General features: G+C 46.7%; 76 protein-coding genes, 3 tRNA genes and 6 pseudogenes (1 of these 85 only partly in view). 41 read left to right on the forward strand and 44 right to left on the reverse strand.

Annotated elements, in window-relative coordinates; genetic code table 11:
• Positions 1 to 200: 200 nt before the first annotated feature.
• Both ACQUQM_RS01720 and ald read right to left on the reverse strand, forming a co-directional pair.
• On the reverse strand, positions 201 to 323 hold the full coding sequence (locus ACQUQM_RS01720) for a hypothetical protein (RefSeq protein ID WP_432472762.1): 123 nt from the start codon (positions 321 to 323) through the stop codon (positions 201 to 203).
• 118 nt (positions 324 to 441) lie between these two features.
• Entirely contained in the window at positions 442 to 1,560 is a 1,119-nt protein-coding gene (gene ald / locus ACQUQM_RS01725; protein WP_432472763.1) for an alanine dehydrogenase, read from the reverse strand.
• 371 nt (positions 1,561 to 1,931) lie between these two features.
• On the opposite strand from ald, the gene ACQUQM_RS01730 reads away from it, so the two are divergent.
• A complete protein-coding gene (locus ACQUQM_RS01730; RefSeq protein ID WP_432472764.1) occupies positions 1,932 to 2,909 on the forward strand; it encodes a TAXI family TRAP transporter solute-binding subunit in 978 nt (325 codons plus the stop codon).
• Between the two features lie 9 nt (positions 2,910 to 2,918).
• On the opposite strand, the gene ACQUQM_RS01735 is transcribed toward ACQUQM_RS01730, so the two are convergent.
• Entirely contained in the window at positions 2,919 to 4,502 is a 1,584-nt protein-coding gene (locus ACQUQM_RS01735; RefSeq protein ID WP_432472765.1) for an ATP-binding protein, read from the reverse strand.
• Between the two features lie 440 nt (positions 4,503 to 4,942).
• Here ACQUQM_RS01735 and ACQUQM_RS01740 point away from each other — a divergent pair, with 440 nt between their 5' ends.
• The 5 genes from ACQUQM_RS01740 (at position 4,943) to ACQUQM_RS01760 (ending at position 14,625) form a co-directional block, all read left to right on the forward strand.
• Entirely contained in the window at positions 4,943 to 5,932 is a 990-nt protein-coding gene (locus ACQUQM_RS01740) for a TAXI family TRAP transporter solute-binding subunit (protein ID WP_432472766.1), read from the forward strand.
• A 164-nt stretch (positions 5,933 to 6,096) separates the two neighbouring features.
• Positions 6,097 to 8,718: a TRAP transporter permease gene (locus tag ACQUQM_RS01745; RefSeq protein WP_432472767.1), complete on the forward strand. Its 2,622-nt coding sequence runs from the start codon at positions 6,097 to 6,099 to the stop codon at positions 8,716 to 8,718.
• Positions 8,719 to 8,779: 61 nt separating this feature from the next.
• Complete coding sequence (locus tag ACQUQM_RS01750; RefSeq protein ID WP_432472768.1) at positions 8,780 to 9,211, forward strand: universal stress protein; 432 nt, start codon at positions 8,780 to 8,782, stop codon at positions 9,209 to 9,211.
• Positions 9,212 to 9,403: 192 nt separating this feature from the next.
• Entirely contained in the window at positions 9,404 to 14,272 is a 4,869-nt protein-coding gene (locus tag ACQUQM_RS01755) for an NAD-glutamate dehydrogenase (protein ID WP_432472769.1), read from the forward strand.
• A gap of 134 nt (positions 14,273 to 14,406) precedes the next feature.
• Positions 14,407 to 14,625, forward strand: coding sequence for a hypothetical protein (locus ACQUQM_RS01760; RefSeq protein ID WP_432472770.1), 219 nt, complete (start codon positions 14,407 to 14,409; stop codon positions 14,623 to 14,625).
• A 58-nt stretch (positions 14,626 to 14,683) separates the two neighbouring features.
• Here the strand turns inward: ACQUQM_RS01760 and ACQUQM_RS01765 are convergent, their stop codons facing one another.
• Both ACQUQM_RS01765 and ACQUQM_RS01770 read right to left on the reverse strand, forming a co-directional pair.
• Positions 14,684 to 15,739 carry a response regulator gene (locus ACQUQM_RS01765; RefSeq protein ID WP_432472771.1) on the reverse strand — a complete coding sequence of 352 codons (1,056 nt, stop codon included), beginning with the start codon at positions 15,737 to 15,739 and terminating at the stop codon, positions 14,684 to 14,686.
• A gap of 39 nt (positions 15,740 to 15,778) precedes the next feature.
• Positions 15,779 to 19,018: an AraC family transcriptional regulator ligand-binding domain-containing protein gene (locus tag ACQUQM_RS01770; RefSeq protein ID WP_432472772.1), complete on the reverse strand. Its 3,240-nt coding sequence runs from the start codon at positions 19,016 to 19,018 to the stop codon at positions 15,779 to 15,781.
• A gap of 117 nt (positions 19,019 to 19,135) precedes the next feature.
• Here ACQUQM_RS01770 and ACQUQM_RS01775 point away from each other — a divergent pair, with 117 nt between their 5' ends.
• The 3 genes and pseudogenes from ACQUQM_RS01775 to ACQUQM_RS01785 form a co-directional block, all read left to right on the forward strand.
• Positions 19,136 to 19,912 carry a substrate-binding periplasmic protein gene (locus tag ACQUQM_RS01775; RefSeq protein ID WP_432472773.1) on the forward strand — a complete coding sequence of 259 codons (777 nt, stop codon included), beginning with the start codon at positions 19,136 to 19,138 and terminating at the stop codon, positions 19,910 to 19,912.
• 113 nt (positions 19,913 to 20,025) lie between these two features.
• Positions 20,026 to 20,102, forward strand: a tRNA-Val gene (locus ACQUQM_RS01780).
• A gap of 286 nt (positions 20,103 to 20,388) precedes the next feature.
• Positions 20,389 to 20,508: pseudogene (locus tag ACQUQM_RS01785) on the forward strand (transposase); the annotation flags it as partial.
• On the opposite strand, the gene ACQUQM_RS01790 reads toward ACQUQM_RS01785, so the two are convergent.
• From ACQUQM_RS01790 to dctP (ACQUQM_RS01820), 7 genes are all read right to left on the reverse strand, one after another.
• Positions 20,482 to 20,712: a transposase gene (locus ACQUQM_RS01790; protein ID WP_432474784.1), complete on the reverse strand. Its 231-nt coding sequence runs from the start codon at positions 20,710 to 20,712 to the stop codon at positions 20,482 to 20,484. The pseudogene ACQUQM_RS01785 and the gene ACQUQM_RS01790 sit on opposite strands and share 27 nt — an antisense overlap.
• A 277-nt stretch (positions 20,713 to 20,989) precedes the next feature.
• The gene (locus tag ACQUQM_RS01795; RefSeq protein ID WP_432472774.1) at positions 20,990 to 21,550 is read right to left on the reverse strand and encodes a cob(I)yrinic acid a,c-diamide adenosyltransferase; all 561 of its coding nucleotides are present in this window, start codon (positions 21,548 to 21,550) and stop codon (positions 20,990 to 20,992) included.
• Positions 21,551 to 22,090: 540 nt separating this feature from the next.
• Complete coding sequence (gene sucD, locus ACQUQM_RS01800) at positions 22,091 to 22,966, reverse strand: succinate--CoA ligase subunit alpha (protein WP_432472775.1); 876 nt, start codon at positions 22,964 to 22,966, stop codon at positions 22,091 to 22,093.
• 2 nt (positions 22,967 to 22,968) lie between these two features.
• Entirely contained in the window at positions 22,969 to 24,135 is a 1,167-nt protein-coding gene (gene sucC / locus ACQUQM_RS01805) for an ADP-forming succinate--CoA ligase subunit beta (protein ID WP_432472776.1), read from the reverse strand.
• Positions 24,136 to 24,476: 341 nt separating this feature from the next.
• The gene (locus ACQUQM_RS01810) at positions 24,477 to 25,793 is read right to left on the reverse strand and encodes a TRAP transporter large permease (protein ID WP_432472777.1); all 1,317 of its coding nucleotides are present in this window, start codon (positions 25,791 to 25,793) and stop codon (positions 24,477 to 24,479) included.
• Positions 25,790 to 26,314: a TRAP transporter small permease gene (locus tag ACQUQM_RS01815; RefSeq protein WP_432472778.1), complete on the reverse strand. Its 525-nt coding sequence runs from the start codon at positions 26,312 to 26,314 to the stop codon at positions 25,790 to 25,792. Before ACQUQM_RS01815 ends, ACQUQM_RS01810 begins: the two co-directional genes overlap by 4 nt.
• A gap of 72 nt (positions 26,315 to 26,386) precedes the next feature.
• Positions 26,387 to 27,379, reverse strand: a complete 993-nt coding sequence (gene dctP / locus ACQUQM_RS01820) for a TRAP transporter substrate-binding protein DctP (protein ID WP_432472779.1) — start codon at positions 27,377 to 27,379, stop codon at positions 26,387 to 26,389.
• 435 nt (positions 27,380 to 27,814) lie between these two features.
• On the opposite strand from dctP (ACQUQM_RS01820), the gene ACQUQM_RS01825 reads away from it, so the two are divergent.
• A complete protein-coding gene (locus ACQUQM_RS01825; RefSeq protein WP_432472780.1) occupies positions 27,815 to 29,332 on the forward strand; it encodes a malonate--CoA ligase in 1,518 nt (505 codons plus the stop codon).
• Entirely contained in the window at positions 29,253 to 29,780 is a 528-nt protein-coding gene (locus ACQUQM_RS01830) for a YiiD C-terminal domain-containing protein (RefSeq protein ID WP_432472781.1), read from the forward strand. The genes ACQUQM_RS01825 and ACQUQM_RS01830 overlap by 80 nt, the downstream gene beginning before the upstream one ends.
• A 169-nt stretch (positions 29,781 to 29,949) precedes the next feature.
• Here the strand turns inward: ACQUQM_RS01830 and ACQUQM_RS01835 are convergent.
• A pseudogene (locus tag ACQUQM_RS01835) lies at positions 29,950 to 30,312 on the reverse strand (transposase); the annotation flags it as partial.
• A 313-nt stretch (positions 30,313 to 30,625) separates the two neighbouring features.
• On the opposite strand from ACQUQM_RS01835, the gene ACQUQM_RS01840 reads away from it, so the two are divergent.
• Entirely contained in the window at positions 30,626 to 31,684 is a 1,059-nt protein-coding gene (locus ACQUQM_RS01840; RefSeq protein ID WP_432472782.1) for a porin, read from the forward strand.
• 448 nt (positions 31,685 to 32,132) lie between these two features.
• Positions 32,133 to 32,255: a hypothetical protein gene (locus ACQUQM_RS01845; protein WP_432474785.1), complete on the forward strand. Its 123-nt coding sequence runs from the start codon at positions 32,133 to 32,135 to the stop codon at positions 32,253 to 32,255.
• Positions 32,256 to 32,830: 575 nt separating this feature from the next.
• Here the strand turns inward: ACQUQM_RS01845 and ACQUQM_RS01850 are convergent.
• From ACQUQM_RS01850 to dctP (ACQUQM_RS01875), 6 genes are all read right to left on the reverse strand, one after another.
• Complete coding sequence (locus ACQUQM_RS01850; protein WP_432474786.1) at positions 32,831 to 32,977, reverse strand: DDE-type integrase/transposase/recombinase; 147 nt, start codon at positions 32,975 to 32,977, stop codon at positions 32,831 to 32,833.
• Between the two features lie 725 nt (positions 32,978 to 33,702).
• Positions 33,703 to 36,939 carry an EAL domain-containing protein gene (locus ACQUQM_RS01855; RefSeq protein WP_432472783.1) on the reverse strand — a complete coding sequence of 1,079 codons (3,237 nt, stop codon included), beginning with the start codon at positions 36,937 to 36,939 and terminating at the stop codon, positions 33,703 to 33,705.
• Positions 36,940 to 37,175: 236 nt separating this feature from the next.
• On the reverse strand, positions 37,176 to 37,814 hold the full coding sequence (locus ACQUQM_RS01860; RefSeq protein WP_432472784.1) for a response regulator transcription factor: 639 nt from the start codon (positions 37,812 to 37,814) through the stop codon (positions 37,176 to 37,178).
• 93 nt (positions 37,815 to 37,907) lie between these two features.
• Positions 37,908 to 39,224, reverse strand: a complete 1,317-nt coding sequence (locus ACQUQM_RS01865) for a TRAP transporter large permease (RefSeq protein ID WP_432472785.1) — start codon at positions 39,222 to 39,224, stop codon at positions 37,908 to 37,910.
• On the reverse strand, positions 39,221 to 39,820 hold the full coding sequence (locus ACQUQM_RS01870) for a TRAP transporter small permease (protein WP_432472786.1): 600 nt from the start codon (positions 39,818 to 39,820) through the stop codon (positions 39,221 to 39,223). Before ACQUQM_RS01870 ends, ACQUQM_RS01865 begins: the two co-directional genes overlap by 4 nt.
• 75 nt (positions 39,821 to 39,895) lie before the next feature.
• Entirely contained in the window at positions 39,896 to 40,888 is a 993-nt protein-coding gene (gene dctP, locus ACQUQM_RS01875) for a TRAP transporter substrate-binding protein DctP (protein ID WP_432472787.1), read from the reverse strand.
• A 443-nt stretch (positions 40,889 to 41,331) separates the two neighbouring features.
• On the opposite strand from dctP (ACQUQM_RS01875), the gene ACQUQM_RS01880 reads away from it, so the two are divergent.
• The 6 genes and pseudogenes from ACQUQM_RS01880 to meaB all read left to right on the forward strand — a co-directional run bounded on the left by ACQUQM_RS01880 (position 41,332) and on the right by meaB (position 54,713).
• On the forward strand, positions 41,332 to 44,355 hold the full coding sequence (locus ACQUQM_RS01880) for a methyl-accepting chemotaxis protein (protein ID WP_432472788.1): 3,024 nt from the start codon (positions 41,332 to 41,334) through the stop codon (positions 44,353 to 44,355).
• Positions 44,356 to 45,304: 949 nt separating this feature from the next.
• The gene (locus tag ACQUQM_RS01885; RefSeq protein WP_432472789.1) at positions 45,305 to 47,473 is read left to right on the forward strand and encodes a bifunctional diguanylate cyclase/phosphodiesterase; all 2,169 of its coding nucleotides are present in this window, start codon (positions 45,305 to 45,307) and stop codon (positions 47,471 to 47,473) included.
• A gap of 100 nt (positions 47,474 to 47,573) precedes the next feature.
• Positions 47,574 to 48,539, forward strand: a pseudogene (locus ACQUQM_RS01890) (IS5 family transposase).
• Positions 48,540 to 49,280: 741 nt separating this feature from the next.
• Complete coding sequence (locus ACQUQM_RS01895; RefSeq protein WP_432472790.1) at positions 49,281 to 51,359, forward strand: methylmalonyl-CoA mutase family protein; 2,079 nt, start codon at positions 49,281 to 49,283, stop codon at positions 51,357 to 51,359.
• A gap of 5 nt (positions 51,360 to 51,364) precedes the next feature.
• Positions 51,365 to 53,557, forward strand: a complete 2,193-nt coding sequence (gene scpA / locus ACQUQM_RS01900) for a methylmalonyl-CoA mutase (RefSeq protein ID WP_432472791.1) — start codon at positions 51,365 to 51,367, stop codon at positions 53,555 to 53,557.
• A gap of 115 nt (positions 53,558 to 53,672) precedes the next feature.
• The gene (meaB, locus tag ACQUQM_RS01905; RefSeq protein ID WP_432472792.1) at positions 53,673 to 54,713 is read left to right on the forward strand and encodes a methylmalonyl Co-A mutase-associated GTPase MeaB; all 1,041 of its coding nucleotides are present in this window, start codon (positions 53,673 to 53,675) and stop codon (positions 54,711 to 54,713) included.
• A gap of 354 nt (positions 54,714 to 55,067) precedes the next feature.
• On the opposite strand, the gene ACQUQM_RS01910 is transcribed toward meaB, so the two are convergent.
• A complete protein-coding gene (locus tag ACQUQM_RS01910) occupies positions 55,068 to 55,262 on the reverse strand; it encodes a hypothetical protein (RefSeq protein ID WP_432472793.1) in 195 nt (64 codons plus the stop codon).
• A gap of 243 nt (positions 55,263 to 55,505) precedes the next feature.
• On the opposite strand from ACQUQM_RS01910, the gene ACQUQM_RS01915 reads away from it, so the two are divergent.
• Positions 55,506 to 56,234 (forward strand): GntR family transcriptional regulator, encoded by a 729-nt coding sequence (locus tag ACQUQM_RS01915; protein ID WP_432472794.1) that lies wholly within the window; start codon positions 55,506 to 55,508, stop codon positions 56,232 to 56,234.
• 216 nt (positions 56,235 to 56,450) lie between these two features.
• On the opposite strand, the gene ACQUQM_RS01920 is transcribed toward ACQUQM_RS01915, so the two are convergent.
• Positions 56,451 to 57,761, reverse strand: a complete 1,311-nt coding sequence (locus ACQUQM_RS01920) for a malonyl-CoA decarboxylase (protein ID WP_432472795.1) — start codon at positions 57,759 to 57,761, stop codon at positions 56,451 to 56,453.
• 694 nt (positions 57,762 to 58,455) lie between these two features.
• On the opposite strand from ACQUQM_RS01920, the gene ACQUQM_RS01925 reads away from it, so the two are divergent.
• From ACQUQM_RS01925 to ACQUQM_RS01935, 3 genes and pseudogenes are all read left to right on the forward strand, one after another.
• Positions 58,456 to 58,528 (forward strand) — tRNA-Thr (locus tag ACQUQM_RS01925).
• Positions 58,529 to 59,071: 543 nt separating this feature from the next.
• Positions 59,072 to 60,493: pseudogene (locus ACQUQM_RS01930) on the forward strand (IS1182 family transposase).
• 706 nt (positions 60,494 to 61,199) lie between these two features.
• The gene (locus ACQUQM_RS01935; RefSeq protein WP_432472796.1) at positions 61,200 to 63,320 is read left to right on the forward strand and encodes an adenylate/guanylate cyclase domain-containing protein; all 2,121 of its coding nucleotides are present in this window, start codon (positions 61,200 to 61,202) and stop codon (positions 63,318 to 63,320) included.
• A 146-nt stretch (positions 63,321 to 63,466) separates the two neighbouring features.
• Here the strand turns inward: ACQUQM_RS01935 and ACQUQM_RS01940 are convergent.
• Positions 63,467 to 64,421, reverse strand: a pseudogene (locus ACQUQM_RS01940) (IS5 family transposase).
• Positions 64,422 to 65,450: 1,029 nt separating this feature from the next.
• Between ACQUQM_RS01940 and ACQUQM_RS01945 the strand changes: the two are divergent.
• The 3 genes from ACQUQM_RS01945 to ACQUQM_RS01955 are packed head-to-tail and all read left to right on the forward strand — an operon-like array spanning position 65,451 to position 67,144.
• On the forward strand, positions 65,451 to 65,681 hold the full coding sequence (locus ACQUQM_RS01945; RefSeq protein ID WP_432472797.1) for a hypothetical protein: 231 nt from the start codon (positions 65,451 to 65,453) through the stop codon (positions 65,679 to 65,681).
• Positions 65,674 to 66,852, forward strand: a complete 1,179-nt coding sequence (locus ACQUQM_RS01950) for a tyrosine-type recombinase/integrase (RefSeq protein ID WP_432472798.1) — start codon at positions 65,674 to 65,676, stop codon at positions 66,850 to 66,852. The genes ACQUQM_RS01945 and ACQUQM_RS01950 overlap by 8 nt, the downstream gene beginning before the upstream one ends.
• Positions 66,845 to 67,144 carry a hypothetical protein gene (locus ACQUQM_RS01955; RefSeq protein WP_432472799.1) on the forward strand — a complete coding sequence of 100 codons (300 nt, stop codon included), beginning with the start codon at positions 66,845 to 66,847 and terminating at the stop codon, positions 67,142 to 67,144. Before ACQUQM_RS01950 ends, ACQUQM_RS01955 begins: the two co-directional genes overlap by 8 nt.
• Before the next feature lie 70 nt (positions 67,145 to 67,214).
• On the opposite strand, the gene ACQUQM_RS01960 is transcribed toward ACQUQM_RS01955, so the two are convergent.
• Genes ACQUQM_RS01960 through ACQUQM_RS01970 form a run of 3 tightly spaced genes read right to left on the reverse strand, consistent with a single transcriptional unit; the run spans position 67,215 to position 72,690 of the window.
• The gene (locus ACQUQM_RS01960; RefSeq protein WP_432472800.1) at positions 67,215 to 69,722 is read right to left on the reverse strand and encodes a tyrosine-type recombinase/integrase; all 2,508 of its coding nucleotides are present in this window, start codon (positions 69,720 to 69,722) and stop codon (positions 67,215 to 67,217) included.
• Positions 69,719 to 71,935, reverse strand: coding sequence for a hypothetical protein (locus tag ACQUQM_RS01965; protein WP_432472801.1), 2,217 nt, complete (start codon positions 71,933 to 71,935; stop codon positions 69,719 to 69,721). The genes ACQUQM_RS01960 and ACQUQM_RS01965 overlap by 4 nt, the downstream gene beginning before the upstream one ends.
• Positions 71,932 to 72,690, reverse strand: coding sequence for a hypothetical protein (locus ACQUQM_RS01970; protein WP_432472802.1), 759 nt, complete (start codon positions 72,688 to 72,690; stop codon positions 71,932 to 71,934). The genes ACQUQM_RS01965 and ACQUQM_RS01970 overlap by 4 nt, the downstream gene beginning before the upstream one ends.
• 262 nt (positions 72,691 to 72,952) lie before the next feature.
• On the opposite strand from ACQUQM_RS01970, the gene ACQUQM_RS01975 reads away from it, so the two are divergent.
• Both ACQUQM_RS01975 and ACQUQM_RS01980 read left to right on the forward strand, forming a co-directional pair.
• A complete protein-coding gene (locus ACQUQM_RS01975; RefSeq protein WP_432472803.1) occupies positions 72,953 to 73,261 on the forward strand; it encodes a hypothetical protein in 309 nt (102 codons plus the stop codon).
• Between the two features lie 66 nt (positions 73,262 to 73,327).
• Positions 73,328 to 73,513 (forward strand): hypothetical protein, encoded by a 186-nt coding sequence (locus tag ACQUQM_RS01980; RefSeq protein ID WP_432472804.1) that lies wholly within the window; start codon positions 73,328 to 73,330, stop codon positions 73,511 to 73,513.
• A 128-nt stretch (positions 73,514 to 73,641) separates the two neighbouring features.
• On the opposite strand, the pseudogene ACQUQM_RS01985 reads toward ACQUQM_RS01980, so the two are convergent.
• From ACQUQM_RS01985 to ACQUQM_RS01995, 3 genes and pseudogenes are all read right to left on the reverse strand, one after another.
• Positions 73,642 to 74,004 (reverse strand): annotated as a pseudogene (locus ACQUQM_RS01985) (integrase core domain-containing protein); the annotation flags it as partial.
• A 506-nt stretch (positions 74,005 to 74,510) separates the two neighbouring features.
• Positions 74,511 to 75,095: an AAA family ATPase gene (locus ACQUQM_RS01990; RefSeq protein WP_432472805.1), complete on the reverse strand. Its 585-nt coding sequence runs from the start codon at positions 75,093 to 75,095 to the stop codon at positions 74,511 to 74,513.
• A gap of 11 nt (positions 75,096 to 75,106) precedes the next feature.
• Positions 75,107 to 75,508, reverse strand: coding sequence for a TA system antitoxin ParD family protein (locus tag ACQUQM_RS01995; RefSeq protein WP_432472806.1), 402 nt, complete (start codon positions 75,506 to 75,508; stop codon positions 75,107 to 75,109).
• A gap of 1,054 nt (positions 75,509 to 76,562) precedes the next feature.
• On the opposite strand from ACQUQM_RS01995, the gene ACQUQM_RS02000 reads away from it, so the two are divergent.
• From ACQUQM_RS02000 to ACQUQM_RS02015, 4 genes are all read left to right on the forward strand, one after another.
• Positions 76,563 to 76,638, forward strand: a tRNA-Thr gene (locus ACQUQM_RS02000).
• Between the two features lie 162 nt (positions 76,639 to 76,800).
• Positions 76,801 to 77,124 (forward strand): hypothetical protein, encoded by a 324-nt coding sequence (locus ACQUQM_RS02005; RefSeq protein WP_432472807.1) that lies wholly within the window; start codon positions 76,801 to 76,803, stop codon positions 77,122 to 77,124.
• 263 nt (positions 77,125 to 77,387) lie between these two features.
• Positions 77,388 to 78,170 (forward strand): substrate-binding periplasmic protein, encoded by a 783-nt coding sequence (locus ACQUQM_RS02010; RefSeq protein WP_432472808.1) that lies wholly within the window; start codon positions 77,388 to 77,390, stop codon positions 78,168 to 78,170.
• Positions 78,157 to 80,529 carry an EAL domain-containing protein gene (locus tag ACQUQM_RS02015; protein WP_432472809.1) on the forward strand — a complete coding sequence of 791 codons (2,373 nt, stop codon included), beginning with the start codon at positions 78,157 to 78,159 and terminating at the stop codon, positions 80,527 to 80,529. The genes ACQUQM_RS02010 and ACQUQM_RS02015 overlap by 14 nt, the downstream gene beginning before the upstream one ends.
• A 738-nt stretch (positions 80,530 to 81,267) precedes the next feature.
• On the opposite strand, the gene ACQUQM_RS02020 is transcribed toward ACQUQM_RS02015, so the two are convergent.
• From ACQUQM_RS02020 to ACQUQM_RS02035, 4 genes are all read right to left on the reverse strand, one after another.
• Positions 81,268 to 84,315 carry an EAL domain-containing protein gene (locus tag ACQUQM_RS02020; protein WP_432472810.1) on the reverse strand — a complete coding sequence of 1,016 codons (3,048 nt, stop codon included), beginning with the start codon at positions 84,313 to 84,315 and terminating at the stop codon, positions 81,268 to 81,270.
• Between the two features lie 3 nt (positions 84,316 to 84,318).
• The gene (locus ACQUQM_RS02025; protein WP_432472811.1) at positions 84,319 to 85,305 is read right to left on the reverse strand and encodes a substrate-binding domain-containing protein; all 987 of its coding nucleotides are present in this window, start codon (positions 85,303 to 85,305) and stop codon (positions 84,319 to 84,321) included.
• Positions 85,306 to 85,978: 673 nt separating this feature from the next.
• Positions 85,979 to 88,483, reverse strand: coding sequence for an EAL domain-containing protein (locus ACQUQM_RS02030; protein WP_432472812.1), 2,505 nt, complete (start codon positions 88,481 to 88,483; stop codon positions 85,979 to 85,981).
• On the reverse strand, positions 88,480 to 89,499 hold the full coding sequence (locus tag ACQUQM_RS02035; protein WP_432472813.1) for an ABC transporter substrate-binding protein: 1,020 nt from the start codon (positions 89,497 to 89,499) through the stop codon (positions 88,480 to 88,482). The genes ACQUQM_RS02030 and ACQUQM_RS02035 overlap by 4 nt, the downstream gene beginning before the upstream one ends.
• Before the next feature lie 708 nt (positions 89,500 to 90,207).
• Between ACQUQM_RS02035 and ACQUQM_RS02040 the strand changes: the two genes are divergently transcribed.
• The 3 genes from ACQUQM_RS02040 to ACQUQM_RS02050 all read left to right on the forward strand — a co-directional run bounded on the left by ACQUQM_RS02040 (position 90,208) and on the right by ACQUQM_RS02050 (position 92,018).
• On the forward strand, positions 90,208 to 90,432 hold the full coding sequence (locus ACQUQM_RS02040) for a hypothetical protein (RefSeq protein ID WP_432472814.1): 225 nt from the start codon (positions 90,208 to 90,210) through the stop codon (positions 90,430 to 90,432).
• A 618-nt stretch (positions 90,433 to 91,050) separates the two neighbouring features.
• Positions 91,051 to 91,257 carry a cold shock domain-containing protein gene (locus ACQUQM_RS02045; RefSeq protein ID WP_432472815.1) on the forward strand — a complete coding sequence of 69 codons (207 nt, stop codon included), beginning with the start codon at positions 91,051 to 91,053 and terminating at the stop codon, positions 91,255 to 91,257.
• A gap of 197 nt (positions 91,258 to 91,454) precedes the next feature.
• Positions 91,455 to 92,018 (forward strand): hypothetical protein, encoded by a 564-nt coding sequence (locus tag ACQUQM_RS02050; protein WP_432472816.1) that lies wholly within the window; start codon positions 91,455 to 91,457, stop codon positions 92,016 to 92,018.
• 298 nt (positions 92,019 to 92,316) lie between these two features.
• Here the strand turns inward: ACQUQM_RS02050 and ACQUQM_RS02055 are convergent, their stop codons facing one another.
• The gene (locus ACQUQM_RS02055; RefSeq protein ID WP_432472817.1) at positions 92,317 to 92,601 is read right to left on the reverse strand and encodes a hypothetical protein; all 285 of its coding nucleotides are present in this window, start codon (positions 92,599 to 92,601) and stop codon (positions 92,317 to 92,319) included.
• A gap of 591 nt (positions 92,602 to 93,192) precedes the next feature.
• The gene (fnr, locus tag ACQUQM_RS02060; protein ID WP_432472818.1) at positions 93,193 to 93,981 is read right to left on the reverse strand and encodes a fumarate/nitrate reduction transcriptional regulator Fnr; all 789 of its coding nucleotides are present in this window, start codon (positions 93,979 to 93,981) and stop codon (positions 93,193 to 93,195) included.
• A gap of 1,076 nt (positions 93,982 to 95,057) precedes the next feature.
• Between fnr and ACQUQM_RS02065 the strand changes: the two genes are divergently transcribed.
• Both ACQUQM_RS02065 and ACQUQM_RS02070 read left to right on the forward strand, forming a co-directional pair.
• Complete coding sequence (locus tag ACQUQM_RS02065; protein ID WP_432472819.1) at positions 95,058 to 97,250, forward strand: putative bifunctional diguanylate cyclase/phosphodiesterase; 2,193 nt, start codon at positions 95,058 to 95,060, stop codon at positions 97,248 to 97,250.
• Positions 97,251 to 97,482: 232 nt separating this feature from the next.
• Entirely contained in the window at positions 97,483 to 97,731 is a 249-nt protein-coding gene (locus ACQUQM_RS02070) for a GGDEF domain-containing protein (protein ID WP_432472820.1), read from the forward strand.
• A gap of 175 nt (positions 97,732 to 97,906) precedes the next feature.
• Here the strand turns inward: ACQUQM_RS02070 and ACQUQM_RS02075 are convergent, their stop codons facing one another.
• The 4 genes from ACQUQM_RS02075 to ACQUQM_RS02090 are packed head-to-tail and all read right to left on the reverse strand — an operon-like array spanning position 97,907 to position 104,071.
• Positions 97,907 to 99,946 (reverse strand): putative bifunctional diguanylate cyclase/phosphodiesterase, encoded by a 2,040-nt coding sequence (locus ACQUQM_RS02075; RefSeq protein ID WP_432472821.1) that lies wholly within the window; start codon positions 99,944 to 99,946, stop codon positions 97,907 to 97,909.
• Positions 99,943 to 101,337 carry a diguanylate cyclase gene (locus ACQUQM_RS02080; protein WP_432472822.1) on the reverse strand — a complete coding sequence of 465 codons (1,395 nt, stop codon included), beginning with the start codon at positions 101,335 to 101,337 and terminating at the stop codon, positions 99,943 to 99,945. The genes ACQUQM_RS02075 and ACQUQM_RS02080 overlap by 4 nt, the downstream gene beginning before the upstream one ends.
• Positions 101,334 to 101,705 carry a response regulator gene (locus ACQUQM_RS02085; protein ID WP_432472823.1) on the reverse strand — a complete coding sequence of 124 codons (372 nt, stop codon included), beginning with the start codon at positions 101,703 to 101,705 and terminating at the stop codon, positions 101,334 to 101,336. Before ACQUQM_RS02085 ends, ACQUQM_RS02080 begins: the two co-directional genes overlap by 4 nt.
• On the reverse strand, positions 101,702 to 104,071 hold the full coding sequence (locus ACQUQM_RS02090; RefSeq protein ID WP_432472824.1) for a PAS domain-containing hybrid sensor histidine kinase/response regulator: 2,370 nt from the start codon (positions 104,069 to 104,071) through the stop codon (positions 101,702 to 101,704). Before ACQUQM_RS02090 ends, ACQUQM_RS02085 begins: the two co-directional genes overlap by 4 nt.
• A gap of 1,089 nt (positions 104,072 to 105,160) precedes the next feature.
• On the opposite strand from ACQUQM_RS02090, the gene ACQUQM_RS02095 reads away from it, so the two are divergent.
• A complete protein-coding gene (locus ACQUQM_RS02095; protein ID WP_432472825.1) occupies positions 105,161 to 106,897 on the forward strand; it encodes a sensor domain-containing diguanylate cyclase in 1,737 nt (578 codons plus the stop codon).
• A 759-nt stretch (positions 106,898 to 107,656) separates the two neighbouring features.
• Here ACQUQM_RS02095 and ACQUQM_RS02100 read toward each other — a convergent pair.
• Complete coding sequence (locus tag ACQUQM_RS02100) at positions 107,657 to 107,992, reverse strand: hypothetical protein (RefSeq protein WP_432472826.1); 336 nt, start codon at positions 107,990 to 107,992, stop codon at positions 107,657 to 107,659.
• A 279-nt stretch (positions 107,993 to 108,271) separates the two neighbouring features.
• On the opposite strand from ACQUQM_RS02100, the gene ACQUQM_RS02105 reads away from it, so the two are divergent.
• Both ACQUQM_RS02105 and ACQUQM_RS02110 read left to right on the forward strand, forming a co-directional pair.
• On the forward strand, positions 108,272 to 109,591 hold the full coding sequence (locus ACQUQM_RS02105) for an ABC transporter substrate-binding protein (RefSeq protein ID WP_432472827.1): 1,320 nt from the start codon (positions 108,272 to 108,274) through the stop codon (positions 109,589 to 109,591).
• A 180-nt stretch (positions 109,592 to 109,771) separates the two neighbouring features.
• A complete protein-coding gene (locus tag ACQUQM_RS02110) occupies positions 109,772 to 110,002 on the forward strand; it encodes a hypothetical protein (protein WP_432472828.1) in 231 nt (76 codons plus the stop codon).
• A 96-nt stretch (positions 110,003 to 110,098) separates the two neighbouring features.
• Here the strand turns inward: ACQUQM_RS02110 and ACQUQM_RS02115 are convergent, their stop codons facing one another.
• Together ACQUQM_RS02115 and ACQUQM_RS02120 are read right to left on the reverse strand one after the other, a co-directional pair.
• A complete protein-coding gene (locus tag ACQUQM_RS02115) occupies positions 110,099 to 110,728 on the reverse strand; it encodes a hypothetical protein (RefSeq protein ID WP_432472829.1) in 630 nt (209 codons plus the stop codon).
• Positions 110,728 to 111,480 (reverse strand): ceramidase domain-containing protein, encoded by a 753-nt coding sequence (locus tag ACQUQM_RS02120; RefSeq protein ID WP_432472830.1) that lies wholly within the window; start codon positions 111,478 to 111,480, stop codon positions 110,728 to 110,730. The genes ACQUQM_RS02115 and ACQUQM_RS02120 overlap by 1 nt, the downstream gene beginning before the upstream one ends.
• A gap of 200 nt (positions 111,481 to 111,680) precedes the next feature.
• On the opposite strand from ACQUQM_RS02120, the gene ACQUQM_RS02125 reads away from it, so the two are divergent.
• Positions 111,681 to 112,568 carry an LOG family protein gene (locus ACQUQM_RS02125; protein ID WP_432472831.1) on the forward strand — a complete coding sequence of 296 codons (888 nt, stop codon included), beginning with the start codon at positions 111,681 to 111,683 and terminating at the stop codon, positions 112,566 to 112,568.
• A gap of 38 nt (positions 112,569 to 112,606) precedes the next feature.
• Here ACQUQM_RS02125 and ACQUQM_RS02130 read toward each other — a convergent pair whose 3' ends face one another.
• The 3 genes in view from ACQUQM_RS02130 to ACQUQM_RS02140 are tightly spaced (at most 8 nt apart) and all read right to left on the reverse strand, a layout consistent with a single transcriptional unit that may run on beyond the window.
• The gene (locus tag ACQUQM_RS02130) at positions 112,607 to 113,605 is read right to left on the reverse strand and encodes a diacylglycerol/lipid kinase family protein (protein WP_432472832.1); all 999 of its coding nucleotides are present in this window, start codon (positions 113,603 to 113,605) and stop codon (positions 112,607 to 112,609) included.
• The gene (locus ACQUQM_RS02135; protein ID WP_432472833.1) at positions 113,598 to 115,019 is read right to left on the reverse strand and encodes a 1-acyl-sn-glycerol-3-phosphate acyltransferase; all 1,422 of its coding nucleotides are present in this window, start codon (positions 115,017 to 115,019) and stop codon (positions 113,598 to 113,600) included. Before ACQUQM_RS02135 ends, ACQUQM_RS02130 begins: the two co-directional genes overlap by 8 nt.
• A gap of 8 nt (positions 115,020 to 115,027) precedes the next feature.
• Positions 115,028 to 115,343: the 3' end of a hypothetical protein gene (locus tag ACQUQM_RS02140; protein ID WP_432472834.1), read on the reverse strand. 530 nt of this gene lie beyond the right edge of the window; only the last 316 of its 846 coding nucleotides appear in the window; its start codon lies off the right edge, out of view — the gene reads right to left on this strand; the stop codon is at positions 115,028 to 115,030.

Consider the following 115,343-nt stretch of genomic DNA (forward strand, 5'->3'; position numbering starts at 1 on the left):
TGGCACAATGAACCCATAGTCGAAAGCGGAATTCATTTTGATTGGACAAAATTTTGATCAACGAAAACGACCTCGGCACGGTTGATTTATCCAGTGCAGTGGAGGCTTTTTTGAGTTTAGGCTATCAGTTTAGCAACACCAACTCGTAATAGTTCGCGACAGTTGCGGGGCTTTTGGGGACTCTTTAACCTGAAACGTTATCAAGCGCCGATAGCCTCATCAGCAGATAGATAGTCGTAGCCAATACCGTTGGCAACTGCTTTAAAGTTAATGCTACCGCGGGGCAGATTCAGGCCATTTTTCAGGTGTGGATCATCCTGCATTGGTGGTGCTTATTAGTAGTGCTCATTAGTAGTGCTTAGTCGTCGGAATCTTATGTTTACTGCAGGCATAAAAAAGCCCCGCAATCGCGAGGCTTTTGGGGACTTATGTCTAAGATTATTAAGAGCTGATAGCCTCATCAGCAGATACGTAATCGTAGCCCAGGTCGTTGGCAACCGCTTCAAAGTTGATCGTGCCGCGGTGTACATTGAGGCCGTTCTTCAGGTGTGGATCATCCTGCAGAGCCTGCTTGTAACCTTTGTTAGCCAGCGCCAGCGCAAATGGCAGAGTCGCGTTGGTCAGTGCAAAAGTAGAGGTACGGGCAACGCCGCCTGGCATGTTGGCTACACAGTAGTGAACAACGCCTTCAACTTCATAGGTAGGTTCCTGATGCGTAGTCGCATGGGATGTTTCAAAGCAGCCGCCCTGATCGATAGCAACATCAACCAGTACTGAGCCATCTTTCATCTTCTTCAGCATTTCAAGACTAACCAGCTTAGGTGCAGCTGCGCCTGGAATCAGTACCGCGCCAACCACCAGATCAGAGTTTACTACTTCCTGTTCAACACTATCTGCGTTGGAATACAGGGTCTTCAGCTGAGGACCGTACTGGGCATCCAGTTCTTTAAGGCGTGGCAGGGAGCGGTCAAGAATAGTGACATCAGCACCCAGACCCATCGCCATGCGAGCGGCGTTAATACCTACTACGCCGCCACCGATGACGGTGACTTTAGCTGGTGCTACACCAGGTACGCCACCCAGCAGTACACCCAGGCCGCCCTGAGCTTTTTCCAGAGCGTGTGCTCCGGCCTGAATTGCCATACGACCGGCAACTTCGCTCATTGGTGCAAGCAGTGGCAGGCCGCCATTCACATCGGTCACGGTTTCATAGGCAACCGCAACACAGTCGGACTCAACCAGCAGTTTGGTCTGATTTGGATCTGGAGCAAGGTGCAGGTAGGTGAATAGCAGCTGGCCCGGACGCAACATTTTGCATTCGTTAGGCTGAGGCTCTTTTACCTTGATGATCATGTCAGCGGAAGCAAAGATCTCTTCCGGAGTATCGATCAGTTTAGCGCCGGCTGCTTCATATTGTTCGTTGGTCAGGCCGATAGATGTGCCGCCATCGCGCTGAACAATAACTTCATGGCCATTGGCGATAAGCTCACGCACGCCGGCTGGTGTCATACCGATACGGTACTCGTGGTTTTTGATCTCTTTAGGGATACCAATCAACATAAGTAATCTCCGCTGATTTTTGTTGTTAGTGGATAAATCTACACTATCACTAGGTATGAAGGATTATCGTTTGTTGTTTTGTTTTTTGCAGTTGTTTTATCTGTAAAACAGGAAATATTCAGAGTTTGATGAAAGTGGATGTGGTCTGCATATTGCTAATTTCGGCACTGCACAATAACTAACGTGATATATCTCATAAATCTAAGTATTACCGATTTTTCCTGACCGGCCAGTATCGCTGAATAAATAGTGCATTGAATATGTCGGTAGCAGACGATCTTTAGATCGGCCCATGGGCTTCTGTTACACTGCGTTATCGCATGTTCTGCACGATTAATAACAAGACTAAGGCCTGGAACAAGAGAGTGTTAATGAAAGACAGACTGCAGCAGCTTGTTGGCTACGTAGTATTAAATTGCCTGACGCTGCTGCTAATTGCGACCCCGGCGATTGCTGAAAGCCGTATCGTCTCTTTGGGCACCGGTGGTGTAACCGGGCTGTACTATCCGACCGGTGGCGCATTGTGCCGTCTGGTTAACCTGACCCGGCAGGAGCACGGTATTCGCTGTGCCGTGAGAAGTACGCCGGGTTCAGTGAATAATCTCAGGCAAGTGGCCAGTGGTGAGTTGGATCTGGGCATTGCGGAGGCGGGGCAGTTGTTTGATGCACGCAGTGGTCAGGGCAAGTTTGCTCAGCCTGATCCGACGCTGCGGGCGTTGTTTGGTTTGTTTCCAGAATATATTTCAGTGCTGAGCAGGGCTGATAGCGGTATCGACAGCTTTGCTGATCTGCAGGGCAAGCGGATAAATATAGGTAAAGAGGGCAGTAGTCAGCGAGCTACACTCGGCCTGCTGATGGCAGCACGCGACTGGCAGTTGGATGACTTTGCCGAAGTGCAGCGGCTGGAGCCGGCGCAACAGGCAAAGGCGCTGTGTGACAATCGGATCGACGCCACTCTGTATGTAGTAGGCCACCCCAGCGGTGCGATTAAAGAAGCGATACGCGATTGTGACAGTAAGCTGGTGAACCTTGCCGGTCGTGATATTGCAGCGCTGTCGCGTAATAATCCACACTATCATCCGCTGACAATAAGCGGTGAGTTTTATGGGCCTGCGTTAGAGGATGTGCAAACGGCGGGGGTCAGTGCCACTTTATTCGGTCGTGCCGATCTGCCTGATGAAGTTGCCTATGCGGTAGTAAAATCGCTATTTGGCCAGTTCGAACGCTTTCGTAAAATGCATCCTGCATTTACCGGGCTGCAGATCGAACAGATGGTTGGGGTGCCCCTGGCGGCGCCTCTGCATCCCGGCGCAGCCCGGTATTTCAGAGAGGCCGGTTTACTTAACTAGGTATAGAGCTTACTCAGCCGAGGACAGGCTTGTCAGTTTGAGTGGCAGGTCCAGTTGGAAGTGCGCGCCCCGGTCTTCAGGCTGACAGTGAATGTGTCCCTGCAGCAGTTGGCTGACCAGATTAAATGCGATGTGCATGCCCAGACCACTGCAGCCCTGGTTGCGTTTGGTGGTCATAAACGGCTCAAACAGCTTGTGTTGCCAGCCGTCGGGTACTCCGACGCCGTTATCCCGGTAATCGATCAATAACCTGTCCACTGACAAGCTCAGATCAATGGTGATGCAGCCGCCTGCGCGATTTTCAAAACCATGCAGCAGGGAGTTCAGAATCAGGTTGGTAAAGATCTGATAGTAGCTGCCCGGATAACTGTCCAGAATAAGTTGATCCGGACCGTTAATAATGACTTGAGGCTGGCAGCGTTTCAGGCGTGGTTTGAGTGATATCAGGATCTCATCCAGATACTGGATCAGGTCAAACTGGCGGCGCTGTTCACTGGACTGGTCCACCGATACCTGTTTGAAGGCGCTAATCAGTTGCGCAGCACGCTCCAGGTTCTGGCAGATCAGCTGGCTGCTCTCAACTGCGGTTGCTGCCAGCGGATCATCCGGGTTCTGCTGTTGCTGGATTGCGGCCTGATCCGCCAGGAATGAGGCCGCGGTAAAACCGATACCGATCGGGGTGTTGATCTCATGGGCTACCCCGGCAACCAGCCCACCGAGGGCGGCCAGTTTTTTCGATTCAACCAGCTGTTGCTGGGTCGCCTGCAGTTTTTCCAGGGTGTCGTGCAGTTCCTGGTTACGCTCTTCCAGCTGCTGGGTGCGGTCGGTGACTCTTTGCTCCAGCTCGGTGTTCAGTTTAGCCAGCGAGCGTTCGGCGTCTTCCCGTTTACTCATATCATGCAGCATCGATTCACGCATGCTGTTCATCGCATCCACTACCTGGCTAATTTCGTCATCCCGGTGTTTCGGGTTACGTTTCAGATTCAGTGGCAGATCCAGGTGGTCCAGGTTGAGGCGTCGCGCATAGCTGGCCATAGTGCCCAGGTGCTGGGTGACCAGGCGATGGAAGATGGTCAGGATAAAGATCGATACGAGAAAGGTTTTGATTCCCTGCGAGGCCAGGATAACCAGGACTTTGTCCGCCAGCCGGCGGTAAACCTCATCCAGGCTGATGATCAGGGTTAGTTCGCCGACCGGAAAAATGACACCGTTATTGGCATAGTGCTGCAGATTGTAATGGCGTTCTACGATCGGGCCCTGTTCCGGGCGGGTACCGGCGACGTAGAAATCGCCGTACTGGGAGCTGATTTCCAGATAGCGCACATCGGGCAGTTGGTGCAAGCCGTCAAGCTGTACCTGGATCTGTTCCGGGCTTATTTCCCAGAGACTGTTGGACAAGCTATTAATCGAGCTGGTTTCAATCTGCTGCAGTCGCTCATCGATCGCCGATAGTTCATAGCGGTAATCGAGCCAGAGCTGGGTGCCGGTGGCGATCAGGGTGATGGCCGAACTGCATAGAAGAATTGCCGCCAGCAGGCGGATGCCTAGTGGCTTCTGGTATCGAAGTTGGTTGATACGTTGCAACAGGCTCATAGGACTGATCTTGATCCGCACTGTTTATCTGTTATGGGTTACAGATTGGCCCGGTATACTCTGGCCCGGCACATTCTGGCGCAGCTCTATGATAGCGCCCCTGTGTATTTCCGAAAGCCTTTTCCAAAACCTTTTGCCGCAACCGCTTGCCGCAACCTTACCGGCAAGCGGTTAGCTGTTTTTCAGCGCTGTAATCTCAGGCTCAGATCGGTGTTAATGCAGAATGGCACGTCAGGAGGTTTTATTGGCATGGCAGGCGGTCAGTGCGCCGCGCGCTTTGCCTTATGTTGTTGTGGTCTCTTGAAGAAGGCACGCCTGTCACGGAAAAGTGATCAACCGCTTTCTGCTGGTGGGGCAACTGTCAGTGATACTTTTTAGTAGCAACTGCCAAACTTCTTGAATACCCGCGTCGCGGGATAATAACGATAACAAGGATCATTATGTCTCTGAAGAATAAACTTGCAACGACACTTCTCTCCTCAGCTGTTGGCCTGGCGGCTGCGTTTGGTGCAACTGCTGCTAGCGCTGAGCAATCTTACGTAACTATCGGTACCGGTGGTCAGACCGGTGTTTACTACGTAGTCGGTCAGTCTATCTGCCGCCTGGTTAACCGCGGTACTGATGATCATGGTATCAAGTGTACAGCGCCTTCAACCGGTGGTTCTGTTGCCAACATAAATGCTATCCGTCAGGGACAGCAGGATATGGGTATGGCCCAGTCCGACTGGCAGTTCCACTCGCTGAACGGTACTAAACACCAGACATTTGTTGAGCAGGGTAAGTTTGAAGACCTGCGCGCTCTGTTCTCTGTACACAATGAGCCGTTCACTGTTGTTGCCCGCGCTGATTCCGGCGTTGAAAGCTTCGACGATCTGGTCGGTAAGCGAGTTAACCTGAACAACCCAGGTTCCGGTACCCGCGGTACTATGGAAGTGATCATGGACGAGAAAGGCTGGACCCGTGATTCTTTCAAACTGGCTGCAGAACTGAAGGCTTCTGAGCAAGCGCAAGCGCTGTGCGATAACAAGCTGGACGTAATGATCTATTCTGTTGGCCACCCATCCGGTGCTATCAAAGAAGCGACCACTTCATGTGACGCTAAAGTGATCCCTGTGACCGGTGCAGAGATTGAAAAATTGATCGCCGAGAATGACTACTACGCTCCGGCAATGATCAAAGGTGGTCTGTATAAAGGTTCCGACAGCGATGTAGCAACTTTTGGTAACGCTGCGACTATGGTTACTTCCGCTAACGTTGATGCCGATACTGTTTACCTGGTTGTAAAAGCGGTATTTGATAACTTCGATCGCTTCAAGCGTCTGCACCCTGCGTTTGCCAACCTGGATCCAAAGCAGATGATCTCTAACGGTCTGTCTGCACCACTGCACGATGGTGCGGTTCGTTACTACAAAGAACAAGGCTGGATGTAATTCATACATTGAGTTCTGTATAGAGGGCTGGCCTGTATAGGAGGTTAGCCCTCTGCGGGAGGCCCCGGTTCAGTCAGCACCCAAGGGTATTTAGTAGATAGCTATTAAATATCCGAATGGCTGTTCCGGGGGCTCTTTTTTTATACCTGTTTTTTGGAGCTGATATGACGAATACGCATAGCAGACAGGCTGAGGCCGACGAGAAAGAACTGCAGGAAATGGTGGCCGCTACCGATACCGGAGCCCGCATTCCTGAGGGTTGGCAGGGCAAGGTGTTACTGGCTGCGGCGCTGTTATGGTCGCTGTTTCAGCTGTGGATAGCATCACCACTGCCGTTCTATGACTGGCCGATTATCGGCAGCTTTGGTATTTTCAATGACACAGAAGTGCGCGCGATCCATCTGGGTTTTGCCACCTTCCTGGCATTTACCGCTTATCCCGCTTTAACCCACTCGCCACGACACCATATACCGACGACGGATATTGCGCTTTGTCTACTTGGCGCGTTCAGCGCATCTTATATTTTCCTGTTTTATGAGCAGTTGGTTGGCCGTCCGGGCCTGCCGAATACGCAGGATCTGATCGTCTCTGTCGTAGGTATTGTGCTGTTGCTGGAAGCGGCCCGCCGAACTCTGGGGCCACCGTTGATGATTGTGGCGATAGTGTTCCTAACCTATTCGCTGGCCGGTCCTTACATGCCGGACATCATTGCGCATAAAGGCGTCACACTAAAAGAGCTTGTTAACCATCAGTGGCTGACCACCGAAGGCGTTTTTGGTATTGCGCTTGGCGTTTCTTCAAACTTTGTATTCCTATTCGTACTCTTCGGCGCATTGCTGGATAAAGCCGGCGCCGGTAACTATTTTATCCAGGTTGCGTTTTCCCTGCTGGGGCATATGCGCGGCGGCCCGGCTAAGGCCGCGGTAGTCTCTTCCGGCCTGACCGGTCTTATTTCGGGTTCTTCGATCGCCAATGTGGTGACTACCGGAACCTTTACTATCCCAATGATGAAACGGGTCGGGTTCTCATCCGAGAAGGCCGGTGCGGTTGAAGTGGCTTCTTCGGTAAATGGCCAGATCATGCCGCCGGTTATGGGTGCTGCTGCATTTCTGATGGTGGAATACGTTGGTATCTCTTACGTTGAAGTTATCACCCATGCTTTCCTGCCGGCACTGATCTCCTATATCGCTCTGGTCTATATCGTGCACCTTGAAGCGCTGAAACTGAATATGCAGGGGCTGCCGCGTCGTTCAGTGGTGAAACCGTGGCAGATGCGTTTGATCGGCATGCTCAGTGGTTTCCTGGTGACTGCGGCGATCGCCGCCGGAGTTTACTTCGGTATCGGCTGGATCAAACCTGTATTTGGCGCGTATGCCGGAATGGTTATCGCGGCACTGCTGGCGCTGGTGTACTTATACCTGATTCGCATTGCTGCACGAGTCCCTGACCTGGAGCTGGATGACCCTAATTCGCCGATGATGCAGTTACCTGAAGTTGGCCCGACGGTGAAGTCAGGGCTGCACTTTTTACTGCCGGTTGTAGTACTTGTCTGGTGCCTGATGATCGAACGGCTATCGCCGGGTCTGTCTGCATTCTGGGCGACCGTGCTGATGCTTATTATTCTGGTCACCCAGCGGCCGTTGCTGGCGTATTTCCGTGAACAGGGTGATATCGCAGCCCGGCTACGCCAGGGCGCAAGTGAGCTGGTCGATGGTCTGATTGTCGGTGCCCGTAATATGATCGGCATCGGTATCGCCACTGCGACCGCCGGTATCATTGTCGGTGCGGTTTCCCAGACTGGCGTTGGTTCGGTGCTGGCGGATCTGGTTGAGATCCTGTCTATGGGTAATCTGCTGCTGATGCTAATGCTGACCGCAGTGCTGAGTCTGATCCTGGGGATGGGGCTGCCGACCACTGCGAACTATATTGTGGTGTCTTCTTTATTGGCGCCTGTGGTAGTTACATTGGGACAGGAGTCCGGCCTTATCGTGCCGCTGATCGCGGTACACCTGTTCGTGTTCTACTTCGGCATCATGGCTGATGTGACACCGCCGGTAGGTCTGGCGTCGTTTGCCGCAGCAGCGGTCTCCGGCGGTGATCCTATTCGTACCGGTTTTGTTGCCTTCGCCTACAGTCTGCGTACGGCGGCACTGCCGTTCCTGTTTATCTTCAATACTGATCTGCTGCTGATTGATGTCACCTGGCTGGAAGGTATTCAGGTGTTCATTATCGCCACGGTGGCCATTCTGGTATTTACCGCAGCCACCCAGGGCTATTTCATGACCCGCAATCGTTGGTATGAGACGGCGCTGATGTTGCTGATCGCGTTCTCATTGTTCCGCCCGGGCTTCTGGATGGACCGTATCGTTGAGCCGCATCAGCAGGTTGCGCCAACCGAGTTGGTTCAGGTTGCCGATGGTTTAGATGCCGGTACCGAACTGCGCTTCTGGATCGATGGCGAAGATGATGTAGGTAACCAGCGTTCCTTCCTGGTCAAGCTGGCACTGGGTGAGGGTGCAAGCGGTGCTGATCGTATGGCCACCACAGGAGTTGAGCTGCTGTCGAATAATGGCAAGACAGTAATCGATTTTGTCGGCTTTGACAGCCCGGCAGAAAAGGCAGGGCTTGCGTTTGATCAGGTTGTGGTGGCGGTTGAGATCCCACAGGCACAGCCACCGAAGCAGCTGATTTATATCCCGACTTTAGCGCTATTGGCATTGTTGGTGATGGTTCAGCGCAGACGTCGCAAAGTACAGCCTGTGCAGGCACAACCGGCTACCTGTTAACTGTTGACTACGTAAGCTAACCCGGCCGGGGTCCGGCCGGGCTACTCTCGAGGTACAAGATATGTTCAAGAAAGTACTAGTCCCGGTAGATCTGACTGAACCGGAATTTATCCGTCAGGCGTTGCAGCTGGCTCTGCGTGAAGTGCGGGAAAACAATGCCGAGTTGCACCTGATAACGGTAGTGCCGGGTTTCAGCAACTCCTTTGTAGCGTCTTTTTTCAGCGAAAGCGAGCACCAGAAAGCGGTCACTGAGGTGGCGCGTAAATTTAAAAAGTTTGCCTTGTCTGAACTGCCTGACGATGTGAAGCCGGTACTCAAAGTCTACGAAGGCTCACCGGCTGAGCTGATTGTTGATTATGTCAGGAGGAAAGAGATCGAACTGGTGCTGATGTCTGCCCATCACCGTTCCCGGGTGGATGAGTTTTTGCTGGGTTCGGTTTCGGCGCGGGTTGCCGAGCGTGCCGGCTGCTCGGTTATGTTGCTGAAAAATTGAAATAAACAGAATTGAAATAAATAGCATTGAAATAAATAGCATCGAAATAAATTGTATAGATAGCTTACCTCAGGCCCCACTGGTCGGTTGTAAGCTGGCTATAAGTTAAACCCTTTTAGTTAAGACCTTTTAGTTAAGATCTATAAATAAGCTTCTTATATTAACCCCTGATACAGGTTTAAATAACCAATCATGTCTGACCGACTCTGCGACAACAGTGCGCTGCTGTCACCTTTAGCTGAACTTCTTCAGCAAAGACTCTCTACCGAAATGGCCTCGCGGGTCAGTACTTTTGCCCGCGCTTATTATCAGACTGCTACCCGTGAAGAGTTGAGCGAACGTTCGCTTGATAATCTTTATGGCGCGACATTGTCCTGCTGGCAGCTAATGCAGAACTTTAACGCCGAACAGCCTAAAGTGAGGATCTATAATCCCGATCTGGAGCAGCATGGCTGGCGGGCTCAGCATACGGTTATTGAAGTGGTTCAGGCGGATATGCCATTTCTTGTGGATTCGCTGCGCATGGCTCTGAATCGTCGTGGGCTGGTGATTCATACCATTCACAATGCGATTCTGTTTACCCAGCGGGATAATGGTGAGCTGGTGGAATTCGGTGCTGAACCGGTGCCAGGGTTAGAAGTTGAGTCTGCAGCCGAGTCGGTTATCTATATTGAGGTTGATCGCACCAGCGATGATGCTGAGCTAAAGGCTATTCAGAGTAGCCTGATGCAGGTGCTTGAGCATGTGCGTAGCGCGGTGAGTGATTATCCGCAGATGCAGGCCCGTGCCGAAACCTTGCTCTCGCAACTAAGCGAGAAAGCGGGATCAGGCGAGCAGGGAGATCACAAAGAAGTTCAGGCTTTCCTGAGCTGGATGCTGAATAATCGTTTTACCTTCCTTGGTTATGACGAGGTACGGATTGAGGGCGATCAGGTTATTCCGGTTGCTGGTACTGAACTGGGCATTATGAAACTGGATCAGAGGCAAGGCCTGGATAGTATTGCAGGTGGCCGTCCGGGTGAGTTGCGTAAGGCTGAAAGAGAATGCCTGCTTGAGGCGACTCCCCTGATGTTTGCCAAAGATGCTATGTATTCTCTGGTACACCGTCCGGCGTATATAGATCGTATCGTGATTAAACAGTTTGCCGCAGATGGCACCGTCATAGGTAAATGCCGTTTCCATGGCCTTTACACTTCGGCGGTATATTCCGAACCGATGACGGCAATCCCGGTTATCCGCAACAAGGCGGAAGCCGTGTTGCAGCACTCCGGCTTTAATCGCCGCAGCCATAACGGCAAGCAGTTGTTGCAGATTATGAATGATCTGCCGCGCGATGAGTTGTTGCTGTCCAGTGAAGAGCAGCTACTGGAGATTGCAATGGGTATCTTCAGCCTCAATGAGCGACGTAAGACCCGCCTGCTGATGCGCATCGATCGTGGCAACCAGTTTATAACGTTCCTTTATTATGTACCCCGCGAGATATTCTCCACCGAACTCAGACTACAAGTGCAGGACCTTCTGGTACAGGCCTGCGCCGCCAGCGAAGCTGAATTCACCACAACCTTCAGCGAGTCGGTACTGGCCCGGGTGCAGTTTGTATTGCGGGTTGATCCGGCCAACCCGGTGATACCTGATCTGGCTAAGCTGGAAGAGGAAGTGGCGCACATCTCCAGAAACTGGAGTGATGAACTGCATGCAGCGCTGACCGATGTCTGCGGCGAAGAGCAGGGTAACCGGCTACTGAACAGCTACCGGCATAGCTTTACCAGTGCTTATCGTGAGCACTTTGGTGCTTCAAGCGCGGTGTATGATATTCAGCGCATTGAAGCCCTGAGCGAGACCAACCCGATCACCATGAGCTTTTACCGTGTGTTGGAGCAGAGTCCGGAGGTATTACGCTTTAAACTGTTCAATGCCGACCAGCTGCTGGTGCTTTCCGATGTGATTCCGGTGCTGGAAAACCTCGGTATGCGGGTCGTCGGTGAGCATCCTTACGCGGTATCTCGCAGCGATGGTCGTCAATTCTGGATTCATGACTTTACCCTCACGTACCAGGGCGATGAGCCGGTGGTTCTGGAGCAGGTGCAGGATGTATTCCAGAACGCCTTTGCCAACATCTGGAATGACCGGGCAGAGAATGATGAATTTAACCAGTTGGTTATAGGCGCAAACCTGAACTGGCGTGAGGTGGCGATGTTGCGTGCTTATGCCCGCTACAGCCAGCAGATCCGTTTCGGTTTCTCGCAGCCCTATATTGCCGGCGCCCTGGCGCGGCATATTCAGGTAACTAAGCTGTTAGTCGCCCTGTTCCGGGCACGGTTTGAGCCACAACGGCAGGAAAGCGATAAGGTTTCAGCGCTGGCCGAGCGAATCGAGAGCAGCATCATCGATGCCCTGGACAGGGTCGATAACCTTAATGAAGACCAGATCCTGCGGCGTTTCCTTGAACTTATAAAAGCAACTTTGCGAACCAGCTTTTTCCAGACCGATGCAGCGGGTCAGGCGAAAGACTATTTTGCATTCAAGTTAAGCCCGAGGCAGATCAGCGGTATTCCGCTGCCGCGGCCGATGTTCGAAGTCTTTGTTTACTCTGCTCGGGTTGAAGGGGTGCATCTGCGTGGCGGTAAAGTAGCCCGTGGCGGCTTGCGCTGGTCGGATCGTTTAGAAGACTACCGTACCGAAGTGCTGGGTCTGGTCAAGGCGCAACAGGTTAAAAACTCGGTGATCGTACCGGTAGGGGCGAAGGGCGGCTTTGTCGCTAAACAGTTGCCGACCAGCGGTGACCGGGAAGCCTGGCTGGCGGAAGGCATTGCCAGTTACAAGATCTTTATCAGCGCGTTACTGGATATCACTGATAACCTGGTCGGTGGTGAAGTGGTACCGCCGGTTGCTGTGGTGCGTCACGATGAAGATGATCCGTACTTCGTTGTCGCGGCGGATAAAGGCACCGCAACTTTCTCCGATATTGCTAACGGAATCGCCGAATCCCGGGGCTTCTGGCTGGGTGATGCTTTTGCTTCAGGTGGCTCGCAGGGCTATGACCACAAAGGTATGGGCATCACCGCGAAAGGCGCCTGGGAGTCGGTCAAGCTGCACTTCCGCGAACTGGGACTTGATACTCAGAGCGAAGCGTTCAGCGTAGTAGCTATCGGCGATATGGCTGGTGATGTGTTTGGTAACGGCATGCTGCTATCAGAGCATATTCAGCTCTGTGCGGCGTTCAACCATATGCATATATTTATCGATCCGACCCCGGATACCGTGACCAGCTTTGCCGAGCGCCAGCGTATGTTCCAGCTGCCACGTTCAAGCTGGCAAGACTACAATGCCGAGCTGATCTCGAAAGGCGGGGGTATCTTCTCACGGGCGGCTAAATGGCTGGATATCAGCCCGCAGATGAAAGCGCGATTCGGTATCAGCGAAGATCGCCTGTCACCCAATGATCTGCTGACGGCACTGCTCAAAGCGCCGGTCGATCTGATCTGGAACGGTGGTATCGGTACGTACGTTAAGGCCAGTCATGAGAGCCACGCCGAAGTGGGTGATAAGGCTAATGACAGTCTGCGTATCAACGGTAACCAGCTGCGTTGCCGGGTACTGGGTGAAGGCGGCAATCTGGGCTTTACCCAGCAGGGCCGGATGGAATTCTGTGCCAACGGTGGTAAATCGAATACCGACTTTATCGATAACGCCGGCGGCGTGGATTGCTCGGACCACGAAGTTAATATCAAGATCCTGCTTAACGAAGTGGTGGCCAATGGCGATATGACGGTTAAGCAGCGCAACGCCTTACTGCGTGAGATGACCGATGAGGTCGGCGAGCTGGTACTGCAGAATAACTACCAGCAGGCGCAGGCGATCAGTATCGCGCACAACCATGCGCAACGCTCGCTGGATGAGTATACCCGCCTGATCAACCGCCTGGAGGCGGATGGTAAGTTGGATCGGGAACTGGAGTTTATCCCTGCTGATGATGTATTGCAGGAACGTAAGGTCAGTGCTCAGGGTCTGACCCGGCCTGAACTGTCAGTGCTTATCTCCTATGTTAAGGCGGAGCTGAAAGAGGAGTTGATTGATTGTTGGATCAGCGAAGACAGCTACCTTAACCAGGAGCTGATGACGGCGTTTCCGGCACAGCTGGTCGGCTCGCACAATGAGCAGATCCGCCAGCACCGTCTGCGCCGTGAGATTATCGCCACCCAGATGGCCAACGGTATGGTTAATACCATGGGTATTACCTTTGCCGAACGGCTCAGTCAGATGGCCGGGGCCGGTTTTGCAGAGGTGGTTGCAGCCTATGTGATCGCCCGTGATGTGTTCGATATCCCCCAACTTTGGCGTGGGATTGAAGCGCTGGATAACCGTGTCGATGCTGCACTGCAGCAGCAGATGATGGCAGACCTGATCAGGATGATTCGCCGCGCGACCTATTGGTTCCTGCGTAATCAACGGCCGGCGATGGATGTAGCAGCGGCGGTGGCGCAGTTCCGTCCTGCGGTACAGCAGATCAGCGCGCAACTTGCAGGGTTGCTGGAAGGCGAACCCCGTCAGCGTTGGCAGCACAAGCACGATGAGCTGGTGAATGCCGGAGTCACCGCTGAACTGGCGGCGGTGGTTGCCGGTGCCGATAGTCTGTACACCCTGTTAGGAGTGATTCAGGCGGCGGAACAGACCGGGCAGAGCTTACAAAAAGTATCGCGGATTCACTTCGGCCTTGGCGATCGGTTGCAGCTGCACTGGTTCGATCATCAGGTGAAAGAGCTGGAAGCCGGCAACCACTGGGAGTCGATGGCGCGGGATGGCTTCCGTGAAGACCTGACCAGCCATCAACAGGCGATCACTGTCAGTGTGCTGAGTGCCGTTGATGATACTGCTGACAGCGATAATTCTGAATCTGATGACAATGGCGAAGCCATGGTCAGCCGCTGGTTTGATAGCAATCAGCTGTTGCTGAATCGCTGGCAGGGTCTGCTGAATGAGATCCGTAACAGTGCTCAGCAGGACTTTGCCATCTTTACCGTTGCCATCCGTGAACTGCTGGAACTGGCGCAGGCGAAATAAACCACTTTGCCTTAATGGCTGTGCGGCGTCTACGGGCGCTGTACAGGTACTTGATCTGCGAAGATAAGCTTTGCAGTGATTAATTAAAATCCGATTAAACCAACGAAAATATTACCCTGACCAACATGACTATTATGAATACTTACAGCCCGATTACTCCGATTCAGTGTGTTCTGAAAATTCGTGAAATTGCGGAAAACAGCTGGTGGGTTTATCGCCACGAAATTGGCCGTAACGGCACTCTGAAAGCGATCTCCCGGGTGGTGTTCTTTGGCCGCAGCCGGGACGATGCTGAACAGTGGATCGAAGGACAGCGCCAGGAAGCGACGGTGTATCTGTTGTCTGATAACTGAGTCTGATAGCTGAGTCGGATAACTGAATCTGATTCGTTGATAACAGCCTGTATCAAATTCAGAGAGGTAGGAGGCAGCGGATCTCACCATCTTCTTCGATCTCTAACAGCTGGCCGTTGAGTTGCTGGCACAGCTGCTGCAGTTGCTGCTTCAGATGCACTGCCCAGGGGCTGCGGTTGAATATCGGCTGACCGGTGGTTTGTGAAACGCAAAGCAGTATCTGATCTGCTTTGCTGGCCGGTTTGATGCTCAGTTTAAGGTCGTTGCCGCTGGCTTGTAAAATTGCCAGTTCAATTGCACTGATCAGCAGCTGCCTGAGGCGTGCCGGATCGGATTTGATCCGGGCTGGCAGCTGGCTGTCGATACTGTAATCCAGCAGCCAGCCGTCGCGACGGCTTTGCGGTAGGAATATATGCAGTAACTGATCCATCAGTGACCCGGTATCCAGCAACTGTGATTGTGCAAACGGTGCCTCAGACTCGGATTGCTCCAGCAGGCTGATGCTGTTGTGTAAGCGCTGATGCTGGGCGTGCAGGTTAGCGCTGACATCCTTAGCAACGGGGTTCAGCTCAAACTGTTGTAAGCGCTGGCTGTGCTGCAAAATAGGCTGCATCTGGCTGTTAAGCTGTTGAGCCGCCGATTGCAGCAAATGGTTATCAGCAGTTGTCTGATCCGGGTTGCTGATGGGTTGTTGCCGGGCACTCTGAATATCGCGGTAGGAGCGCAGGGCTACCACCACCGAGGTGAGCAGGCGGGATGCGGAGAGTTCAGCCTTACTCAGATAGTCGTTGATATCATAGTTAACTATGACCTGGGCTTCCGGGGCGTAGCCGGGGTGGCCGGTACGCAGAATGATGCGAATGTCCTGGTTATTCAGATCGTTACGGATATGGTCGACCAGCTGCAGACCTTCGTGATCGGTTTCCATTACCACATCCAGCAGGGCTAGTGCGATATCAGGATGTTGCGCGAGAAGCTCCCGGGCCTGGGCGCCACTCATGGCACTGATCAGCTCAATCGGGCGCTGTTCAAACTCATAACCGCGAAAAATCATCCGGGTAATGCCGTGGATACCTTCTTCGTCGTCAACGACTAATACTTTCCAAGGTGTCATAGGTTCTGAAAATCATCCGCTTATTATTGTTTTGACGCGCTATTTTGCCAGTAAAGACCGTTGTTGTACCAGCTGTTTTATCTTGCCGTCGGCACCCCACTGGCGATAAAAACTAATCGCTTCGTCACGACAGAAAAGCGCCAGCCGTTGCTGCCCTTGTGCGGCAAGGTAGTCGGCGTAGCGCTCGTAGACCAGCGCCTGGTGAAAACTGAAGTTTTGTTGCTCTGCTGCGGTTAATGCCTGTTCAAATAGTTCGACCGGGGAGCGCCCCTGTAAACGGGCTTGCTCGGCCTGCAACAGAAGCAGTTGGCAGTTGAAGTTGGTCGGGCAGTGGCGCGACCATATCTCCAGCCGGGATTCCAGCTGCTCGACCTGCCGCTGTCGGCGTCGGCTCAGAGCACCTTGTTGCTGCGCCTGAATCAGGCGCATCAGGGCGGTACAAAACAACGCTTCACTGACACAGAAGTAGCCTGCCAGCTCATTCTCCAATTGTGCTTCCCACAGGTATAGCTCTGGCCATAGCTGTTGCTGGTCGAGGAGCAGGGCGGCGATGATAGTGCTTGTCGCTTGCCAGCCATGTTGATAACTGATCTGCTCAGGTAGCGGCAGCTCTCCTTGCAGCTGTCCGATCAGATCGAGCGCTGAACTCTGTAAACGCTGCGCCTGATGTAGCTGGTGTTGCTGACACATCTGCTGATGCTGTTGTTGCAGCTCTGTCTGTTGCTGTGCCAGTGGCGTCGATGAAAACAGCGCCAGCTGTGCTTTTAAAAGTAGGCATTCGCTCTGTAACAGCCACTGGCCCTGAGATCCTGACAGTTGATCGATCTGTTGCAGTTGTTTTTGAACCGTTTGCAGGGGGGCGAACCAGTGTTGTACCTGACTGCTCTGTAGCAGGGCCGCGCTGGTCGCTATATCGGTTTGGATGTCCCCTTGAATTGTTTTAGCTTTGCTTTGGCTCTCGCCCTGGGTCTTCTCCAGAGTTTCGCTATGAGTCGCAGGCGCTGCATCAGGATCAAAGTGTGCTATCAGGCCACCAAACTGATTAGCCAGTTGCATCCCCTGGGCAGAGAAGGTTTGTGCCAGTGAAAAGTCGGCACAGAACCAGCTAGCAACCCAGGCGTAACTGACGAAGGCAAATGCGGTGAGTGGAGTGCGGCCATCACGCAGGCTTAGCTCGGTCATCCGGCCGATAGCGCAGGCGGCCAGCAGCGGCTGGCTTTGTTGCCGTGCCAGCAGGCTGATCTGTTCCAATAGCTGCAGTCGAATCTGCGATTCTTTATCCCTTAGCTCTGCCATCCCGGACAGTGATTGGGCGCTGAATCGCTCACTGATAAAGCTTAGTTGTGACAGCAATAGCTCAAGTTGTTCAGCCGATTGTTCTGGCAGGGCATGGTCCAGTAGTGGTAGTTGTTCAAGCAGGTGCTGCAGCGCATTTTGAAACTGCCCTCTGTGTTGATAGATACGGGCAGTGATTAAAGCGCAAGCGACGGTATCGGCAGCGTTTATCTGTGTTGTCGGTAACTGTTGCAGGGTTGTCTCGGCGCGGTCTATGTCGCCGCTAAGCAGTTGCAGGTCTGCGCACTGCAGTAATAATTGATGCGTCAGCCCGGGCTGTTGGCTTGGTGCCAGCAAGCAAGCTGCACTGGTATATTGGCTGGCGCTGATATAGTCCTGCTGCTGCCTGGCCATCTCAGAGGCGCTGGTGTTGAGCGTTAATAATTGCTGTGACAGATCGGATTCCGCAGGCGATAGCTGATTGTGGCCTGCTGGCGCGTGATCGTTATTTATGCTCTGGCTAAGGCTCTGGCTAATGCCCAACGCAGGATTCAGGTGTGACAGTATTATGGCTAGCTGTTCAAGATCCGGCTCAGTCGGCAGCTGCTGCAGCAACGCTTCACCGTATTTACGATGTAAGCGGATTTTATCCCGTTGACTGAGCTGCTGAGCGAAATACTGCCACATCGCTTTATCGGCAAAACGATAGCGGGTTTTGTCATCACCTTTGCCGATTGGCATGATTAAACCAGCTTGTTCCGCCGGCCAGAAATGGATCGCCAGGCGGGCTAAGGGGTTGTCGGTTACCAGCGCCAGTTGGTTGAGATCGAATTGCTGTCCTGCAATTGCGGCCCAGTCGAGCAACTCCCGACTGAACAGGCTGAGCCCCGCGAGGCGTTGAGCCAGAATTTGCTCGCGGTTATCACTACTGAGCCATTTGATATCCCTGGTTTGGGGCGCCTGCAACGGCAGGCTTTCTATTGCTTCAGGGCTGATTCTCTGGCGGTATTCACTGGGGGCCATCGCCATCCAGCGCCTAAATGCTTTCTGGAACGCCGATTGGTTAGAGAAGCCGAGTTGAAATGCGATCTCGCCGAAACTCATCTGGCCGCGCTGAATCAACTGCAGGCAGACCTCGCGGCGCGTCTGATCGTAGATATCCTGAAAGTTGGTGCCGAGTGAACCAAGCTTGCGCTGCAGGGTACGCAGGCTCAGGCCTACTGAGTCTGCGATCTGCTCCCGGCGTACGCAACCGCCGCCTTCGGCCAGCTGCTGACGGATCAGATTGCGGGTCTGGGCGGTGAGGGCGCTTTGTAGCGCAGTTTTACTGAGCAGTGAATCAGCAAATTCGCGGTGCAGCTGATGCATCTCATGGTTGGCTTCGATGCAGCCAAGACTGAGATAATCACTGGCCAGCAGTAGCTGATTACGGGGGGCTCCAAACTCCACCTCTGCTGCGAAGAACTGTTGGTAGGGCTGGATATTGGCGGGCTCCGGCAGCGCCAGACGGATATAGCGGGCCGGCACCTGATGCCCGGTCAGCCAGCGCGGCCAGTTGATCAGGCAGGCGAGGAAGTACTCTACTGCACGCTGATCGTTCTGGTTCAGCTCGAGGCTCAGTTGAGTGCCTTCGGTGGTCTGCTCCATCTCCAGCACAGCCCCTTCATAGAGCAGTGGCAGATAGTCGATCAGTGCCTGATAAGCTTGCGCCAGCGTACCCGCGGTCGACATCAGAAAACCGATCGAGCCAAGCATGCGGGGGTGGGTCGCTTCCCCGAGGTTGAGAGCGATTAAAGGGTTTTCACTGGCCCGGGCCAGAATTTCCAGTACATCGGGGTAACGGGAGGCCGGAAAACGGGCGCCGGGTTTGGTAAACTCTTGTTTCGATAGTGCGGCACACTCCAGAATCTGGTGGTGCAGGTCCTGGCCTGAGTGTTGGCGATAATGTCGTGCCAGCTGCAGTACCGGCTCTAACAGTTTGGCGGAAACCGTATTTACTGGCATGTGGCTTTTATCGATGAAGAAATAAGTGGCATGAAAAGAGCAATTCTGTTCAGCTTGATTAAGGCCTGAGAATAACACAGAGTATCGTTAAATATGTCCTTGCGTGCCATCTTGAATATGAAAATGATACGTTTTACCGCTTTACTGGCGTTACCCAGGCAGCGGGCTTCTGCGCTCTGCGGTCTGTTGTTACTGGCTTTCAGTAGTGTCAGCAGCGCTGATTCGTTACGGGTAGGGATGCCACTGCCGGGCCAGGTGCCGTTCTTCTGGCGTGATGATAGCGGAGTATATAAAGGGATCTATGCCGACACACTACGCCTGATAGCCGCTGAACTGCGGGTCGATTTGGAATTTGTACCGCTATCTCAGGCACGCTTGCGGCGTCACTTTATCGTCGGTGAGATCGATATCGAAGCAGGGGTCTCGACTAATCTTGAAGTGCCGCAAGAGCTGCAGAAAGTATCCCTCTATAGCCGACCATTCGGTATTGTTAACGAGGTGATTATCTACCGGCCTGAGCTGTCGTTCCCGGTGTTTATTCTGAAAGACCTGGAAGGCCGCCGGGTGGCAACTGTAAGGGGTACAACTGTACCGGATAGCCTGATCCGGGAAGATTTCTCAAACCAGCTGCAAATTGCCCAGCGGGTGCATCGGGGCTGGAACGATATCGGTCTTATGACTGAAGATATGGCGCTGCTGTACCGCCGGGAAAAAAATCTTAACTACGAGATTTCGCTGCCCTATGTCAGCAATCCGGTGACATTTCGGTTGCACAGCGCGAAGCGGGATCTGTTGAAACCGATGAATCGGAGTATTGCCCGCCTGGAGCAGCAAGGTGAACTGGACCGGGTCGTATGTAAGTATCTTTGCGGCACCGCTGTTTTGCCAGATTAACAGCTTAAGGGTGATTCCAACTGTTCTCTGACTTTTTCTGAATAAGATGATGATAATTCTGCTAAATATGGCTTGCACCTGAAAACGAAAACCCTATAATACGACCTCACTTCAGGACTATAGCTCAGTTGGTTAGAGCGCTACCTTGACATGGTAGAGGTCGGCAGTTCGAATCTGCCTAGTCCTACCAAAATTATACTGATAATCCAGTAGCCTAGAGGCCGAATCATTTGATTCGTTTTTTTGATTTTTTGGTGTGTGCCCAAATTGTGCCCAAGAAGTGCCCATCACCTTTCTGAGTTAATTAGATCCGACCTTTACACTAAACTAGAATCATTGTGGTGAATCCATCCCTCACCGCCACTAACTTGATTTAGTCTAATAAATCAATCGGTTATCTTCTATCTATACATTTTGAATTGCCACCAGTTCTTTAGACACTTTCCGACTATTCTTTTGCATAGGAGGGAGACCTTATGAGTGGACAGCGTTACACGCCAGAATTCAAAGACTAAGCAATCAAACAAATCACCGAACGTGGTTATTCAATCGCTGAGGTATTTGAACGTTTAGGGGTATCTCAGCGTGCCTTCTTTGGCTAACACTCCGGTTTCACTCAGCCAGTCATTAACTTCGTTGAAGATCTTGCGCGCCAAATCATGGCGCTCCAACAAGGGACGGAAGTTCATGATCATGGTGTGATCAGGGATTGTCCCATCCAGTGATAGACCAGTAAACAGGCGAATGGCTGGGGTGTCTACATGGTGTCTTCCATCGCGGGATCGCTCATGCTGCGCCACTGTTGTATGTAGTGAATGCGCAGCATTGTCATCAAGGAGCAAGGACGGTGACCGTTACCTGGCTTGGGGCAATGCGGCTCAATAACTGAGGTCATCCGTTTTCAGGGAACCAGCGTTTCCATCTGTTATAGAAACTTCTCTTTGCGGGTCGAGTCTGGCGGCGCTTGTTTTGGTATTTGTTGTCGGCAATGCTGAGTTGGTGTTCCATGGATAACCCTGTCAGAGCGTTATGCTGCTGATTATTTCAGCTGAGGGGGCTTGTTCGCAATTTTCCTGGTTATTGATTGTTTTTAGGTTGCCACATTATCTCATCATTACCATATTGTTGGGTAAACGAGCGAGCATAAACAAATAAAAGATCAGATAAACGATTAATGTATATGAGTGATTGAGGATTTATCGGTTCTATTTCATTGAGCTCGATAAGTCGTCTTTCTGCTCTTCGACAGATCGCTCTAGATTGATGGCAGAGTGCCGATTGACGATTCCCACCCGGAAGAATGAAGTTCTTTAAAGTAGGAAGTAGAGCATTGGTTTGGTCCAGTTGATATTCCATCTCGGAGATCATTTCTTTTGTTATAACTCGATAATTTACATCATTAATGGAAAGCTCTCCCCCGAGATCAAATAGATCATTTTGACGCTGACGAAGTCCAGAAGTTAAACCTGTGTCATGAGAAGGTTCAGCAAGGATAGTACCCAGAGAGCAATTTAACTCATCCACGGTTCCTATTGCTTCCATGCGTGGATGGCTTTTTATTACTCTCCGGCCATTTGCTAGCGACGTGGTGCCGCTATCTCCTGTACGGGTATAAATGCGGGTCAGACGATCTGACATAGTATTACCTCAATTTTTAAAAGTGATTGCAGTGTTACCAATGGCAGCCTTCGAAATTGGCGCCAACTTCCATTGGAAATGGTATCTGGTTGACAGCAGGTCAGTACGTTCCGGAGCAGTACCGTGATTTGAGCTACTGTTTTACTGATACGTCATTTCACCGGTAAAGCGGACTGAATTCAGCATAATTGTTATCGCGTTAATCATTGATCTCATAACGGCGTAATGTTGCTGGTCTATTTATATCTGGTAGCTGAAAAAAGCGATGGTATTTAGTTTATTTGACTTTGAAAAATAAGAGTTTGTAGTTTTTGCTTCCAGTAACGAAGGCCGTTTGAGTCGTGAATATGTCTTAAAGGTGTTTTTTGAATAATTAGTTCAACGACTATGAAAGAAGCTTTTAGCATGCTCATATACGGCTGTTCACTTCCTAGGTCTGAGACTAATGATTTAATAACCAACAGTCGCAACACTACAAGGAAGTGAACAATCTACCTGAATTGGACAGCTAGTCATAACGACTAGCAATGAACCGGTTGATTAAGCCCAACCCGTGATCTCACGAAGACCGTCACCGATCTGAGCCAGGGAGCGAACAGTCTTAACGCCAGCAGCTTCCAGAGCAGCAAACTTCTCGTCTGCAGTACCCTTACCACCGGAGATGATCGCACCAGCGTGACCCATACGCTTACCAGCAGGCGCAGTTACACCAGCGATGTAAGATACAACAGGCTTAGTTACGTTAGCCTTAATGAAATCAGCTGCTTCTTCTTCAGCAGAACCACCGATCTCACCGATCATTACGATCGCTTCAGTCTGTGGATCGTTCTGGAACATTTCCAGAATATCGATGAAGTTAGAACCAGGGATAGGATCACCACCGATACCAACACAGGTAGACTGACCGAATCCAGCATCAGTAGTCTGCTTAACAGCTTCATACGTCAATGTACCGGAACGGGAAACGATGCCTACTTTACCTGGCAAGTGAATGTGACCAGGCATGATGCCGATCTTACACTCACCCGGAGTGATTACACCCGGGCAGTTAGGTCCGATCAGGCGTACGCCCAGATTATCACATACCACTTTACACTCCAGCATATCCATAACCGGAATGTGCTCAGTGATGCATACGATCAGCTTGATACCGCCGTTCGCAGCTTCCAGGATAGAATCCTTACAGAATGGAGCTGGTACATAGATAACAGATGCTTCAGCACCAGTTTCAGCAACTGCTTCAGCAACAGTGTTGAATACTGGCAGACCCAGGTGCTCAGAACCACCTTTGCCCGGCGTTACACCGCCAACCATCTTAGTACCGTAAGCGATCGCTTGCTCAGAGTGGAAGGTACCCTGACCGCCAGTGAAACCCTGGCAGATTACCTTAGTATCTTTGTTAATCAGAATGGACATTGTTATTTACCCTCCGCTGCTTTAACTGCCTGCTCAGCAGCGTCAGTCAAACTAGTTGCTGCGATGATATCCAGACCGGAATCGGACAGAAGCTTGGAACCCAGCTCAGCATTGTTACCTTCCAGACGAACTACAACTGGAACTTCTACGCCCACTTCTTTAACTGCGCCGATGATACCTTCTGCGATCAGGTCGCAACGAACGATACCGCCGAAGATGTTAACCAGTACAGCTTTAACCTTGGAATCTTCCAGGATGATCTTGAACGCTTCGGTAACACGCTTTTTAGTCGCGCCGCCACCAACGTCCAGGAAGTTTGCCGGGAAGCCTCCATGCAGGGATACGATATCCATAGTACCCATTGCCAGACCAGCACCGTTAACCATGCAGCCGATGCTGCCATCCAGTGCTACGTAGTTCAGATCCCACTGAGCAGCACGTGCTTCACGCTCGTCTTCCTGTGATGGATCATGCATAGCCTGCAGATCTTTATGACGGTAAACAGAGTTACCATCGATCGCGACTTTAGCATCCAGGCAATGCAGATTTCCGGCATCGGTAATAACCAATGGGTTAATTTCCAGCAATGCCAGATCTTTCTCTTTAAACATCTTAGCCAGACCCATGAAGATCTGAGTAAACTGCTTAATCTGAACGCCTTCCAACCCCAGCTTAAATGCCAGCTCACGCGCCTGATAAGGCTGCGCACCGGTTACTGGATCGATAGTTGCTTTCAGAATTTTGTCCGGTGTTTCTTCCGCTACTTTCTCGATCTCAACACCACCTTCGGTGGATGCCATAAATACGATACGACGAGAAGAACGGTCAACAACCGCACCCAGATAAAGCTCGTTAGCGATATCGGTGCAGTCTTCTACCAGAATTTTAGCAACAGGCTGACCATTTGCATCAGTCTGATAGGTAACCAGGTTTTTACCCAGCCAGTTAGCAGCAAATTCTGCAGCTTCAGCTGGAGAGTTGATCAGCTTAACGCCGCCAGCCTTACCACGGCCGCCTGCGTGAACCTGAGTCTTAACAACCCACTTGTCACCACCAATTTTCTGAGCCGCTTCAGCAGCAGCTTCCGGAGTATCTACCGCGATTCCTTTAGAAACCGGCAGACCATATTCGGCAAACAGTTGTTTGCCCTGGTACTCATGAAGATTCATGCTCTAATCCATCGTTTTATTACACTATTTAAGGACTCTGTAAATCGATACCGAGAGAATATCTTTTTACAGCCCAACTCACTGAGAGCACTTTAGTACTCATCAACTATAATCGGCCGGGTAAACCCGATCGAAACTTTAAAGAATGTTACTTTAGGTCTGTGTTATGAATCGCGTAACTATTAACTGCAAGTGCTGCTTCCTGTACGGTCGTAATTTACGTCGTAAATTTTTATATATTTAAGGCATATCATTCTTTAGATTGACTAAGAGCATCAATGTGTCATTCATAGTGGTTATGGGTCTAGGGTATGAGTGGCGTCATACCCTCGGTCTTGCGTTTAGTTTATTTCCGGTCCCATGATCAGATCTGGCAACCAGAGGACTATTTCTGGGAATATTGCCAAGATTACGATAGCAAGTACCATGCAGAGCACGAAGGGAAATGAGCCTTTAAGGATTGTTGAAAGTTTCACGTCCTTGCAGATACCGTTAATCACGTAAAGGTTGAGGCCTACAGGGGGAGTAATCAGTCCAATTTCCATGTTGATCGTGAAGATTACAGCAAACCAGTAAGGGTCGAATCCAGCGCTTTGTATTATTGGCAACAGAATTGGTGCAGTCATTAGAATGACTGCGACCGGCGGCAAGAAGAACCCAGATACCAGCAGGAAGAGGTTAATCATACCCAGTAATAGCCACTTATTAGTATCTAACGCAGCGATCGATTCAGCGACAGACTGAGTGATGTATAGACTGGAAAGCGTGAAACTAAACAGCTCGGATGCGGCGATGATCATCAAGATCATCACACTTTCTTTCATGCTGCTGGACAGCATTTCCCAAATGCTTTTGAAATCACGTATCTTATAGATGACTACAGCTAGCATCACGCACATCATTGCGCCTACACCAGCGGCTTCAGAAGGTGTTGCTATACCCCCGTAAAGAACGTACAAGACGCCTAGAATGACTAGTAAAAAAGGGATTACTCTTGGTAGGACGATAAGCTTGTCATGCAAGGTATAATTGCGAGACTCCGCACGTGAATATCCATGGCGTTTGGCGGTATAAAGTGCCCAGCCCATAAAGAGTGCCGTCAGCAAAAGCCCTGGTAGCACACCGGCAAGGAAAAGCCTGCCAATGGATGTTTCGGTCGCAATCCCGTAGACGATCATGGTAATAGAGGGTGGAATGAGGATTCCTAGTGTACCGCCAGCGGCAATCGCCCCTGTTGCAAGGCTTGCGGGATAGCCGCGGGAACGCATTTCAGGAATACCCATTTTGCCGATCGCGGCACAAGTGGCCGGTGAAGAGCCACTAAGTGCAGAGAATACTGCGCAAGCCCCTAAATTAGAGATAATTAGTCCACCAGGGACTCGGTGTAGCCAGCGGTCAAGTGCTTCGTAGAGATCTTTCGAGGCCGGCGAGCTGGAGACGGCCGCCCCCATCAGAATAAACATTGGAATTGAGACTAGGGTAAAGTGGTTGATGCTGGAAAACATCATTTCGGCGACTATTTCCAGAGAACCAATGCCTTCAAACAATACCAGGAAGCCAACGGCAACGAGGGCGAGAGCGAATGCGACTGGAACTCCTATCGCAAGAATAAGGATGGTTGCGGTGCATAATAGCGCACCAATGAGTAGGGGGCTCATGAATGACCTCCAGGTTCGGTACCAAAAGGGACTGCGCCATCAGTGAATAAGCATATGGCATCGACCAAGTACTCGAGTGCCAGGAGTGTCATGCCGATAGGAAGTGAAAGATAAGGGATCCAGAGTGGCAGTTCCCATATCGATTCGGTGGTCCATTGGCCCTCCCAAGCTTCATACCAAAGCTCCCAACCGGTATAGGAAAAAAGCAGAGAGAACAGGAGTGCAAGGGCGATGGTGATATAGGCTAGGATTCTTTTAAACTTGGGAGGGGAATACATAGTGAGCAGGTCTACATTAACGTGCCCTTTTAATTGTGCGACATAGGGAGCACCAAGAAACGCCGAGGAAGCGAGGCCATAGGTAATGAAATCTGTCTGCCAGATAGTACTTTCACCAAACACATAACGAACGATGACCATTTGGCAGACTACCAATACAGATGCGGCGACCAAAGAGGCCGAGATTAACCCAGAGGCTATAGAAAGTGCTCTGATAGAAGCGATAAATGTTTTTAAGTACATAAACCAGATCTTCGTTTCTTTTGTTCGACGTTGGGGCTCATGAAGATTGCTTGGAGCTGTCTACTGATAAGGCTAGTCAACAGACAGTGCCATATCAATCAACTCTCTACCTCCAGGAACTTCTTCGGAAAACACCTTGTAGCTAGTCTCATTGGCAATCTTGCGCCATTTACTCGCTTGCTCTGCTGACATGGTAACCACTTTTACGCCAGCCTTTGTGAAAGTATCGACCATTTTCTGATCCAGGCCTTTGGCTTCATTGAAGAAGTATTGTTCGGCTTTATCCGCAGCTGTGGACAACGCAGCTTGTTGTTTTTTATCGAGCTTGTTCCAAGACTTCTTGGACATAAGAACTGGTTCGTACATGAACCATAAAGCGTTGTCACCTGGGGCGGTTAGGCAATTAACTTGCTCATAGAGTCGGTAAGATACGAAGCTGCCAGAACTGGTGTTGGCGGCATCTATTGTGCCAGTTTGCATTGCTGTATAGATTTCAGAACTTGGCATCGACGCGATAGAGGCCCCAGCTCCGGCAAGCATCCGCTCAAAACCCTTACCAGCAGCTCGGGTTTTTTGACCTTTAATGTCTTCCGGTTCTTGGATGCAGTTTTTCGCTGAGGCAAAGCCGCCTGCCAACCAGGCGTCAGCTAAGACGACAACTCCGGCTTTTTCTATCTCTCTTTTGATTTCCTGCATAAAGGGAGAGTCATTCAGTCTGGCTGCATGATCGTGGTTCTTGATCAGGCCAGGCATCAGGGTCGCATCAAATTTAGGGTGTCTTCCTGATGCGTATGCCAGAGGGAACAGGGATATATCGAGACGTCCTTTGGTCATCGCGCCCCATTGCTCTTTGGGTTTATACAAGGAGCTACCAGGGTATACCTTAATGATTAGGTCAACATCGGCAGCGGAAACTTCTTTAGCAATCATTTGTATCATCTCATCACGTACGTCGCCTTTACCCCCAGGAAACTGATGGGAAGCCTTTAGGGTTTCTGCTTGAGAGGTGTTGGTGATTGCGGTGATGCCGATCAAGCCGCACGCAAGGATTAGTTTGATGTTCATAAGCTCTCTCCAGTTGCGCTTTATTATAGTCAGTGTAGGTATTTTGTAAATAGCCTCCTGTATACAATGTTGCTTTTTAAATATATGATAGGAGATTGTTGAACTATAGTAAGTGTAGTTGAAGGACTGCTCTACTAAAGCTGATTGATGATTAAAGAGATCTGTTCATCACGATACTTAAAAAACTAGAAATTAAATTACTTTAGAAAAGCTGATTGAACAAAACTCTTAATAATTCAATAAGATAAGTTCTGTTTGAGTAATAGGGTTGCTGCAGAAATCTGTGGGGTTGTTTTGAGGATGTGATCGTAAATACGCGATGGATCTTGGTAAAAATATTTGCAGTTGATAAATCAGGCCTGCAAATTCGAGCAGATTGGGAAATAAAAGCCCAAACGTGAATGTAAAAACTTCAGACGAAGTGGAGAATTAGCAATGACAGGTAATAACATTTATGAGCTTTTCCGATCCAGGTTTCCAGCGGATTCAACGGCTGTGTTTTTGGAGCATGATAGGGGAGAGCTACTCTATAGCCAGATTGAAGAAGAAACTGGGCTTTTGGCAGGGCTATTTAAACAGCTGGGTGTTAACAAGGGTGCGCGTGTCATTATGCAGGTAGATAAGTCGCCTGAAGCGATACTTCTGTATCTTGCCTGCCTGCGTGTAGGTGCTGTCTTTATTCCATTAAATACAGCCTATACAGCCAACGAGGTTTCTTACTTTATGGGCGATGCTAGGCCACACCTGCTTGTTTGTCGTCCTCAGGATTATGATAGTTTATTACCTCATGTTAAAGATCTTAATGTGCCGCATGTCATGACTCTGGATAATCAAGGTTGTGGTAGCCTGATAGAGGCGATGAAGGACGCTTCCTCCTGTGCTGATGTTGAGGTCTGTGAAGGAAGTGATCTTGCCAGTATTATCTATACTTCAGGAACTACTGGCCGTTCTAAAGGGGCGATGCTGTCTCATGATAATCTGTCATCTAATGCAAAAGTATTGCATAAATACTGGCAATGGGAGGAAGGTGATGTATTGCTTCATGCCCTTCCCATCTTTCATGTGCACGGGCTTTTTGTAGCGCTGCATTGTGCGCTTTTGAATGGTTCAAAAGTTATTTTCATGCCAAAGTTTGAATTAACTGCTGTCAAAAACAACCTTCTTCGGGCCACTGTGATGATGGGAGTCCCTACATTTTACGTTCGTCTTTTGGAGGATTCAGAGTTTACAAAGGAGATGTGCAGCAATATTCGATTGTTTGTGGCTGGTTCTGCGCCACTGCTGTCTGAAACATTCGAGGAGTTTGAAAAAGTAAGCGGTCACAAAATTCTTGAACGCTATGGTATGACTGAAGCTGGCATGGTTATCTCAAATCCTTACGACGGCGCGCGAGTCCCCGGCACAGTAGGTTACCCGCTTCCAGGTGTGGCTGCACGTGTTGTTGATGAGGAAGGTGTAGAGGTTTCTCGGGGAGAGGTAGGGGGGCTGGATATCAAAGGACCCAATGTCTTTGTGGGTTACTGGTGTATGCCTGAGAAAACGGCTGAAGAGTTTCGGGAGGACGGGTTCTTTATTACCGGAGATATGGCAACTATGGATGTCGATGGTCGTATCAGTATAGTTGGTCGAGCAAAGGATCTCGTAATTTCTGGCGGTTACAATGTCTATCCTAAAGAGGTAGAAATCATGATCGACGAGATCGAGGGAGTTAAAGAGTCCGCCGTCATTGGCGTGAAACACCCTGATTTTGGTGAAGGAGTCACCGCTATCATCGTTAAAGATAGAGATGTAAGTTTGGCTGAGCAAAATGTCATTGAGTTTATGGCAGGGAAAATTGCGCGGTTCAAACAACCTCAGAAGATTATCTTCGTTGATGAATTGCCACGTAACGCCATGGGTAAAGTCCAGAAGAAAGAGCTGCGAGATATTTACAGTGAGATCTATTCGAAATAAGAAGAGTGATGCGGCTTCTCTGGAGGCGGTATTACATCGTGAAATTCCACTGACAAAAGTGCTAGGGTTGTGTGTAGCTTCACTGGCCTCAAGGCGAATTCGCCTTGAGGCCCCGGTGAGTAATGTAAACGCTAATATCCATGGAACAGCTTTTTCGGGGAGTATTTATTCTATATCTGCTTTGGCGGCATGGGGGCTTACTTATCATTTATTGCAAGCGGAAGGTGTTGCGGCAGAGCTAGTGGTTGCCGAGGGGAGTATTAAATTTTGGCGACCAGTAAAGGATAAAATTATTGCTGAAACATGTTTTTCTTGCGAAGAATTCGACGTTTTTATGGAGGCATTGGAAAAAGATGGAAAAGCTGTCTTGCTTACAGATGTTCAGGTGTCTGATAATAATGCGAATAGGGCGAGTAATAAAATTAAACTAGTAGCGATGAAACTATAAATTACTATCGTTGATAGCGAGGCTGAAGAATTCTAGGGAACCTGCGAATAAGTTGTCTCTTCCCATTGTGTAAGTATCATCTCGGCCTATTTTAGGCTATGGAACTCATAGTTTCTGGTTGTTTCTTTCCGCCTAACCATCTATTTCAAGGGGGTTAGGTGGCTTTTTCCTATGCGTGCAGCAATTGACTAACTCTGACGGTATTGGCCAGCGCAAAAAGCGTTGCCAACTTGCTGCCGTTATTCCTCAATCCTCGATATCTCGCTTTGGTAAATCCAAACTGGCACTTTATTATCCTGAAGGGATGCTCGATCTTAGCTCGAATACTGGCTTTCATGTATTCGATATTAATTGGGACTTTGTTGATTCTAGAATGCTTCTTGAGAGTCCTGACTTTCCCAAGCCGTTCAGCAACGTGCCAATCAACTGCTTTGTTTCTAAGGCTCTTCCGCTAATTGATTCCTCGATAGCAGGCATCAGCAAAAACGTACTGCTCTTTATCGTGTAGTAGCTGCTGTTCCATGTTCAAATCCTGACGTTAGATACACCGAGCAATATTTTACGCGAGGGATGCTTCATTGGTGTTTGATATGAATCGTTAATCGCTCTATAAGTATTTTTAAATGGTTGCTTTAAATATATATAGAGTGCTAGTATGGCTAAGAGTTGGTCGTATGTATTGCGGTGGCTGCATAAAAAATGCGTTATTAAAATTCATTAAATGGATGAAACACCTCTGACAGCATAAGTAAATATGCTAACTGCTGATTTTAAGAGGTTTTTTGTTAAGGAAGCTTTAACTTTAAACTTCCACTGAACTAGAAAAAAAATAAGGGGATTATTAGATGAAACTCATCAAAGCTGTTTCCGCGGTTGGTGTTTTATTTGTTGGCTTATCAAGTCAGGTGCAAGCCGTAGAGATTAAATTCTACGGCCAGGTTAATCAGGCATTAATGTCTGCCGACACCGGAAACGGTTCCGAAACGTTTATCGTAGATAACGATAATTCCGGTACCCGGTTAGGGCTAAAAGCAACACATGAACTCGAGGATAACTGGACAGCTGGCGCTCATCTAGAGTTTGAATATCAGTCAAATGCTTCCAATAAAGTAACACCTACTCAAAAAACTATTGATGGTGACTTTTCTGAGCGCCAAATTAATTTACATTTTTCAGGCCCAATCGGTAAGTTCTCAATAGGACAAGGCGATGGTGCAGCAAACGGAAACACTGAACGCGACCTTTCTGGAACAGCAATAATCTCATGGGCTAATCCAGCTTTATTGGGCGGAGCTCTCGATTTTGCTGAGACTTCTGGTGGAAGTAATGTTGGTTTCTCTAAAGCAATGAGCAACCTAGACTTTGAAAGCAGATACGACAGAGTACGTTATGACCTGCCAGAGTTTGGACCGTTCAAGGCCGCAATCAGCCAAGGTGTCAAAGGTAATAATGACGTTACAGAGTTGGGTGTACGTGCTAATTTCAATGCTGGAGGCAAGCTAACAACAGCAATTGGCTATTCAACTGAAGATAAAAACAGTGCCGCAGTAGGTGATGAAGAGACTTTTGGTGGTTCCGTTTCCTGGCTGCATGCTAATGGATTTAACCTTACAGGAGTTTATTCAACAAAGTTCGATGATAACCCGGCTAACCCTGATGCTAAATTCACCTCAATTAAAGCTGGATATAAGCAGGGTAAACATTCCGTATCTGTAGGCTATTACATCACAGAAGACTTAGCGCAACTTGGCGATGAAAGCACAACCGTCGGCCTAGGATACGTCTACAAGCCAATCAAATGGATTGACATGTATGCTGGCATAAATCAAAACAGCCTAGATCGTTCAGGATCAAACTTTGACGATATCACCATCGCCACTATAGGAGCGCGAGTTAAGTTCTAAATCCCTTCTCTTTAACGTAGTAGTGCTTTGCCAGCATGTTCGCATGCTGGCTTTTTTGCCTTTAATTTTTATAACTATAACGTTTAATAGATGATTTCAGCTATTAGAATCTTTGTAATTTACTTAGGGAAACTGAAAATAAGTCCCGGTTGCCAAGAATTTAAGCATAATTATCGATGAGGCGTGGGTATGGGACTTCAGCTAGGGAGTCTGCGATTAAGTATCCCCCGCATGAAATAATGCTCGGCGTAGCTAACGTCAGGATTTGAACATGGAACAGGAGTTCAGTTTTTCTGATGGTGAGTATCGCTAGAGGCGACATCAAAGCCGCAAATAGGTGCTCTTCGCAAAGATGAAAAAGCTGCCTCCTTGGCGTCGACTGGAAGCTGCCATCGAACCATATTATTCCAAGCCGGCTAATGGCCGACGTCCTTACTCCTTGATTACTATGCTGCGTATTTATTGTCTTCAACAGTGTTATAGCCTGGGCGGGCCTGCTATGGAAGATGCCCTTTATGAAATCGCATCAATACAATTATTATGCGCCTTTCTCTCAACAACTCAATCCTAGATCACACGACGAGTATGAACTTTCGGTACTTAATGGTACGTCATGGGCTCGTTAGATAGATTTTAGAGGAAGTAAATGACTGGTTGGTCGATGCAGGCGTGTTTGTCAATTTTTCTGAAGCAGGCTATTGAGGGATCGACAGGCGGAAGAATCTTAAAGGCAAAGCGGTTACTTGGTACTTGCGGTACGGCCTGGGAATATCAGGACTCTCAAGAAGCATCCGAGAATTATCAGGATCAATATTGAATACTGACTGTCATGTATTTGAATCGACCAACTTTTCGTAGGTGCTTTACTGCTTGCTGATTTGATGTTAGGTAAAATCGATTGGAGACAGATTATTAGTGTAACCATATTTCTTAACTGATTTATAAAACATTTCGATATGATCGAAAGCAGCTTGTCGTGCTTCTGAGCGTGATGAGTAGACCAGTGCCTTATCCGTTATTGCTTAAACAGTTGGGCAAAGCTTTAAGCTACAGCATTATCATGGCAGTTCCTTCGTGACTCATACTTGGTTTTAAATGGTGCGTTTGCAGGAAGACCTGCCACTCATAACCCGTAAGTATATTGCCTCAGTCAGAATGAAAAATGACAGCTTCTTGCGGCTTACGACGCCACAGAGCCATTAAAAGTACGTTCAGAACCAGATAAGTTTCGATCCTAGAGTGCATTGACCAAGCGATCACCTGACAGGAATACAGATCAAGAACAACGGCCAGCTATAACCATCCATCATTGGTTTTGATATAGGTAAGCTCGGTTACCCAGAACTTATTCGGTTCAGTCACCTCAAATTTACGTTGCTGAATATTATCTGCCACCTGTGATGGATGACTTGAGCTTTTACCCCGGTGCTTCTTGTAACCGGCTTGGGCAGCCAACACGTCAAGCCTCATTAGTTTGAATACTATGTTTTTGGTCCAACGCAAACCCAAATCATTAAGGTCATGATGGATTGCAGTAGCTATAGGCACAAGCACTCTCAAGTCACTACTTCTTTATCAAGCCCGTAACCGTTGATCTTCTTTCGCACGTTGTGATACTGGATCATGTCGACAGGCATAAAACCCGCAGTGAAGAACGTCGAGTCGCTTGCAATTAGTTCTGACCGAATACTAGTCCTGGTTGTTGAATAAAGGCGTGACTTACTCAAACTCTCTGGCAAAGTACGAGACAGTTTTTATGATGTTACGTTCTTCACTCGCAAGAAGTAGCTCTTTCTCAGAGTATTTATCGTTTATTTCCTGATGATGTTCGCTATTGCTGCCATAGCGCTTAAGCCTGGGGTGTATGCTGTTGGTGATATGCCTAAACGGCTTGTACCTCAGAAAAAGGTGGCTCGTTCAGTAACTTGTTGAAAAGCTTCAATCTTAAATTATTCGGGAAAACGTTTAGTACTCATGACACCTCTTATAGACTCCATTTTAACCCAATAAGGTGTCTACTAAAGACTGATAGATTCATTTTCGTGTTGACTTGTTGCTATTAATTCGGCGAAGGGTAGTGGCTTACTTATATGATAACCCTGTAAATAATCTACCCCCAGCTCACATAGTATACCTGCAATTTTTTCATTCTCGACAAATTCAGCAATTGTCTTTGTTTTCGTGATTTTGCCGATATTATTGATCATAGTAACAATCGCCAAGTTAATATTATTGGAATCGATAGAACGTACAAAAATACCGTCAATTTTTATATAATCCACTTTAAGGTTCTGCAAATAACCGTATGATGAAATTCCGCTCCCAAAGTCATCCAGAGCAACGCTACAATCTAACTGATGTAAACTATAAAACAATTTTTTTGCATTTTCAATATTATGAATTGCCGCAGTTTCGGTAATTTCAAAACAAAGTATATTGGTGGGGAACTGCACGTCATGCAAGGAATTAATCAATGACTGACAGAATTCTTGATCACTAATTGATAACCCAGACAAATTAATGGCAATAGAATCAATGTGATCGATTTGAGTATTTTCCAATAAATTGAACAGTTTGTTGAGGACCCATTGATCTATTTTCTTGGCCAGGCCAAACCGCTCTGCAGTGGGTAAAAAAGATCCCGGTGATATGATTTTATTGTTTTCTCCATACATTCGAACTAACACTTCGAAACGGGTGAACTCGTTGTGGGATGTGTTGCTGCTCTTGATTGGCTGAAGGTAGAGAAGAAAATTATTTTCTAACAGAGCATCATTGATTTTTGGTACCCAGGATATTTCATGTTGAAGCATACGGTTATCACTAGAGTTAAACAGATGAACAGTATTGCGACCTGACAGTTTGGCTGTATAGCAGGCCGTATCTGCCTGATCCATCAACTCTTCAAGAGTGATAATACAATTATCGATGCAGCTAATTCCGATGCTAGCACTGATGGTATAAAGTTTTTTATGCCAGAGAAAACGATAATTCTCGATAGAATGACGAATTTTATTACATATCACTAATGCATCTTTTTGATTACAATTCTCAAGATAGATACCAAATTCATCACCCCCTAAACGAGCAATAAAATCAGTATCGCGTATAGTTTCTTTGAGAATAAAGGCGATGCGTTTGAGGAGTTCATCACCCGCCATATGGCCTAGCGTGTCATTAATGTTTTTGAACTGATCAAGATCTAAATAACACAGCGCATGTTGATCAGGTACAGTTTTCAGTCGGTTAATCACTTTTTTCAGTTTTTTATTAAACTCATTACGATTGAGGAGCCCAGTCATATCATCGTGAGAAGCCTGAAAGTTCATTTCCTCAATGATTTTACGGGAGTTGGTAATATCTTGCGCTATACAGGCAAAATGGGTGGTGCTATTGTTACCTGAAGTAATAGGGAAAATGATTTCAGATACCCAATAGTTTGAAGTATTATCCTTTTTGTTATATAACAAATCACCATGCCATTCCAACTGGTTCTGCAGGGCTTGGTGACGTTCTAGTGTAATGGACTCTGAGTTTTTATCACTGATCAATTTATCTAGACCTTTCCCTATAATATCATTCTGATGAAATCCGGTAACCTCTAAAAACTTTTTATTCGCATATTCGATTGTATACTGTAAATCGCTAACAATTATAATGTTTGGGCTGTTTTCCACCAAAGTTGAAAGCTTGATTAACTCTTTCTGATTTTTATTGTGCTCGGTTATGTTTATGATGGAAGCAAGTACATACTCTTCCTCATTTATGGAAATGTGGCTGAACTCAATATCCACAGGGAATTTATAATTATCTTTGTGCAGCGCTGTTAATTTTTTATTAGCTCCCATAGTGCGCGAACAACTATTTTGATAAAAATGGACTCGGTCTTTTTGATGCTGATTCCGAATGCGCTTAGGTAGCAAGCTTTCCAACGGGCAACCAATCAACTCTTCATGCGAGTAACCAAACATCTCTATTGTGCGCAGGCTGACACTCACAATATCCCCTTCTTTGTTAACCATTATCAGCGTGTGTGGTGAGTGTTTGAATATCTTTTCCAAGCGATTTTTAGCTTCCTCCAGCTCGTAGACATAATTGCGGAACGCTTCGGTAGCCTTGGCAATTATGAACAGTTCATTTTTCTTCTTGGTGTTTGTCAGCAATACATCAAGCTCAACATTGGTCATGCTACTCAATACCCCAGATATTGAAAGAAGCGGCCTTAGTATCTGCACATTGATAAGCCACAAGAACAAACTAATAATTAAAGCCAACAGAATAACATTACTGATAATATTCATATCGATAAATCTGACCATTATTGTCAGTTGATCACGGACTTCTCTGGTTTCAGTATCTGATTGTAGAGAAATGGCGCGTGTCAGATTAATTAGCTCTTTCAATGTTTGCGCATCATCTATTACGACAAGCATGTCGATATCCTCAACTCGCTTACCCTGAGAAATCAGATTTTGGACCTTGTAAAGATATTTTTCATAGAGATCCAAGGTTTTACTTATGTTATTAAGACTTTGAATTTCCTGCTGCGTAAGCGGATAGATTTTATATCGTTTAATAATCGCTCTGCTGGCATCCAGGTATTCCTCTGTGGCTTGTGCCAGTTGTAGTTGTTGTCGCAGGATGTAGTCTTTAAAATACTGAATCATGCCACCATATCCCAGTGACGCATGGAGATTATTTAACAGTCCGATTTTAGATTCTTTGATTGAAGTTTGATCTAAGTAACTTTCTAGCACTCTCAGAGCATGTAAAGCGGGACGATCATCAATCTTGATGAGCTTGTCAGTCTGCTGAACAGTCAAGCCTGAGATTCGATACCTTTTTAATTGAATCGATGCCTGATAATACTGGTCAATAATAGCTTCGATTTCTTTAATGGCAGCTATTTCTTCAGAATTTATATTTTGTGAAAGATAAATTTTAATACTGGACTTTACGCCGCCGAACTTGATGAGAAAATTCTCGAAATACTGTTCATTATCGCGTAATAGGTGGTTTTTGAAGTGATGAATCATACCTCCATATCCAAGCTCACGACGTAACGATTTCAGAGCATGGGCCTTGTCAGAACTGTTTCTATCAAAAGTCCTCCAGGCATCAGTTATCAATAAATTTTGATCCCTAATGTTAGTAAGCGGGATAGTTACGAATATGGCTAGTAATATTAAGCAGATAGTTATAATCTTCTCGATCATGCTTATCTTTATGTCGTTAAATAAATTAAATGTAGCCATTGTTTTACCTTCCTTGATACGATGGTAGTGGCGGTGTATTTTTATTATTATCGTATGTCACATATCTTGTCTTTCCCTGCAAGTGTTAAGCCTAATGTCTTGAAAATTATAGGTTGAACAGTTGGTCAATATTTTTTGTATTCGCAAAGCTTAGTATTCTGTAGTCTGGATTGTACTTTTCTTTTGAATTGTAGAGTTTGTAATCATTGCGTTAATGTTTATTAAATATTAAAAAATTAAAAGTGTGAGGAATTTAACCATTTTATAACAAGTTGTGTGCGCGTTCGTGTATTGGTTATCTTATAAATGTCTGTTAAGTGAGATCTGACTGTAGATAAACGAATGTCTAGTTCACTAGCAATTTGTTTGTTGGAGTGACCCAATACTAATAATTTTAGAACACGTGATTGAGCGTTAGTTGTTTTTGGAAAGGCTGTGTTTTGATTTATTTCTACTGAATTAGAAATGGATTTGTAATATTTTTTTCCTGAAATTATATTGTAGATTAATTTGGATATTTCATTGTATTGCGACTTGAGGGAAATGACTGAAAGTATATTGTTTTTCAATGTTTTTTCTAGTAAGTCACTGCTTAATGAGGATGCTAGTAAGACAGTCTTGAATTGAAGTATTAATCGATTTATATTTCCGTGCCCATCTGTAAAACCTAATGTTGTCGTATCTATAAATATTAAGTCTAACCTGTCTACGTGCTTTTTAAGATTAGCGATAGATGAAAATTCAGAAATAACTAAATTTCTTTTGCTGGAGCGAATAATCTGTTTTAGGCTATACCTAATTAGTGGGTAGGGTGCGATAATTCCAATATGTAAGTTTTCCATTTTAGCGTGGGATCTTTTATTTAACTGATGCATATTCATCCTTATTCTTATCTTAGAATATTGAGATTGCATTCTTAATGGTTGCCGAAGGAGGGCTTGAGTGGCTTCATGCCCTCCTTCCTGTATTTAGATGATTTCCGGTCCCATGATAAGATTGGGCAACCAGAGAGCTATTTCCGGGAATATTGCCAAAATTACTATAGCAAGTACCATGCAGAGCACGAAAGGAAATGAGCCTTTAAGGATTGTTGTAAGCTTCACGTCCCTGACGATACCGTTAATCACGTAAAGGTTGAGGCCTACAGGGGGAGTGATCAGTCCTATTTCCATATTAATGGTAAGCACTACTGCAAACCAGTAAGGGTCGAATCCCGCACTTAATATAATGGGCAGAAGTATTGGCGCAGTCATCAGGATGACAGCAACCGGAGGTAAGAAGAATCCGGATACCAGCAGGAAGAGATTAATCATACCTAGAAGTAGCCATTTGTTGACGTCCATTGCAGCGATCGATTCAGCGACGGATTGGGTGATATACAGACTGGACAAAGTGAAGCTGAACAGTTCAGATGCGGCGATGATCATCAGGATCATCACGCTTTCTTTCATACTGCTGGAAAGCATTGCCCAGATACGTTTGAAATCACGAATCTTATAAATGACAATCGCCAGCATGACACACATCATAGCCCCGACGCCGGCAGCTTCAGAAGGTGTTGCGATGCCGCCGTAAAGGACGTACAAAACTCCAATAATTACCAGTAAAAATGGTACTACTCTTGGTAGAACGACAAGCTTGTCATGAAGCGTAAAGCTGCGAGACTCTGCGCGCGAATAGCCATTAAGTTTGGCAGTATAGAGGGCCCAAGCCATAAAGAGAGCAGTCAGTAAAAGGCCTGGCAGTACGCCTGCAAGGAACAGCCTGCCAATGGATGTTTCAGTTGCTATCCCATAGACAATCATGGTGATAGATGGCGGAATGAGGATACCAAGTGTTCCACCGGCGGCAATTGCGCCTGTTGCAAGGCTCGCGGGATAGCCACGGGAACGCATTTCAGGTATTCCCATTTTTCCTATCGCCGCGCAGGTTGCCGGTGAAGAGCCACTAAGTGCAGAAAATACTGCGCAGGCGCCCAGATTCGAGATAATTAGTCCGCCAGGGACTTTGTGCAGCCAGCGGTCAAGTGCTTCATATAGATCTTTTGACGCTGGCGAGCTGGCAACAGCAGCGCCCATCAGAATAAACATTGGAATTGATACTAAGGTAAAGTGATTGATACTGGAAAACATTGTTTCAGCGACAATTCCCAGAGAACCGACGCCTTCAAATAATACCAGAAAGCCAACGCCTACCAGTGCGAGTGCGAATGCGACTGGAACACCAGCTGCAAGAAATAGAATGGTTGTGGTGCATAGCAACGCACCAATAACTAAGGGACTCATGAATGGCCTCCAGGTTCAGTACCAAAGGGAATTTCACTATCAGTGAACAGGCATATGGCATCGGCTAAGTACTCAAGAGCGAGCAGGGTCATGCCGATAGGTAGTGAAAGGTAAGGTATCCACAACGGTAGTTCCCAAATAGACTCGGTGGTCCATTGTCCTTCCCAGGCTTCATGCCAAAATTCCCAACCGGTATAGGAAAATAACAGAGCGAAAAGGAATGCGAGAGCGATAGTGATATAGGCTAGGATTCTTTTAAACCGGGGGGGGGAGTACATCGTGAGCAGGTCTACATTAACGTGCCCTTTTAATTGTGCGACATAGGGAGCGCCAAGAAATGCCGAGGAAGCGAGGCCGTAGGTAATGAAATCTGTCTGCCAGATAGTGCTTTCACCGAACACATAGCGAACGATTACCATTTGACATACAACTAATACTGACGCGGCGACCAAAGAGACTGAGGCTATTCCACAGACCGTAGAAAGTGCTCTGATTGAGTTTATAAATATTTTCAAATACATAAAGAAAGGTCTTGATTTTGTTTGTTCTGGGTTAGAGCGCGTATTGTCCGCTTTTGATGGTTGTAGACTGTTCATGGCTACGCCTCATTTATTATTCTAGTTTTTACGTGGCGGTCCAAAAGACCGCCTAGAGATGCCCTCTAATAATGGTTATTCAACAGACAGGGCCATATCAATTAACTCTTTACCACCAGGAACGGCTTCCGAAAACACCTTGTAGCTAGTCTCATTCGCAATCTGGCGCCATTTTTCTGCTTGCTCTGTAGACATAGTAACGGTCTTAATACCGGCTTTTGTAAAGGTATCAACCATTTTCTGATCAAGACCTTTGGCTTCTTTTGAGAAGTATTGTTCGGCTTTTTCAGAGGCTGCAGCCAAGGCTGATTGTTGCGCTGTATTGAGCTTATCCCAGGACTGTTTTGACATTGTTACTGGCTGATACATAAACCATAATGCGTTATCCCCTGGTGCTGTCACGCAACTGACCTGCTCATAAAGGCGGTAAGATACGAAACTGCCGGAACTAGTGTTAGCAGCATCAATTGTGCCAGTTTGCATTGCAGTATAGATTTCAGAACTTGGCATCGATGCAATGGAAGCGCCTGCTCCGGCGAGCATTCGCTCAAAAGCCTTACCAGCTGCACGGGTTTTTTGGCCTTTGATGTCTTCCGGGTCTAAGATGCAGTTTTTTGCTGAGGCAAACCCGCCAGCCAGCCAAGCGTCAGCTAAGACAATGACGCCGGCCGCTTCTACTTCTTTCTTGATCTCCTGCATAAAAGCCGAATCGTTCAGTCTGGCAGCATGGTCGTGGTTTTTTACCAGTCCCGGCATTAGTGTTGCGTCAAACTTGGGATGCCGTCCGGAGGCATATGCAAGAGGGAATAAGGATATATCAAGACGTCCTTTCGTCATCGCTGCCCATTGTTCTTTGGGCTTATACAAAGAGCTGCCAGGGTATACTTTAATGGTCAGGTCTACTTCAGCAGCCGAAACTTCTTTAGCAATCATTTGTATCATTTCATCGCGTACGTCGCCTTTACCACCAGGAAATTGGTGGGAAGCTTTCAGGGTTTCGGCCTGAGAGGTGCTTGCTAATGCGCTGATACCGATCGCGCCGCACACAAGAATTTGTTTAATGTTCATTGGTACACTCCGTTTTTTTTATTTGATCCGAACACTCTGAGAAGTATGTGACTCAAGCTCGAATTTCTTATTTTGACATTTGCATTATAGCCTTTATTGTATTTCTAGCAAGTCTTACGGTATACATAAAAGCTCTATCAGTATATCTAAATGCAGTCGTGTAGTATTTATATGTGCGCTAGTGTACTCTTTGGATCATGGGTATGGGCGAGGCTTAGGGATAGAAATGAAAAGTAATGTATTTATGAGCTTTTCTGAATTCAGGTTTTCTGCTGACATAAAAAGCGATATTTCTTGAACATGAGAGGGGAGCGAAGTATGAGGGGCTCGGTTAGCAAAAAAAGGTCGGAATGACGATTTAACGAGGTTTTCTTTGCGTCTAGAGCAAGATTAGGCTGTTTGAATTGCTTGGTCAGATTGCTCTTAGAGGCTGGAGGGGTGACGTGTTTGTATTATCAAAACGATTAAAATTAGCCCAAAAGCTTTTGCTAAGCTTTCTTGTTCTAGGTGTGGTTCCTGCAGTTGTTGTTGGGTTTCTTTGTGTTGGGCAAGCTAGTCTGGATCTTGAAGAGCAGGTTTTTCAGCAACTAGAATCTATCCGCGAGATCAAAAAAACGGAGTTGGAGAAGTATTTTTCTGATCGCCAGGCGGATATGGGTTCTATTCTTGATACTGTGGGGACTTTGCGGCGGTTGGAGATGGCTCGGCTCGATGCAGTTCGTGAAGTTAAGCAGAAAGCGGTTAAAAATTATCTAGACAATATGAGGCAGCAAATGCTGACCTTTTCAGAGAACCGAATGACTGTTGAAGCAATGATTGGCTTTAAGAGTTATTTTAAGGTCTTTCGGGATTATAACGACATAGGTGATGAGTCGTTAGAGTGGCAGAAACAAGGTTTAAATGAGTATTACAATCAGAATTTTCGCGATACTTACCGTAAAATAAACGGTGGAAAGCAACCAGGGCAGTTACAGAGTAGCTTTGATCAATTGGATGACGAGGCAGTCGCCCTCCAGTATCAATATATCATCAATAATCCGTATCCTATTGGCTCTAAGAATCAAATGGATAGTGCGAAAGACAGTTCTGCGTATACCCGTAGCCATGCGTATGTGCATCCTATTATTCGGAATTATTCGAAACAGTTTGGTTTTTACAATATTTTACTGGTGGATCATGAGAGTGGGGATATTGTCTATTCAGTGTTGAAGAATTTGGATTATGCAACTTCTCTGATTGATGGTCCGTATTCAAAGAGTGATCTTGCAGAGGTCTTTCGTCTAGCAGTAAAAAGTAATGATCCTAATGCTATATTCGTTGCTGACATCAATAGTTACTACCCCTCTTATGAAGAACCTACTGGTTTTATCGCTTCTCCGATTTTTGATGGTGATGATAAGGTTGGAGTGGCAATATTTCAATTTACCACGGATAAGCTGACCGCGATTGTTTCTGAGCGGGTCGGCCAAGGAGAAACAGGGGAAACTTACCTGGTTGGTGAAGACCTGTTGATGCGCTCCGATAGTTTTCTCGATTCAGAGCATCGTAGTGTAAATAATGCTTTTCGTCATCAAAGTAGAGGGAAAGTATCTAGTTTAGCCGCAAATGCTGCTCTTAAAGAGCAGGTCGGACACGGAGTGGTGCGTAATTATTTGGATCGAATAGTTTTGTCATCGTGGTCTTCGCTGTTGTTCGGAGACTTTGTGTGGGCGATGATATCTGAGATAGATATGACAGAAGCAATGAATCCAGTGGATGCTTTGGGGCGGGAATACTACAAGCGTTATATCGTTAAGAATGGTTACTCTGACTTATATTTGATCAATCCTGATGGGTATATTTTTTATACCGCATCAAAGAAGTCGGATTTTAGGACTAGTGTCTTTAGTGCCTCTTCCCGTAATAGTAATCTAGCAAAATTGGTTGCGGATGTTTCTAAGCATAAGCAGTTTGGTTTTGCTGATTTTGCTCCTTATGCCCCTAATAACAATAAGCCTACCGCTTTTGTTGCGCAGCCTCTGTTAATTGATGGTCAGGTGGAAATGATTGTTGCGTTACAGTTGCCGCTAGGGGAGGTAAATCGAATTATGGATGTCCGTGAAGGCATGGGAGATGCCGGGGAGTCCTATCTCGTTGGATCAGATAAATTGATGCGCTCTGATTCATATTTGGATCCTGAGGGGCATTCAGTTGAGTCGTCTTTTTCTGGAACTGTTGCTGAAAATGGGGTTGATACAGTGGCAGTTCGTAATGCAATATCAGGTGAAACAGATACCCAGATCGGAGCTAACTACAGCGGAAACCTTGTGCTTTCCGCTTATGCACCGGTAGAGCTGGGTGGCCAGACTTGGGCGCTGGTAACGGAGCTTAATGAGGGGGAGGCCTTTGCTGGGATTAAATCATTGCAATGGAGTATTGTCTTGGTGATTATTCTGAGTACTTTGATCATTGTAGTTAGCGGGTTGTTTTTGGCCAAGCGTATCAGTGATCCATTGTCTATTGCATCAAAAGTAGCGACTCAAGTTTCCGAGGGGGACTTGACGGCAAGCGTTTTGGTGACTTCCAGTGATGAGGTCGGTGACCTTCAGAGGGCAGTAAAAAATATGAGTGATGGGTTGAGGTCGATGGTTAGCCAAATAAGTGCTTCTTCTGACCAGCAAGCCGAAGCTGCTAATGCGCTTGCGGTGATAACTGATGAAACCTTAATGCATGTGCGTCAGCAACACCGGAATGCCGATCAAGTAGCTAGTGCTATCAGCGAGATGGGTGTGACTGTTAACGAGGTTTCCCGCAATACGGCTATTGCTGCACAAGCAGCATCAACGGCTCAGCACGAAGTAGAAGAGGGTAGTATTCGAGTCAATAATGCTATTAAGTCTGTCCATCAGTTTACAAGTGAAATGGATCAACTGTCGGCAACCTTATTTAAAGTGACGTCCGATGCTGAAAATATTGGCGGTATTACTGATGTTATCAACTCAATCGCTGATCAAACTAGCTTGCTTGCCCTTAATGCGTCCATCGAAGCGGCGAGGGCTGGTGATCAGGGGCGTGGGTTTGCAGTGGTAGCTGATGAAGTTCGTTCTCTAGCAGGAGGAGCTCAAGCATCCGCTAATAAGATTGCCAGTATGGTTGTGGGGCTACAACAAGGCGTCCAGGCTTCTACTGCCTCGATGGTGCAAGGTAAGGAAAGATTGGTGTTAGTGGTTTCTCAGTCTGAATTGGTAGGTGAGGCTTTGGAAAAAATTGAGGTCTCGATTGAAAGTATTACCGAGATGAGCGTAAAGATTGCTAAAGCTGCAGAAGAGTTAGCATTGGTAGCGAAGGATATCGACAGCAACGTTAAAGTTACTTCAGAGCTGTCAGTCAATACGGAGTCCAGTACTCAGTATATAGCTGGTGCCAGTGAAAGTCTTTCATTGCTGTCTGCTGAACTGCGGGAAGAAGTTAAGCGTTTTAAAATTTAGTTAAGCGTAATTAAACCAGTCTGGAGGTTATTTCATTCTAAAGCCCATTTCTTTCCTGCAGCGCATGAAAGTAGTATTTATCATGAGTTTGTATGAATGACACGAGCAGCTTATCGGTGGTTAATCATTAGTGAGAACGACATGGCTTCTACAATAAATATGGGAAAATAATGGTGTGGAATTGTTAAATTTATATGGCGTATTATTGTGTCTTTATCTTGGTTTTATATATTTCTTCGTATGAAATATGAATCTAAATCGGTATTCGGTGCTGCAGGAAAAATAGAACAGAACGTTATTACTAGTGATCTTAGTCTTGGGGATTGTATTGACGAGAAAGTGTTTTAGAAAAAGGTTCGGTGTCTCAATAACTCCGATGCATGATGCGCTGTTATAGCTAGAAGCAAGCGGTTTAATAGAAATGCGTGCAAGGAAAGGTGGGACCGTTGCTTCCATTGATATAAAGTGCCTTTTCGAAATGTTTGAAGTGATGTCGGTGCTGGAAGGTGTGTGTGGTTAACTAGGGAGCCTGCGAACAAGTCTATTAGGCCTCTGGTTATCAGGGTTTCTCTCTACTGTGTCAGTCAGTTTGAAAAGGTCTAGGCATTTTGATGCACTGCCTTTCGTGTATATGGACGCTCTATATTCCGCATAGAACATAAGTGGCTTGTTCGCATGTTCCTTAGGCTGGGAATCTAGCATGTGAATACCCACACGGTTTAACCGGACTGAGCCTGCTGAAAATATTATTGGCCTGCAGTGTTATTTTAACCTTGATCGTAAGGCTATTATTTCGATAGTGGAGCAATAAACGAGTAGGTGGTGTTGAATCAATAGTTCACCGATCAAATAAGGGACGTTTATTGGTAAGGAGGTTCTAACCTTCGTGAGACGGTTTTTGATATATGAAGTTTCAGTCTGTTTCTACTGTATGGATTAGATTATCACTATGACTAAATTGTCTAAAAATAAACGTAACCTCTGCACTTTGTTAATTTTTGTACTTTGTTTTTTAGCTGGGTTATACCTGACTTATCATATAATAAAATTTTCTGAAAAAGCTCGCCGCTCTCTGTTATATGATATCGCCCAGGCTCAGGCTGGTCTTATTGAGCGGCGGCTTTCCCGGTCAATACTGGCGACCCATTTTCTGGCTAATGCAGTCACTCTACATGGCGGCAGTATTCCTGAATTTGATCACCAAGCCCATCAGCTGATCGAAACGTTGGGGGGGATATCAAATCTGCAGTTGGCACCGGCCGGTATAATCAGTTCTATTTATCCTCTGGTCGGTAATGAAAAAGCGATCGGCCATAATATTCTTAAACATGATGCCCATCGTAAGGAAGCCTGGCAGGCGATTAATGAGAACAGAACTGTTCTGGCGGGCCCCTTTGAATTGAGTCAGGGTGGGCTAGCGGTCATTGCTCGACGACCGGTTATGATTAAAGATGTTACTGGTGAACACTTCTGGGGCTTTGTTTCTGCGCTGATCTTTCTTGAAGATCTCGTATCGGTTACCGATCTGCCGGTGCTGGAAAGTAAAGGCTATCGATTTTCGCTGCATCGCAGCAGTAATGCCGGCCATGGCGAATCGTTTTATAACTCCGCCGGCTGGTCAACGGGTCTGAACTCGGAACAGCAGGTAGAACATAATATTCAGATTCCCGGTGGTCTATGGCACTTAGTTGTCTGTAAAGAGTATTTGTTTGTTCCATCTTATTTAGCGGGCGTTGTTTTGACCTTTTTGATGGCAGGTCTGGCTAGTTTGATTTTATACCGTATACTGAATCAACCGGAATTGTTGCAACAACAATTGCGTGAGAGTTGCGCCAAGCTGGATCGGTTAACTTCTTACGATATTCTAACCGGGCTGGCAAACCGTAAACTGTTTCAGCAGGCGCTGCTGCGCCTGAGTGAAGATAGTCAGCAGAATGCAGCGTTGTTATATATGGATCTTTCGGGTTTTAAGCGGATCAATGACTCCTTCGGCCGTAAGGCCGGAGATCAGGTGCTGATCGAAGTGAGCCAGCGATTACGCAACGCAGTACGGGCTGATGATATGGTTGCCCGACTTGAGACTGATGAGTTTGGCGTTCTGCTAAAGAACATAAAATCCATTCAGGAGGGCAGGCGGGTTGCGGAGTCTTTTCAGCTTGCCATCCGCCAGTCATATTTACTGGAGCAGCATGAGGTGCAGATATCAGTTTGTATTGGTATCACAATGCTGCCTGGCGATTGTCAAGATCTAGATTCCGAATGCTGGCTGCAGAACGCGGGTTTAGCCCTCTATGCGGCTAAACAGCAAGGCAAGGATGGTATCTCTTTCTTTGATCCAGATATTCAGGCCTCCGTGATGCAAGCTCTCCAACTTGAGCAGGATCTGAGGTATGCAATTGATGAGGATCAGTTTACCCTGTTTTTCCAACCACAGGTCGAACTCAAGCAGCAGCAAATTATAGGTTACGAGGCTTTGATTCGCTGGCAGCATCCGGATAAAGGCTTGCAATCACCGCTGGATTTTATTCCGGTTGCGGAAGAGAGTGGCTTGATTGTGCCGATCGGATACTGGGTGTTTGAACAGGCTTGTCAGATGATAAAGTATCGTGATGAGCAGGGGTACGAGCCAAGGTTTGTCGCGGTTAATCTGTCTCCGGTCCAGTTTAAGGATCCGCAACTAACCAGCAGGATCAGGGAGATTCTTAATCGTATTGAGATCAATCCAGCGCTATTGGAAATTGAGGTTACCGAAAGCTCACTGATCCAAGATGTCGAGCAGGCGGTTGAAGTACTGAGCTGTATGCGGCATCTGGGGCTGACTATCTCTATCGATGATTTTGGTACTGGCTACTCTTCCTTGGCGCAGCTGAAGCATCTGCCGGTTGATACATTGAAGATAGATCGAAGTTTTATTATCGGTCTTGCTAGTAATCCCGACGACCAGATGATAGTAGAAGCAGTAGTGGTTATGGCGCATAAGCTTGGCCTGAAAGTTGTCGCGGAAGGTGTCGAAAACGAGGAGCAATTGGCGGTGTTGGTCTCTTGTAGCTGTGATATCGGTCAGGGGTATCTGTTTGGTCGGCCTGGCCCCGAAGCTATGCATGCTGTGAATCTATAGCGGAACTGCAAAACGTTGCCCTGGTGTGAGTCTAAGGAAAATGCGAATAAGTCCCACCGTATGAGGCAATGCCCGGCATAGTGTCAGCCAGGATCACCACATGGAAAATCAGCTTAGCTTTGCCGATAGTGAGTATCGACAGAAGCGCCATCAAACTCGCAAAGAAAAGTTTTTGGCACGGATGGAAACGCTAGTTCCTTGGCAGCGAATCGAAGCAGTCATTGAACCGTATTATCCTAAGCCGGGTAACGGTCGACGCCCTTACCCGTTGATAACGATGCTGCGCATCTACTGTCTCTTGCAGTGGTGCAGCCTGAGCGATCCTGCGATGGAAGATCCCCTTTATAAAATCGCATCAATGCGGCTATTTAAGAGCCTCTCGCTTGATAAACTAATCCCCGATCACGCGACGAATATGAACTTCAGGTATCTGCTGGAACGCGATGGACTTGGTCGGCAGATCTTCTAGGAAGTAAACAGCTAGCTGATTGAGGCCGGCGTGCTGGTCAAGGTAGGTACCTTGATGGATGCCACGATTATCGAGGCTCCCAGCTCAACCAAGAACAAAACCGGTGAGCGTGATCCCGAGATGCACCAGACGAAAAAGGTCAATCTCTGGCATTTCGGCATGAAGGCTCATATTTGCGTTGATGCTAGAACGGGGCTGACGCGTGGTCTTGAAACCACGACTGCCAACGTACATGACCTGAACCAAACCGACCGATTACTGCATGGTGACGAGCAATTGGTTTTTGCCGATGCGGGCTACCGAAGCATCGATAAGCGGGACAACCTCAAAGACAAAGCGGTTGACTGGCATATTGCAGAGCGGCCAGGAAAAGTCAGGGCTCTTAAAAAGCATCCGAGAATCAAAAAAGTTCCGATCAAAATCGAATATATGAAAGCCAGAATTCGAGCCAAGGTTGAGCACCCGCTTAGGATCATCAAATGTCAGTTCGGGCTCACCAAAGCGTGATACCGCAGACTGATGAAAAACGACAGCAAGCTGGCGACGTTTTTTGCGCTGACCAATATCGTCAGAGTGGGGCAGATGCTGCGCACGTAGGACAAGTCCGCCTGAATACCGCCAAAAGTGTATTCAGGCGGGAGTAAATGGTCGGAAATTATCGTTTTTCGGGCTGATATAGTCAGATGGAGGGGGGGGGGGCATCCCAAATTCCAAGTTTCTTATGTGTATCGTTAATTTTTTTGGAAGCTTCCTGAATCGCCAGATAGATCAAACTTCGTGACGAGTTATCTGTTGGAAATAGCTTCGGCTTTTTCAATCGCCTTGCGTATATCCTATGTGTAGTTAGTAAGGTATTCAGTATTTTCTCGCTCGTTGTTGCTATGTATCGTGACTTCGATGTATAGCCATGTCGGATATCTTAGAGTCTAGGTGTTGCATATCGGTTTTCTGATCGAGCTGTTATGGTTTCTCTGGCTTCCTGGGTTGTCAGCTAGATGTTGATGGTTTTAATAATTCACTAAGCAAGACGGTGATGCTGTTTATTGGCTGTGAAAAATCCGTATCCATAAAATTACTCATTGCACACCTCTCCATTATTGATTGTGATCTAGTGGGTTAAGCGATAGATGTTTCATGGTAATAAATATTCCTCATAGAAGAAAAATCTTCGCAATTGATCAAGTAAGGATGTAAACAAAGAGTTTATAAAAATTTATAGCAAAGGTTAAAAAATACGTAAGCATTATTTAGAAATATATATAGGGGTTTCCCTAATATTCATGTCTAGGCAAATCTGATCTAATAGGTCTAAATGTGTATTTCCTAGGTGAGAGAGTCATGACTGACGAACGTTTAGCCCTTGCGGCTAGTTTTCCGGAGATCTCCGTTGAGGAATGGAAAAAATCTCTAAATAAGGTTCTTAAAGGAGCTTCTATAGAGGAAAAGATGTTTGTAAATACCTATGAAGGTATCAACATTCAGCCGCTATACACAAAAGAGGACTGGAAGGCTGAGGGCAATCCATCTGGATTCCCTGGCAGTGCGCCCTTTACTAGGGGGGGGGCAGCAATTGGCAGTGTGACGGATGGTTGGGATGTGCGGCAAATTCACAGTGATGCCGATATCTCCATTGCTAACAAAGCCATTCTGGAAGACCTGGAGCGTGGGGTGACCTCAATCATTCTTCAGCTGGATGACGCCGCATTGGCTGGACTTGATGCCGGCAATCCTAAAGCCTCCGATCTTGCCGGACGAAACGGCGTTATGGTTTCCAGTGTTGCTGATCTAGATATGCTTCTCGATGGTGTTCTACTTGATCTTGCAGGAATTTCTTTAGAAGCGGGCGCGCAAAGTACAAGCGCTGCAGCTATATTGGCAGCGCTTTGGGTTAAGCGGGGAGTTTCGTCGGAGCAGGCTTTCGGTGCATTCAATGCCGACCCTCTAGGGGTTCTGGCGGCGAAGGGTGCGCTGCCGAATGGTATTGGCGAATCTTTGGATGATATGGCTAGCCTCGCCAAAGCAACCGCCACAACTTACCCTAATGTGACAGCAGTGAAGGTTGATACTTCAGCTTACTACGGAGCAGGTGCGTCTGAGACGCAAGACCTTGCTGTTGCACTTGCAACAGGAGTGACTTACCTGCGTGCCATGATCAAGGCAGGTTTAACCGTCGATCAAGCTGCACCGCAGATCGTATTCTCCTTTGCTAATAGCGCTAATGTTTTTTTGGGTATTGCAAAGCTACGTTCCGCACGTTTGCTGTGGGCTCAAGTAGTAAAGGCGTCCGGTGGCTCTGAAGAAGCTTGCGCGATGAATCTTCATGCGAAGACCTCCGAGCGCGCACTATCTAAACGAGATCCCTGGGTGAATATTCTCCGCACAACGGCAACCTGTTTTGTTGGTGCTGTAGGTGGTGCTAATAGCATTACAGTGCTTCCGTTTGATCATCACTGTTATGGTCAGGCGGATAGTTTCGCTCGACGAATTGCACGAAATACGCAAGTTGTTCTTCAAGAAGAAAGTTTCCTGAACAAGGTCGTTGATCCGGTTGGAGGTTCTTGGTACGTAGAGAGCCTTACTGAGGAGTTTTCCAGCAAGGCATGGTCTATATTTCAAGAAATTGAAAGGCGGGGAGGCATGACTACTGTTATTCTGACTGGTTGGATTCAAGATCAAATTGCAGCAACTTGGAGAGCGCGAGTTAAAAATATTGCTACACGTAAAGACCCTATTACAGGCGTTTCCGAATTTCCAAATATTAATGAAGAGGATATCAAGAGTGCTGAACCTGATTATGACTCATTAATTATGAAAGCAGCAGAAAGGCTTAGCACATGTCAGCGAAAAACGGGTTGGAGCGTTGAAGATGATGCTAATAATTTTGCTGCTCTGCGTCAGGGGATGTTGGAAGGTGAAACGATTGGCACGATAGCTCATGCAACCAAATTAAAGCATGATGCAGAAATTAAAGTTTCCTCCCTTCCTGCTCATCGCTTAGCTGAAGATTTTGAAAAACTCCGCGATGCTGCTGACGAATTTAAACGCGCTAAAGGAAAGTTTCCAACTATTTTCTCGGCAAATATTGGTGCTGCTGTCAATCATACCTCTCAAGCAACATTTGCTAAAAATTTCTTTGAAGCAGGAGGTATAGAAGTCATTACAAATGATGGCTTTGCGACAGCTTCAGGAGCGGTGCAAGCCTTTCATGTTAGCGGTGCTGATGTTGCTGTTATTTGTGGTTCAGACAAGCAGGTTGGCGAAATTGGCATTGACTTAGCTCTTGGTTTGAAAAGGGCTGGTGCAAAGAAAGTTTATCTAGTAGCTAAAGGTAAAGCTATATATGTTGATGCTGTAATCGACATGGATAGCGATATTTTAAGTATCCTGCAAAACCTCCATAAAGTGTTGGGAGTGTAAGAATTATGAGTGCTATTCCTGATTTTTCCAACGTTGCGTTAGATACATCCGGACTAAACGGAAAAGATATCGTTGATTGGAAAGGTCGTATAGAAGATCAAACGGGCAAAACAATCGATGACTTAACCTGGAAAACGCCGGAAGGGATTAGCGTGAAGCCGCTATATACGGTTGAAGATTTGAATGGCCTCGGCCAGCTTGATAGCGTTCCTGGTTTTGCACCATTCAGCCGGGGTCCGTACAACTCCATGTATACCACGAAACCTTGGACAATACGTCAGTATGCTGGGTTCTCTACCGCTGAAGAATCCAATGCGTTTTATCGCCGTAATCTCGCCGCAGGTCAAAAAGGCTTATCTGTAGCTTTCGATTTGGCAACGCATAGGGGTTACGACTCCGATCACCCGCGTGTCTCTGGTGATGTTGGAATGGCTGGAGTGGCAATTGACTCAATTTATGATGCACGTACTTTGTTTGATGGTATTCCGCTTGATCAAATGTCGGTATCGATGACTATGAATGGTGCGGTTCTTCCTATTCTTGCACTTTATATTGTGGCAGCTGAAGAACAGGGTGTTTCTCCAGAACAGCTCACAGGTACCATTCAAAATGATGTGCTGAAAGAGTTTATGGTGCGTAACACTTATATTTACCCGCCAGTGCCATCGATGAAGATTATATCTGATATATTCGCTTTTACCTCTGAAAAAATGCCCAAGTTTAACTCGATTTCCATTTCTGGCTACCACATGCAGGAAGCTGGAGCGACGGCAGATCTGGAGCTGGCTTACACCTTAGCTGATGGCGTGGAGTATCTCCGCGCGGGTATTGAAGCAGGGCTAGATGTGGATGATTTTGCGCCGCGTTTATCTTTCTTCTGGGCTATTGGCTCTAACTTCTTTATGGAAGTTGCAAAAATGCGAGCCGCACGGATGTTATGGGCGAAGCTGGTCAATGAATTTAATCCTAGAAACCCTAAATCTCTGGCCTTACGGACGCATTGTCAGACCTCCGGCTGGTCTTTGACTGCTCAGGACGTTTTCAATAATGTTACCCGTACTTGCATCCAGGCCATGGCTGCAACTCAGGGCCATACTCAGTCACTGCATACCAACGCGTTGGATGAAGCCTTGGCACTGCCGACTGATTTTTCAGCACGTATTGCACGTAACACACAAATATTCCTGCAACAGGAAACAGGCACCTGCGACGTGATTGATCCATGGGGTGGATCTTATTATGTGGAGAAACTCACTCAAGATTTGGCAGACAAAGCCTGGGAGCATATTCAAGAAGTAAAAGAACAGGGCGGCATGGCAAAAGCAATTGAAGCAGGCATACCGAAGATGCGTATCGAAGAAGCTGCCGCACGCACCCAGGCACGTATAGACAGTGGTCGTCAGACTGTAGTAGGTGTTAATAAGTATCAACTTGAAAAAGAAGAAACCATCGACGTTCTTCAGGTTGAAAATGCTTCTGTACGCCAGCAGCAGGTTGAAAAACTCAAGCGTTTGCGTGCTGAACGACATGAAGTTGATACACAGGCCTCTCTTGACGCTCTCACTGAAGCGGCGAAAACTGGGAATGGCAATTTACTAGATCTTGCAGTTAAAGCCGGGCGGGCTAAAGCGACTGTTGGTGAGATGTCTATGGCACTGGAAAAAGTTTACGGTCGACATCAGGCATCTATTCGCACTATTTCTGGTGTATATAAAAACGAGATTGGCGAGTCGAATGAAAGAGTACAGAACGTCTCAAAACTGATAAAAATATTTGAAGACTACGAAGGTCGGCGTCCGCGCATTCTTATAGCAAAAATGGGGCAGGATGGTCATGATCGTGGTCAAAAAGTTATTGCTACAGCCTTTGCTGACTTAGGTTTTGATGTAGATATTGGGCCGTTATTCCAAACACCAGAAGAAACAGCCCGTCAGGCGATTGAGAATGACGTTCATATCGTCGGTGCTTCATCACTTGCAGCAGGTCATCTGACCTTGGTACCGCAACTTCGTGCAGAGCTGGAAAAACTCGGTCGAGAGGACATTCTCATCGTTTGTGGCGGCGTTATACCTCCGCAGGATTTTGAAGCTCTGTATGAAGGTGGCGCCGAAGCTATTTTTCCTCCGGGCACGGTGATTTCCGAGGCCGCCATTGACTTGATGAAAAAGCTTAATGAAGTTATTGGTATCGAAGATTAGTCACTGATTGACGTTATGTCCCCGTTTGCGCTGAGACTTACTGTTTATTTAAAGTTAATAGTTTTTATAGTGAGACTTGCTATGGCGGGAGTCTGTTCTGTCTTGAGAATAAATTATGAGCGATATTGTAAACCACTCTGTAAAAAAGGGCCCGGTACGTAAGCGTAGAGAGCTCTCTCTAGATGATTACGTTGAAGGTGTTTTGAGCGGTGATCGTACAATGTTAGGGCGAGCGATTTCCCTAGTCGAAAGTACTTCAGCACGGCATCGTAAAATGGCGCAGGAAATGTTGCTAAAACTACTGCCTTATTCCTGTAAGGCTCATCGTGTAGGTATTACAGGTGTCCCGGGTGTAGGAAAATCAACCACAATCGAAGCATTGGGGTGTAATCTTTGTGAGGCTGGTCATAAGGTAGCGATATTGACAGTAGATCCGACAAGTTCAATTTCCGGCGGATCTATTCTTGGCGATAAGACTCGAATGAGCAACCTTTCCATTCAACAAAGTGCTTTTATTCGCCCAAGCCCAAGTTCTTGTACATTGGGAGGTGTGACTAAAATGACTCGTGAGACTATGCTGGTTTGCGAGGCTGCCGGATTCGATGTGGTGTTGGTTGAAACCGTCGGAGTTGGTCAAAGCGAGACACAAGTTTCTGATATGGTTGATTTCTTTCTTGTTCTTATGCTTCCAGGTGCGGGGGATGAGCTGCAAGGTATTAAGAAGGGCGTTTTGGAGCTTGCCGATATGATTGCAGTCAATAAATGTGACGGAAATAACGATAGCAGAGCCAAGATGGCCGCCCGCGAATATCGCAACGCTTTGCACATAATGAAACCACAAAGTTTGAATTGGACTCCGCCCGTTGTCTGTATTTCAGGTCTTTCTAATATGAATTTGGTTGAATTGTGGGAAAAAGTTGATGAGCATCGCTGTGCTCTTGAAGCGACTGGCGAACTTCAAGAACGACGCACGGCACAGCAGTTCCGATGGATGTGGGCTATGGTCGAAGATCGACTAATAAATTCGCTAAAATCTAATCAGAATGTGATCGCTCAAATGAATGATATTCAAAATTCTATAACCGATGGTGCCCTTACTGCCACGGTCGGCGCACAACGAATCTTAGACGCTTTTGGTTTGACCGAAACCCTTTAAAGGCATTGGCTTCAGATACTAAATGCGACACTTTTGGATCAATTTTCGTTGTCCTTAATCTATAAACAGATAACACAAGGAATTTAGAAAAAATTATGTGTCAACTTAAAAAAAGTGCTAATAAAATGTTGTCTATATTTGAAGATGATTATTCATTCGGTAAACAAGATCGAGTCAAGGCGTTACTGATGCTCTTGGAAATACTAGAAGATGAAGAGTTGTTTGATGAATTAGTTCAGACTAATATAGATAACACGACAGTCACATCGTGAATTGTTAATAACTGTCAGGTCTGGTCTGGATTCCTAAATTTAAGTGGCTCCTTCCTGTTTTCTCACGCAATGCGATATTGTTCTACTCAAACAATGCAATTAAATAAATCTTTAGTTTATCCTCGTTAATCATGCTGGCAGCGACTTTGTCAGCGAGGATCTTCAAGGTATCTTTTACCTTGAGGCTAGGTTTTATTGCTATTGTTACCATGCCTGAATATTCCAAGACTTCAGTAATGATCTGAAGCTGAGTTGCCTCTACAAGATCTTTTAACACTTATATGGCCTTCGCATAGTTTACGGAAGGTATCATAGGGTGATTTTATGCTCCAGGTAAGTGTCTGGCAGTCTTGTGCTCAAGTAATCTAAGTGGTAACTAGAAAGGGATTATCTAAGTAGTGCTCGATATTGGCCACAAGGTGGCCCCATATAGATGAATTGTTCAATGACGAGAAAAATGTTCGTTTACTGCCAGCTTTAATTTTGAATTAGTCAATCTTTTCTTGATAAGTTAGTTTAGATGCGTGCTCTTAAAATATTAATAGGTTATTATTATACGTATAAAAGCTTTCTAAAAATATTTTGTGGTGGGTGTAATATGACTTCTGGTAGACATATGGAGCTTCGAAAAGAAATTGAAAATGAAATTATCGCTGGGGAGCTAAAGCCTGGGGATCGTCTTGACGAGACCGTATTATCGAAAAGATTCGGTGTATCAAGGACTCCTATACGTGAGGCGTTGCTACAACTCGAAGCAACCGGTTTAATAGAGATGCGCGCTAGAAAGGGAGCCTCTGTTGCTAGCATTGACTTAAAGGATCTTCTTGAAATGTTTGAAGTGATGTCGGAGCTGGAAGGTATGTGTGGCCGACTAGCTGCACGTCGAGCATCACCGGAAGATATTGATGTGATTCGCAAGGCTCATGCTGAAAGCGAAGCCGCCGCTAAAGATCGTGACTATGATCGATACTATAACTTTAATGTTACGTTTCATGAAGTGCTCTACCAGGCAAGCAGGAACAGTTATCTTGCAAGTGAAACGATCTCTTTGCGTAATCGGTTGGCCCCGTATCGGAAAACTCAGTTAAGAAATGCTAATCGAATAATGGATTCTTTTAAAGAGCATGGTCTTATTCTGAAAGCAATTGAGGATAGAGATGCGGACAAAGTAGAAGCTTTGCTAAAGGAGCATGTCACGATTCAAGGCGGAACATTTAGTGACTTTGTTGCGAGTCTCTCGGGAGTTTGATATGAGTATTTTAAGGAAGGTCTTATATGTCACGTCTCTTGCTGTGGCTGTGGTGATGTAGTTATATTAGCATGCAAATTTCGAAGCGCGGTAGGAAGGTGTGTTTTTTGATTTCATTTGCTGACGTAAGACTTAGCTCAGCTCATCGGAGCCTTTAAAAAGGACGGGCACTGTCTATGTTTGACGCATAAACAAGTGCCCGCCAAAAAGGTGCTTTTATCCGAGTAGCTGTTTGTTGAATTCCTTGGAGGTGATGATTGCTCCTTCGTTCACAAAAGCCTCGTGATTCTTTTCGACCTGGGGAATGTCATAGGAATAGTTCACTAGTATTCCCGCAGACAGAGCCATACCATTGGCAGAAGTATCGCCCATCCAGTTAATACGCTCTATTCTTGCACCGTTGCCTAGATGAAATTTCGTCACAGGATCGAACGGATTTTTACCTCTTTTTACGCTATTAAGGTAATTAGCACAAAGGCGCATTAATATAGGCTTTAAGACTTCGCTGTTTTTTTTGTTCTGCTGCCAGTCTTCTCTTTTTAAAAGTTCCAGTGCCTCTCTATCGGTCGACCTTATAAAGGAACCTTCTCTATTCTCAAGCTCACTCGAAAGCCATCGTCTAAATCCCGGAATAGGGGATAGAGTTGCGAATTGAGTAAGAGCCGGTAGTTCTTTTTTTAGTTCCATCACCACCTGTTTGATCAGGAAGTTACCAAAGGAGATACCTGTGAGTCCTTTCTGGCAATTACTGATTGAATAGAAGATGGCGGTGTCTGACCGTGACTCTTTTAAGGACTCTTCTGGACCTGGATCAATCAGAGGTTGCACTGCGTTGGCTAGACCGAAAGTTAGGGCTACTTCAACAAATATGAGTGGTTCACCCGGTAGGGAAGGATGGACGAAAGTGAAGCAACGCCTATTTCGGCTAAGTCTCTTCTTTAGGTCTTCCCAGCCCGACATCGAATGGACTGCTTCATATCGGATCAGTTTTTCTAGGATGGCTGCAGATGTGTTCCAGTCGATTTCCTCGAGTACTAGAAATCCTCTATTAAACCAGGACTTGAGTAGATGCTGAAGATCATAATCAATAGGCTTTAGGTCGGGATGTTTCTTCAATATGCTAAGTAGATCGCTGCGGAGTCCTACGATGGTTTTTGCCCCTTTTGGGGCTAAGTTAATACGCCTGAACAAAGTCTGTCTCGGTGATTCAACTGCTTCGTTTAACGCTATGAGCGTGTCGGCGTTGCAATTGGATTTGTACTCTTGTGCGAGTTGGATGATGATATCTGAGTCAGGTGAATACTTCTCTAACAGGTGATAAAAGAAAGCTAACTTCTTCTCCTCATTAGATTCCTGATATGCTTTTACGACCTCGCTGGCAATAGCGGTTCCTAGTGCTTCTCCTTTATTAGAAAGAAGGTCTGAGCAGTAATTCTCTAGCGTTTTTTGTGGTCGTGCTCTGCCTTCCTTGAATAAGAGATCTCGCCCAGCGTCTGCGACAGAGTTCAATAGTTTGTTAAAGTGCATGGCATTTCCCGTACTAATATTGATAATCGCAGATGCTGTTTCGAAAAATTATTCTGAATATTTAAGTGTTGAGTTTGATTGAAATATTGCCATCTTCAATGTAAAAAGTACAGATATAAAAATATTTATGGCGTGCTTTTGTATTTTTGTACTGGCTGTGCGAATGCCTTGATGTGCTTTTTCTGAAGATCTTAATGACATTGTCAAACATTCTGGAACACTATATTAAGTATCATTTACCACTGATACTGGCGACAGAGTATCATTGTAGATGTGTGGCCGATTTCAGTTGTCGTGATTTACTCAGATAGTTGCGATGTTTTTGACCGCTGTCTGCAGGTTTACATAACCGGGATTCGGGATTCATTAATCATTCGGCTATCGTACTTGCTGACAGCATATTGTTTTCCAATCTCGTCCTATGTTATTGATTTATTTACCACTGTAGTCGCTTTTTTTTCATGCTAATATGAGGGCTTTTTCTCTCAGAATCAGTATATATACAGCTGTATAACTGTTTCTTTACATGGTGAAGGTCGGCGAATTCGAATCCGCCTAGTCCTACCAAAATTCTTTATAAAAATAACCGTTTACGGATTATGCCGAACGGCTGTTTTTATTTTGCCTGTTGCAAGGCAGCAAATGAATCAGCGTGATTCATCTCTTCAAAGTATGTGAAATATCATCATATATTGCCGGTATAGCTCAGCTGGTAGAGCAACTGACTTGTAATCAGCAGGTCCCGAGTTCGACTCTTGGTGCCAGCACAATTTCTTTCTTCTCAAGCAATCATATAAAACCTGTTTACAGACGATCGATAAGCTATTAATCATATTGCTGTAACATACAGCGACGCGCCTTAATCTGCGTTTTGAATGTTGGGTTGGTCAGGCAGCTTGCATTCATAGCCTACGCTTAAAAGAAGGCTCAAGTGGGTCTGCTGTGTCTGGTAACACGTCTGGTGATTACTCTTTCTCTGCTCAAAGTCAGAAAAACCTAGCTGGACAAATTTCTGCTTAGCCCTACTTTAGCTTTTCTTATGTTCCCCATGCGACGGGGATGAGCCGCTGTGCAGAGTTGAATGGTTATTAAATCTGGCTTTTCAGGCTGATATATTTTACAAGTGTGTTGCAACGATCCACTGAGTCTCCAGCACAAATCGGGCTAACTAGCTTGTAATGTTGAACTTCCCCTTTCGGCACAGACTGTGTGAAAACTATCGAACAAAATTCGTATTTGAAGAAACATATTGTTATATTGACTACACTTATCAGTGAGCTAATAAAGGTTTCGCTGATATGTAATCTCACATTCAAGGGCAGGGCCTATCACAGGTCACATTGTTTCCCGAAATCCTCGATGACTTCGTATCAGAAGATAATTCGATCAGAGTTATCGACGCCTTTGTGGATCATCTAGATCTGCACAGCCTTGGCTTTGATAGAGTGGAAGCCAAACCGACAGGGCGTCCGGGATATCATCCGGCAACACTCCTGAAACTCGATATCTACGGTTACCTCAATCGTATTCAGTCATCACGCCGACTTGAAAAGGAAACGCACCGCAACGTTGAGCTGATGTGATTGATTGAGCGTCTCACACTCGATTTTAAAATGATCGCCGACTTCAGGAAAGAAAACGGTGAGGACATCAAAAATGCCTGTCGTACCTTTATTGATCTATGCCGGAAGGTGAACATGTTCTCGGGGGCTGTTGTCGCGATCGATGGCAGTAAATTTAAGGCGGTTAAGAGCAAGGTGAATAACTTTACTCCGCAGAAATTAAAGTTCCATATTGATCGGGTAGAAAAGCATATTGAGACTTATTTATCGAAGCTCGATCAGGCTGACGAAACAGACAGAGATAGTGAGGATAAAGTAACCATCGCTCTGAAAATCACTTGGATGAAACAACGTCTGGTTGAACTGAATGCGATGGAAGAGAAGGTTAAAAACCACCCGGACAAGCAGGTATCAACGACAGACCATAACTCGCGTCTACTGAAAACCCAAGGGATGAGCCGAGCGGTTTGTTACAACGTTCAGAGTACCGTCGATACCAAGCATCATCTCATCATCGCTCATGAGGTCACGAATATAAATGACCGAGGCCAGTTCACCCGCGTGGCCAAACTGGCCCAATCGGCACTGGCAAAGAAAGACATTACCGTCATCGCTGACAAGGGTTATTACAGTCGCCAGGATATCAAGGCCGCTCAAGATACTGGCATAACCGCACTCGTCCCTAAAGGGGGTACGTCTGGATCAGAGAAAAATAGCTTATTTAATCGATCATTGTTCAAGTATGAACGTGGGAAGGATCTGTATATCTGCCCGGCGGGAAATGAACTTCAGTATCGGTTTAACAGCGTTGAGAAAGGACAGACACTGAAAGTGTACTTCAACGGTATGTCCTGCCGGGACTGCTCTATCCGTAAACAGTGCACGCGTTCAAAGCGAGATCCACGGAAAATCGGGCGCAGGATCCATGAGGAGGAGATGGAGGGCATGCAACGTCGGCTACACGCTGCGCCCGATACTATGCTGATACGAAAACAAACCGTCGAGCACCCCTTCGGCACCATCAAATCATGGATGGGATCGACCCACTTCCTTACTAGGCGATTTAAGAACGTCAGCACTGAGATGAGCTTGCATGTGCTCGCTTATAACCTGAAACGTATGCTCTCGATTATGGGGCAAGACAGCCTGATCAGAGCACTGAAGGCATAGTATCCTTCTACGATTTCTTTACAAACCAGCGCATATGGCCGCTCTTGCGGCTAAAGAAACTGAGATAGAAATAATCATCCCGAGCAAATGATGGGGTTACATCGCTCGCCAAAGGATGCCTCAACGAGCGATTTATGAGTCAGAGCATACACCGCTCCGTCGGAAAGAGTATTCACACAACCTGGCCACAGAGGAGACATCAAAGGCTAAGACCTAAGAATCGCACTCTATGGCCAATCTTATCTAAAGCGGTCATTCTCAGTGACAGCATAGCTGGACTCATATCGACCCGGAGGGTTATTGGCTGACACCGTTTTTTTCTCTCTTTGAGGGCAAATTTCGCTACACAGCAGTCAATCTGCCAATTGGTAGCTTGTTGCTACATACCTACAGGTCAGGTAGGCCTAATCGGTAAGAGGCCCAGATTTTGTTTGTCTGGAAGCTCTCTTTCGTGAAGGTAGTTCGGATGCCCGAATTCAAAGGCCTACCCAATGGTCACAGCTTCGGCTCCATTTCCATCTCCATCTCCTGTAGTTACTGACCCTGTTTGCAATAAACGTTCAGAGCTAGCTGTTTGCAACATCAGAGGGAGGTTGTTGAATAGCAACGTGCCAGTCCGGTTTCGCTCCGGATTGAGTGACAGGTGTTACACTGTATTTAGCTGTTCAGTAATAAAGCGCTGCACCCATTCATGAGGCTTCGAACTATGGCGGTTGCCAGTTTGCGAGTTCGGTTAATTATCCTGTTCTTCCTGTCCGTCGTTCCGGTATTGGCGTTGATCCTGATGACGAACATCGAGCAGCGGGAACTGGCAGAAAAAGATGTCAAGGAAGATGCTTTGAGCCTGATTCAACTGACCACTAGCCAGCACGAGCACTTCATCAAGGGTGCACGGCAGTTACTCATAGCCCTGGCGCAGTTGCCATCGGTAAGGAGTCGTGATGCGGCAGCCTGCAGCCCCCTGTTTACTGATTTATTCAAACGCTACCCCTTCTACACCATCCTCGGTGTGGCAGATCTCGACGGCAACATTTTCTGCAGCCCCTTTCGTTCAACCCGACCGGTGAATATCGTAGATCGGGCCTATTTCCAGGGCGCGCTTAACAGCCGGGATTTTTCGATCGGCGACTACGCGATCGGTCGCAGAACCGGAAAAGCCTCTATGCACTTCGGTTATCCGGTCCTCGACAGAAATGACAATGTCCAGGGCGTGGTCTTCGTTGCGCTGGACCTGATGTGGTTCAAGGAACTTGCCGCAAGAATGCATCTGGCCCCCGGGACTACGCTTACCCTGTTCGACCGGAACGGCACCATCCTGATGCGCTATCCCAGCTCCGAACAGTGGATGGTGGGCACTTCTGCTGTGAGCGTCCCGCTGTTCAAGACAATCCACGCTCAGCAAGGTGATGGTATCGTTGAAGCAGAGGATCTGGATGGCGTGATGAGCTTGTTTGCGTTTGCCCCCATCGGCCGTAGTGAAGAAGCAGCGGCAGGTGATATAGCTGTATTCCTTGCGGTTGGTATCCCCACCGCCACCGCCTTTGCCGAGGTGAATTATATCTTCGTCCGCAACTTGTTCATTTTCGGAACCATCGCTCTGCTTGCTCTCGCAACGGCTTGGTGGCTCGGAAGCCGTTTTATGCTGCGTCCGGTGCGGGCTCTGCTCCAAGCTACCGAGCGACTTCAGGGAGGAGACCTCAGCGCCCGTACGGAGTTACCACTGCGACAAGGAGAGCATGGACAGTTAGCCAATGCTTTTGACCATATGGCTGAGCGACTTCAGCAGCGAGAGGAGCAGTTGCAACATTCCCTTACCGAGGCCACAGAACTTAAAAATCTACTCGATAGCATTTTCGCTTCCATCGCCAGTGGGGTCATCACCACCGACCTTCAGGGGCGGATCACTCTGATCAATGCTGCTGCCCTGAGAATCCTTGGGTATAACAAGGACACTGAGCTTGTTGAGCAGAACGTGGCCAACCTCCTGCCCCCGCTAGGCACGACGCTGCTGCCTTACGTCTATCGTGTGGGACAAAGCGGTGAGCCGGTGGTAGGGCTCGAAACGAGTATAAACATATTACAGCACGGTATGGTGTACTTGCGCTTCAACCTTTCAATCCTCAAAGGCCATGAGCAAACGCCGGGCATCGCCATCGTCGTAGACGATGTTACGGATAAAAGACGTATGGAGGCCCGGGGGCGGTTACTCGAGCAGATGGTCTCACCCGGTATCCTTAATCAGCTCGATCCGGAGCGCCTGCAACTGGGGGGCAGTCGCACCGAAGTTACTGTCTTGTTTGCAGATATTCATGGCTTTACCAGCATTAGTGAGCAGCTCAATCCGGAGGATCTGATCGGGTTGCTCAATCGCTATCTGGCTGCGATGGCTAATGCAGTGCTTGCCGAGGAGGGCACTATCGACAAGTTCCTGGGAGATGCGGTGATGGCCTGGTTCAACGCTCCGCTACCCCAGCCCGACCATGTACTACGAGGCATACGCGCAGCACTCAGGATTCGCGATGCCATTTCAGCTCTGCACAAGGAAGTATCGCCGCTGTTCCATCTCTCCGTTGGTATCGGGCTTCACGTGGGCGATGCGGTATTGGGGATGGTCGGCACCCAGGAACGTATGGAGTACACCGCGATAGGCGATAATGTGAACATAGCCAAACGTATTCAGGAAAATACAGACGCCGGTGAAATCCTGATCAGCTCTGCTGTATACGCCAGCGTCAAGGAATACGTACATGTGCGTCCGGTCGCTGCTATTCAGGCCAAAGGCAAGCAGAAGCCTCTGGAAGTGTATGAACTGCTGGGGTTGCGATAGCCGTTGCTGTTTGTTTGGGAATCTGCGATTAAGTCGGTTATCCATTCTGAATAAGCGATTCCCAGCTTAAAATAGCAAAAACACGTTAGTTCGTTACAGCTTTGCATGTCTGCATACCAATTCCTAGATATGCAGGCGCGCTGATCCTATGTTCTTATCATCTGACTCACTCTGACGATATTGGTCAGCGCTAAAAGTGTTGCCAACTTACAGTCGTTTTTCCTTAATCCTCGATATCTAGCTTTGGTGAATCCAAACTGGCACTTTATTATCCTGAAGGGATGCTCGACCTTAGCTCGAATACTGGCTTTCATGTATTCGATATTGATTGGGACTTTATTGATTCTCGGATGCTTCTCGAGAGTCCTTACTTTCCCTGGTCATTCAGCAACGTGCCAATTAACTGCTTTGTCTCTAAGGCTCTTCCGCTTATCGATTCCTCGATAGCCTGCATCAGCAAAAACGTACTGCTCTTCACCGTGTAGTAGCTGCTCTGCTTGGTTCAGGTCATGCTCATTAGCTGCCGTCGTTTCGAAGCTATGTGTCAGCCCTGTTTTGGTATCCACCTTTCATACCAAAATTCCACATATTGCCTTTTTGGGTCTGATGCATCTCAAGATCACGCTCGCCAGTTTTGTTCTTCGTTGAGCTAGGAGGCTCGATAATCGTAGCATCCATTAAGGTGTCTTCCTTGACCAATATTCCTGCGTCGATCAGCCAGCTATTTACTTCCTCGAAGATCTTCCGACCAAGTCCGTGGCGTTCCAGCAGGTGTCGTAAGTTCATAATAATTGTGTGGTCAGGGATTGGACTATCGAGCGAAAGACTCGTAAATAGCCGCATTGATGCTATCTCATAAAGGGCATCCTCCATAGCAGGATCGCTCAGGCTATACCACTGCTGGAGGCAGTGAATACGTAGCATCTTGCTGAGCGGGTAAGGCCGCCGACCGTTACCCGGCTTAGGATAATAAGGTTCAATGACAGCTTCAATCTGCGGCCACGGAACGAGCATTTCCATTAGAGCAAAGAACTTTTCTTTCCGGGTTTGGCGGCGCTTTTGTCGATACTCACAATCGGTAAAGCTGAGCTGATGTTCCATGCGCTGATCCCGGCTAACACTAAGCCGGGCTGTCTCACGCGGAGGGACTTAATCGCACCTTTCCTAGGCTCAAACCAGTTACTGCGGATTCCAACTTGTACAAGACTTCCCCTTTCTTCAGCTGCTTGATGTTGCCTTTGTTGAGTAAATCTGTAATGGCTTTGTCAGACAGGGCACCGAAGGTGGACAGTTCCCGAAAGTAAGGGAGCCCAAGGGGTTCGATCAATGTAATTGATTTTACTGTATCATACTCGTATTCATCCTCTTTAAGTGCACTCTAAGGTTAGAGCGTATTAGAGGATATTGCAGTAGTTGTTAAGGTGTTATCAGTAGTAAGGTGTCGACCACAGACAGATACGTAAAGATAGTCTGGGCAGGATGGATAAGCTGATTCCTTGGAAACCTCTTGAAGCTATCATTGAGCCTTGATCGTAGGTTTGTATGGGCTCTTTTTTGACAGCCTTACCTCTATCACCTAAAGTGCACTTAACTCTGACACTTTGTGCGTTTTTGAGTGATGATTAGTAAGCTAATTTTTTGATTTAAAACCACGAAGGTTAGTGGGTGTGAGTCTCTCTCTCACCGCCACGAATGCCATATAGTTGACTAATGGTTTCGATCTTATATATGAGAAAAATTATCGGCTATTCCTTATTCTTCTGCTGTTATTTATACCAGTGAGTTAGAGGAGGGTGTTATTTCTGAAAGGGGGAGATCAGGAAAGATTTTGTTAACGCTCTACTATGTACGTTCTATGATCGCAATACCTGATCAACTACCTCTAACGCGTTGGCTATATTAATCACTCTATAGGTCACGCAGCCGCATTTGTTACGGTAATTCCCCCGAAAAATAACGGTGCTCAAAAGTAGAATTTTCTCGTAATTTATACGCAGGTGATTCTGCATGAAAAAATCACGTTACACCGACAGCCAAATCGTGGCGATCCTTAAGCTATATATCTAGAGCTTGCATTTTTTGTACCCGTGTTGAAATGGAATTGCATCCAATCAACGCAGGAGAAAAAACGTGTCTACGTTCCTTACAACTAAGCAGCTGGCTGAGCGCCTTCACTACCATCCCGTCTACATCAACCAGTCCCTGAAAGATTCGGTTTTTATTGAGGGTACACATTATATTCGCCCATTTGGTGGGCGAAAAATTCTCTACCTCTGGGAAGCGATTGAGGAAGAGCTAACTCGCTTTTCTAAATCCACCGCTGCAATTCCTATGGCGAACGGAGGTTACTGTAATGGGTAGTATCCGAGCACGAGGAAACGGTGGAAATCTTTTCTTTGATTTCCGTTATCAAGGCAAGCGTTGCCGTGAACAGACTCTGCTCCCAGACACACCAGGAAATCGAAAAAAGCTACAGGAGGTGATGGATCGGATTGAAGCTGAGATCACCCTGGGAAACTTCAACTACGCATTGCATTTCCCGAACAGCAAAAATGGTGATCTGACTGTTGGGGCACTAGCAAGTCTTAAGGCCCAGCAGCAAATAGGACCACTGTTTAAGGAGTTTGCTGAAGAGTGGTATGAGGAGAACAAGGTCCAGTGGAAGCGTTCTTATCAGAAGATTGTTCGCGGTACTCTTGATTCGAAACTCATCCCGCATTTCGGGGAAATGAGCGTCGGAAAAATCGCTAAGTCAGATATCCTGAAATTTCGCGCGTCACTCGCCAAAGTTGGTCGCGAAATACCAGGCAAAGAGTTATCGCATGATCGAATCAACCATATCCTAACACCCTTGCGGATGATTCTTAACGAGGCCTCCGAACGGTTTGAGTTTAACACACCCTGCCTTGGGATTAAGCCACTCAAAATTGCCAGACAGGATATTGAGCCGTTCTCGTTGGAAGAAGTGCGGCAGATCCTAAATCACGTACGTAGTGATTACTGTAATTATTATGTAGTTCGCTTCTTTACCGGCCTTCGAACGGGAGAAGTTGATGGTCTGCAATGGCAGTACGTGGATTTTGAGAATCGGAGGATTTTGGTTAGGGAGACAGTCGTACAAGGGGAGATAGATTCTACCAAAACCCCCGAGTCTTGCCGTGAAGTTGAGATGTCAGAGCCTGTTTACGCAGCGCTAATGGAACAGAAACAGGTTTCTTACCGGAAGTCCAAATTTGTGTTCTGTAACGGTCATGGTGGCCCACTGGAACATCGCAATGTTACCCAGCGTGTATGGTACCCGCTTTTAAAACACTTAGGGATAAAAAAGCGGCGCCCTTATCAAACAAGGCATACAGCAGCAACATTGTGGCTTGCGTCAGGGGAAAACCCAGAGTGGATTGCTCGTCAGATGGGACACTCCACAACACAAATGCTGTTTACGGTGTACTCGCGTTATGTACCAAACCTCACGCGTCGAGATGGTTCGGCTATTGATCAATTGTTGCGAGCGCGGGGTTTTACAGATGAGTGAAATAGTAAAAATCGTGGAAGGCTGGTTTGAGGTTACTAGTATTAAGAGAGGTTCCCGCAATGGTCTGATTTTAGAATTGGTGACTTCTGAAAAAGAAATTGAGTTGGCGATATCCAGCCGAGAAGTTGTTAGGTACTTTCCAAGGGGAGTTCAGATTTCCTATCAAGTTGATCTTTGGGGCTGTGAAGATAACGGTCGCTTTGTACTAGGAAATATCAAGCAGGTATTTGTTCCTGAAATAGACGGGAAAAATCTGCTGAAAGCTCTGTTATTGAATTGGCTTACTAACTAGGGATAACTACAGGAAACTTACATATAATGCGCCCAGAGAGGGGCGCATCTAACCATGAGAGTTGCTAGCCCTAGCCGCTGTTTTGAACCAGCTCAGCCAATCCATTAATGCTTCTGTCCTTAATTCTTGCCTGGCTTGTCCGAGACCTACAGTTCGGTATCAAAGCCGCTATCGCTTTTCCAGAAAGTTGCTCTTCACCATCTTCCAAGGAAGATCTTTCTAGAGCATGTTGTGCGCCCACTTCAAAACTATGAACATAAACTCGAAAGAAAGTCGTGGCAGTTTTATGTCCCATCAGTTTCAATAGATGAATGATGCTGGTTATGTTCGTTGCAGGTAAAGGACAGTCTGGGTTCTCACCTACGAAAAATCTGAGCTTTCCTATGCCGTCATTGGAAAAGCACCAATGATCTTTCTCAAGCAGTTCACCGATTAAGTCCTCGTAACGGCAACAGTACCAGCGTAGAAACAGATGGCTGGCAAATGAATGGCGCAATAAATGTAGATCTGCACCATTTCCGCAGTAGCTCTTTAGGATTTTTCTGGCTTTACAGATCATCTCGGGAGAAGTGCATTCATCAACCCTATCGTTTTCTGCAAAAAGGTATACCTGCTTTAGCTGAAGCTTTTTACCTGTTTTATTCTTATATTTTCTGTGCTGAATTTGTCGATGCTCAACTACTGACTGTACTCTACGGCACACCTCTGGTTGGGCAATTTGGTGTAGCGGAATGGACCGGTATGCAGAGGGCGTTTTAAATCTGGGTAGGTAGATTACAACCTCATTTCGGTTGGCGACTATGTTATTTAGGGTGAGGTTCGCAATCTCTCCAGAGCGAAGACCAGCATAGAATGCAAGATCGAGTATACATGCGAGTTGTTCTCTGTCATCTGATTGGGATTTAAGAATTTCTGAGGTGACCAGATCAATTTCTTGCAGTCCAAGAATATTGTTACGTCGTGTTAGTGTTAGCCCATTTCCTTCGTATTCCAGAGGAAACTCTAGATCAGTAAACAGACCTAGGTTTTCTCTGGCAAACCGGCAGAGATGGCGCATTGAACCAATAATTTGATTAGTGGTGTTGTCATTTAGGTCTCGGTCCAACAGATACTCAGAGACTAAAATCTCAGCATCTTCTTCATCCCAGATAGATAGGTCATAGCTGGTGGGGTATTGGAATAGTCCCTGGTTAAATAATTGGCTAATATCTTTTCGGAAAGTATCCAATGTTATAGGCTCTGAAACTAGCCGAAACTTGGCCCACTCAATAGCAAGATCAATGCTTGTAATTGCTTCTTTTTCGAGATGAATTGTGATTTTTTCGAGCTCTTCTAAATCTGATTTCAGGGAGTAATCTTCAGATCCAAGTGCTGAAAAATGAGCAATACATTTTGGTTTAATATCATTCAGAAGTGCCATGCATAGCTCAGGATCTACTGTGCTATTTCTGTATTTCCCTCTCTTATCTGTTAGTGAATATCTGAGCTTCTGTATGGCCCTACGAATTTCAATCCGGCATACCTCAAGCCAGTGGAAACGATCAATGTCATCGGCGTCGATAACTTGAGATCGAAGTGAACGGATAAGCTTTGTATCTTGAGAGGATTTTGTATTCTGAGCTTGGCCGGATCGGAGGATACACCTTGGCCAAGCATCATGGTTGTCAGCCTGAAGGAATTTGAATGCACCGCTGTGTGCTGGGGGGGATAGTGGCAATATATCTGAATTCAGCCTCGATTGTATGATTGGCTCTATACAGCTGAATACTGATTGGTATTTGGCAGCTTCGAGAATATCGATGGGTTTTATTCCATATGTGCCAAAAAGAGATTCTTCTTTCTCCCGCAATTTAAGAGCAGCTGGACGTAGAAGGTTGGTTAATTCTGATTTGCTGGTGGGTATACATAGAGATCTATCCTTTTTGTCTTTTTGTTGCTGCCTCGCGTGATAAATTGCGTTGAGGATTAATGATGCTCTTGGTGACAACGGTAGATTGATTATGGTTTCTTCACTAGCTTTGGGGTGAACCTTAACTGAAATATTGTTAGGCAATGACTCCAGTTGATCCAGACGTTCAAATGCATCAATTAGATGTGGAACAGATAGGCTTGTAGAGCTAGCGATTTCCAGCACTGCAGCTAATACCAATTTGTTACGCCACTTATTACTAGAGAGGTCACTATGCTCAATAACAATAGTGGTCCATAGGTGGCCTTGAAGGCTCTTAAATATGCTATAGGCTGCTAGCTCCTTTTCATTCTTGGGTAACACTGACTCCCGTTCACGCTTTTCAGAAGTCGCTAGAAATCTGCAATTCCAGTCGTGGACCTGTAGAAAGGAAATGACCTCGTTAATTTCTATTAATTCTTGGACTGATAAATCAGTTTTCAGCCTGCCGTAAGCACTATAGTGATTTTTTACAGCTCGGCAAATAGCTTTTTGAGCGACTACTGTAATGGATTTCTTTTCTCCAAGTACTTCAAATATTGCAGTTAGAATCAGTAATCTTTTCTGAGTCCAGAAGCCTGGTTTTCTTAGAGATACGTCAATGGCGTTTATAGATAGAATAGCGGTCATAACCATGGGCCCCTAAGAACTTTAAAGCCAAGGTCAGCGACAAATTTTTTTTGAACGGTTTTCAGCTCTTTTAATATTTCTTGCACTGAAGCACTTGATTCTGGTGCTGTGAGATCCCAACCATCTATGTGGTGGCCCAGGCATGCATCAGCAAACGGTGTGCCCTTGGAGTCGTGAAGGTAGGTCGATGACTGATGCCGAGAAGCATTAGGCCTTTTGAACGGGAAGTCGATTCCGAATTTTTCTTTAGCTAAATTTACAGCTACTTCACTAGTCAGATGTTTGCTGTAGAACTGGCCAGTCTGTTTGGGACTAAGGTGATAAAGGGGACGATATGAGTCTAGGAGCTCTTTGCTCACTTGAACCCCCAAGCGTTCTAGCTGGCGGTATCCTTGTTCCCTGGAGCTGAGAACTTCTTTCAGTTGTTCGTTAATCACGGGTAGCCCGAATAACAACTTAGATTCCGAATAGAAACGGCTATTTTTGTCTGAATGGATCAGCAGGTTTCCTATATACATAGTTCCACTGTTATACCCAGCTGGACGATTTGCATAACCATACTGCATCATCCAGTAGAGATAGGTCTCCAGGGTATTAAGAACTTCAAGGACTTGGGCTTTGGTCTCGTTTGCATTGAATGTACCTGGTGCCGATATGTGTGGAGTAGGGAACGATATGTGTTTATATGTATTCCCGATTTGTGAACCAACAGTACCGTTAGGTGGAGTATCGCTTTCGGAGGATAAAAACTCTTGCAATTTTTCTGAGACAAATTTGTTCCGATCTAGAAAGCTATTTTCCTTCAGGTAAGTGAATAGCTCTGAGGTTGCAGAGGCGAATTTATCATTTAAGTCCCGAATGTTTCGAGAGGCATAACAGCTTCTCGCACGAAACTCGATTGGGATTGAACCGCTGATAATGAACAACTCACTTTCATCCATGAATTGATTTCGGAACAGTTTTAGCCCCGAATTAGCGACTCGGTTAATTGTGGGGGATGGCCCAGCATTAACCTCTGAAAATTTTCTGATTTCATAACTATCTTGTAATCCTTGCTTTGGTAACTTCTCACTTATTGTTTTTAAAAGGGAATTCAGTTTCTTCGGTAAGGAAAGACAAAATTGGATAGGTGATAATCCGTCTTGTGGCTTTTCAAATACAGTAGCCAGGTCTCTTACTTCGTAGAAAAGGCAACCATCGATGAGGGCATAAACGATATTATCCGATCTAATGTTATTGGCAGAGCCAACGGTAAATTTTGCCCAGCGATCTCTGCGTATGCCAGTTAAAAAAGCTAGCAGCGAAAGAACAAATAATTCGCCTTTTTGGCCTTGAAGAAGTTGTTTCCAGTATGATATTAAACAGCTCCAGGATAGCTGGTTCGGATCGGCTAGTGATCGAACGTTGTTGCGGATAAATACTGGAATTTTTTGTTTCAGTGCCTGTGTCTGCTCTTCAGAGTTGAGCCCCCCTTTATTACTGATATCAACTGATTTATCTGGTGCGTGATCGAATTGTTCATCTACAGGGGCAACTTTGTGGCTTCTATAAGATCTAGGAGATAGGGCACGATCTCTATTCTTTACTTCAATAAGGGGAGGCTGCTCCCAAAACGATGGGCTGTCAGGGATATAAAGATCTGATCCGATCCAACCGCGTCCGTGGCGTATTTCAAACGTTGAATCATATTTCGATTCGAGATCTTTTTCGGTTTTTCCATGGGTTGGAAGTGAATGCTCTTGTGAAAAATCGATAATCATTGCATCACGTAACCGCTGTATATCACGGGAGTATTTGCGCGAATTCTTTAGCAAATCGCCGGGAGCAATCCGAGAGTTCACTAATTCAATGAATTCAATTAGCAGCTTTGCCTGTAAATGAAGTGACCACTGCTGATATAAGTATCTTTTAGTGATCGCATAAAAGATAGGAAAGTCGGTTATGTCGGTTGTAGTGTCATCGCTATTTGATGGGATTTTACCTTCTTTTGGTAAAGAGCTAATCAGTTTCTTAACATCGCCTTTACGAGCCCAGTCAGTGTTTATATTCAGATCGTAAAGCCGGGTAAGCAATTCCTTCCATGCCTTTACTGTTGGAGGGGGCATGCAGTGCTGCAGAATGGGATTCAGAATTAATGACCATTCAAAATCCCAGAGGCCTATTCTACTTAGCAGCTCTATATTCGATTGATATTGTTTTGAGAGGAAACTCATTGATCGTCCCCCCGTTTAGAAAGTTCTGCGTACGTATTAGCAATTTTTTCTTTAAGTTTTTCAATGGATTCGGAATCATCGGAATTTAGGATTCTATCGATAAATGCCTGTGCATATATAGGCTCTTCATCCCTGAAGAGGGTGTATATTTCAAAGAAATCTGGCTTTCCTTCGTGTTCTGCCCATTTTCTTTCGCAGTTTATCGATGTCTTATCTGTAGTCATCATTTTCTTTATTGTATTAACTACAGGAGATTGGAGGCCTAGGAATTTATTAATTGATTCAGCTGAGATTTTACATCCGTCAACCGGTGAATAGTCTCTCCTCGGATTAAAAGCAAAATCCTCTAGAAGAGCTTGTTGCAAATCCTTATCTCTGCGTAAGGCTCTTAGGGACTCTTCAAGAGAATTTTGGGCAGTAATGTGCGGATTTATATGGCCAATAAGAAACTGTAGAGCTCTTAATTGGTTATCAGTAAAGTTCTGAACTCTTAAGACAAATGCTAGAACAGTTGCTTCAACTGATAGGCTTTCTATTAAGTTAGTAAGTCGTGTATCAGACACATTCAGCAGAATGAATTTATCCTCTTTTCTATATATAACTGGGACGATAGGCGAGCATACAAGATGGCTTAAATGACCAGCGCAAGATTTTGAGCTGAAGCCACAAATATCTTTTATTCGTATTTCTGTAAGATCACCTGAGATCAAATATTCAGCTGTCAGCTGAAAAAAGGACTGCTTTTCAAATTTCATTAAACTATTCCAATTAGTAGATCGTCTCGTTTGAAATAGTATATTGGCTTGAAATTAGACGGCCGCCGGATAACGCGTTAATTTTTAACACCTCACCCGCAATTTTTTGAAATAATAAATAGATTTATTATTTGATTTTGTTATATGTAAAGATCCATGCGGTCGCTGCTAATGAATGCGAAGCTTGGCTCATAGGCCTCTAGGTTGCGTTTATTGAGAGTCTGGCAATCTGGTTTACATAACCAGCTATACCGGAGTTCAAATGCAATTTAGTAAACACTATCTGTCTTTCTGGCAACATCTTTTCAACCAGGTTGGAGGCTTGCTTGGAGACCTGACTTTTAAGGAGTTCATTGATGATCCATGGGCTCAACTCGCATCACTACGTGATCCATCTAAACCTCAAGGAATGTTGCTTGCTCTCTGTAAAAAGCGTATTTATGTATCCACCGATCAACTTCCGCCGCTTGAGTACAGGCTTGATCTAGCAGAGATTTCTCACATCGCAGAAGAGCTGTTTAAATGGAGTGAAACTGGGGATATCGGTTCGGTCAAGTATGTATTGCATTGATCGGAATGATGTCTCATCTGGCCTCTGCGATCAACGGGTATACTTATCAGTAAGAGGAGCAGCATGATGTCCAAAAAAGATTTGAGCCCAGCTAAAGGCATGTTGAAAAAGCGCCGTTCAAATAAGGCCATGACAGATGAGGAGTCCCTCGCAAGTGCTTTGGAGCTGAAGAGTTCGTCTACTAAGGACCAGAAACGTCAGCCTTCCAACAAACGAGATAGTGATATCTGTAATCCTGATTTATCTGAGTAATTCGGTTCGATACTGCTTAGTGTCTCTGTTCTGTCTTTAGTGTTAATAGCAACATATATGTTGCTATTTGGTTGTACATGCTTAGGGAAGGTGGGATTAAGTCGCTTCTTTCTGTAAACCTCCCCTAGTTAGTTACACGTATAATTAGAGTTTTCCGACAGTGAATGTTTAGCCAAATACTCCCATGGCGTCAGGTCGTTCAGTGAGTCGTGTGGTCGTTCTTCGTTGTATTCACGCACCCAGTTTTTAGTCAGTTCTCGCGCTTCATTTAAGGTCTTGAACACATACATATTCAGTCTCTCGTCGCGGTAAGTGCGGTTAAATCGTTCGAAATAGGAGTTCTGTGTCGGGGTACCTGGTTGTATAAACTCAAGCTGGATACCGTGTTCTTCTGCCCACTCTGCAAGCGTTGTTGAGATAAACTCAGGAGCATTATCCATTCGAAGTGTTTTAGGATAACCTCGTCAGGCGACTGCTTGTTCCAGCACCCGTGGAGCAATCAGCGCGTATTATTGCCCTGCAAAAATCGAGCTGCGTTTACGGAATAGTGTGGATGAGCTTGTGTACACCTAGCATGAACAAATGAGGTGAAAGTCCTCTGTAGAAAGTTACCATCCATAGCGATTTGTGAATTGTTGTAATATCGGATTGCTCAGTAAGACTATACCAGCTAGTGACCACAAGGTTATGCATCGAAAAGTCTGCTTGTTGCCCAACCCCTGAGCCAGTTTAAGGCTAAAGAAAAAGAACTGGCAATTACGCCGTCAGCATTCCTTTATGTTCATGCCTCGTCCTATTGGCGCTAACCTCCGATAATCAAAAGATAGTCTATTATCACGGAGAGTCGATACACCCTTATGCCATCCTTGCAGCTGTTTCCGTTGTTTCCTCTGGTCAGCATTTTTCTCATGAAATATTTAGGGTGAAGCGTGTGACGATGATACCCGACGCGGCTCCGTCATTGCCACGGGCAAGTGGTTCACTTTAATGAAGGGGATTAAATCAGATCGCTTAACAAGTCTGATGCCCATACAGGTAAGGGAGATTGCTGTAGCGATATATTCTGATTACGAATAGTAGCTACTTGCTGAAACGGGTTTGTGTAGCTTGAATTGTCCAAAATTCTCACCTGATCACACAATGGAAGCACTTTGCAGATGTTTGCCAAGGTTCTTGGGATGCAGGCTTCTACTTTATCTTCAGGAACAAAGTGTCCGCCTTCTTCTACGCGTTGAGCTATGCGCGCTTTGTTTAGTGAGGAGGATTTAACATGGCTAAGCACCAGTACAACGTGGTAACCGAACCCCTTTGCCTTGGCCACAAAGTCGATCTTAGATGGATGCGAAAAGACTGTTTCAAGGCAGAAATTAGCTCCATCCAATAGCAGCTGCTCACGCATTTGCGCAGCTAACTGAGCTGCCTCGTAACTGTTGCCTTCGGGGTCTTCCGGAAATACCTGCTTTGCAAGCACATCAGTATTAATAAAAGGCATTCCTCTTGGCTCAAGGAATTTTCGGTAAAATGTGCTTTTACCAGCCCCGTTGCCACCAACGAGCATCCAAAGCTGCTTATCGTTGCTCAACTTGCCTCTCCTCAGACTGGCTGGAACTCACCATTTTTAAACCTGCCTAAGGTCACGGTACCATCCAAAGCAATTTGTTCTAGCAACCCTGGGTGCTGCACTGACGCCTGATATCTCAAGGAGCTAGATGTGATATTGTCCTTAAGGTTGCCACATTCACGGTCTTCTTCGAGAGCGTGGAATACGGCCTCGGGATCAACAGTAGGCCCAGCTACGGGCTCCACCTTCACCCTTGCCAGACCAGAATAAACCTGCAGCAAAGTCTCGGGAGTGATGACCTTGGCTACATTCCGGCCGATATCAGCCCAATATTCGATCTGCTCAGCTGTCGAGCGATGGAGTTGTTTTCCCGTAATCCTGGCTTGCTCAACTAGGTCTGCCTCTAAACGAAGTGGGGAATGTGCCTTTGCCATAATGCTTTCTCTAAACTGAGTTATTTACTCTTCAATTGTAGCAGATCGCTACAGCAAGACTAAACAGGGGCAAATAATTGCTGATAAGTCGAATGGTAATTATGGTAGTCCTAAACAAAAAAATGAGCAGCTAGCCTCTCCTAATGAATAGCCTTGGTCGAGAACCAGGCTGGCGGCTTCTATGTTGAAAACGATCTACGTTGTCTTGCCATTGAACACTTCTCCTAAGGTGGTGAGAATACCGCCTAACTTGGTGTCCGGAGACATTAGACCATATTGTGAACGAAACAAAATATGCACTGAACCTCGGAAAGAATAAAGAGTGGTATGTGGTGACGCAGGATCATTTTCTACTGTGGGCAGAGAAGGCCGGTATACCATGGCGAGCAATAAAACCACATTTGGGTGATGTCATGGATAAAGCCTGTACACAATGGCCGAGCTTACAATGGACGAAAACCATAAGCGAAGCTTGAGAGAGCGCTGGAATAAGCTTCAGAGTGATTTCAAAATAGAAGTTGCAGAATAAGTGACTTCCATGAGCCTGATGCATCCTGCTCTGCTGGTCATTTACCATCAAATTTGATGGGTTTTCCGTTATTTTAATAGTAAAAAAATCAAAATGATTATCGATTTATCAATTTTGACGGTATAAATTTCAAAATTGCTGAATCGGGATGTCCATCTTTTCAAAGAATCAATTGTGCATGTGATCGTGATAGAGGTCATTTCGCTTGTGCCCAAGCAAACCCTCGTAACCACTGGGTTTGCCGAATATTGGCTAATCTTCGTAAATCATGATTACTTTGTTTTCAGAGAGTTGCAATCTATAGCAAGCTAGAAGAAGGTGACATAAGAATCAATAAGTTACGGGTTAAATATTGACATGGTAGAGGTCGGCAGTTCGAATCTGCCTAGTCCTACCAAAATTCTGAACGAGACAGCCGCTTACGGTTTATGCTGAGTGGCTTTTTTATCTCTGATTTCATGTGTGACCAATATGTGACCAACTGGATGGTTGTTTTTTGGCATATATATGCACATGAATATTATCGCCGGTATAGCTCAGTTGGTAGAGCAACTGACTTGTAATCAGTAGGTCCCGAGTTCGACTCTTGGTGCCGGCACCATTCTTAAGTACTGCTAAATCCGCCATCTCTCATTCCTTTAACTTTTTCCAGTAGTTAGGTAGGCATGTCTATCGCTGCTTTTTCAACACTTGTTCTGCTAGTTCGAGTATCGTATTTTCAACACAGACTTTTAAATAGTGAATACATCACAGGGGACGTGTTATGAAAAGACGAAAAGAATGTTACTTAAAGACGCTAGGTCAGCGCTTAAATCAGTTTTATATTTCTATTCGTGATTATGATAAGACTGATACGAATTTACGTAGCGGCGTCGAGGCCTTCATGGAAGCAGGGTTGTTGCTCGAAGGGGTTACTCAGTCTGAATTAGAAAGCGTAATAAATGAGCAGCATAAAGCTGTATTTGGTTTGTCTCTGGGTGAAAGGCAGCGATCAGACATACTATCGGCGCATAGCACGGGCAACTACGCTGCCTTTGATACACCAGCTTGGCAACGTAAAAAGGTTAAAATTCCGGAACAGTCCTGAGTATTATCGATAGGTCCGCTTTCGCCACACAGCGGTCTTTTTCGTTTGCACTGTTGAACTTCTGTAATCGGCACAAACCAGGCATTAAAGGCGTTAGTTTAAGGCAGCAATGTGTCTACTAAAGATTGGCCGAGTCAATAAACGAAGCATATTTTTTTGATATTTTACTTACGATTTTGAGTAATAAAACAAACGTTAGATGAAGTTTTGTTGATAGGATTTGATCGTCAAATCTCTTTTTGTCACATGAGTGTGTAGAGTATATGAACCTTGCAAAGTCTATCTTAATTTCGTTAGCCGTTATATTTTCTCCTCCCACCATTGCCGTAGAGCAGCCTGTCCGGGTTGCAGGCGATCCCTATCCGCCCTGGGCGGAAGGTGAAGCTGGCGAACAATCAACCAAAGGCATTGCTGTTGATATAGTTGAAGAACTGTTTGCACGTTTGAATAGGGAGACCCTGGTTAACATTTACCCTTTCAAGCGCGGTATAGACAGAATTAAACACGGCGAGGAAGATATCATACTGATGGTATCCGAGTCGGAAGAGCGCAAGGCCTTCATGCTGTTTACATCCCCTATCAGGCATGTCGAATTTGTCCTATTTACCCCTGTAGGAAAAGAAACCTTTGCCTGGAAAGGCTGGGCAGATTTAGCAAAGTACAACATCGGCGTCGTCACCGGACAAAATATGGGTGATGACTGGAAGAATGCGATCGATATCCACGGACTGAAAGTTGAAGAAACCCAGAGCGATATTTTCAATATTGAAAAACTGTTGCGGGGAAGGGTTGATATGATTGCCGCAGATCGTGAAGTGTTGGAACGTATCATTGAGAAAAATCCTAAATACCAGGATTTGTTGGCAGCTAATGATAAGCCGATTTATGTCAGCATGAACAATCTAGGCATTTCAAAGAAATCCCCCCTGGCGTCGGAACTGCTGGAAATTAATGCGACGCTACAGGGAATGAAGGACGACGGCACTTTCCAGAAGATTTTCTGCGTCTACAATAAGAGTTATTCCGGTAATTGTGAAATCAATTAACTTTAAAAGCCGGTTAACCCGGCAGTTAATATTCAGTATCGTGCTGTTTAGTTCGTGCATTACGGTGGTAATCACGGCTATTCAGCTCTACCAGAAATACAATTCTGGCGTAAGCCAGGTTGAAGATCAGGTCGCTCAGATTGAGACCCTTTCTCTTCCAGGCCTGACAGGCAACCTGTGGAATATGTACGAAAAGCAGGTCCGGCTGCAACTGGATGAACTGGTCCGCATGCCCAACGTCAGCTATATGGAAATACGTAGCCGTGGTGAGGTTATCGCGTCTGCCGGACATCCAACTAATGATAATGCCATTGCCCGCACATCACCCATTATCTATCAACGCAATAATGAAGCGATTCCAATTGGCGAGTTTCTAGTTATAGCGACCCTTGATAACGTTTATGATGATATTATTGATACCGCATTTTCTGTCTTTATTGCCAATGGAATAAAGACCAGTGCGGTATCCCTGTTTATTTTCTTTCTGTTTCAATACCTTATTACTCGACATCTGATCCATATATCGCAACACGTAAAGAAAATATCCTGCACCAATTACGATCAGCAAATTACCCTCGAACGCCGCTTCAGTAACGATGAGCTACAACTGCTGGTAAGCTCAATTAACGCTATGAAAAACAAGCTCCTTCAGGAAGAGGTAGAGCGTGTAGATGCTGAGAAACACATTCGTTCGTTATCAACGGCAATAGAGCAAAGCCCGGTATCAGTAATGATCACTAATCCGGTTGGACACATCGAATACGTAAATAATACCTTTGAGAAAGTTACAGGTTACAACCTGAGTGATGTAGCAGGTCAGACCCCCCGCCTACTGAAATCAGAAAATACCCCTCCCAGCCGATACCAGGAAATGTGGCAAAAAATCAGCTCCGGGCAGTCATGGCAGGGTGAACTAGAGAACTGTAAGAAAGACGGAGAGCTGTATTGGGAAAATATGAATATAGCTCCAGTACTGGATGACTCAGGCAGCATTGCTCACTATGTAGCAGTAAAACAGGATATCACTGAGAAGAAACGGCAGGATAAGCTTATTCTGCAACAAGCTTACTACGATACCCTCACAAAGCTGCCAAATCGCTTTCTTGCAATGGACCGGCTTTCTCAGTCACTCAAGGAAGCTCAGCGCAACAATAACAAAGCCGCCGTCCTGTTTCTGGACCTGGATCACTTTAAAGTAATCAACGATTCTTTAGGGCATGAAGCTGGCGACGACTTGTTGCGGCAGGTTGCCATTCGCTTAGGCAATTCGCTGAGAAAGGAAGATACTGTCGGGCGGCTTGGCGGTGATGAGTTTATTATTCTCATCGACGGCTTAACGCATGCTAGGGAAGTCCAGTTTGTCGCTGATTCGATATTAAATTCACTTAACCCGCCCTTTATAATCGGAGAGCGGGATTATGTCATTACCGCGAGTATCGGTATTTCCGTATACCCCAATGACGGAGAAACAACATCAGTATTGTTGCGTAATGCCGATACTGCAATGTACGAATCCAAGAAAGGCGGCCGTAATACCTATCGCTTTTTTTCCGATAAAATGAATAAGAAAGCAGCTCGGCGACTCACTCTTGAAGAGCAACTTCATGGTGCGCTGGAACGGAAGGAATTGTCTGTACATTATCAGCCACTGGTCGATATCAAAAAACAGCAGGTAGTTGGAGCTGAAGCATTGCTGCGGTGGCATAATCAGGAGCTAGGTTATGTTTCTCCCGACGAGTTTATTCCGATTGCAGAACATACAGGACTTATTACCTCTATAGGTCAGTATGTATTAACTACAGCACTTAATACCACTGCCAAATTCAGAGATAGATACAATGATGAATTTAGCGTCGCGGTCAACATATCCCCGGTACAATTTCGCGATCCCAATCTATCTACATTTATTAGCGATACCCTGCAGCAGCACGGCCTTGATGGGTGTGCGCTGGAGCTTGAAATAACCGAAGGAGTCCTGTTAGAAGAAAACAGCAACATTGGGCAATCCTTGAGTGCAATACGTGTACTGGGAGTCAGTCTATCCATGGACGATTTCGGTACCGGGTATTCATCTCTGAGCTACCTGCAAAAATACCCGTTTAATACGCTGAAAATTGACCGCAGCTTTGTCAATGATATTAGCGACACAAAATCCTCAGACAGCCTACTATTAATCAATGCCATCGTTTCGATGGCCCACGGTATGAGACTGAAAGTGATCGCTGAAGGGGTAGAAACAGAGGAGCAACTCAATATCATTATTGCGCAGCAGTGTGATCTGGTTCAGGGTTACTATTTCAGTCGACCTTTGCCTGAAGATCAGTTTATAAAATACTTAGATACGTATTTACTTTCGTAGGATTGAAGTCGCTCATTATTTTCCTTGTAAAAGGCTATTAATTACAGATCTCTCTATGCATTTCAATTTCAGCCTTCCAACACCAACCAGTTGTTAATTGACGGTAAGCAACTGACTGCTTTCTGCTGTGGATTCAGTCTACACCGACTCTCTCGATCTAATGACTGATCTCAGACATGCGTAATCATTGAGCATGAATACTTATAAATGAACACCTTATCGTCCTCACCACACGACTAGTAGATGTAATACGAGAAGTAGTGAGGTTGAGGCCACCCGTCCGGATAAAGGAGGGGGGGCTCGGAATGGCGTGGCCTCAAATGAGCTATTTAGGGAGCCGCTGGAGACAGACTCACAAAATAACTTATTGTAATTAACGATATACAAATGCACTGATCAGTGTCAGCGACAAAGTAACCAAAATGGAGAGAGGTCGGTGAAGCTTTATTTTGTCCAAAAAGCTATCAGTGGCTACCTGGTGTATCACTACAATTGGAATAATAAATGAGGTCCGTTCACTTGACAGCCAAGACGCTGCCCCAGCGCCAAAGTAACTGGTTGAGATTTTCGGTTGTATTTATATTGTGAGGCGGGCTTTCCTACAAAATGTCTTTGATAATTTCATTGCGGCAGCTGCTTTAAAGATTTGTTGATCTTAAATCTTCACGTTTTGGTCCGGGGTGCTAGGAAAGTAAAGCATTGAATAATTTTGTGTTACCAGACTATGCCATTTTGCTGTTAGTCGATTTCACAATATGTGGCCAATGTTAGGGAATCGGCCAGTACTTTTAATTGCTCCACGCTATCAGGTCTGCCTAGCAGAAAACCCTGAAGCTCATCGCAGTCTAGGCCGCGAAGGAAGTCCTGCTGCTCTTCAGTTTCAACTCCTTCAGCCACAACCCGTAAGCGCAGACTGTGAGACATGCTGATGATCGCCTGGACCAGGGTTTCATCATCAGTGTCGCCGGGGATATCTTTGATGAAAGAGCGGTCGATCTTGACGGTGGCGACCGGCAATTTTTTCAGATACATCAATGAGGAGTAGCCGGTGCCAAAATCATCAAGAGAAAGTTTCACGTCCATTGCTCGGATCCGGTTAAGTACTGGGAGAACCTGATCGATATTTTCTATAACGTGGGTTTCAGTTATTTCCAGTTCAAGAAGGTGAGCCGGCAGGATGGCGTGGTTCAGTGCGGCTTTGATATCCCGCACCAGGTCATGCGAGCATAGTTGGCGAGGAGACAGGTTCACCGAGACCGGGATTTGATAGCCGTCGGCATTCCATGCCGCGGCCTGCTGGCAGGCATTGCATAATACGAAACGGCCAATCTCGATAATCAGGTTGGAGGCTTCAGCAATGGGGATGAATTCGTCTGGGGGAACCAGACCGAGCTCTGGGTGGCGCCAGCGGAGCAACGCTTCGGCGCCGAGCACTTCCTGGCCTTCAATATCGAAACGCGGCTGGTACTGGATAAACAGTTCATTGTTGTCCAGTGCCTTGCGCAAGTCTTCTTCTAAATGATGGCGTCGCTGGTCACGCGCGCTTTGCGCCTCGTCGAAGAACTGAATAACGTTGCGCCCCGCTTCCTTGGCCTGGTACATCGCCTGGTCGGCATTATGAGTCAGGGTGTCGACATCTTCGCTGTCCTTGGTTACCAGAACGACCCCTATGCTGGCTGAACTGAAGCAGCGTATAGAATCCAGCTCATAGGGTTCACTCAGTGCCGCGAGAATACGCTGAGCAATCTGTTTAACTTGGTTGCGGTTGTGAATCTTACGCAGGATAACAGTGAACTCGTCGCCACCGAGCCGCGACACCGTATCTTTCGCTTGTACACAGGATCGCAATCGATCCGCAACCTGATGCAGTAATTCGTCGCCCACGCTATGGCCGTATGTATCATTGATGTTTTTGAAGCGATCCAGGTCGATGAACATAACCGCGGTGATAAGCTGCGAATCGCTGTTTAGTGCTTTTTTCAGCCTCTGGTTGAACAGACTACGGTTTGGCAGGCCTGTCAGGCTGTCATACTGAGCTAGTCGCTCCAGCCTTTGTTCGGCAGCTTTCAGTTCTGTGATATCGCTGAACAGGATTACACAGCGATTTTCACCATCTTCGCTGGGCAGGTGGGTCACCGAGACCAGTACCGGCAGGGCACTACCATTAAAGCACTCCAGGGTACCCTCACCTTGCCAGCGGGGGGCGTGCTTTAATTGCTGCAGAATCTCTGGATGAGCTGCCAGGAAAGAGTGGATGGCTGTTGTGATGTCGTGTTCATTGATACCGCTCATCTCAAAAAAGGCTCGGTTTGAGGAGAGCACATTCTGTTTATCATCGAGCACAATGATCGCTTCAGCTGTTTCGGCAAATACCTGCTGAGCCAGCTGTAATTGATTCTCAGCCTGCTTAATGTTGGTTATATCCGTCGCGATACCACCTATCGAAAAGGGTTTGTCCTGATCATCAATAATAGGAAATTTACTCACCAGAAAGGTACTGAGGCCATTATTGGTTTCGATGTCCATCTCGTACTGGATTGGACGATGACTGTGCAGCACTTGCTGGTCCGCTTCAAACGCCTGCACCATCAAATCATCGGTCAGAATTCCTTGATCCTGGTTGCCTATCAGCTGTTCAGGCGTCGTGCTCAGCACCTCGGCGAAGCGTTTATTGACCAGTTGATAGTTGTGCTCCAAATCCTTAATAAAAATCAGGTCCGGTGAATTATCGATAATACTGGACAGGTGTTTGTCGCGGTCGCGGATGCGCACCAGCATTGTCTCGATTGCATTACCGACACGAATGAATTCATGGAAGCGTCCACCACTGAAGGGTTGTGGTGAACCATTTTCCGGGACCTGTTCGGCGTATCGGGTCAGGTGAAGTAATGATCTGCGGGTCAGATGCCGGATATCCAGCATGGTAACAATGCCCAGTATCACCACCAGCAAGGCGGCCCCAAATAGGTTGGTGATGTAAGCATCCCGTAAGGCCAGATAAGTGCTGTTGGGCAGGAGCGTGCGTACGCTGTAATTGTTGCTAATGCCGATACGTAAGTCATGCTCCCGCAAGATACTGTTTCCAGTATTGAGTACGCCCTTGAGAATAGCTGCAGGCGCACGCAAGTTGTGGAGTTGTCTTTGCTCGCTTTCCAGTCCGGCCAGTATGTTAGCACCATAGCTCAGGGAGATGGCATGGGAGCCAAACAAGCTCTGCAGCTGATTGATGATCCAGTAGTTGTCGTTAAGCAGTACGAAGGTATGCAGTTTTCCGATGACTTCACCGAACTGCCCATCAATCACTGGCAGGGTCAAATGCAGTAAACTGTAGAGCTTATCGTCCCCTTCTGTGTTCATGCTTGTCCAGGTGCCCAAAGGACTGTGACGCTGGCTAATCTGCTTTAGTGGTAACTGGATATCGAGCAGGCTGACATTGGTGGAAACGATGCTGGGACCGTCCTTATCCTCGACGACGAGGGCATCAATATACTGTCCACTGGTACCCGCCAGCAGATTGTCAATTACCTGGGCTATGCGGGGGGCATCGTTCGCGCTGAGTCCCTGGCGCAGTTCTTGGCTCTTGGTGACCTCCTGGCTGATCTGCTGAATGTTATTGAACTGTGCCTCCAGTAGCCTGTTCAGCCCGCGTTGATCGCGTTCGTAGGCCTGTATGATCTCATGCTGGAGCGCCTTCTCTGAGCCGAGATAAGCTGTTGTGAGAAGAATAGCGGAGGTGGTTGCCAGCAGAGCCAGCACCCTGAACAGGATTGCCGTTGAAAAACGCACAGTTTAGTGAGCCTCTTTTGGCAGGCCGCTGAGTCGGAACGCTTGTTGCTTCAGTCTTTCGATCTCGGCTGGTGATTGGCTTTTGTCCAGCAGCTCGATATCGCCGGCAAAGATGTGTGGGACGCGTTCCGGTTGATTAAGCTGGTCCAGCTTGATGGCTTCCGCCATCGCGATGCCATTATCATCGTTGATACGCATTACGGTGACATCTAATCCCTGCTGTTGCAGCTCCGTCAGCTCTGCGTCACCTCCGCCCCAGCCGTTCAGGAGGATATCCAGACGGTCTGTTTCCTGTAAAGCTTGCAGGGCTCCAAGTGCAACATCGGTTGAATTGGCGAAAATCATCTTAATATCCGGGTGTTCCTGCAGAGTACGCAGAGTGGCTTGATACGCCTTATCCCGATTACCATCGGTGTAATAGGCAGCGACCTGAGTCACCCCCGGGTATTTAGCCGCTTCGCGGGCGAAGGTGTCGCCACGCATCTTGCTGACATATCCTGGTGAAAAATACAGCATCAGGTACTTGCCCTGGTGGTTGATCTGTTTGAGCATTCGGTCGGCCAGAAGTTTGGTGCCCTGAGCGTGATCGAAGCCGACATACAGGAAGGGCTGGTGTGACTGCCAGCGAACCAGTGGTGTGGTGATGTTCTGCAGGATCAGTTTCGGCTTGCCTCGAGCTAGTATTCGCTCGATCATTCTGCCCTGTGATGCGATATCAAGGGTAAAGACCAGATAATCAGGTTGCCATTGCAAGGCTTCAGAAAGTTGTCGGCTTTGTAGACTGGCATCTACTGAAGGTTTAGAGAAAAAGGACCTCAGTTCGTAGGGCAGCTGGGTACTTCGCAGACGACTCTCGAAGGAAGTTTCGCTCCTGCGCCAATAGTCCGACGCCTGCAGTCCAGGGTAGACAATGGCAATACGAACCGGGTGATCTGGTTTAGTAGTGATAGGTTCCACCGCTGCGCGCACGATGTCTGCAAACTCTGCCATGACGGCATTCTGTTCGGGGTGTTGGCTGACATAATTGTCGATACGGATATATTCTTCCGCTGCTTGTATTGTTGGGCTACACAGGGCTGTGATTAGCACTAAAGCTGTTATAGCTTGGGTACCTATCCATGAGAAAATTCGGTACATGGCGACTAATCTCCTTTTAGTTTTTGTCACTAGCGGAGGGGGGGGAAGTGACCGGTTTTCAACCTTAAATCAAGAGTAGTGCACACGAACGGACTTTCTAGTTAGACATCCCCAAATTGGGGAAAGTGCGGATTATCGGGTTCTGCCGCAAACGAAGAATGGTTAATTTCGGTGCTTACCCTATTTAGTATCTGAGAATACCGCTGAAACTTTTTTCTTTACCTGTTTCGCTAGGGGATTCTTTCATGAATGATAAAATGAGGTTTACACTATCACCCTGTGAGCCCGCCGTCGGCCAGAAGTGGTCATGAAAATGCAGGGGACTCGTGCTTGGGGATAGCCTACTTGAAATCAGAAATCGGGTACAGACTTTGACGTTATGGGTGTCTGCAAGCGACACAGAGGCGATATTCACGTTCGCCCAGCTAGTATGCTTCTGCATCAGAAAAAACTGAGCTGATTCAAGATTGATTCTGCTGATTGAGGAAGTGTGCGTCATCGTGCCATGCATAGTGGCAAGACTTAATTAGACTACACCAGCTAAATCGGACTCTCTATAAAAAGACAGTAAAAACTCTTCGGCCGCTACTGGTTTGCCAAGAAGGTAGCCCTGGGCGTAATCGCAGCCAAGTTGTTTCAGCTCTCTGAACTGTTGGTCGGTCTCAACCCCTTCGGCAACAACTTTTAAGCCCAGGCCATGGGCCATTGCAATAGCGGCATTGACCAACTCCCGGTCGGCTGAGCTTGTCGTCATATCGTTTATAAAACTGCGGTCGATCTTGAGAATATTAAATGGGTAGCTACGCAAATAACTAAGCGATGAATAACCTGTACCAAAGTCATCCATCGCGATACTCACCCCCAACTCACTTAAAGCTGCTAAAGCTTGATCGATTTGAATCTGGTTGCTCATCAAAACGCCTTCGGTAATTTCCAGCTCAAGATCTTCGGCAGACACTTGCGATTGACGGAGTGTTTGTTCGATAAAGCTCACCAGTTCAGGGTCACGAATCTGGCGCGGTGAAAGGTTGACCGCTATTCGGAAATTGCTATCAAGCTGTGATTGCCATCGTGCCGTCATAGTTAACGCTTCAATCAGTACAAACTGCCCGATAGTGACGATCAGGCCGGTTTGTTCAGCAATAGGGATAAACTCTTCTGGTGATACTTGCCCCAGCGCCGGGTTATGCCAGCGGAGTAGGGCTTCCGCGCCGATTACTTGGCTACTGAAGATGTTGACTTGCGGTTGATAATGTACTTGAAACTCTCCCCGTTCTAGCGCGCCATGGATCTGTTCCTCCAACTCAAGGCGCCGTGATACTTTACGGTTCATGGCAAGGGTAAAAAAGGAATAGTTATTTCGTCCACTCGCTTTCGCATGATACATGGCCGAGTCGGCGTTACGTAGCAATGTCGACGGGCTCTCACCGTCTCCGGGGTAAATGGCGATACCGATGCTAGCGGACAGCATTAACTCTCGCCCGTCTATAGAAAAAGCCTCACCAAACAGCTTGAGCAGTTTGTCAGCAACGGGCGAGATGTCGGCCGTAGTTGCAAGCCCTGGTAATAATACTATGAACTCATCTCCCCCTAAGCGACCCACTGTATCCCCGTTACGTAAACCTTTAGAAAGTCGCTTCGCTGATTCGACTAAAAGCTTGTCGCCCGCCTCGTGTCCCAAGGTGTCGTTAATTTTTTTAAAATCGTCCAGGTCGAGAAATAATACTGCTACAGATTTCTGATCACGTTTCGCCTCTTTGATAAGTTGTGTCAGTCGGTCTAGGGATAGGAAGCGATTGGGAAGATCGGTAAGTGCGTCAAAATGTGCCTGGTGAAGAATTTTCTGTTCCGCTTGTTTACGCTCACTAGTGTCAATAAAGGTAACTACCGCACCTATTACTGTATCGTCGCGTCGAATGGGGTGAGACCAATATTCTGCGGGAAAGTTAGTGCCGTCGCGCCGCCACAGTACGTCGGTATCGATGTTGGCAGAGCGACCACTGATAAACGTGCTAAAAATGGGTGATTCGTCAACCGGATTGGGCGAGCCATCGGCGCGTTTATAGTGGACTAACTGGTGCATGTTGCGGCCAATCAGCTCATCAGCGTCGCGATAGCCTAACATCTGCAGGCAAGGCGGGTTAGCGAAGGTACATATTCCCGAGGTATCCAGCCCGTAGATGGCCTCGGCAGTCGAATTGAGAAGGTCTTTGACTAATTGTTCCTGGTTACGATTTGTCTGTTCGGCACGCTGACGCTGCTCGTTCCTGTGTTTTAGTCGTTCCGCCATATCGTTGAATGCGGCCCCGAGGCGTACAAGTTCGCCGCTGCCTTGAATATTACTGCGTATTTTAGAATCGTCTTCATCAAGTGCATCGGCGGTAGCGACAAGATGTTGTATCGGTAGCGTGACAAAATAATGCAAGAATTGGATCAGTATGATCATTACCAAGAGCAGCCCGAGCCCAGCTGGCCAGCTGGAACGCCAAACATCTCCCCAGATCTGAGCTTGTTCGATACTCAAGTCATAAACCAAAAAAAGTGCGCCGGTACGTAAAGGACGTATTTCTCCGGCACGTCGCGCCAACGCTAAGGGAAAGTAGGCTATGATCTTTTGATGCTCTGGTTCGAAACGAATATCGGTTTGATTTCCTCGTTGCAACTGGATAAATCTTTTGGGATCAAAATCGGGCAATACCATACCAGCTTTATGGGCTTTTAAAGCAAGCTGGGAAGCGTGCATAATTCGACCGTTTTGATCGATTGCGGCCAAAGTATTGTATTGCGGATTTAGCCCTCTGAAAGACAAGGCCCTATTAGCACTTTTGAGGTGGCCAGTTGAGAAATTACTTTCCATTTCGTGCTGAAGCGAAGCCATATCCCGTGTTATGGCCAGCATACTATTTTCCACTAACGTCGACTCGAGGTCGCTGCGTAGCACCCATACCAGCATCAAACAAGAAATCAAAAAGGTGAACGCCACCAACAAAGGGAACCAGAGCGTAAGCGACAGGGAATTGGCTTGTTTCATGGCGCGTTCTGTGGAAGAAATTGATCGTCTAATAAACGCTGGATTGTAAGTGAATTTTTGAGTAGTTTTTTCTCTAGCATAAAGCTAGCAAGCTCATTGGCGGTTTGCTGGAGTGGTGCCGGGTTGCCACCGAGTAACGTCTGGTTTTCTTGTAAGGATGGCAAGCGGATACCATCAAATGTCGATGGCACCTCGTCGGGCGTCACGCCCAGTCTTGCAGCTAGATGTTGAAATGCGCTTTGTGGATTGCTAGCGAGATAATGCCGCGCTTTGAAATAACCACTGAGCAGTTGCTCGAGAGAGCGGGGGTGAGTGTTGGTAACATTCTTGGAAACTACGAGTACATCGACAATTTTTCCAGGGATCTGGCTGCTGTCGAACAATCGTCTAGCGCCTTGATTTAATAGCTGGGACGTAGCAGGTTCAAAGGTAACTATCGCATCGGCTGCTCCATAGCAGTCGATATGTTCATCTGGCGTGCAGGCGACTATATCTATGTCAGACGCATCCAATCCGCCAGTTTCCAACGCGGCATCCAGTACAATAGCGCCTACCGCTGAATACTCTACAGCGACGCGTTTACCACGCAGCTCTGCTAGTGAAGTGATCTGAGGCTTGCCGAGCAGGACATCACCGCCGTTGGAGTAGTCCATTACCAAAATTATCTTCAGGTTAAAACCATCATCGATTATCGTCAAAGCCTCGTCCAAGGTTAGCGCTGCCGCCTCCAGGGTTCCATTGCGCAAGGCGTGTATGACCTCTGTCGCTGAAGTCAACTCGACCAGTTTTATTTGGGTGTTATCGTAGTGACCGAGGCTACGTGCCAAATATAGGGGTTCGTACCCCGGCCACACGATTGTACCGACACTTAGTAATGGTTCTGATGGTCGGCTGCAGGCCGAAATCAGTAGCGCTACAATTAGACAGCAAACGTAGGATAGATAACGACTACACTGGTGAAGCTTACGGCGAGGTTCTTTCAAGCCCTTATCGTACTTTTTGGTAGGCTCTCTCATTTAACACTCCTTTGATTGTTACAAGCTTGCTTTAATCCTTTCAATGTAGGCTTATGTGAAAACTGTATTCTCTTAATATTCGTTGTAGCTACAGCAAGCAGTCACCGAGTGAGCATAAGTACATGAGCTTAAGTATATGTACAGATATGTAGGAAATTAGGTAGCTACGGTATTTGTTGTACCCATTTTGGTTTTTCTGTGCAGGAAGATGTTAAGAGTGCTGTGTGATCCTGGCTCAGTCAGTGCTTTGCGTCTGAAGAATATGTTGCTAAAGAGCTTGTAAATGAAAAAAAGAATAACACTTCTGTAATTACCTAGAGCAGTGGAGCCAGTTAGACAGCTGACTCGTCTGATGGTCAATAGATCATTTCGCTCTGGCTCGGGGTAGAACAGCAGATTGTGATATAGCGATTTGACTTACAGGCATTACAAATGAATTTACCTGAGCAAAAGAGATAAACACCGTTGCTCATCCTAGATTCAAACAACAAGGGGAACCAGTTACCACGCTGCTTCCCCTTTGTTTTAACTGTCTTCTGCTCCCTTATTGCCGGTCCACCAAGAAATTAATTTAAGCCCGCCTTTGGCACAAAGCAGCCTTCAAACTGATCAGGATCAATGAAGCGACAGCAGACCATGATCGCTCTGGCAACTTTTAAATTCCGTTCTACACTTGGAAGTCTGTTAACCAAAAAAGGGTGGTGCGGCATGAATCCAGGTAATCAGCAATTGCTCGGCATACCCAAACCCCAACAACGGGCAAGGCAGCTAAACCTGCAACAAGCCCTGACGGAGAATCAGTCCCTTAACTTGGCAGCCCATGAGCACGGCTTTAGTGATTACCCGACCTGCCTGGATTCAGTGCGTAAGCAAGCTATCCAGATGATGCACTGTCAAAACCGCCAGACACTGGCACAGCGATATTATTCCTAAGCTAGTCTTGAGCCTTGAATATCATTAAGAAAGGTTTTGCACTCCACATTCGCAAGGGCCGCTTGCCATATGCATATGCTTACAAAAAAGCCCTGTATACCTTGACCAGCGTGGGGGCAATAGCCGTCTCCTGCTATGACTTAGCCCAACGAGAAGCTTCACTCAATCAGGCCGTCTTATTTATTACTGCAGCAGTCTCCTGCATTCTCCTTACTGTAAAGATCAACTCTGAATATGCAGATATGAAACTCAGATTTTGCCAGCATGGGGTCATCCGGAGATCTCGCATATGGAAAATGAAATAATAAGACTTTTTCCTACATTCAGATCAGCAAAAAGGATCTACTTTGAAATAGGGTTTTTCATCGGAATTCGCCCCGGTTTTATAGCATTTAGCCGGGGCATTTTTTGCGCCGTTAAATCAATATAAAGCCTTTCCCAGTTCTGCTTCTTCGGAATCCTTTGTTATTCCATAGAAAATTAAGACTTTTTCTTATTTACAGATTCCAGTAGCACGTCAAAACTAGGTCTCAGGGAACACTTTGTATTAGCTGCTGGGTAACTTCTGACTCAGCCAGCATGATGTTGAGTGCTTTTTCAAAGGACAGGAGAGAAGCTATGCATACTGGAACAGTGAAGTGGTTTAATAACGTGAAAGGATTTGGCTTTATCATTTCCCAGGAACACAACGAAGATCTGTTTGCGCACTATTCAGCCATTCTGGTAGATGGTTATAAAACCCTGAAAGCCGGTCAGGAAGTAGAGTTCGAAGCAAAGCCAGAGGGAAATGGTATTCACGCCATAAACATCAAACCCATAGCATGACCTCAATCGGATAAGGATTGTCTATACATAATTCTTTAAATGCGCCCACTGAGCCGTATAACGTCGGGCCAGATCAAGGCTCGTATATCGCTATGAAAGTGGAAGGACTAGTCGTTAGCCACTGTCCTACTGATGCCGAGATAGCTCCTTAGCTTGAATGTCATGCAGAACATCACCTACTTATCACGTCGACCGCCATGGCAATTAGTATGCTCGGCAAGCCTCTTCCTGATGGTTATATTGATGTGGTGCTGTTCGAACTCATTTTCCACATGCTTGGCGAGCATGAAAGGAAATACCCTTTAAGTAATGGAAGACTGAATTTGCAAATTAATTACTTTTGGCTTGGATCGGCTTTTTTCTCACTAGGAGGAGTCTACCTGGGGGCTACTGTGGGCATGGAAGGCGTCATTGCAGGAGCCGCTTGCGCTTTCTTTTTGATTAAAGCCGATCAAGTAACCAGTGCGCTAAATCATCCTTCTGAAGAGGATGTTTGTTTTATAGATCTGTATCGTGGTGAAATACAGCTAGCATACTCCAAAGGAGTAACTGCAGTATTGGATATTGCTATCGATTCCTTCTACATCCGCTATAAGAAATCCGTTAAAAAAGCGGACTACTATGTGACGTTTAATGATGGAACACAACAACAAAGGTTTGAAGTAAAGCACCACGTGAATTACGTGTTTTTCAAACTGCATACTCCCTTTCATGAAAAAGAACCCAATAGCATCACTGTCACTCGAAAGCACATCAATTGAATACCCTCATGGCCGGATCCGCACGTAGCTTGATGTCCGCTTTCAGATCTAAGGGAGTTGAATATAAAGTCGAACCAATAGGATTCTCATGACCACTATTGGCACAAAGCAGGCATCATGAACCAGGTCTGATCTAACAATAATTATCTGATCAGATCTGGAATACTGCATATTTAAGTTAACCCAGGCTGCAGCACAGGGATATAGGAAAAAGTCTGATTGTTCGTCGTCTTATTGCTCTTGGGTTTCGCCTTTTTTCTGCCAATCTAGCCTATTCCCTTGGCCATATTCAGCAATGTTATTGAGCGGTGGAGGCTGACTTCTCGGTAGACTCCGATTTTCTTTTGCGGAAATATATAAAAGTCACCGCCGTTATTGTGATATTAAGAAGCAGTCCAGAAATAGCGCTGACTGCTGCTTCCCTTCCTGAAATCAGGCCATCTGAAAGTAAATAAGCTGTATATGCGCCTATACATGAGGCAATGGTGCTAGCGATAAGCAGTAATTGAATCTGCACCCAAATACGGTTTAGTTTTTCGGCTATCAAGTACGCAAATAAAACATCGAAAATTACAGCTACCATAACAACTCTTTGCCTTTCTCTCTGCCCATGTAAAATCAATTGGCACTTATCATAATAAACTTCAAGAGCTCTGCTCTTTGAAAGCATGTAATCCTCAATCCATGCCGTTTAGCCAATTATACACATAAGCCTAATATTGTAACCTGCATGCTGGGCAGGGGGCGCGGTAGTTTAGGCATTGGGTGGAGTAATGACCGCCCCGCATAGCAGAATAGCGGTGCGGTCAGACTTCAGCCTTGGACAGAGCAGCGCTCTAACAGGATTGCAAGAGAATCTGGCAACTGAAGTTGTATTAAGTTAACCCAGGCAGCAGCACAGGGATATAGGAAAAAGTCTGATTCTGAAGTCGGCTTTTGACACAAAGCAGCCTTGCCAGCTTGACCAGCTGGAATTCCGCAAAGTGCCAATTCCGGACTTTTAGGGTTTGCTAATATAGCATTGCACTTGCCAACCCTCAGTTCCAATAGCGGACGCTGAATGTTTACCTATCCTAGCTTCAGCTTCCGGCTCCAAGCGATCTTATGATGGTTTATTTCATTTGTAGCAGTTTAATGAATCCATAGAGGTCAACCTGGCGAGGGCTACAGTGGATTATGCCTTTTTTAGTCCCCCCGGACCCTCATCCTCCAGGATCTTTGCTGAAGGGCACTCTCCTGATAGTTTATAAATCACTTCGAGGTCAGTCAGCTGGATCTGCTTGCCATTGACCTGAATTAGTTCCCTTTTTTGGAAGCGGGAAAATATCCGGCTAACAGTTTCTACCGTCAGACCCAGATAGTTGCTTATTTCGTTACGCGTCATGGATAGACGGAAGTTTACTGCGGAGTAACCCCGTGCCTTAAAACGGCTAGACAACCTCACCAAATAAGTGGCAACACGCTGTTCTGCATTTTTCTTACTCAGCAAATGCATCATCTGCTGATCATCACGAACCTCTTTGCTGAGGATGCGCAGAATCTGACGGCGAAGCTCTGGCATCTGGCCAGATAATTCATCCAGGCGCTCAAAGGGGATTTCACAGACCGTTGTGGTTTCCAATATTTTCGCGGATACCGGGTATTCGCCATTGTCGAAGCCACTCATGCCCACCAGTTCGCCAGGGAAATAGAAACCGGCAATCTGCTCTTCACCTTCATTGGTGAGCGTATAGGTTTTTACGGTACCGGCTCGCAACGCATAGACCTTAGAGAAAGATTCTCCCTGGTGGAACAGATGTTCGCCCTTTTTAAGGGGGTGGCTCTTGTCGATGATACTATCGAGGCGTTCCATTTCAGCCATATTAAGAGACACGGGTAAACATAATGAACTCAGGCTGCAGGTACTGCAATGTGTCTGAGGCAAGCTATGTAGTTTTCTTTCTGTGTCCTTACGGCTAGTCAAGATTTCACCTTTAACGTATGTCTTTTTTAAGATTAATGGCAGATTCTGAATCCTTCGATATGCCGTGATATTGATCACTGCCATCCCATGGTGAGCTAGCATTTCCGCGTCCAAACATCAGATAAACAACTACCACGATTGCTGTTAACACGATGATAGGAAACATCCATATCCCAGCTACCCAAAAGTATTCCGATTCCATTTTTTAATTTCCTATACTTTTAGCCAAATAAGCAGTCTTTAATTTAGGACATGGCATTAAAATAATTTTTTACAGAATAGAGTCACAGGCGAGCTACTTTATATAGCCATGCTGTTAGTATGCCTTTAAGGAAGTGTATGCCCGCGTCTGCTCTATTGCAGACTGGATCAGATACAAGCTTCCCTCAACAAAATCATGCTTAGCATGGCACACAGCCAATACCATGACATGAATCAATAGTTTAGCGATAACTACGCTTGTCCTTGACCTGCTGAAACTAAAGCCCAAATAGCCCCGACCTGATGTTTGCTATGGAGAAATGTAGATTGAAGGTGAGACTGGTGCTAGCTGATCATCATCAGCTATTGTGTGTCATTAGCGACCAATCGGCAGTCTGAAATATTTGTATGTGGGTTGGTTTCCTTCGGGTAGATAAGAGTCCAACCGTGTCGCCCCAGAGAATGTCCGCTTTGGAGGAGTTCGGCGGCAGAGTGCCGTACTTGGAAAGTCGCCCCTGATGTCTTTGTGCCAAAACCGGAAGTTTGAGTTCTAACTTTTTCCTATACCCATCCGGCATACTCAGGTCTAACCTAGTAACGGGCTTCGGCTACCCCTTTCTTGCTAGTTCCTTTGGACCGATCCATGCGCACCCTATTGTGTATAGAGCTAGGACCATGCAGCATTCTTAACACCTTCAGACTAAAAAACCAAAATGGGTACAAGAATTCCGTATTTTATATTTTTATATTTTTCTCGCATGACCACACCTATTTTTAAGCTGTACTATGGATCTATCATCTTCAACTATATTTTTTTGTGTAACTTCCAGTTTTGATCCACCTGATGCATTCTTTAGGAAAGAAAGGGACCTCATATGATGTGGGATTCAATTGGCTTGATGGCACTGATCGATCTAATCATTATCTTCTGCGCAATCTATGTCATTTATATCTTTCGAGAGACTTCGTCAAAAGCAGTGAGCCTAGGGTTCGAAAAAAGCCTGATACCCGTCCTAGCCGCTGTTTGTATAATTGCTCTGTTCTATTTGATTGATCTTTATAGCATGTTTGTGATGCCCTGGCTTTTTGGTATGCCTACGGCCATGCAGTTTATGGCAGATCTTCACCTCAACTGGAACTGGTTGGTGACACTCAGTGCCGTATCCTCACTAGCTTTTGGAGTTAACCGTTTGCTCAAATGGGTAATTCCTAATACTGAACGCCTGATCCACGATATCTCAGTTGCCAAGGCGTCATTGCAGATGGCCAACACAAAGCTTGAGCGCACCGTCATTGAGCGAACCCAAGAGCTACGTGAAACCAATGCTATCTTGGTAAGAAAGCTCGAAGCGCTGGAAACGTCTGAACGGGCGCTGGAGATGAGCGAGCAGCAATTTCGTCTTCTGTATAATGAAACCCCATCCATGTTTATGACATTCGATAGGGAGGCCGGAATTATTTCAATTAATCAGTTTGCCTCGGATATCCTTGGCTATGGCATCGAGGAGTTGAGAGAACAGGATTGCAGTTTTATATTTCCTGAAGAGGATGCAAAGATCGAGCGTCGCTTCATCATGAATTGCTTTGAGCATCCGCAAGAGGTCTTTGAAATCGAACTGCGTCAACGACTCAGAAGTGGTAGGACCATCTGGGTCAGGCAGACAGGGCGGTCTCTTCCAACCCCTGACGGTCAATGGGTGGTTCTGGTTGCCAGCGAGGATATTACAAACGCTCGCATCCTCTCGGAACAACTATCTTACCATGCAAAACATGATGACCTCACAGGCCTATACAATCGACGCGAACTGGAGCGCCGGTTACAGCATTTGTTGAAGATGCCCGACTTTAAGGCGAAAAAACACACACTTCTCTTTCTGGATCTGGACCAGATCAAGGTGGTCAATGATACCTGCGGTCATGCTGCTGGGGACGAGCTGTTACGCCAAATCTCAGTCCAATTAAAGGATCAGTTACGCAGCAATGATATGCTGGCTCGGCTGGGAGGTGATGAGTTTGGCATTATTTTGCAGTCCTGTCCTATAAAACAAGCCGCCCACTGCGCTGAGAAAATCCGTAAAGAAATCGAAAAGACACGCTTCGTTTGGGATAAACACAGTTTTCGTGTCAGCGCTAGTATCGGTTTGGTTGAGTTCGACTCTAATGATGGAGAGGTTGCGCAATTGCTGAGTTCGGCTGATGCGGCCTGTTATGAAGCTAAGGATAGGGGCAGGAATCTCATTCATATTTGCGATATGAATAACGGCGATCCGCACTCAAAACAGCGAGAAATGCAATGGATTAGCCGCCTCCAGCACGCATTAGATGAAGACAAGTTCATACTTTATTATCAACCAATTGTAGCGATTGATAGCGATGACTTTGGCCAGCTTTATAGCCATTATGAAATATTACTGCGCTTGAACGATACCGGTGACGAAATCATCAGCCCTGGTGCCTTTTTGCCAGCTGCTGAACGTTATGGACTATCCGACAGCATTGATCTGTGGGTGGTGGAAAATACACTGAAAAAGCTGGCTGATCATCCTCATCACCTTGATAGCCTATCCATGTGCTCCATCAACCTTTCAGCCCAGAGCATCTCGAATCATAGCAGTCTTGATAAGATTATCGAACTTATCAGCACGCTCGCTTTTCCGGCACATAAAATCTGTTTTGAAATTACAGAAACTATCGCTATCAGCGATCTGAAGAGTGCGTGTCACTTTATGCATGTTTTACAAGAGATTGGATGTAAATTTGCACTGGATGACTTCGGTAGTGGCCTTTCTTCATTTGGGTACCTGAAAAACCTACCTGTTGATTACTTGAAAATCGATGGAATTTTCGTCAAGGATATTGTCCAGAACCCCATTGATCTGGAGATGGTAAAGTCCATCAATCAGATCGGCCACGTAATGGGTAAGAAAACGGTTGCCGAATATGTAGAAAATCAAGCCATTCTGGATATGCTGAGAAGCATTGGCGTGGATTATGCTCAAGGGTATGGTCTGGCAAGCCCCCAACCGCTAGAAGGGTTATTGACTAATGAATCATGCATATCGGCATGATGGCTTACCATCCCCTTCCTTCGTTAGTCCAATGGTCGCTTACTGGCGCCTTTCGGACTCAACAAAAGGCTCTGATTACAAAATAACTATGTCCGCTTCGTGTCGGTAAGGGACCTAATTGCCTTTGAACAGAGTCAGATCAAGCGTTTGGTCAGGTTTATGCCAGTTCCGGTCATACGATATCTGAGGAAACTTGCTTGGGGTTTTCTTTCTTGATATCAGAAAGCGGACTTTGATTTGGCAATCCAGGCCAACTGCTTGCGGCAAGTCATGCCCAACAACGGCCACTGAGCAGGAGGCCAGATCAATTGGTGTCGCCATTTATCCAAATTATGCAGGAACAATGGAGGACACGATTAAAGCGGCTGACGAAGCATTGTATCTGGAAAAAGAAAATGGACGTGACCGCGCAGAGGTTTCCCGAGTCAGCGTAATTGAAAAAACTGAAGACAAACCTACATTGGAAATCGAAAGCGAGTAATCGCAGGCTCCCTAGAGTTATACTCTATATCTGAAAAATGAATTAATTTACGGTTGGTACCGTATGATTGAAAGAGGTGAGTCATTGTGTAATACGGCGGTACTTAATCAGAATATCCCTGAGGGAGCACCATAAGTATCCAAGACAAGGGTGTTCACAGTAAAAGGGGCTGCCTTTAAGAGGCTGCCGGCACAGGCTTACCAAAATAATAACCCTGAGCATAGTCGCAGCCCATGATAGTGAGTTTCTCTGCCTGCTGTTCTTCCTCAACGCCCTCAGCAATTACTTTCATGCCTAGGCCATGCCCCATCCGAATGATACTCTGAACCAGGTGTTCAGCCTTGAGGTCATGAAGCATATCATCAATAAAGGCCTTATCTATTTTCAGATATGAGGCAGGCAGATGCCTTAAATAAGCAAAACAAGAGTACCCTGTACCGAAGTCATCAACAGCAAAGCTGATGCCGACATCGACCAGCTCATTCAGCAGCTTGATAGCCGCCGTAATATCGCCCATAAAAATCGATTCGGTGATTTCAAGGTGAATATGCTCCGGTGGTATCGAATACTCTTGTATCACCGAGCGAATCCGTTTCACCCATCCTGAGTTAAGCTCTTGGACCGATATATTAACGGATATAAACTTAGATGTTGCCGTGCCGCGCTTATACTGACGACAGGACTCACGTAGAACCCACTCATCAATACTATCAATCATCCCTGACTCTTCAGCTAGCGTGATGAAGTGGAATGGCGACAACAGGCCTTTTTTAGGGTGTTCCCAGCGCACAAGGCTTTCACTGCCGACCTCTTGGCTATCAATCAGCCTGACAATGGGTTGGTAATGAGCACGCAGTTCATCGTTACTGATGGCAGTACGCAACTCGTTCTCAAGGCGCAGGTAATCAATGGCTCTGCCATGCATGTCTTTGTCGTAAATGGTAACCTTACAACCCTCTCGGTGCGCTATGGCTTCGGCCGTTATGCAATTCCGGATCAGTTCATCGACGTTCTGACCTGGTGTTGCAGGTATGCAGATACCTATACTCAAGCTGCAATGAATGGTTTCACCGAATACCGTGAAAGGGTGTGTAATAACCTTCTGCATACGCTCGCTAATTTTTAGAACATCTACAGCGTTATCGTTAAGATTTTCAATCAACAGCATATAGCGATTATCTGGCATGAAGCTGATCATTACATCACCGCTGGTCTGAATGAAATAATCATCTTTACGAATACTGTTACTTAGCCGCCGGGCAATCTCGGTATTCAGTTTGTCATAACCGGCGGGGCCAATCGCAGAGGTTATTTTTTCCCTATTGTCGAGACTCATAGATATCAGGGAAAAACAGACCTTTCCTCTGCGCTTGGCATGAGCGCTCACACGATTCAGACGATCCATGAAAACCTGGTTGTTCGGCAGCCCCGTAAGTGGGTCAAATGTATAAGTGGCTGAGATGTCCGACTGCGATGCTGTCATACGGATAGCTTTGCTATCATCAGAAAACAGGGCTTTAGCATGACACAACATCCAACGATAACTTCCATCGGCATGTAGTACTCGGTACTTATGTTTTACAATGGCTGCCGGGTCTTCAAGGTGTCCATAAATAGCCAGGCGCAGGGAATTAACATCATCCGGATGCACACGCTCAAACCATTGCTCAATCGAATCAACAGATTTTTCTTTTGCAAGGCCCATCATTTCCCGGCAGCGGTCGGAGTAGAACACCTCACCTGTCAATATATCCCAGTCCCAGAGACCATCATTTGATGCAGAAAAAGCCAGTGCGTAACGCTCCTCGCTCAGTTTGATCTGCCGATAGAGGCTGCCCGTATCAAGTTGCGTGCGCACACGCGAGAGCAAAATTTTTCTTTCAAAAGGCTTAGTGATGAAATCATTGGCGCCAAGAGTCAGGGCTTTGACGATATTTTCACTATCACCCATGGCGCTGATCATGATCACAGGTAGCTCTGAGGCTTGAAATTGCTGACGCAGCGTCTCTAGCACCATAAATCCGTCCACCTTCGGCATCATGATATCCAGCAGAACAAGGTTATAGGCCCCCTTATTCAGCTTTTGCAGAGCCGTTGCTCCATCTTCGGCTACATCCACTGAATAACCGGTCCGTTCAAGATGGCGGCTTAACAACTCCCGATTGGTGGCAAGATCATCGACAACAAGAATATGTAACCCTTGATTGCTGTTCATATACACACCCTATTACGTCCGGATTCCTTGGCCCGATATAGGGCATTGTCAGCCCCAACTATCAGCTCTTCAGCACTTTCAAATTGGTGAGACATAGTGACAACGCCGATGCTTATAGAGATGTTCAACCGCTCAGTTTGACAGAGTATAGTACTCTCCGACACTATGGCGCGGATACGCTCTCCTAGTAAGCAGCCCTGATCCTGGCCCGTATCTGGCAGCAGAGCGATAAACTCTTCGCCGCCCCAGCGGGCCAGCGTATCACTCCTTCGCAACTTACTCTTCAGGAGCGCTGTTATCTTACAGAGCACTTGGTCACCGGCTTCATGCCCATGGGCATCGTTCACATGCTTGAAATAATCGATATCCAGCATCATCAGGGATAGTGGCGTTTGATAGCGTTGCCAGCGCGCCACTTCACCTGCGAGCACTGTTGTAATGTGACGTCGGTTATAAATGCCTGTCAGTGGATCACGTAATGCGGCTTTTCGCAGCTCGTCCTCAACTAGCTTTTGGTTGGAGACATCACTGTAGACACCAACCATCTCCCCTTGCGAGGTTTTTCGTTGGGCAACCCGCAACCAGCGCTCTCTGCCAACAAACAGCGCTGTTTCATGTTCCATTTCAGTCCCGGCAATAACTAGCTGCTGTTTGATCCACTCACTCTCCCTGCCCACTGCCTCAGGAATAACTCCTTTTTCTACGACCATGCGTAAAATATTTTCATAAGGCGTGCCAACAGGGGGCTGGCCAGGAGGTAGTTCATACAATTCATAAAACATGTTGTTGGCAATCTGCAGTTTTAGCTCTGTATCGAATAATGCAAAACCGTCACTTAATGCTTCAATGGCATCCAGCAGCCGAACTCTGGCTAGTGCAGCCTCCGTTCGTGCCTGCTCCCTTTCGACTGCCTCATGCTCTAAATCTTTAACAGCCTGCTGTAATTTTTGGGTGCGTTCATTTACCGTCTCTTCCAGCCTTTTCTGTGTCTGAAAGACAGCATCCAAAGCCCATTTGCGTGAAAGCTGCGCCCCCATACGTGCACACAGAATCGGCATATGAACTGGCTTGGATACATAATCATTCGCGCCGTTATCAAAACATTCAGTCAAAGCATCACGTTCATCCTTGGCAGTAACCATAATGATGGGCAGATCTTTCCACCGCTTGTCCGCTCTAATTACCTTAAGTGTTTCAACTCCAGAAAATTCTGGCATCATTATGTCGAGAAGGACAATGTCGATCTTGTAATCAACGAGCAACTCTAGCGCCCGCCGTCCACCTGTAGCAGTGCTGATACTAAAGCCGCGGCGCTCCAGTTGACGTTTCAAAATATCCCGGCTGGACTCTATATCATCCACAATAAGGATTCGCGGCTGCACGTCCTTCACGGTACGCCTCCTAAAAGCTGATGAATCTTTTCCAGCAAAGAGGCCAGCTGGATTGGCTTAGCTTCGTAGTGGTCGCAGCCTGCGTTGACGGCCTTCTCATAATCCCGAGACATTGCATGGGCGGTGACGGCGATGATCGGCACACGCTGATCTATTTCCTTGTCTCTAATCCTGCGCGTTGCTTCCCAGCCATCGATGCCCGGCAGGTTCATATCCATCAGTATCAAATCGGGGGTTTCGCTAAATGCCTTTCCCACCCCCTGCAGACCGTCTTCTGCTAGTACTACCTCAAAGCCCTTGCGTTCAAGGCGCCTGCTGAGCATATCTCGGTTCAATTCATCATCTTCGACAAGGAGAATCTTCTTCATTTTTGCTCCTCCTTAATGGCAGGATTCCGCATAAATCGGCGGATCTTAAGCAGTAGCTTTTCAATATTTTTAAGATCACCTTTCTGAAGAACGAGCTGAACGGTGTCATACAGAAAACGTTCTTCCGAATGAGAAATATCCTTAGCGGTGAGGATTACAACTGGCACATTTTTCCCCTCCGGCAAACGCCTCAACTCTGATACAAACTCGAAGCCATCCATTTTCGGCATCATCAGATCCAGCAGAATAATGTCTGGCATTTTCTGCTTCACATCACTCAGGGCCTGTAACCCATTTTCACACTCACGTCCTGTGCATCCTATGGATGCAAGCTGTCTACGCAGCAGTGCTCGGACATCTGGCTCATCATCGACGATCATCACATCAACGTCATTCAATACCGGTGCTAGCTTGTTAAGTAGCTCCAATAATTCAGTTTTCTGGATCGGCTTAGTCAGATAAGCTGTAACCCCTTCAGCCTTACTGTGCTCATGGACGACCGTGTATACGATTACCGGAATACCAACCGTTTTTGGGGAACCCTTCAAGGTTCTCAGTACTTCCCAGCCATCCATTGTTGGCAGATTGTTATCAAGGATAATAGACATAGGTCTTAATTCACTGGCCAACTTTATCCCTTCCTGACCATTGCGCGCCACCGCTACACCGAACCCGTCATACTCAAGAGTATTTACAATCAGATCGCGTGCCTCATCATCATCAATAATCACCAGGACGCATTCACCTGGCTGCAAAAAATTGCCCGATCTATAGGAGTCAGCACTCGGCGCAGTTGCACCGTAGGTAACCCCACCATCATTATCTTTATTCTGATTCAGTGATGAGGAATCAACAGGGATGTGCACAGTAAACGTGCTGCCTTTTCCTTTTTGACTCTCTGCTTCAATATCCCCTCCCATAATCTGACAGAGATCCTTGCAGATCGAAAGGCCAAGGCCGGAGCCGCCAAACAGGCGTGTTGTACTGGCATCGGCCTGAACGAACGGGGTAAATACCTTCTCTACCTGATCAGGCGTCATGCCAATTCCGGTATCGGACACGCTAAAGGTAAGTTGTTCCAAGCCATCTCGTGTCTCACGCTTTACCGAAAGAGTCACCTGCCCCTTATGGGTAAACTTGGCGGCATTTGAAAGGAGGTTGAGCAGTATCTGACGTAACCTGCTACTGTCAGCATTGATTTCAACAACACTCTCATCACAGGCTATTTCGAAACTGTTATCGTTTTTATCCATTTGATGCTGGATAATCGTGCCGAGTTCCTGCAACAGGTTTTGTATGGAGACCTGCTCCTGTACAAGCTCAACCTGGCCGGCTTCAATCTTGGCGAGATCAAGCACATCATTGATCAGTCGCAGTAGATGATTTCCTGCTGTATGAATTCTGTTCAGATCCTCTATATTCTCAGGATTCCCTCCATCCTCTGCTTCCTCACTGAGCAGTTCGCTATAGCCGATAATGGCATTCAACGGTGTGCGCAGCTCATGGCTCATGTTGGCGAGAAACTCAGACTTCATACGGTTGGCTGATTCGGCGGTAAGTTTAGCAAGCTTCAAGTGGCTTTCAGTGTTTTTCCGTTCAGTGATATCTCGAACCAGCCCGACAAACATCGGCTGACCACTTATCTGCATCGGTGACACGGCAAGGTCCATCGGAAACAGAGAGCCGTTCTTGCGCCTGCCAGTGACCTCACGGCCGATACCGATCACCTTTTTCTCTCCGGTCTTTATATGACCATTGATATAATCGTCGTGCTCTCCACGGTAGGGTTCTGGCATGAGGATTTTGACATTTTCTCCTAATACCTCTTCTTCGGTATAACCGAAAATGCTTACTGCAGCTGGATTGAATGCATCTATAATTCCTTTTTTATCAATGATAATCAGGCCATCAATAACACTGTTAAATACTCCCTGTAGCTTTACTTGCGCGCTCGTTAGCTCGACTTCCGCTCGTTTATGCTCGGTCAGATCCCGGATAATCCCCGTAAAATAGCGTTCATCATTGACGGTGAACTCGGACACCGCCAGCTCCAGCGGAAATGTGGTACCGTTCTTACGTAATCCAACGACTTCGCGTCCAATGCCAATTATTTTCTTCTTGCCGGTTTCCTTATAGTTATGCAAATAGCCATCATGCTCATTGTGATAGGGGTTGGGCATTAACATCTTGACGCTTTGTCCGATTACCTCACTTGCACTGTATCCGAAGATTTTTTCAGCCGCGTTGTTAAACGAATCGATCAGACCACTTCCAGTGATTGTAATAATTCCATCGATCACGTTATCAAGTACAGCATTCAGGCGAGCAGCATCACTTAATGTTTTTTGTTCATCAGTACCGTGCATAGCGCATCCAAATAAAAAACAGCCTTCTAGTTAGCAGAAGGACTCAGTTAGGTTGAGCCTAAAGGCAAATTGAACATGCCTGATTGGCGTGGTGGCAGCATTTGTTCTTTGCGTTCGTCTGTCTTGGAAACTATCAAGATAGTGCCTTTTTATTAACCATACCTGGCTCTCCTCGTGCCGATCCAGAATTGGCAAAGATTGCACCTTTTTTGCGGTCCAGCCGCTTGAATAAATCATCCACTATGATAAACAGCGACTCCGAGCTTAATATCCCTTTAACCCAAGCATCATAATGCCTCATCAATAACTCGATGGACGAGATGAGTTCGTATGAGAGTAGCAGTTACATGCCCTCAAACCGGTATTTAATGCCCAAAATGAGTACCATTAACATTTTAAGAGAGTTAAGCATCTAGCCACACTGACCCGACTCACGAAAGCTGTCCATGACAGTTCTGAGAAACTAAATGAAGTCCGCCTGGAATCGCATTAACTTATTTCTATACAAATATCTAATGAGCAATAGGCAACTTTTGGCCCGTCTTGCTTTAGCTCAGATAACCCAGGCCCTGATGTCTGCTATGGAGAAGTTTGGGTTGGAGGTGAGGCTGACGATAGCCGATCATCAATGTCCGCAACGTGTTGTGGATTCAGTGGATCGTTGCAACACATTCGAGCCACTAGGCCGCTTCCATCTAAATCCATAAAGCGGATATAAACTTCAGCTTCAGAATTGGGTAGTTGTTTCAAAAGCTGCCGCTCAGAATAACTGCTTATTGCTGAAAAATTCAAACCAGGACTCTGTAGATCACCTGCCAGAAAGAGGTCTCTGAAGTCAGTTGCACAGATCTTTTAAGACCCTCTGAAAGGGGGAATATGTACCAGCCCATCGCTTGAATATAATCCTACAATCAGTATGAATCACGGTCATTTAGTACCTTACTGCTGACCTAAAGACGTATCTAATGGGCTGTACGAGGTTGGAAAAGTCGTATTTTGTATTAAAGTTATAGTACTGCCAGATTTAAGCTAAGTCAGGGCAAAGCGATCGGACTGAAGGGGAAATCTGTGCTTTCGGGATGAGACTGAATGCCGAAAATAACGACATATTCATTTATTACCCCATTACTCACCCTGTTATTTCTAGCGGTAGTCTCCACCATGGCCTCCTTTGCCATAAATAGCATTGAAAAAGAAACTAAACAACACATCCGCTACTCACTACAAACCGTGTTGCAAACGACAGTTACCACCTATCATATCTGGATTGAAGATCGCAAAAGGGATGCTATAGAGCTGGCCAGCACTACCTTTCTTATTGAGATGACGAATGAACTGCTGACTGCCGAAGGTGATCGGAAGAAGCAGGTTTTAGGCAGCTTGCGCAACTTTATTTTTCCCAAACTGGCCCGGGAAAAAGATCTGGGGTTCTTTATTATTTCACCAGAGCGGATCAGTATCGGCTCAATGCGAGACGCCAATCTAGATACTACCAACCTGATCCACATTCAGCGCCCGGACTATCTGGATCGCGCCTTTAGCGGTAAAACGCTCTTTATTCCGACCCTGCTATCAGACGTGCCGTTAGCAAACAGTGCCGAAACAGATAATGATAGGCCCCTCTCCATATTTGTTGTATCGCCAATCAAGCTGGAACACAGGGTTATCGCAGTTCTGGCCCTGCGGATTAACCTTAATACCCTTTTTAATTATGTCCCCGACTTGGCCCGGTTAGGAGACTCCGGGGAAACCTATGCCTTTGATAAAAAGGGGATGTTAATTACCAAAAGTCGATTTGATCAGCAGTTGCAGAGTATTGGCTTAATAAGTCCTGGTGGCAGTAGTGTCTTCAATATCCGTATCACTGATCCCGGCGGCAATTTACTGGAGGGCTACATACCAGAGAAACCACCGCAACAACGCCCCCTGACTCTAATGGCCGATAGTGCCACTCGCGGCCAATCAGGTTATAACGTCAACGGTTATCGCGATTATCGAGGCGTGCTGGTCTTCGGAGCCTGGCTGTGGGACCACGATCTGGGCTTCGGTATTACCACTGAAGTGGATGTCCATGAAACGCTACGTTCCTTCTACCAGACCCGTCGTACTGTGATCGCTATTCTCTCCATCATTATGCTCATGGCTCTATCACTGCTTGCCTATGTCACACAAACTCAGCGAGCAAAAAAGCGCTATTTGCAGCAATCAAAAGACACTCTGGAGCAACTGGTCGAGGAACGGACTCGGGAGCTGAATGAGACGAAAAAGGAGTTGGAGTCTGCTAACTGTGAATTGGAAGTCTTAGCTACAACTGACGGTCTTACTTCACTGGCCAACCGGCGCTGTTTTGATAGTCACCTGGAAAACGAGTGGTTACGCTGCCTTCGTGAAGGTAAAAGTCTGGGAATAATCATAATTGATATCGACTATTTTAAAAATTATAACGATCACTACGGGCACCCACGTGGAGATGAGTGCCTGAGCACGGTTGCGCACACGCTGCGGAAAGTCCATGCCGTCCGCCGCCCCGGTGATCTTATCGCCCGCTACGGCGGGGAAGAGTTTGTTATCGTGCTCTCAGACCCGACAATTGAGTATGTTTGCAATACGGCCAACCGGTTGCGGGAGCAAGTTTACCAACTAGGTATAGAGCACCAGGCATCACAACTTCCAGACAAGATTATTACCATCAGTATCGGTTATGCCATTGAAACGGACCTGAACAAGGTATCGTCGAAAGAGCTGTTCAAGAAGGCGGATACAGCCCTCTTTAGAGCAAAATCCCTTGGGCGTAACCGAACCTGTCAACACGATGCCATTTCCTGAGCTGTAGGATGCATCACGAGATCAAACGGTCAATTAAATTAGTCCCTATTCTTGCAGGAAAACAGCATATTGCAGCATCCATTGCTCTCAATTTTCATCACAGTTCAGCAAATGAATAGATTTTAAATGAACAGATAATGAAATAATGGCCCAAAATGTCTCCTCAGTCTTCGTTAATGAACTTACTCACAAGAAAGTGGAAGCCAGAATGCGTAGGATGTCAAAGTGCATAACGGGTTTTCTTGGTAAGGTCTGGTGGCTGTCGTTAGCTTCATTAGTGGCTTTTGGATGCTCAACGGCTGTGGGTAAAGCCGCCATCTACTTCCAGCAAGATTCCTGTGACAAAGTTAGTGGTCGTCAGTTAGAGCATTGCGTCCGAGGTGGCCTTGATTTCGCCAACGCGCTTTAATCGGTGAATCCCGGCAAATGAATCTATATCCGCATCGTCATGCCCTGGGGACGAATGATACTGGGCGCGGCTGAGAAATAATGGCTATGTTATCCGCACTCCCATACTGTATCTGGTTCGTCGTAAAGACCAGCCCGTGGGGCTGGTTACGGTATATATCTGGGATCGGTTGCGCGACAGCGACGGTTACAAAGACTACTTGTAGAAACAGCTGAGTCACTGGAATGTGGCGTTTGCAGCCCTAAAGTAAGCAATAGTCTATCCCTGCTTTCAGATCTTAGGAAGCTGAATATAAATTTGAACAAATAGGATTCTCATGACTCCTCTTGGCACAAAGCTGTCATCGAAGATCAATCACTTGCCCAGCACTCAATGGCTCTTTTGACACACATCCGACGTTCAGGTCGGCGATATATTGGAGCCTTGCCGCTACTAGCGTAGGTATCGAGCGCCGCGATTCCCTGCACGATTTCTATCTGATCGGCCGTAAAGCGATTAACCTCCCGCTCTTTGTGATCGGCAATTACATCGAACCGGGCAACCGCCATCTCCTTAAGGGTCTCAACGGCCAGAAAAAGGAAGTTCCCGCCAGCAAAACCACCACGGGTATCGAAACGAGCAAGAAATACACGGTTATCCGGGCCTTCAAATGCTTTTTTAAAAGCCCCATGCCATTCGCCTCGCATGAAAAGTTATCAACACAGCTATCATCGTTAAAGCGTTGCGGGTTTTGACGATAGAGCAGCCAATCAACACTCATTGAGGCGGACTGAACTAAGATTGGTATAGATGCACCTCAGACTGCCCCTCTGCCACAATTGGTTTAAGATTCACTCTGCAGCAGGCATTACAAGGCTTCACTCTGTAGCAGGCTGCTAGTCTGATCAAAACGTCACGGCAATGGCGACAGCCGATCAGTCGTTAGATAACGAATTCCAGCAGGAACCAATCGGGAGGAGTTTTAAATGCACAATCAAGGTTCCGGGCAAGGTTTCGGCTTGAATCGATTATACCGCCGCCGCTTTCTCCAGTTGGCGGGCAGGCTGGGGGGCGCCCTTTTTGCCTGGACTGCCGCATCCTATGGGCAGCAGTACGATAATCGCCTCACAATAGGTGTTATGGGCCCATTTTCGGGGCCTGCTAGCCGTACAGGACGCGCCATCCGGAGCGGGGTCATCATGGCATTGGAGGATGCCCGGGCAGAGGGAGAAGTCCCGGTAAACATCGAGGGTGAGAAACTGGATATCGAGCTGGTCTGGGTCGATAGCGCCTCCTATCCGGATACAGCGGTCAAGGCCGTGACCAGGGCGGTTACTCAACAAGGCGTCCAAATTCTGATCGGCGGTTGGCACTCCGCGGTGGCACTGGCGGTAATGGAAGCCGAAGCACAGTACCGTATTCTGCATTTCGCTAACCTGGGAGCAGCCCAGGCCATTGCCAACAGGCTTCAGCATGCCTCCCACAAATATCCGGGCTGGTTTAAGGGCTCTCCTGCACCAGCAAAGCTCGCCGCTTTATATGGTGAGCCGTTACAGTATTTCCAGGAGCAGGGGCTCTGGCAACCTGCTAACAACAAGGCTGCAGTGATGGTGGAGGATACCGCGTTCGGGCACAGTTGGGGTGATGCGCTGCTGGACAGCCTGAGGCACGCAGGTTTTGCTCCATTGCCTTACGATCTGACAGCGCTGGAGCAAACAGATTTCCGCACCCTGCTGGATAAATACAATCGCGAACAAGTATCTCTGGTGGCAATAACAACGACCGGCAGTGTTGCTGCTTCTAATTTCGTTAAGCAGTTCCGCCAGCAGGAGATCAAAGCTTTGCTGCTGGGTCATGGGCTGAGATGGTTCGATGAATGGTATGAAATGACCGGCGCCAGTTCTGACTTTGTTATCGCTATGGACTCGCCTATGCCCATGGCCCTGTGGCAGCAGTGGTGGGTGCGCCGTTATACCGAGAGATTTAAACAACCACCCAGCATTCAAGCCGCAGGCTTGCATTACGATTACACCCGGATGGCGATCAAGGTACTGAACTCGGCAACCGTACTGGACCTCAACGATCTGGTAGCAACTATCTACCGGACGCCCTATCGCGGAGTCTGGAACCGCTACCGCTTCGTCCGCTACGGCGACAGCCCGGAGCAGACAACCAATGAAGTGTTAACCGGCAAGTTTATGGAGGGTTTCTTTTTACCGATGGTCCAGCTGTTCGGCGGTCAAGCGAAGACCATCTGGCCAACGAAATATGCAGACCAGCACTTCCGGGCTCCGCCCTGGATCTAGTTGGAGGGCAACAGGATGCATGAGACTTTTTTTCTGGTACTTAGCCTGGTAGGGCTGCTCATCGTCGCCAGCTTGCTGCTTCCGCTGGCCAATCGCACCAACATTCCCTAACGCTACTGCTAGCTTTGGCCGGAGGTGTGCTAGGTGCTAAGTTAATCAGGCTTGTTTTAGATCAATAGTATGGATCTCTGTCTTCAGATTAGACAGTATGTGGGTGCACATCCGGGCCGCTTAGGCCGCGAACCGAAGTTCTGGCAGGATGTACTCAATCGACTGCTTTGGGTCGATAAGAGTCTAATTCTGTCGTACCGCGCCATGTCCGGAATTGGCTGTGGTTTCAATGAGTCAATGCAATACCTGTCTTTAATTGAAATATGGAGTGTTGGAATATGGCGAGAAGACCTGGATTAAAGTACACGCATGCACTGAAAGCGGAGATATGGGATAGATACGAGGCAGGGGCTCTGAAAAATGATTCAGCCCTTTTGATTGTGTAGGTCGCTTTGATCAGGACTTTATATGAATGGATACCGCACCGGTAACAGAATCATAGAACCTACAGGCGGTATCAAGTAATAACTTATACTCTTCGTAACTTTTCAAATCACCCGTCACTGCAAATATAAGATTACCGTTATAGTTTCGAATATCGGAGATCCGATTAACGGGTTTTTGCTTCGCCCATGATATGAGATCCGTCTGTATACGGTTTGAGAGCACTGTATCCATTAACTGCTCATTATTCGTATAGATGACCAGGAGCTTATCAAGGTCGGTTACCCTGGTGTACATAGGCTTCTTTAGTCCGATCCATTTATCTCCGATCGACTGAAGGGATTGAGGGAGAATTCGAAATTCAAAACTTTTCGAGTCCAGTTTGGTAAACAGAGCATAAGTATAACGGTTGGACTCACCGCTAATTCCTGTCGATGCGCTGGAAACTTCTACTTCTGTGCCGGCTCGCGAAAATCGCAGTTTTGGCATTAGAAACAGGCTTGGGGTTTCAATAATACCGTTATTTTCTGCTGCCAACCTTCTCAGTAAAGGTTTCATATGACGCACAGATCGGCGGTGTAGTGCCCATCCCAGAATTAGCCCCCCTAAGATCAATACGGCTATGAGTAATGTGTGATTCATTACGTATACCTTCCTGAAACCTGATGCACTTCCATACAGGCAGTCATCTGGCTTTTTTGTTTGTGTTCCGCTTTGTCTTGCATATGTTTTGAAACTCTCCCTGATGAATTTTCAGCTGCGGGGGATCTGTTTATTCCTGCCGGTAACAGGCTCAGGCTGCACAGGTAGAGAACCAGTGCATTGAGCAGGTGCCACAGGAAGTGGCTGCCGATGGGGAAAACATCACAGATAAGGTTGTCCATTGCTCGAAAACTGACGGAAAGCAAAAAAATCAGGCTTGCTGATAACAGGATAGTGGGTCTGCTGAGTTGATGACTGTAGTGCCACATGCCTAAGGAAAATAAAACTAGCAGGGCTGGTGCATAGATCAGTGAACCATTCAGGATGTCTGGAAAGCCCCGGCAATAAAGAGCGACGCCGAGATAGATCAGCAGGCTCATCAGACTTACCACTACCGGCAAGTGAATAATATTTCGTGCGTATAGCCAGAGAAAGGCCAACTGGAACAGTAGGATCGGAATGATGTCGAGCCAACGGGCCCAGTTTGTGGCAAAAGTATGAAACAGAAAGCTGCCAAGTCCGATAACAATACATAGCAGGGGCAGGAGTAAATGGGTGTCTGAGGCATGTTTATTCCTGCGTAAGGTTACCAGCATAAGGTAACCACTCAGCAGAAAGCCGATATTGGTCAGTGCATTGATGGGCTCTGCCCAGAAACTGGCATCTACTCGTTCACAGTACAGATCGATCATTGGTTACCCTTCAGAGTTATAACTGTCTGCAATGATTACAAGATTAGTACTTATTTTGCTGATACAGAGAAAATAGCTGATCCACACGGCTGTTCTGAATTCAGGATCAACGATGAATTATCCCTCCCTCTGCTAGGCTTATACGGTAAATGGCTGTTCGCTTTTTGCTGAACACAGACTGATGGAACAGGGGGCAGGCTATGTCAGATAACGATGCAGATAAATTACGTCAGCAGATATTAGATAGCGCTTCATACCGCCGGGCTGATCGGGACCCTGATTGGATCGAAAGTCCGGAAATGAGAGGGGCAAGGCTGTTTCTGGAGTATGCCAAGCCGCAGTTGACGTTACTGCGAGCCAATGTGCGATCCACAATTGTGCTATTTGGTGGCAGCAGGATCGCAGAGCCTGGAATCGCCAGAGAGCAACTGGAACAAGCTCAAAAACTAGCCTCAGCCAATCCTGATGATCCGCAGCTGGCCGCTCAGGTGAGAGTTGCAGAGCGGGTGCTGGCTAAGAGTGGATATTATGACGTGGCCAGAGAGTTTGCCCGTCGGGTCAGTAAACGTTATCAGACCGATGCCGAACGAGATCTGGTAGTGGTAACGGGAGGTGGCGGTGGCATCATGGAAGCCGGTAACCGTGGGGCTTTCGATGTCGGCGCTAAAAGCGTAGGCCTGAATATTACCCTGCCTCATGAGCAAGAGCCGAATATCTATATTGCGCCTGAGCTTTGTTTCCAGTTTCGTTATTTTGCCTTGCGTAAAATGCATTTTCTGGCGACGGCTAAGGCGCTGGTCGCTTTCCCCGGCGGTTACGGCACTTTTGATGAGGTGTTTGAGACGCTTTGCCTGATTCAGACCCGGGTGATAAAGCCGGTTCCGGTGGTACTGGTGGGAGAGGCATTCTGGCGCAAGGCCTTTGATGTTGATTTCCTGTTGGCAGAAGGAGTTATCGGACCAGAGGATGCGGCCCTGTTTGGCTATTGTGAGACTGCCGATGATATTGAAGCGTATATTGTTGACTGGTACACGGAACGGCAGATCGATCCGATGCAGGCTCCATCTCCCTACAAATCAGACATTTGATTCTATGGCGTTGTGAAACGCTTTGGCAGAATCGATTTTCAGCTGGCAGAGATTAGCCTTATCTGGTCAATTATCCTGAATCGGGCGTCAGGCTGACAGATAAGGGTCGAACCATCGACATTAACCGGAAAGGCTGCTCCATCGTCCTTGCTGATCACCAGCTCCTCCCGGATAGAGAACGATTCGAAACCCCATTGCTCCGCCTGTTCCTGGATAGATGAGTTCCAGGCACGGCGAAACTGGCCGGGAAGCCGCAGTATTCCCAAATCACGGATTGCAAACAGGTAGAAACTACCTGAGCCGAGGGATTTTCCACGGGCGAAGGGCAGATCCGGCCCCAGGTCGCCATTTACGATGATCATCGCCTGAAACTTGCCCCGACTTAGTATCTGATTGCCATCCATGATCTTCCATTGTTCGGGCTTGTGAACCAGCTTGTGCAACACTTTTTCGCCAGTGGTCAGAGCCGCACCGACAAAGAAAGGTCCCAGATCTCCAAACAGCTGGCTCAGGATCCCTTTGTAGTATTTCATAAACCGGTTTTCAGTAAAGTGGGGGATGCGGCCGAAGATGCCAGCTCCACTGTAACCAACAAAGTGACGTCCTGCAGTGTCATTGTTGTCGCTGGTTATCCTGATTACATCGCAGGGTTGGGTGAAGCCTTGTTCCAGAGAATTTACAAAAACAGCGATCGCCTGCTCTATCTCATCGGGCATTCCCAGGGTCTTTCCGATCAGGTCGGCGGAACCTTTACGCAGAAAGCCCAGCGTGATTTGTGAAAGGGGAGCGCCGCTATCTATACAGCCCTCCAGAACACTGTTAAAAGTACCAGAACCTCCTGCTGAGATAAGGGTTCTGGTACCGTCCAGTACAAGTTGTCGGGTAATATTCCGAGCCTCTGCATGACTGTCAGCACTGTGCAGGTTTACATGAGACCACCCCCTGCGATTGAACTCGGGCACAATACGCTCAATCTTTCCCCAATCGCTGATGGAGCCGGATATCGTGGTTGCAATCACGTCTATTTGATTATGCATCCTGGGGGCTCCTCTCAAGATGTTGTTGAATAAATTGGGTCGCCTGATTGCAGACTTGCTCCATATCCGCAGTGGTACTGATCACCAGGACCGGAATGCCCAGTTGCTGTTCCACCACTTCACAGACCCGGAGGTAACCACGACGCATTCTGCTGAGCTTGTCTGCAGTTTCATGTGGTTGAACAGGCTCTCCACGGGATGCAATTCGCTGGCAGCATAGTTCTGGATCGATATCCAGCATGATCAGAACGTCCGGCAAGGTCATACCGTCGGGGCGTAATTGCTGTAAACGCCTGAGCTCTGGAAATGAGTCAAAAATAGGATCGCTTTCAGGTAGTTGCTGTCTGGCGCTGAGCAATTTTATTGCTTTGGCACATGCCTGCTGGCTGAATGCCTGTTCCTGATACAGGATGGACCATCCCACCAGGTTAAGCAGGGGGGATCCGTCCTGTATAATGTGCTCAGGCCGGTACCAGTGTTCCGCTTCACCGGTTAAGTGATCTCTGAGTAACAGCTCGGCAAGTTTCGGTAATTTGTAGCTTTTAAGCGATCTGGCTTGCTTGGCATAGTGGCTGATTGCATTGCGCAGTGTTTCACTGAACAGGGGGCGGATCGCTTGTTCGTCGCCCTGGTGATATAACTCCATACGATCGCTGATCAGGCATACCTCGCCGTGCCGGGAGAGGTTACGGGACAGGTTGTGACTCAGGCTGCTTTTACCCGAACCATCGATTCCCATTACAGCAATAAGCTTTGAACATACGTCTGTAGGGGGGCGTTGCTGGCGGTCATCTGTCTCGGTTTGCGCCATACGGCGAATAAAGTTCTCCAGGGTATGGGTAAAGCTGTCTGCGGAACCGATAAATCTCTGTGGCGGACCGATATGAACGCTGCAGCATAAAGGCAGTGGCAGCCAGCTCTGTTTAGGTAATGCCCGTTCGGTGCCGAACAGAAATACCGGTAGCACCGGTATATCTCGAAACTGTTCTGCCATTTTACCAATTCCCCAGTGAAATCGACTTATCTGGCCAGCATCGCCCCGGCTACCCTCGGGAAAAATAATAATGTTATGGCCTTTAGCCAGCAGGTTTTCCATTGCCTGTAACGGAGCTGAGCCAGGGTGTTGCCGATCGATCCAGAGTGGATTAAACAGGTAACTGACAATACGGAACAGCAGAGGGTGACGGGAGAAATAGTCCTCGGCAGCAATAACATGGGTTCTTGATATGTCGGCATCGGCAATGATGTAGTACAGCAGCAGCACATCCAGATGACTGTTATGGTTAGCAGCAATAATATAACGCTCCAGTCCGGCCAGGTTTTCCCTGCCTTCAACCTGAACTGATAACAACAGGCGTACTACCGGTCTGAGAAGGAATTTATGTAACAGGAGTCGCAGGCTTAAATTCTTCATTATTAACTTCACCCTTTGATATAAGTGATGTAGTGAAGAATCACTGGCGCGGCATAAAGGTAGGATTTCAGGGGATCGATCAGTTTCCCCTTACCCGGCTGCAGCCTCTGCTTATCGATGCCCAGATCCTCTTCCAGGTACCAAAGGGTTCTGCGGCTCAACGCTACCAGCAATGGGGTGGCTGCTCCCAGCAGCAGGGCGTGAATGGTGTTTAGTTCAGTCCAGCCAGACAGCGCCAGGGAGATCAGTGCTGTAGCAGGGATCAGCATCAGAGTCTTGGTCAGGCTGAAACGTTTATCCCGGCCGACAAAGATCGCAAACAAG

It is taken from the genome of Amphritea sp. HPY (assembly GCF_050870985.1).
Lineage (GTDB): Bacteria > Pseudomonadota > Gammaproteobacteria > Pseudomonadales > Balneatricaceae > Amphritea.

Coding starts and splice junctions, on each gene's coding strand:
- ACQUQM_RS01720 (WP_432472762.1), bottom strand. CDS start 323: ATGCAGGATGATCCACACCTGAAAAATGGCCTGAATCTGCCCCGCGGT.
- ald (WP_432472763.1), bottom strand. CDS start 1,560: ATGTTGATTGGTATCCCTAAAGAGATCAAAAACCACGAGTACCGTATC.
- ACQUQM_RS01730 (WP_432472764.1), top strand. CDS start 1,932: ATGAAAGACAGACTGCAGCAGCTTGTTGGCTACGTAGTATTAAATTGC.
- ACQUQM_RS01735 (WP_432472765.1), bottom strand. CDS start 4,502: ATGAGCCTGTTGCAACGTATCAACCAACTTCGATACCAGAAGCCACTA.
- ACQUQM_RS01740 (WP_432472766.1), top strand. CDS start 4,943: ATGTCTCTGAAGAATAAACTTGCAACGACACTTCTCTCCTCAGCTGTT.
- ACQUQM_RS01745 (WP_432472767.1), top strand. CDS start 6,097: ATGACGAATACGCATAGCAGACAGGCTGAGGCCGACGAGAAAGAACTG.
- ACQUQM_RS01750 (WP_432472768.1), top strand. CDS start 8,780: ATGTTCAAGAAAGTACTAGTCCCGGTAGATCTGACTGAACCGGAATTT.
- ACQUQM_RS01755 (WP_432472769.1), top strand. CDS start 9,404: ATGTCTGACCGACTCTGCGACAACAGTGCGCTGCTGTCACCTTTAGCT.
- ACQUQM_RS01760 (WP_432472770.1), top strand. CDS start 14,407: ATGAATACTTACAGCCCGATTACTCCGATTCAGTGTGTTCTGAAAATT.
- ACQUQM_RS01765 (WP_432472771.1), bottom strand. CDS start 15,739: ATGACACCTTGGAAAGTATTAGTCGTTGACGACGAAGAAGGTATCCAC.
- ACQUQM_RS01770 (WP_432472772.1), bottom strand. CDS start 19,018: ATGCCAGTAAATACGGTTTCCGCCAAACTGTTAGAGCCGGTACTGCAG.
- ACQUQM_RS01775 (WP_432472773.1), top strand. CDS start 19,136: ATGAAAATGATACGTTTTACCGCTTTACTGGCGTTACCCAGGCAGCGG.
- ACQUQM_RS01795 (WP_432472774.1), bottom strand. CDS start 21,550: ATGTCAGATCGTCTGACCCGCATTTATACCCGTACAGGAGATAGCGGC.
- sucD (WP_432472775.1), bottom strand. CDS start 22,966: ATGTCCATTCTGATTAACAAAGATACTAAGGTAATCTGCCAGGGTTTC.
- sucC (WP_432472776.1), bottom strand. CDS start 24,135: ATGAATCTTCATGAGTACCAGGGCAAACAACTGTTTGCCGAATATGGT.
- ACQUQM_RS01810 (WP_432472777.1), bottom strand. CDS start 25,793: ATGAGCCCCCTACTCATTGGTGCGCTATTATGCACCGCAACCATCCTT.
- ACQUQM_RS01815 (WP_432472778.1), bottom strand. CDS start 26,314: ATGTACTTAAAAACATTTATCGCTTCTATCAGAGCACTTTCTATAGCC.
- dctP (WP_432472779.1), bottom strand. CDS start 27,379: ATGAACATCAAACTAATCCTTGCGTGCGGCTTGATCGGCATCACCGCA.
- ACQUQM_RS01825 (WP_432472780.1), top strand. CDS start 27,815: ATGACAGGTAATAACATTTATGAGCTTTTCCGATCCAGGTTTCCAGCG.
- ACQUQM_RS01830 (WP_432472781.1), top strand. CDS start 29,253: ATGAATTGCCACGTAACGCCATGGGTAAAGTCCAGAAGAAAGAGCTGC.
- ACQUQM_RS01840 (WP_432472782.1), top strand. CDS start 30,626: ATGAAACTCATCAAAGCTGTTTCCGCGGTTGGTGTTTTATTTGTTGGC.
- ACQUQM_RS01845 (WP_432474785.1), top strand. CDS start 32,133: ATGCTGCGTATTTATTGTCTTCAACAGTGTTATAGCCTGGGCGGGCCT.
- ACQUQM_RS01855 (WP_432472783.1), bottom strand. CDS start 36,939: ATGGCTACATTTAATTTATTTAACGACATAAAGATAAGCATGATCGAG.
- ACQUQM_RS01860 (WP_432472784.1), bottom strand. CDS start 37,814: ATGCATCAGTTAAATAAAAGATCCCACGCTAAAATGGAAAACTTACAT.
- ACQUQM_RS01865 (WP_432472785.1), bottom strand. CDS start 39,224: ATGAGTCCCTTAGTTATTGGTGCGTTGCTATGCACCACAACCATTCTA.
- ACQUQM_RS01870 (WP_432472786.1), bottom strand. CDS start 39,820: ATGAACAGTCTACAACCATCAAAAGCGGACAATACGCGCTCTAACCCA.
- dctP (WP_432472787.1), bottom strand. CDS start 40,888: ATGAACATTAAACAAATTCTTGTGTGCGGCGCGATCGGTATCAGCGCA.
- ACQUQM_RS01885 (WP_432472789.1), top strand. CDS start 45,305: ATGACTAAATTGTCTAAAAATAAACGTAACCTCTGCACTTTGTTAATT.
- ACQUQM_RS01895 (WP_432472790.1), top strand. CDS start 49,281: ATGACTGACGAACGTTTAGCCCTTGCGGCTAGTTTTCCGGAGATCTCC.
- scpA (WP_432472791.1), top strand. CDS start 51,365: ATGAGTGCTATTCCTGATTTTTCCAACGTTGCGTTAGATACATCCGGA.
- meaB (WP_432472792.1), top strand. CDS start 53,673: ATGAGCGATATTGTAAACCACTCTGTAAAAAAGGGCCCGGTACGTAAG.
- ACQUQM_RS01915 (WP_432472794.1), top strand. CDS start 55,506: ATGCGTGCTCTTAAAATATTAATAGGTTATTATTATACGTATAAAAGC.
- ACQUQM_RS01920 (WP_432472795.1), bottom strand. CDS start 57,761: ATGCACTTTAACAAACTATTGAACTCTGTCGCAGACGCTGGGCGAGAT.
- ACQUQM_RS01935 (WP_432472796.1), top strand. CDS start 61,200: ATGGCGGTTGCCAGTTTGCGAGTTCGGTTAATTATCCTGTTCTTCCTG.
- ACQUQM_RS01950 (WP_432472798.1), top strand. CDS start 65,674: ATGGGTAGTATCCGAGCACGAGGAAACGGTGGAAATCTTTTCTTTGAT.
- ACQUQM_RS01955 (WP_432472799.1), top strand. CDS start 66,845: ATGAGTGAAATAGTAAAAATCGTGGAAGGCTGGTTTGAGGTTACTAGT.
- ACQUQM_RS01960 (WP_432472800.1), bottom strand. CDS start 69,722: ATGACCGCTATTCTATCTATAAACGCCATTGACGTATCTCTAAGAAAA.
- ACQUQM_RS01965 (WP_432472801.1), bottom strand. CDS start 71,935: ATGAGTTTCCTCTCAAAACAATATCAATCGAATATAGAGCTGCTAAGT.
- ACQUQM_RS01970 (WP_432472802.1), bottom strand. CDS start 72,690: ATGAAATTTGAAAAGCAGTCCTTTTTTCAGCTGACAGCTGAATATTTG.
- ACQUQM_RS01975 (WP_432472803.1), top strand. CDS start 72,953: ATGCAATTTAGTAAACACTATCTGTCTTTCTGGCAACATCTTTTCAAC.
- ACQUQM_RS01980 (WP_432472804.1), top strand. CDS start 73,328: ATGTCCAAAAAAGATTTGAGCCCAGCTAAAGGCATGTTGAAAAAGCGC.
- ACQUQM_RS01995 (WP_432472806.1), bottom strand. CDS start 75,508: ATGGCAAAGGCACATTCCCCACTTCGTTTAGAGGCAGACCTAGTTGAG.
- ACQUQM_RS02005 (WP_432472807.1), top strand. CDS start 76,801: ATGAAAAGACGAAAAGAATGTTACTTAAAGACGCTAGGTCAGCGCTTA.
- ACQUQM_RS02010 (WP_432472808.1), top strand. CDS start 77,388: ATGAACCTTGCAAAGTCTATCTTAATTTCGTTAGCCGTTATATTTTCT.
- ACQUQM_RS02025 (WP_432472811.1), bottom strand. CDS start 85,305: ATGGCAGAGTTTGCAGACATCGTGCGCGCAGCGGTGGAACCTATCACT.
- ACQUQM_RS02030 (WP_432472812.1), bottom strand. CDS start 88,483: ATGAAACAAGCCAATTCCCTGTCGCTTACGCTCTGGTTCCCTTTGTTG.
- ACQUQM_RS02035 (WP_432472813.1), bottom strand. CDS start 89,499: ATGAGAGAGCCTACCAAAAAGTACGATAAGGGCTTGAAAGAACCTCGC.
- ACQUQM_RS02040 (WP_432472814.1), top strand. CDS start 90,208: ATGAATCCAGGTAATCAGCAATTGCTCGGCATACCCAAACCCCAACAA.
- ACQUQM_RS02045 (WP_432472815.1), top strand. CDS start 91,051: ATGCATACTGGAACAGTGAAGTGGTTTAATAACGTGAAAGGATTTGGC.
- ACQUQM_RS02050 (WP_432472816.1), top strand. CDS start 91,455: ATGGCAATTAGTATGCTCGGCAAGCCTCTTCCTGATGGTTATATTGAT.
- ACQUQM_RS02055 (WP_432472817.1), bottom strand. CDS start 92,601: ATGGTAGCTGTAATTTTCGATGTTTTATTTGCGTACTTGATAGCCGAA.
- ACQUQM_RS02065 (WP_432472819.1), top strand. CDS start 95,058: ATGATGTGGGATTCAATTGGCTTGATGGCACTGATCGATCTAATCATT.
- ACQUQM_RS02075 (WP_432472821.1), bottom strand. CDS start 99,946: ATGAACAGCAATCAAGGGTTACATATTCTTGTTGTCGATGATCTTGCC.
- ACQUQM_RS02085 (WP_432472823.1), bottom strand. CDS start 101,705: ATGAAGAAGATTCTCCTTGTCGAAGATGATGAATTGAACCGAGATATG.
- ACQUQM_RS02090 (WP_432472824.1), bottom strand. CDS start 104,071: ATGCACGGTACTGATGAACAAAAAACATTAAGTGATGCTGCTCGCCTG.
- ACQUQM_RS02095 (WP_432472825.1), top strand. CDS start 105,161: ATGCCGAAAATAACGACATATTCATTTATTACCCCATTACTCACCCTG.
- ACQUQM_RS02100 (WP_432472826.1), bottom strand. CDS start 107,992: ATGCGAGGCGAATGGCATGGGGCTTTTAAAAAAGCATTTGAAGGCCCG.
- ACQUQM_RS02105 (WP_432472827.1), top strand. CDS start 108,272: ATGCACAATCAAGGTTCCGGGCAAGGTTTCGGCTTGAATCGATTATAC.
- ACQUQM_RS02110 (WP_432472828.1), top strand. CDS start 109,772: ATGGATCTCTGTCTTCAGATTAGACAGTATGTGGGTGCACATCCGGGC.
- ACQUQM_RS02115 (WP_432472829.1), bottom strand. CDS start 110,728: ATGAATCACACATTACTCATAGCCGTATTGATCTTAGGGGGGCTAATT.
- ACQUQM_RS02120 (WP_432472830.1), bottom strand. CDS start 111,480: ATGATCGATCTGTACTGTGAACGAGTAGATGCCAGTTTCTGGGCAGAG.
- ACQUQM_RS02125 (WP_432472831.1), top strand. CDS start 111,681: ATGTCAGATAACGATGCAGATAAATTACGTCAGCAGATATTAGATAGC.
- ACQUQM_RS02130 (WP_432472832.1), bottom strand. CDS start 113,605: ATGCATAATCAAATAGACGTGATTGCAACCACGATATCCGGCTCCATC.
- ACQUQM_RS02135 (WP_432472833.1), bottom strand. CDS start 115,019: ATGAAGAATTTAAGCCTGCGACTCCTGTTACATAAATTCCTTCTCAGA.